The organism is Angustibacter sp. McL0619, assembly GCF_049994355.1.
Classification (GTDB): Bacteria; Actinomycetota; Actinomycetes; order Actinomycetales; family Angustibacteraceae; genus Angustibacter.
In genome coordinates, this window is the sequence record NZ_CP188257.1 from 4,419,211 (window position 1) to 4,533,166 (window position 113,956).

A 113,956-nucleotide genomic window follows, 5' to 3' on the forward strand; every position below is an offset into this window, starting at 1 on the left:
GACGGTGCCCGCGTCACCTCGCGAGACCGGCCCGGTGATAGCGGCGTCGCCGGCTCGCAGGGCACCGTCCAGGGCGGCTGACAGCAGCGGTGCCAGCACCCGGTCCGGCGCGGCCACGCCGGTACTGCGCAGCACCTGCAGGGCCTGCGCCACCAGCGTGACGAGGTGGTTCGAGCCGTGCGCCAGGGCCGCGTGGTAGCGCGGTCGGTCCTCCTCGGCCACCCACACCGGCTCGGCGCCCATCTCGACGACCAGCGCCTCGGCCATCGGACGGACGGAGTCGCCCGAGGTGACACCGAAGCAACAGCCGGCCAGCCGCTCCAGGTCGACGGAGGTGCCGCTGAAGGTCATGGCCGGATGCAGCGCGAGCGGGATGACGTGCTGCTCGGCTGCTGGCTCGAGCACCCGCACGCCGTACCGGCCGCTCGTGTGCACCACGATCTGGCCGGCCTGCCAGGCGCCGGTCTCGCTCAACCCGCGCACCAGCAGCGGCAGCTCGTCGTCCGGAACGGTGAGCAGCACCAGGTCGGCGACCTGGACGACGTCCGGGACGTCCCGCAGCGGCACCCCCGGCAGCAGCGACCCGGCGCGCTCCACCGACTGCCGGCTCACCCCGCTGGCCGCGACCACCCGGTGCCCGGCCCGACCGAGCGCGGCACCCAGCACCGCACCCACCCGACCGGTGCCGACCACGCCGACATCCAGCCGGGCCGGTCGCTGACCAGCCGGCTGCACGGCGTCGCCGTCGAGCCCGTTCACAGGCAGGACGCTAGCGCGGGTCGACCGGCCGCCCCGCGCCGCCCGCGCTCGCTAGGCTCGCGACATGGGACGTCACGAGCGGCTGGCCGACCTCGCGGACGTCGACGCCGACGGTCTGGTGGTCGCCGACCTGGGTTGCGGCACAGGGCGAACGGTGCGGACGCTGCTGGCCGGCCGGCACGCGCCGGTGACGGTGCACGCAGTGGACCAGGCGGTGGAGCTGGACGACGACCTGCTGGCCGACCAGCGGGTGGTGTCCCGGGTGGCCGACCTGGACGACCCGCTGCCGTTCGCCGACGCCAGCCTGGACCGGATCGTCTCGATGAACGTGGCCGAGAACCTGGCCGACCCGGCGCGCTTCCTGCGCGAGTGCCTGCGGGTGCTGCGACCGGGCGGCCTCGCGGTCATCGGGCACACCGACTTCGACACCGCCCTGTTCACCAGCGACGACGACGAGCTGACCCGCGTGCTGGTCGACCGGTTCGTGGCCGTCGTGCCGGACTGGCAGCTGCGGGCCGACGGCTTCATGGGGCGCAAGCTGCTTTGGCTGGCGGCCGACTCACCGCTCGAGCTCGTCGACGTGCACGCCTGGGCCGACGCGCACCAGCGCTTCGACGAGGGCTCGCTGGCGTGGAAGATCGCGATGGGCATGGTCGCCTCGGCGGCGGACGACCCGGTGCTGTCCGAGCTGGCCACCACCTGGATGGCGTCGGTGCGCCGGCTGGCCGACGAGGGACGCTTCCTGTTCGCGGTCACCGACGTCGTGGTGGTGCTGCGCCGCCCGTGACCACCTTCGAGCAGGCCTGGCAGGAGGCGCTGTACGGCCCGTACGGCTTCTACCGGCGCAACGACCCGGCCGACCACTTCCACACCTCGGTCGCCGCGGGCGAGCTGCTGGCGCAGGCGCTGCTGACCCTGGTCCGCGCCGCCGACCTGACCCGGGTGGTGGACGTCGGCACCGGCCGCGGGCGCCTGCTGGCCGACCTGCACGCGCAGGCCCCGGACCTGGAGCTGGTCGGGGTCGACGTCCGACCGCGGCCGAGCGACCTGCCCGACGCGGTGCGTTGGGTGGCTGCACCCGGTGGAGCCCAGCTGCCGCCGGGCGCGGCCGGCTGGGCCGGCGGCGCACTGGTGGTCGCCCACGAGTGGCTGGACGACGTCCCGTGCCCGGTGGTGCAGCGGGACGACGACCTGCGCTGGCAGGTCGTCGGCGTCGATCCCGACAGGCGAGGCGGACCGCTGCTCGGACCGCTGCTCGGACCACCGCTCGGACCACCGCTCGGACCACCGCCGCCCGCCGACCTGGACTGGCTCGACCACTGGTGGCCGGCCGAGCAGCCCGCGGCCGGTGACGTCGCCGAGGTCGGTCACCCCCGGGACGCCGCGTGGGCCGCACTCGTGGCCGCCGCGCCGGACAGCCTGCTGCTGGCCGTGGACTACGCACACCAGCGCCTCGACCGTCCCCCGCACGGCACCCTGATCGGCTACCGCGACGGGTCGGCGTGCGCGCCGGTGCCCGACGGCAGCTGCGACCTCACGGCGCACGTCGCGCTGGACGCCGTGGCGGCCGCAGGCGAGCGGGCCGGCGCGACCCGGACCGTGCTGGTCGACCAGCGCACGGCGCTGCGCTCGCTCGGGGTGCACGGGCGACTGCCGGACCGCACGCTGGCCGGCAACGACCCGCTCGGCTACCTGGCCTCGGTCAGCCGGGCCAGCAAGGCCGCCCTGCTGCTCGACCCGGCCGGCCTGGGCGGCTTCGGCTGGTTGCTGCAGAGCACCCGAAGTGGACAGGGCGGCGACGTCTTGGACATGGTGGGCCGGTGAACGATCACCGCGACCCGTGCCGTTGGCCGTTGCGGCTGCTGGTCACGGCGGCGTCCGGCTGCCTGCTGCTGGCCGGCTGCTCGGACGGCCAGGGGTCCGGCGCCGCACCGACGGTGACCGTCACGGCGACCACCGGGACGCCGTCCGGCTCAGCGACGGCGAGCCCGACGGTGACCACCGACGTCAAGGGCCGCGCGTTCGACCTCGGGACGATCACCGCGGTGAGCACCGTGGACGGCACCCGCGTCGTCGAGCTGGACCGCTGGACGGCCACCGGCACCAGTGACTCCACGCTCGCCAAGCAGGGCCTGAAGGTGCTGCCGCACAAGGGTTCTCGGTTCACCAACCAGAACACCAGCAAGACGTACACGGCGCCGGTGGCGCCGGGCGCGCGGCTGGTGGTGAACACCTGCGTCGCCGACACCAGCGGGGACCTCGGGATGACCTCGCAGCCGATCAGCGCGATCTCGTGGCTCGCCAAGCCGGACCGCAGCGCCGTGCTGTTGGTCACCTACGACGACACCGGGGTGATCACCCGGCTGGACACCGACCCGATCTGCAAGGGCTGACTTCCGTCGGCCACGCGTCAGCCGCGCACCGGGACGTCGGCGTAGCCGCGCAGCACGAACGTCGGACGCCGGGTCGGCTCGGCCGCCGCCTGCAACCGCGGGAAGCGCCGCAGCAGAGCCGGTAACGACGCCTGCAGCTCGACCCTGGCCAACGGCGCACCCAGGCAGAAGTGGATGCCCGCACCGAAGGCCAGGTGCGGGTTGGGTGAGCGGTCCACGACGAACCGGTCCGGGTCCTGGAAGACCGCCGGGTCGCGGTTGGCCGCGCCCAGCAGCGCCGCAACCTTCTGGCCGGCCCTGATGCGAACGGCAGCGCCGTCCGCGCCCAGCGGCAGGTCGACGTCCTGGGTCGCGGTGCGCTCGAACAGGTGCAGCGGCGAGTCGTGCCGGAGCATCTCCTCCACCGCCAGTGCCACCAGTTTGTCGTCGGAGACGTTGCGGCGCAACAGGTCCAGCTGGTCCGGAGTTTCGAGCATCGAGACCAGCCCATTGCCGAAGCCGTTCACGCTGGCCTCGTGCCCGGCGTTCAGCAACAGCACCACGGTGGCCACCAGCTCGTGGTCGTCCAACCGGTCGCCGCCGTCGCGGGCCTGCACCAGATGGGTCACCAGGTCGTCGGTCGGCGCGGCCCGTCGCGCGCCCGCCAGGTCGGCCACATAGCCGGCGAACTCGGCGCTCGCCGTCCGCGCCTCGAGCTCCTGGTCCGGCGTGCGGTCGACCTCGTACATCTTCACGATGGCCTGCGACCAGGGCCGCAGCAGGTGGCGGTCCTGCTCGGGCCAGCCGAGCAGCTCGGCGATCACCAGCACCGGCAGGGGTTCGGCGTAGTCGGCCAATACGTCGAACGACCCGGTGTCGGCCTGGGTCTGCTCGCACTCGTCGAGCAGCTGCTCGGCCAGCTCGCCGACCCGGGGTCGCAGCCGCTCGACGTGCCCGCGCCCGAACGCGCCGGCGACCAGGCGGCGCAGCCGGGTGTGCTTGGGCGGCTCGCTGTCCAGGATCGAGTCGGCGTGCAGCCAGTTGAAGGTCGCCCAGTCCCGGTCCGGCATCCGAGGCGCGAAGATCCGGCCGAGGCGACGGTCCCGCAGCACGACGTCGCAGGCCCGGTGCGAGGTGGCGACTGCGAGCCCGAGCGGGCCGTGCCAAGCCAGCGGCGCCTGCTGCCGGGCCCGGGCGAATCCGGGGTAGGGGTCGCGGACGAACTCCGGGTCGGCCAGGTCGAAAGGGTCGTCCAGCAACGGAAGCTGCCGCTCGTCGGTCATCGGCTCGTCGGTCATCGGCTCGTCGGTCATCGGCCCTCCATCCATCGGCCCTGGTCACCGTCGCCGGACGCGGCCCGGGCCACCCTGGCCCGCTCCGCCTGCGCCACCAGCAGCGCGGCCGCGTCGTCCGAACACAGGTGCATCACGGTCGGGTGCACCGGCCCGGCGGTGGAGTGCATGTGGAACGAGGCCAGCGCGAGGCGCCGCTGCAGCGGACCCTGGCGCACCCCGAGGCTCTGGGTGCGGGCGTGCGGGACGACGTCCAGCTCGCGCCCGAACCGACCTCGACGCAGCAGCACGACGTCGTCCAGCACGTTGACACCATGGCGTCGCCAGCCGATCGGGTCCAGCCAGCGCGAGGCCCTCGGCGCGACCACGAACCCGGTGTCCTCGTCGGTGCCGTCCAGCCCGGCCACCACCGCCGCCCTGGTGTCGTCGGCCTGGCCGTCCTCGTCCTCCAGCCCGGGCAGCGCCAGCCGGAGCACCAGCAGAGCCTGCTCGCGGGTGCCTACCGCGAGCAGGACGTTCTCCTCCTCGGCGTTGGTGCCGCCCGACTCGCCCATGCCGTGGCCGCCGCCGTACCCAGCGACATTGACCTGCATGGTCCACCAGTCCCGCCGGCGCCACATCAGCGGCTGGTGCAGCCGGATCGCCTGCACCCGTCCCGGCGGGACCGTCTGCGCCCGGGTGGTCAGCAGGCCGTGGTGCAGCCGGATGCCGTCCGGGGACGTCGCGACCCGGAAGCCGAACCGCGAGGTGAACCGGCCCCACAGCGTTCCGACGATGCCGATCGCGACCGACGCGACGATCGCCAGCGCCGCGAACTCGCGGGTGACCGTGACGGCCGTGACCGCGGTGACCACGACGAACAGCAGGAGCATGCTCGGCAGGGTCAGCAGCATCGAGCCGATCACCCGGGACACCGGCACCTGGAGCACCTCGGTCTCCGGGGCCTGCGGCGCGACGTCCCCGTCGTAGTGCACACCGGCGGCACGGGCCAGCAGCACGTTGCGCAGCTCCACGGCGTCGCTCTCGCGCAGCAGGCTGAGCACGATCGCGGAGTCCTTGCCGCCGGCCACCTCGAGCCGCACTTCGGCCAGGCCGAGGAACCGCCCGAGCAGCGGGCGGACGACGTCCACGGCCTGCAGCCGGTCCAGGCGGGCGTGCCGCTGCTGGCGGAACACCACGCCGTAGTGCAGGCGCAGGGTGTCGCGGTCCACCTGGTACGCCGCGCACCGCCAGGCGACGAGCCCGTACAGGCCGGCGAGCAGCGCCGCCCCGGCCAGCACGGCGAGCGTGATGAAGGCCTCCTCGCGCGACGGGAGCCCGTCGGAGAACAGCGCCGTGCCGCGCTGCTGGGCGATCAGCGCGAGGATGACGGCGACGACCTTCCAGCCGCGGGCCAGCGGAGTCAGCGGGTGCAGCCGGCGCCAGCCGTCGTCCGGGACCAGCGGTGTGCGCGGGTCGCTCACAGCCCGGCCAGCCGGGCCTCGCCGCGCTGGGCGAGCCGGTCACGCAGCCGGGACGCCTCGTCCGGCACCAGCCCGTCGATGTACGCGTCGGAGCCCGGTGAGGCGGTGTGCAGCTGCACCGAGGAGTAGCCGAGCAGGCGGGCCAGCGGCCCGGCGTGCACGTCAACGAACTGCATGCGGCCGTAGGGCACGACCACGATGCTGCGGAACATCACCCCGCGGCGCACGAGCAGGTCGTCCTCGCGCTCGGCGTAGCCGGTGGCCCGCACCTGGCGCCCGAACAGCCAGGCGGCCCAGACGAACCCGATCGCGGGCACCGCCAGCAGCCCGTAGATCCAGGCTTGGTCCAGCCAGATCGCGAGCAGCACCACGACGGCGGCCACGAGCAGGCAGACGGCACCGGCGATCAGCCGGCGTCCCGTCGCCAGCCCGTCCGACACCGACCGCCACTCGACGTCGTCCGGGACGAAGGGCTCATCATGCAAGGGCACGTCGCAATGCTGGCACACCCGTTGCTGGGCGGGGGTGGCAGACTCGTGCCCGTGACCACGCCGGGCAGCACGCAGGGAGCCTCTCGCGAGCTGACCGTGGGGGTGGGTGCGGGAGACCTCGCCACCGCCGACATGGTGCTGAACATCGGTCCCCAGCATCCCGCGACGCACGGTGTGCTGCGGCTGCGGCTGGTCGTGGACGGCGAGCGCATCGTCAGCGCGGACCCGATCGTCGGCTACATGCACCGCGGCGCCGAGAAGCTCTTCGAGGTGCGCGACTACCGGCAGATCGTCGTCCTGGCCAACCGGCACGACTGGCTGTCCGCGTTCTCCAACGAGCTGGGCGTGGTGCTCGGCGTCGAGCGGATGCTCGGGATGGAGGTACCCGCGCGCGCCGTCTGGGCCCGCACCCTGCTGGCCGAGCTCAACCGAGTGCTCAACCACCTGATGTTCCTGGGTGCCTACCCGCTGGAGCTGGGCGCCATCACGCCGATCTTCTACGCCTTCCGCGAGCGTGAGGAGCTCCAGGCGGTGATGGAGGAGATCAGCGGCGGGCGGATGCACTACATGTTCAACCGGGTCGGCGGGCTGAAGGAGGACCTGCCGGCGGGCTGGCTCGGCCGGGTGACGCACGCGGTGGGTGCGGTGCGCCGCCGCCTGCCCGACCTCGAGGCCCTGATCGTGGGCAACGAGATCCTGCGGGCCCGGACGGTGGGGGTGGGGGTGATGCAGCGCGAGCTGGCGGCCTCGTACGGGGTCAGTGGTCCGATCGCGCGCGCTGGCGGGCTGGACGTCGACCTGCGCCGCGACGAGCCGTACCTGGCCTACGGCGAGCTGTTCGCTCCCGGCGGGCCAGGCCGGGTGGTGACGCGCACCGCTGGCGACGCGCTGGCTCGGCTGGAGTGCCTGCTCGAGCAGGTGCACGTCTCGCTGGACCTGGTCGAGGTCTGCGTGGACCGGATGCGCTCGCTCGAGCCCGGGCCGGTGAACGTGCGGCTGCCCAAGGTGCTGCGGGTGCCGGAGGGGCACGCCTACACCTGGACCGAGAACCCGCTGGGTCTGAACGGGTACTACCTGGTCTCGCGCGGCGACAAGGTGCCGTGGCGGCTGAAGCTGCGCTCGGCGTCCTTCGGCAACGTGCAGGTGCTGTCCCGGCTGCTGCCCGGGTGCCTGATCTCGGACATGGTCGCCGTGCTCGGCTCGATGTTCTTCGTGGTCGGCGACGTCGACAAGTAGTTGCTCCACCCCGCCCGGTTTGCTCACCTCAGCCCGGTGCGCGAGCGCTCTCAAGCGGGTTGAGTGGAGCAAGGGGCTGGGGGGCGGGGCGCTGGCGGGGCTGGGGGCGGAACGGGGTCAGGCGGAGTGCCGGGCGTGGTACTCGTGCTCCCGCGTCGCCTGGGCCAGGTCGATGGTGCTGGCCTGTTCGCGCTCGGCGTCCTCACCGGCGAAGACCGCGTCGTGGATCTCCTCCACCGGCAACGGGAAGAGCTTGACCACCGGGTGCGGAGCCGTGTCGACCAGCGGGTCCGGGCTTGCGGACACCGTCACGACGGCCAGCCGCGCGCCACCGAACACCATAGGTGCGGCGGGCAGTCGGGTCGGCAACGCCGTGGGCAGTCCAGCCGGCATGGCCGTGGGGATGGCCGTGGGGATGGCCGTGGGATCGGCCCCGGTCACCGGGAGAACCGGCGCGGACTCCACCTGCTGGACGCCGAGGGCGACCTCCGCGAGACGGTGACGCCCCAGGTAGCCGCGCCCGAAGGCAGCCGCCAGCACAGCGACGACGAGTCGCCAGCGACTGCCACGATGCCTACCGGTCACGGACCTGATGGTAGATCGTCACAGCAGTCACACCCGTCACTCTAATCGGCGTGTCGCACAGATTCACTCCGCTGGTCCCGCGCCCTACTGACCCACGATCACTGTGCGTTCATGGGTGCGGCCATCGGTGCGGCCATCGGTGCGGGAGCTGGTCGTGATCGCGACCACCTGACCGCACCCACCGCCGCACAATCGCCCCGCACGCACCGCCGTGCGATCCTGCGACAGTGACCGGAACCGACCCCACGACCGCGCTGGACGTCGCCGACTGGCGCCGCCGCGTGCACGAGCTCTACCGCACGGTGCGTTCGGACGACGACCCCGCCCGTGCGCACGCAAACTGGCGACGCGGCCGCGACCGACTGTTCGCCGAGCACCCGGCCACCCCACTGCTGGCCGAGCAGCGCGACGGGTTCAGCGGCCTGCCGGTAGCGCCCTATGACGAGCGCTACCGCTGGGAGGTCGCGCTGCAGCCCGCCGAGCCGGATACGCCGGACGAGTTCTCGGCGAGCACCAGTACGGACGGGACGGTCCCCTACCGGCGGATCGGCGTCGTCGCGCTGGCCACCCCCGGAGGCGAGGTACGGCTGGACGTGTGGTGGCTGGCGTCGTACGGCGGTGGGCTCTTCGTCCCGGTCCGCGACGCGGCGCCGAACACCTACGGCGGTGGGCGCTACCTGCTGGACACCATCAAGGGGGCCGATCTCGGCGCCAGTCGGGACGCATCTGGCAGGACGACCCTCGTGCTCGACCTCAACTTCGCGTACAACCCGTCGTGCGCCTACGACCCCGCCTGGGCATGCCCGCTGGCCCCGGCCGGCAACACCACGCAGGTGGCGCTGCCGGTCGGGGAGCGCTACCCCTAGGCCGATGCCGTCAGGGCCAAGCCGAGGCCGGGGCCCGGGATCAGAGCAGGCTCTTGGAGGTTAGGTACTCCTTGGCCACGTCCTCGGGCTTCTGCCGCTGGGCGTCCACCTTCTGGTTCAGCGCCGTCAGATCCTCCGTGGTCAGCACGGGTGCCAGCGCGTTCAGCGCGGTCGCGATCTTCGGGTCGCTCGCGTCCTTGAGGTTGATGACCGGCACCAGGTAGTCGGCGTGCTGCAGCATCTTGTCGTCCTGCAGCAGCAGGAGGCCCTTGGCGTCCAGCGTGCCGTCGGTCGTCCCGGTCTCGCCCATGTCGACCGTGCCCTTGAGCACCGCGTCGGCCATCGCGACGGACCCGAAGTCGTACTTCTTCGGCGCTCCGTCGAGCTTCAGCCCGTAGATGCCGACGAGGCCCGGGTCACCCAGGCAGTACGGGTTCTGCGGGCAGTCAGCCGGGGCACCGAGCTTGATCGGCTTGTTCAGTGCGGCGAGCTGACTGAGCGTGGTGAGGTTGCCGTTGTCGGCCGCGAACTTCTTGGTCACGTAGAAGGCGTTGCTGTCGAGCGCCTTGGACGGCTCCAGGCCACCGATGCCCAGCGGCTTGCCGATCTCGTTCAACTTGGCCAACGTCTCGGTCGCGTCGGCGGAGCTGACGATCTTGCCGCCGTTCAGCGAGTCGACCGTGGTCGCGAGGTAGTCCGGCACGATGTCGATGTCGCCGGCCTCCAGCGACTTGGTGTAGATCGGCCGCTCACCGACGGCCTTCAGCTCGACGGTGTACCCGGCCTTCTCGAGCAGCAGCTTGTACATGTTCTGCATGATCGCGGCCTCGGTGAACGTCGGGCCGCCGACCACGAGCTTGCCGCCGGCCGCGTTCGAGGATGAGCTGCCCGAGGATCCCGAGAAGGCGTCGTCCCCGCCGCCGCAGGCGGTCAGGGCGAGGGCGAGGGCGGCGACGCCACCGAGCACGGCGCGGCGGCGCAAGGAAGGAGTGAGCGATGTGCGCATGGGGATCTTCGCCTTCTGTGTCCCGCGGCCCGAAGGTCCGCGCGTGTCCGGACTGGCACCCGGGCAGGCGCCGATGGATCGAGGTTAGTCGCTGGCACCGACAGCCGCAGGAGAGCGGCTCCCGCCCCGATGTCTGCGAACCCGCTCTGCTTCCACCGGCACCGGCCGGGCCAGCCGCTGGACCACCTCGAAGATCCCCTCGACGACCAGGGCGAGCACTGCTACCAGCACCGCCCCGCTGAGCAGCTGCGGCTGGTCCTGCAGCGAGAAGCCGGCGGTGATCAGCTGCCCGAGCCCGCCACCGCCCACGATGCCGGCGATGGTGGCGGTGGCGATGATCTGCACGGCTGCCAGCCGCGCGCCCTGGACGATCAGCGGCGCTGCCAGGGGCAGCTCGACCCCGCGCAGCACCTGCCATCCGCTCATCCCCATGCCCCGCGCTGCGTCGACCGCGGCCGGGTCGACCTCGCGCACCCCGACGTAACTGTTCGTCAGGATCGGCGGGATCGCGAACAGCACAAGCGCCACGATCACCGACAGGCTGCTCGGTCCCAGCGGTCGCGGCGCCATCGTCAGCAGCACCAGTAGGGCGAACGTCGGCACCGCGCGACCGATGTTGCCGACGTTCAGCGCGACGCCCGCGCCGCGCCGCTCGTGACCGAGCCACACCCCGAGCGGAGCGACCAGCACGAAGGCCACGATCAGCGCCACCGCGGACAGCCAGATGTGCTGCCACAGCAGCCCGCCCGCGCCGTCCGGGCCGGACCAGTTCGACGGGTCGGTCAGCCAGTTCCAGGTGTCGCTCAGCCAGGTCATGCCGACCTCCCGCGCCGCCAGGGGGTGGCCAGCCGCTGGGCGAGCAGCAGCACGCCGTCCAGCACGAGCGCGAGGACCACGCACAGCACTGAAGCGGTCAGCACCTGCGCCTTGAACAACGTGCTGAGGCCGTTGTAGATCAGGTCGCCCAGGCCGCCGTAGCCGACGACTGCGCCCACCGTGACCAGCGCGACGGTCGAGACGGCCGCCACCCGGACGCCGCCCATGATCGTGGGCAGAGCCAGCGGGAACTGCACCCGCCACAGCATCCGGGTGTCGCCATAACCCATCCCGCGTGCGGCGTCCAGCACGTCCCCGGGGACTGCCGCCAGGCCCGCCACGATGGCTCTGACCAGGATGGTGAGCGAGTACAGCACCAGGCCCACGACGACCGTCCACGCGGTCAGCCCGGTGAAGGGCAGCAGCAGGGAGAACAGTGCCAGCGAGGGAATCGTGTAGATGACGGTCGCGCCGCCCAGCACCATCTGCTCCAGCCATCCCCACCGTCGGGCGATCAGTGCCACCGGCAGGGCCACCACGATCGCGAGGACGAGGCTGACCACGGTGATCTCCGCGTGCTGGATCAGCGCATCCGACAGTTCGGTGCTGCGCGTCCGCCAGTACTCGGGGCAGATCCAGTCGTTGCGGACGAGGCAGTCGTCGGAGAGGGTGAGCGAGTGAGCAGCCAGGTGCACGGCGATGACGCTACCCGGGACCCGATGATCCGGCTCGACGGTGTGGGCAAGACCTACGGCGACGGGACGACCGCCGTCGAGGCGCTGACCCTCGACGTCCGTCGCGGCGAGCTGCTCGCGCTGGTCGGTCCGTCGGGCTGCGGCAAGTCCACGATCCTGCGGATGGTGAACCGGCTGATCGAGCCGACGTCCGGGCGGATCGTCATCGACGGCGAGGACGTCACGGACGTCGACCCGGTGCAGCTGCGCCGCGGCATCGGCTACGTGATCCAGGCCAGCGGGCTGTTCCCGCACCAGAAGGTGCGGCAGAACGTGATGACCGTGCCGACCCTGCTCGGCTGGGACGCCGCCCGCCGCCGTGCGCGCGCCGACGAGCTGCTCGACCTGGTCGGCCTCGACCCGGCGACGTTCGGCGAGCGCTACCCGCACGAGCTCTCGGGTGGCCAGCAGCAGCGGGTCGGGGTGGCCCGCGCACTGGCCGCCGACCCGCCGGTGCTGCTGATGGACGAGCCGTTCGGCGCCGTCGACCCGATCGCCCGGGACCGGCTGCAGGCGCAGTTCCGGCAGATCCAGGCGCAGCTCGACAAGACCGTGCTGTTCGTGACGCACGACATCGACGAGGCGGTGCGGCTGGCCGACCGGATCGCGGTGCTCAGCGTCGGCGGACACCTGGAGCAGGTCGCCGACCCGGCCACCGTGCTCGGCGTGCCGGCCACCGACTTCGTTGCCGACTTCGTCGGTTCGGACCGAGGCCTGCGACGCCTCGCGGTCACTCCGATCGAGCCGCAGGACCTCGAGCATCCGCAGACCGTGACGCCGCAGCAGCCGCTGAGCGAGGCCCGCGCGGTGATCGACCGGGCGCCCGAGCCGTACGCCGTGGTGGTCGACGGCCTGGGCGAGCTGCACGGCTGGGTCGGCATCCGCGAGTGCGTCGGCGAGGGGACGGTCGCCGACCGGATGCGCCGGTTCGAGGAGACCGTCGACGTCGGCGACTCGTTGCGCCGGGCGCTGGCCGAGATCGTGCAGCACGACGCCGGCTGGCTGCCGGTGCTGGACGCCGACCAGCGCTACCAGGGCGTGCTGACGCCGAACTCGGTGCACGCCGCGCTGCGCCGGCACCTGCCCGACGGCGTGGCCGACCTGGTATGACTCCCGAGCAGGACATCGAGCTAGTCGCGGCACTGCCGGGCGCGGTCCCGATCACCACGCAGCAGGGGGATGGCAGCCCCGAGGTGGCCTGGGGCGACACGTTCGTCCTCGCAGCTGGACCGGCCCGGGGTGTTCCGGGTGAACGTCGCGGTCGGGCGACGCCGCTACGAGGAGCTGCTCGGCCACACCCCGGCCGACCATGCGGAGCACGCCGACGAGTTCGACGACGCTGCCTTGGACGTCCTGCTCCCGCACCCTGAGTACGCCGAGCAGGCGTGGGTCAGCGTGCTGAACCCCGGGGCCGCCACCGACGCGCTGGTGACCGCGTTGCTGACCCGGGCGCACGGCGACGCGGCTTCTCGCCTCGACCGCCGGCGCAACCTCTGAGCCGCCGGCGCGCTACCCCGCCGGCGCGCTATCCCGCCGGCGCGACCGTCGCGCCGGCGCGACCGTCGCGCTCATCACGCAGTGATTCTTGCCCTTGGGGCGCAGGTAGGTGAAGCCGGCCTTCTCGAACTGCCTGCGGGTCCCGCCATAGAGGAACGAGGCGGTGATCTTCGTGCCGCCGGTGTCCTGCGGGTACGCCTCGACGACGCCACCGCCGGCCTGCGCGATGAGGTCCAGGGCGCCGCGCAGGGCAACTGTGCACACGCCGTTGCGCCGGTACCTGCGGTCGACGAAGAAGCAGGTCAGCCGGTAGTCGGGCAGCTGCTCCAGTCCCTCCTCGTACTCCTTGCGGTGCTTGATGTTCGGCAGCTCCTCGGGTGGGCCGAACTCGCACCAGCCCACCGCGACCTCGCCGTCGAAGACCAGCGCCGCGTGCGCCCGGCCGTCGCGGACCCGCTGCTCCTTGAGCGCTCGGTTGTCTTCGGCGGTGAAGGTCTTCTCGGCGTGGAAGGTGTGGAACCACGTGCACCAGCAGCCGCCCCACACCCCGTTGTGCCGCTCGGCGAGGTCCGCGAAGGCGTCCCAGGTCTCGGGGCTGAGCGCCCGGACCGTGAGCTCGTCGGCTACCTGCGCCGTGGTCATGGGCACACCGTAGAACGAGTTGCGGACGAATTCCGTCCGACTACTCGACGCAGAACTCGTTGCCCTCGGGGTCGGCCATCACGACCAGCTCGTCGCCATCCCGAAGCACCGTCGCACCGAGGGCCGTCAGCCGCTGCACCTCGTCCGGCACCGACTCCGGTGCCCGCAGGTCGAAGTGCATCCGGTTCTTCGCGGCCTTCGGCTCCGGCACGGCCACGAACCACAGGCTCGGGCCGCCCCAGCCGGCCGGCTCGACGAAGGCGCGCTCGGCGGTCGACTCCTCGTCCAGGTCGCTGCCCAGGGCCGCGGCCCAGAAGGCTCCCACCCGCAATGCGTCGGCGCAGTCGAAGGTCACGGACTTGATGAAGGTGCCCATGAGACCAGGCTAGGCAACCGCGCTACCGGGTTTGCGGCGTGCCGTTCTTGTCGTCGTCCACGTGGTCCACCCGGCACCAGCGCTCGATCAGCCAGCCGACAGCCCACAGCAGCACCGAGCAGACCAGGCTGACCGCCGCGCGCACCGCGAGCGAGCGGCGCGGCCCGACGTCCAGCGTGGGAGCCAGGGCGAGCAGCTGCGCCGCGTACCAGCCGGTCAGCAGCGCGCCGCAGTACTGCGAGGCCTTGGCCAGCACGACGGTGCGGGCGGCTCGCAGCGGGTCCAGCGCCCGCGCACGGTCGCCGCGCTTCCACCGCCGGACCGGCCACGCGAAGGCCAGCACCGATGCCGTGAGCAGCACCATCACTGCCGGCGCGGACCACGGCAGGGCGGGCAGCTCGCGGCCCCCGGACATCCACAGCCGCAACAGGATCCAGCTCAACACCGCGACACCCAGGGCGAGCAGGGCGACGTTGCGAGTGCGGGTCGGGGTCACGTCGCCGACGTCCCGGGCAGCCGGACGCCGTCGCGGTCGGCGGCGACGGCGAGCAGCTCGCGCACCGGACGGACCTCGCCGGTCGGCAGCCGCAGCCTGGCGTCCGGCTGAACTTGTGACCACGGCGCCAGCACGAAGGCGCGCTCGTGCGCCCGCGGGTGCGGCAGGGTGAGCTCGGGGCCGGTGCTGACCACCTCGGACGACGAACCCGTCCGGCCGTAGGCGATCACGTCGAGGTCCAGCGTGCGCGCCCCCCACCGGACGTCGCGTTCGCGGCCGTGCAGCTGCTCGATGCGGTGGCAGGCCGCCAGCAGGTCCGCCGGGGCGAGCGAGGTCGTCAGCACGGCGACCAGGTTCAGGTAGTCCGGCTGGTCCGGACCGCCCACCGGGTCGGTCTCGACCAGCGGCGAGACCGCCTGCAGCGCAACGCCATCGGTCGCGTCCAGCTCGTCCAGCGCGAGGCGCAGGGTGGCCTCGCGGTCACCCAGGTTGGCGCCGAGGGCGAGCACGACCTCAGCCTCGGCCTCGACCTTGTGGCCGGCGTCGACCTCGTCGCTCACCGGCGCCACCGCCGGATCGACACGGACACGTCGCCGAACGGCACCGTCACCGGCGCCTGCGGCTTGTGCACCGTGACGTCGGCGGCCACCACCAGCGGCGACGCGAGCGCCACGTCGGCCAGCCGCTGCGCCAACGTCTCGATCAGCTCGACCGGTTCGCCGGACACCACCGCGACGACCTGCTCGGCCAGCTCGCCGTAGTGCACCGTGTGCGTCAGGTCGTCACCGGCCGCCGCGGCCCGGGAGTCCAGGTGCAGCACCACATCGACCACGAACTCCTGGCCGAGCGCCTTCTCGAAGTCCAGCACGCCGTGCCGTCCGCGAGCGCGCAACCCTTGCAGCGCAACGCGATCCAGCGGTCGGCCGTCAGCGTCCAGGACCGGGCCGACGTCCGCGCTCATCGACGCTGCCCTGCTGCCGCCGGCGATCGGTCCGCTGCCAGCGTGGCCGCCACCACCCGGACGGCGTCCGCGTTCGCCGGCACGTCGTGCACCCGCACGCACCAGGCCCCGGCCATCGCCGCGAGCACCGTGGTCGCCACTGTCGCCGCCTCGCGCTCGGGCACGGGGCGGGGTCCGCCGTCCGGCCCGGCCAGTAGCGAGCCGAGGAAACGCTTGCGGGACGCGCCGACCAGCAGCGGACGCCCGAGCGCGTGCAGCTCGCCCAGCCGCGCCAGCAGCGCCCAGTTGTGCTCCGCGTTCTTGGCGAAGCCCAGGCCCGGGTCGAGCACCAGCCGCTCGGGGTCGACGCCGGCGTCGAGCAGCGCGTGCACTCGCGCGGACAGCTCGGTCGTGACGTCGGCCACGACGTCGCCGTAGTGCGCCAGCCCGCTCATGCCGGACGACGGACCGCGCCAGTGCATGGCCACGAACGGCACCTTGGCCCGGGCCACCACGGTCGCCATCGCGTCGTCCGCCTGGCCGCCGCTGACGTCGTTGACCAGCACTGCACCAGCGCCCAGCGTGCGCTCGGCCACCGACGCGCGCATGGTGTCGACGCTGACCGGGACGCCTGCCTCGGCCAAGCCGATGACCACCGGCAGCACCCGGCGGAGCTCCTCGTCGGCGTCCACCCGCTGCGCACCGGGTCGGGTCGACTCGCCGCCGACGTCGACCAGGTCCGCGCCCTGCGCCATCAGCTCGAGGCCGTGCCGGACGGCCGCGGCCGGGTCCAGCCAGAGTCCGCCGTCGCTGAACGAGTCGGGCGTGACGTTCACGACGCCCATCACCAGCGTGCGGGTCCGCGCGGTCGCCTGCACAGAGTCGGGCAACCCCCGCAGCACCGGCCTGGCCGCGCTCATCTCAGCGGCCCCGCAGCAGGCTCATCGCCTCGGCGCGGGTGGCGGCGTCACGCAGCTGGCCGCGCACCGCGGAGGTGATCGTGCGGGTGCCAGGGCGACGCACGCCGCGCATGGCCATGCACAGGTGCTCGCACTCGATCACGACGAGCACGCCGCGTGGTTCGAGATGCTCGACCAGCGCGTCCGCGATCTGGCTGGTCATCCGCTCCTGCACCTGCAGGCGTCGGGCGAACACGTCGACCAGCCGGGCCAGCTTGGACAACCCGGTGACCCGCCCGTCCGTGTTCGGGATGTAGCCGACGTGAGCGACGCCGTGGAACGGCACCAGGTGGTGCTCGCACATCGAGTAGACGTCGATGTCGCGCACCAGCACGAGCTCGTCGTGGCCGATGTCGAACGTCGTGGTCAGCACGTCGGAGGCCTGCTGGTCCATCCCGGCGTAGACCTCGACGAACGAGCGCGCCACCCGGCCCGGGGTGGCCCGCAGGCCGTCGCGGTCCGGGTCCTCGCCGATCGCGAGCAGCAACTCGCGCACAGCGGCCTCGGCGCGCGCCTGGTCGATCACCTCAGTCCTCGGCGGTCAGAGACCGGGCTCGACGGTGCCGCCCTCGGGCACCTCCACCACGGCTACCGGCGGGTGCTCGCGCTCGTCCGAGACGCGGTGGCCGTTGCTGGCCGCCTTGACCTCGTTCGGTGACTGCACGGGCGGCAGGTCGCTGATCGGCCGGCGCTCGCTGGACAGCCAGACCGGTCGCTCGGGCGACTTGCGGACGTCAGCGAAGATCTCCAGCAGCTCCTTGCCGCCGAGCGTCTCCTTCTCGAAGAGCGCGAGCACGAGGCGGTCCAGCACGTCGCGGTTCTCCACCAGGACGTTCCAGGCCTCGTCGTGCGCGGCGTCGATCAGCCGGCGCACCTCTTCGTCGACGACCCCCGCGACCTCTTCGGAGTAGTCGCGCCCATGGCCCATGTCACGGCCCATGAAGACCTCGCCGCTCTCGGCGCCGAGCTTGATGGCGCCGATGCGCTCGCTCATGCCGAACTGGGTGACCATTCGCCGGGCCAGTCCGGTGGCCTTCTCGATGTCGTTCGAGGCACCGGTGGTCGGGTCGTGGAAGATCAGCTCCTCGGCGACCCGGCCGCCGAGCGCGTAGGCCAGCTGGTCCAGCAGCTCGTTGCGGGTCGTGGAGTACTTGTCGTCGATCGGCAGCACCATCGTGTAGCCGAGGGCACGCCCGCGCGGCAGGATCGTGATCTTGGCGACCGGGTCGGTGTGCCGCATCGCCGCGGCGACCAAGGCGTGACCACCTTCGTGGTACGCCGTGATCTTCTTCTCCTTCTCGCTCATCATCCGGGTCCGCTTCTGCGGACCGGCGACCACGCGGTCGACAGCCTCGTCGATCGCGGCATCGTCGATGAACTTCGCGTTCGTGCGGGCGGTGAGCAGCGCGGCCTCGTTGAGGACGTTGGCCAGGTCCGCACCGGTGAAGCCCGGGGTGCGCCGCGCCACGGCCTCGATGTCGACGTCCGGCGCCATCGGCTTGCCCTTGGCGTGCACGGTGAGGATCTGGAAGCGTCCGTTCTTGTCCGGGGCGTCGACGGCGATCTGCCGGTCGAAGCGGCCCGGGCGCAGCAGCGCAGGGTCGAGGATGTCGGGCCGGTTGGTGGCCGCGATCAGGATCACGTTGGTCTTGACGTCGAAGCCGTCCATCTCGACGAGCAGCTGGTTGAGCGTCTGCTCGCGCTCGTCGTGGCCGCCGCCCATGCCTGCGCCGCGGTGCCGGCCGACCGCGTCGATCTCGTCGACGAAGATGATCGCGGGGGCGTTCTGCTTGGCCTGCTCGAACAGGTCGCGGACCCGGCTGGCGCCGACGCCGACGAACATCTCGACGAAGTCCGAACCCGAGATGGTGAAGAACGGCACGCCGGCCTCGCCGGCGACGGCCCGGGCGAGCAGCGTCTTGCCGGTACCGGGCTGGCCGTAGAGCAGCACGCCCTTGGGGATCTTGGCGCCGACAGCCTGGAACTTGGCCGGCTCGGCCAGGAACTCCTTGATCTCCTGGAGCTCCTCGACCGCCTCTTCCGCGCCCGCGACATCCGCGAAAGTGGTCTTGGGTGCCTCCTTGCTGACCATCTTGGCCCGCGACTTGCCGAAGCTCATCACCCGGTTGCCGCCGCCCTGAGCCTGGCTCATCAGGAACCAGAACAGGCCCAGGATGATCAGGATCGGAAAGATCGACAGCAGCAGCGACGACAGCCAGCCCGGCTGGGGGTTGGAGTCGTCGAAGCCACCGGGGAGCTGGCCGGCCTTCGCCGCCGCGTTGACCGTGTCGACGACCTGCTCGCCACGCGGGGTGACGTAGAACGCCTGCACCCGGCTGGCGTCCTTGACGCCGTCCCCGGTGAACTTCTGGTCCTTCTTCAGGGTGATGTCGATCCGCTGGTCACCGTCGACGAGCTTGACCTTGTCGGCCTTGCCCTCGGAGATCAGGGTCAGCGCAGAGCTGGTCTCGATCCGCTGGAAGGACTGGCCGATAGAGCCGAGCCGCAGCACGGAAAGACCGATGAGCACGATGAGAACGACCCACACCAGCGGGCCGCGCAGGATGCGCTTGACGTCCATGGTTTCGGGATCGAAGACCCCATCCTCCTGCTCGATCGACACTTGCTGGCCAGGCGGTCGGCCCGCCCGATCACGTGGTCCACGACCTGGTCATGACGGTACACCGCCGTTCGTCCGTTCTCGGACGGCGGTGCGTGCTTGCTGAACGCCTGACCGGCCCCTGGTGTTCCGGGCTTCAGCGCCGGATGCGACCGGGTCGGCGTCGGGTCAGGAGTAGACGTGCGGGGCCAACGTGCCCACGAACGGCAGGTTGCGGTACTTCTCGGCGTAGTCGAGGCCGTAGCCGACCACGAACTCCGGGTCGATGTCGAAACCGACGTACCGGACCTCGACCTCGACCTTGGCCGCGGTCGGCTTGCGCAGCAGCGTGCAGATGTTGACCGACGCCGGGCCGCGCGAGCGCAGGTTGGCCTGCAGCCAGGACAGCGTCAGTCCGGAGTCGACGATGTCCTCGACGATCAGCACGTTGCGGCCGGTGATGTCCCGGTCGAGGTCCTTCATGATGCGCACGACGCCGGAGGACTTGGTGCCCGAGCCGTACGACGAGACGGCCATCCAGTCCATCTCGGCGGGGTGGTGCAGCGCCCGCGCCAGGTCGGCCATCACCATCACAGCGCCCTTGAGCACGCCGACCAGGAGCAGGTCCTGACCGGCGTAGTCGGCGTCGATCTGCTCGGCGAGCTCACGCAGCCGCGTCTGGATCTGCTCCTCGGTGAGCATCACGGAAGCCAGGTCGTCACCCATGTCGCTGTGGTCCACGAGGAGCAGCCTGCCACACCGCCGGACGGCGCCGACCTTGCCCGGCAGCGCCACCGGCCCCTGGCCTCGCCAGGCAGTGACCAGCGAGTCCATCGCCGCGACGTGCCGGCTGGACAGCTGCCCGTCGGACGCGCCGGCGGCCAGCGCGGCCTGCCGCAGAACACGCCGGCGCACGGCCGGTGGGAGCTCGGCCAGCGCTTCGACGTCCAAGCCCTTTTCGCCCGTCTGGGCGTCCCGGCCGCCGGGGGCGGGAGTGGCGGTGAGCTCGGCCAGCGCCCGGCCGGCCAGCTCGTCGAGCAGGTCCGAGTCGTCGCGGGCCAGTGCCGCCGAACGGGCCAGCGCAGCCACCGTCCCAGGCCCGAGCGCCGACTCCAGCTCGGGCAGCAGGCGGCGGGCGCGCACCCGGGCGAACCGGTCGTCGTCGTTGTGCGGGTCGCTCCAGGGGCGTAGCTCGAGCACCTCGCAGACCCGCTTCGTGGTGGTCCGGGGCAGCTCGATCAGGGGACGTCGGAGCAGGCCGCGGCGGGCCGCCATGCCCGACAACGAGCGGGTGCCGGACCCGCGGGCCAGTCCCAGCAGCACGGTCTCGGCCTGGTCGTCGCGGGTGTGCCCGAGCAGGACGGTGGCTGCGCCCAGCTCGGCGGCGGCCTTCTCCAGGGCCTCGTAGCGAGCCCGGCGTGCGGCCGCCTCGGGTCCGGTCCCGTCGTCCGGGACGTCGACCCGGACCGTGCGCACCGGGTCCAGCCCGAGCTCGCGGCAGCTGGCGGCCGCGCGCTCGACGACGTCGGCCGAACCGTCCTGAAGGCCGTGGTCGACGAGCACGGCGCCGGCCCGCAGGCGCTGCCGGGGCGCGACGAAGGCGGTCGCCGCCGCGAGCGCGAGGGAGTCGGCGCCGCCACTGACCGCGACCAGCACGAGGCCGTCGTCGTCCAGGTCGGCCAGCGCATGGCGGACGGCGGCCCGCACCTCGGCCACCGCACGATCAGGCCCGCTCACCCGCTCAGCCTAGGCCGGGAGCCGCCGCTGGTTGCTCCACTCAGACCGGTCTGCAGGCGGTTGCGGGCGGGTTGGGGTGAGCAAAGCGGGCTGGGGGGAGCAATCAGGGGTCAGCGCAGGACGCGCTCGACCCACCGGCCGGGCTCGGCGATCTCGGCCGGGTCGGGCAGCGTCTCCGGCGAGGTCCAGACCTCGTTGAATCCAGCCATGCCGACCCGCTCGACGACACCGCGGACGAACCTCGCGCCGTCCTTGTACTGGCGCATCTTGTCCTCGAGCCCGAGCAACCGCCGCACCAGCCGGTCGAACGGGTCGACACCGGCCCGGCGTGCGGTGAACCTGGCCCGGATGGTCGCCACGCTCGGCACCACCTCGGGGCCGACTTCGTCCATCACGACGTCCGCGTGCCCCTCCAGCAGCGACATGGTGGCGGCGATGCCGCGCAGCCGCTCGCGCTGCTCCGGCGAGGCGAACAGGTCGATCAGCGAACCACCCTCGCCCCGCAGCACTTCGGGCAGCCGCCGGGCGGCGTCCTCGAGCGTGCTGACCAGGCTGGCCGGGTCGGGCGCGAGGTCGGCGGCCAGCGAGGTGGCCTGCTCCAGCAGGTACTGCCGCAGCCACGGGACCGCGGTGAACTGCACCCGGTGGGTCTCCTCGTGCAGGCACACCCACAACCGGAAGTCGGACGGGTCGACGCCCATCTGTCGCTCGACATTGACGATGTTCGGGGCCACCAGCAGCAGCCGCGGGGTCGCGCCGGGGGCGATGTCGTACTGGCCCAGCACCTTGCCGGACAGGAAGGCCAGCAGCCCGCCCGCCTCGGCACCCGTGACCTTGCCGCCCACCGCGGCGAGCACGCCGGTCGCGCTGGTCCGGCGGTGCGCGGCCAACTTGTCGACGACCGGCAGCAGCATCGCGCGCAGCGTCCGCAGGTTCGCCTCGACCCAGCGCGGCCGGTCGACCACCAGCACGATCGGGGCGTCGTCCGGCGCGTGCAGGCCGGTGATCGCGGCGACGTGCGCCCGGGAGGCGACCGCGGCCTCACGTAACTCACTGACCGCCTGCGCCGCCTCGTCCGCACCGACCACCGGGCCAGGCCCGGCCAGCCGGCGGGCCGTGGCCGCGGCCAGGTCCCAGTCAACCAGACGGTCCAGCAGCTCCTCGCTCATCCCGGCATCCTCTCGTCGCGGCGCGCTAGCGGCATCCGCAAGCGGTGAGCGCGGCAGCCACCCTGTCTGACGCACGGCGAGCCAAGGTGGTGCCCCCGACCGGCACCTGGTCGCTCATCAGCACGAAGACGAGCAGCCGCCCGTCGGCGTCGACAGTCGTGCCGGCCAGGCTGTTGACGCCGGTCAGCGTCCCGGTCTTGGCCCGCACGACCCCTGCAGCGGCGTGCGTCGGCGGGGTGGTGAACCGGTCCGAGAGCGTCCCGTTGAACCCCGAGACGGGCAAGCCGGCGAGCATCGGGCGAAGCGCCGGGGTGCTGTCCTGCGACGCCAGCCCGAGCACGTCCGCCAGCACCCGGCTGGGCACCTCGCTGCCGGCCCCGAGCCCGCTGCCGTCGGACAGGTGCGCGTCGCCGATGTTCACGCCCAGTGTCTGCACCTGGTCCATCACGGCGAGCGCCGACCCCTCGAACGTTGTCGGCCGCTTCATGGCCTGTGCGGTGAGCCGGGCGAGCACCTCAGCCAGCGTGTTGTTGCTGGTGGTGAGCGCGACCCCGAGGACGTCGCCCACCGGCGCCGACCGGACCTCGCCCAGCACAGGCGAACCGGCGTTGGCCCGCGAGCGCGCCACCAGGCCGACCACCGTGATGCCCTGGGCGCGCAGTGCTGCAGCGAACGCGTCAGCGGCCGACTGGGACGGATCGGCCGGGCTGCGGTGGCCCAACCGGGCCAGGTTCCGGTCCAGGCCCAGCGCGGTGATCGGTCCGACGAAGCCGATCGGGACGTCGGTGGCCGCCCAGGCCCGGCTGACCGACGGACCGGTGAACACGCTGTCGTCGAAGCGGACGGCGACCTTGGTGCGCTGCTCAGCCCGCAGCTTCACGGCGACCTGCTCGGCGAGCGTGAGCAGCCCGGCGTGCCCGTGCACCTGGTCCAGGACGGACCGGCCGGTGCCGAGCATCACGTCGCCGGAGCCGACCAGCACGACCTCGTCCGCGGTGGCGCCCTGCACCACGCGGGTGGGCAGCGTGGTGCCACCGCCGACCGTGCTCAGCACGGCCGCTGCGGTCAGCAGCTTGGCGGTGGAGGCGGGCGTGCGCGGGATCGAGCCGGTGCGGTCCAGCAGCACCTGCCCCGACACGGGGTCGAGCACGGTGGCGGAGGTCTGTGGGCCGAGCGCGGGCACCGAAAGCAGCGGGTCCAGTACCCGGGAGACGCTCTCCGACGTCGGCGCGGGGGCCTGGGCGGACAGCGCCGGCAGTGCGGACGTCGGCGGGGTGCGCGGCGGGTCGGACGGCGTGGGCCGGGTCGGTGCAGGGCCTGCGCTCGCGGGATCCGTGGTGAGCGCGCCGGGCACCGCGTCTTCGACGTCGGCGGCCACGTACCCGAGCGCCAGCACCGCGACGGCTGCTGCCAGCCACCTCGCCCGCGGCATTGGCCCCCCTCGACACACAACGGCCCCGATGCGGGACACTTGGACACCTGCGACCCTAGTCGTCGCACCGAGGAACGAGCGGAAGAGGGCAAGCCGTGGAGTTCGACGTCACGATCGAGATCCCCAAGGGGCAGCGCAACAAGTACGAGGTCGACCACGAGACCGGCCGGATCCGGCTGGACCGCATGCTCTTCACCTCGACTCGCTACCCGGCCGACTACGGCTACGTCGAGGGAACGCTCGGTGAGGACGGCGACCCGCTGGATGCCCTGGTGCTGCTCGAGGAGCCCACGTTCCCGGGCTGCCTGATCAAGGCCCGGACCATCGGCCTGTTCCACATGCGCGACGAGGCCGGCGGCGACGACAAGCTGCTGTGCGTGCCCGCGGGGGATCCGCGGCTGAAGCACATCCAGGACCTGGAGGACGTCTCGCAGTTCGACCGCCTCGAGATCCAGCACTTCTTCGAGACCTACAAGGACCTCGAGCCCGGCAAGTCCGTCGAGGGCGCGCACTGGGCCGGCCGGGCCGAGGCCGAGGCCGAGGTCGAGCGATCCTACGAGCGGGCCAAGGGGACGAGCTACGCGGCTCACTGACGACGCACCGACCGGGGACCCCCACTCGTGACGGGTTATGGGGGTCTCAGGCGTCGTTGAGACCCCCACAACGCGTCACAAGACGAGGCGTGGGGCGTGCGGGTTGGGGTCAGGGGCGGCCGGCGTACGGCATGCGGTCGGAGCGGTAGATCGACGAGATCCGCACATCCGCGCCGGTGTAGGGAGCCTCGACCATCCGGCCGCCGCCGATGTAGATGGCGACGTGGTGGATCGAGTCGGGGTTCGAGGTGTCCGTGGCGAAGAAGATCAGGTCGCCCTCTCGCAGCTCGCCGTACGACACGTGCTCGGTCATCGCGTACTGCATGACCGACGAGTGCGGCAGGTAGACGCCGGCGCGGGCCCAGGCCTGCATGGTGAGCCCGGAGCAGTCGTAGGTCGAGGGACCATCCGCTGCCCACTCGTAGGGCTTGCCGAGCTGGGTCAGCGCCCAGTTGGCCGCGGCCGCGCCACCGGAGGACGAGCCCTGCGACGAGCCGCCGCCGCTCCCACCGGTGCTGCCACCGCTGTCGCTGCCACCACCGCCGCTGGAGCCACCGCTCGAGCCGCCGTTCGAGCCACCGTTCGAGCCACCGTTCGAGCCGCTGTTCGAGCCGTTGTGGCTGGACTGATGGCTGGCCTGCTCGCGGCGACGACGCTCGGCGGCGTCCTTGCGGCGCTGCTCAGCGGCGGCCCGACGTGCGGCGGCCTCGCGGGCGGCCTCGGCGCGGGCCCGGCGCTCGGCCTCGAGACCCTGCTGACGCTGGGTCGCCAGCTTCACCGAGGTCTTCTGCAGCGCGGCGAGCTGCACGATCATCTGCGAGCGCTGCGCACCGATCGCCGCGGTCTGCGCTGCCGCGTCGTCGGCCTTGGCCTGCACGGCCTGCCTCGCCAGCTCGAGCCTGGCCGCGGCGGCCGCCTGCTGCGCCCGCGCGGAGTCGGCCTGCTGCTTCATCATCTTCGCGACGACCCGGCTGGCCCGGGCCCGCTCGAAGGTCTGCTCGACCACGTTGTTGGCGATCCGGTAGCTGGCCGCCGACTGCAGCAGCTCCTGCGGCGTGGTGGCGCCGATCAGCACCTCGAGGCCGCCGAACGTTCGCCCGTCGTAGTAGGAGTCGACGGCGAGCTGCCCGACGTCGCGATCGGCCTTGTCGGCAGCGGCGGCCGCGGCGGCTGACTGCTTGCTGGCCGCGTTTGCGGCGGCGGTGCGCTGGTCGAGCTCGACCTTGGCCCGGTCGTAGGCCTCGGCGGCGATCTGCACCTGGGTCTGCAGCGCCTCCAGGCGGCTGGTCGCGACCGCCAGCGAGGCCTCGAGGCCGTGCACGGTCGTGGCCGCCGAGGTGACGGCCTGCTTGGCCCTGGCCACCTGGTCGGCCGACGGGTAGACCGGCTTGGCGCTGGCGTCGGACGTCGCGACGACACTGAGACCGGCCGCGAGCAGCACCGTGGTCACGCTGAGCGTCGTGGCACGGCAGACCTGGGTGCCGCGGATGCGGTGCAGGGGGCTCATCCGGACCCTTCGGTCGAGGCTCTCGTCAGCTCCCGGGCTGGAGCGGACGGCGGACGCCAGGCAGGCGCGCTCGACCGAGACTAGGCGAAAGTCGTCCCAGAGGGAACACCAGTCACACAGGTCCCGTGTCAGTTTCTCCGTCTCGAGCGTCACACGCGAGGCGACACGCCGAATAACACGCATGTGTTTTCGCAGGTGATGCCCCGTTCTGCCCTTCGTGCTGAAGGTAGGGATTGGCAACCCAAAGTAGTCACTTGAACACTCGCCGTGACCTAATCGTGATCAGCAGTTCCTGCGGCGTGGGCTCGGAAGGCACTTCGTAACTTGACAGTTACGTAATGAACGGCTTACCTAGTCGCTGTGGAAGCGTTCGCGGCGCTGGCCGACGACACCCGGCGGCAGATCGTCGAGCTGCTGGCCCACGGCGACCAGCCGGCGGGCGCGATCGCCGAGCGGTTCACGGTCAGCCGTCCGGCCGTCTCCCGGCACCTGCGGGTGCTGCGCGAGGCAGGCCTGGTGCAGGTCGAGCCACGCGGCACCCAGCGGGTCTACGCGCTGACCCGCGAACGGTTCGACGAGCTGGCGGACTGGCTGGACGACGTCCGCCGGTTCTGGGACCAGCGGCTGGACGCCCTGGGCACCGAGGTCTCCCGCGGACGACGCACCGACGGCACCGCGCCGGAAGGGAATCGACCATGACCGACACCACCTTGGACGGCGCGCTCCGCGCCACGCCCGACGGCCGCGCCGTCCGCTTCGAGCGGGAGTACCCGACCGGCCTGCACGACCTGTGGTCCGCGCTCACCGAGCCCGCGCGGGTGGCGCGCTGGCTGGACCGGATCACCGGCGACCTGCGGGTCGGCGGCCGGGTCACCGTGCACTTCGACGACGGTCCGGGCGAGCTCGAGGTGGTCGCCTGCGACTCGCCGCGGATGCTCGCGACCCGCTGGTTGGACGCCTCCAGGGACTCCCTGGTCACCGTCCGGCTGACCGAGCTGGCGGCCGACCGGACCCTGCTCGTGCTGGACCACACCGCGCTGACCGAGACCTCCGCAGCCGGCTACGCGGCCGGTTGGCACTGGCACCTGGACGCGCTGCGCGCACACCTGGACGGCGAGCAGCCACCCGAGTGGGCCGAGACGTTCGAGGTCCTGCTGGCCGGCTACCGGCAGGTCACGCCGGCGTCCTGAGCTTCTGCAGCGCCTGCTGGATGCCCCGATGGATCGTCGGGTAGGCGTACGGCATGTCGATCATCGACTGCACCGGCACGCCGACGCTCACGGCGAGGGCCAGGAAGCCGAGCACCTCGCCGCCGGTCGGTCCGGCCGAGGTGGCTCCGACGAGCACCCCGCGGTCGGCGTCCTCGACCACGGTGATGAACCCCTGCCCGCCGGGCCCGTGGATCCAGCCACGGGTGGTGTCCGCCAGGTCGACGGTCGCCACCCGCACGTTCGAAAGCTGCTTGCGCGCGGCGTCCGCGGTCAGCCCGACCGCCCCGACCTCCGGTTCGGTGAAGGTCACCCGCGGGATCGCGTCGTAGCGGGCCGGGGCGCCGCCCTGGCCGAGGACGTCGCGCACCACCACGTCCGCCTCGTACATCGACATGTGCGTGAAGGCGCCGTGCCCGACGATGTCGCCGAGCGCCCACACCCGGTCCCCGACCCGGCACCACTCATCGACCGGGACGCTACGCGCGCCGGGGTCGACGCCGACGGCGTCCAGTCCGACCGCGTGCACGTTGACCGAGCGGCCGCTGGCCACCAGCAGCCGGTCGGCGGTCAGCTCGCCGCCGTCCTCGAGCCTGACCCGCACCGCGCCGCCGGTCCCATTCGGTTCGACGTGGGTGGCGCCGACGCCCAACCGGACGTCGATGCCCTCGGCCGCGAAGATCTTCGCCAGCAGGTCGCCGGCGGCCGGTTCCTCCAGGGCCAGCAACCGCGGCGCGCGCTCCACCACGGTCACCGTGCAGCCGAACCGGGCGGCCACCTGGGACAGCTCGCAGCCGATCGCGCCGCCGCCGAGCACGATCAGTGAGTCCGGCAGCTCGCGCGCCTCGATGAAGCCGTGGTTGGTCCAGTAGTCGACGTCGCCGATGCCGTCCACCGGCGGGACGGCCGGGGCGGTGCCGGAGTTGACTACCACGCCCCTGGTAGCCAGCCACTGCGTGCCGTCGATCGTGACGGTGACGCCCTCGTCGGAGCGGGACTCGATCGCCCCGTGACCGCGCACGAACCTGGCGCCCTTGCCCTGCAACCGGTCTACCGCGACCTGGTCGTCCCAGTCGTCGGTCGCCTGTTCGCGGATTCGGTCCGCGACCTTCTCCCAGCGCGGTTCGACCCGGTGCGCCTCGCCGGCCAGCTCCGGCACCCGCCCGGCCTCGGCCAGCACTTGGGCCGCCCGGATCATCATCTTGGACGGGATGCACCCCCAGTAGGGGCACTCACCGCCGACCAACCGCTCGTCGACCCCCACGACGTCCAGCCCGGCCAGTGCCAGCCGACCTGCGACGTCCTCACCGCCCGGACCGAGACCGATCACGATGACCTCAGCAGTGTGCTCGCTCGTCATGTCGCGATCCTCGCCCATCCGGGGCGGTCCCGGCTAGCGCTGCGAGCTCGCCCGCAGCGCCGGCGGCAGGTAGCGGGCGCCCGGCCCGGTCTCGCCGAGCACGTCGTCCGGGTTGGACAGCCGACACCGCTGCAGCGACAGGCAGCCGCAGCCGATGCAGGTGGTCAGGCCGTCCCGCAGCCGTTCCAGTGCCGCGATCTGCTCGTCCAGCCGGGCCTGCCAGGACCTGGAGAGCCGGGCCCAGTCCGCCTTGGTCGGGGTGCGTCCGCTGGGCAGGGTGTCCAGCGCGGCGCGGATCTCGTCCAGCGACAGCCCGACGTTCTGGGCGGCGCGGATGAACGCCAGCCTGCGCAGCACGGCCCGTGGGAACCGCCGTTGCCCGCCGGTCGTCCGGGTCGACGCGAGCAGCCCCTGGCTCTCGTAGTACCGGATCGCCGAGCTGGCCATCCCGCTGCGGCGCGCGACGTCCCCGATCACCAGATGGTCGGACGTGCTGGGCATCCGGGGCCTCCTCAGGGGTTGACCTCAAGTTCACTTGAACTTACAGGATAGGGCCATGACCACCACCACGTCACCCGTCGCGATCGTCACCGGCGCCTCCCAGGGCCTGGGCCTCACTCTCACCGCCTGGCTGGTCCGCCACGGGTGGCACGTCGTCGCCGACGCGCGCGACGCGACCCGCCTACGGGCCGCGCTGGCTCCCTTCGGCCGGGCCGTCAGCGCCGTCCCGGGCGACGTCACCGACGCCGGCCACCGTCACGACCTGGTGGCTGCTGCGGGGGCAGCCGGCCGGCTGGACCTCTTGGTGCACAACGCCAGCAGCCTCGGCGCCCAGCCGCTGCCGCCGCTGGCCGACTACCCCACCGAGGCCCTCACGACGGTGCTGGACACGAATGTGGTCGCGCCGCTGGCACTGACCCGACTGGCCCTGCCTCTGCTGAGCGAGCGCACGGGATCGACCCGGCTGGGCACCGTGCTGGCCATCAGCTCGGACGCCGCAGTCGAGGCGTACGAGGGCTGGGGCGGCTACGGCGCGTCCAAGGCCGCCTTGGATCACGCCATGCGGGTGCTGGCAGCCGAGCGACCCGACCTGGCGGTGTACTCGGTGGACCCCGGTGACATGCGCACCCAGATGCACCAGGACGCCTTCCCGGGTGAGGACATCAGCGACCGGCCGCTGCCCGAGGAGGTGGTCGACCACCTCGCTCCGCTGGTGTCGGCGCAGCTGCCGAGCGGGCGCTACCGCGCCGCCGAGCTGGCCGTGCCGCCGTCCCACGCCCTGACGGTGGCCGGGGCACGCGCGGAGCAGCCATGAGGACGGTGCACGCGGACGACCCGGCCCAGCTGCCGCCGGCCACCACCAGGTTCAGCCTCGGCCCGGACAGCGACGCGGCAGCACCACCCGAGCGTCGAGGACTGGCCCGGGACGGCGTGCGGCTGCTCATCGCGGAGCCGCACGCGTTGCAGCACAGGCTGTTTCGCGACCTGCCGGAGGTACTGAGCCCGGGCGACCTGCTCGTCGTCAACACGTCCGCCACCGTGCCCGCGGCGCTGCGGGCGACGCACCGGCGTGGCGGCCGGGCGCGGCTGCACGTATCCACCGAGCTGGACGACGGCAGCTGGGTGGTCGAGCCGCGGCTACCCGCCAACGACGGACCCGACCTGCGGCTGCGGGCCGGCGACAGCGTGCGGCTGGCGGCCGGCGTCGGCCTGCGGTTACTGGACAGCTATCCCCGCCCCGGGGCGACGGCCGGGTCGAGGCTTTGGCGGGCGTCCGTCTCGCCGGCCACCGATCTGCTGGCCTTCCTGGGCCGGCACGGACGGCCGATCGAGTACGACTACCTGCACGGGTCCTTCGACCTGGCCGACCATCAGAACGTCTACGCGAGCCAGCCCGGCAGCGCCGAGATGCCCAGCGCCGGAAGGCCTTTCACGGCGCCCCTGCTGGTTCGGCTGATGGCGCGGGGGATCACCATCGCGCCGGTGCTGCTGCACTGCGGCGTTTCCAGCCAGGAGGCGCACGAGGCACCGCTGCCGGAACGCTTCGAGGTCGGCCCGGACACGGCCCGGCTGGTGCGCAGCGCCTGGTCAGCCGGCCGTCGGGTGGTCGCGGTCGGCACCACCGTCGTGCGAGCGCTGGAGTCCGCCGCGGGTGCCGACGGCCGGGTGCGTGCTGCGTCCGGGTGGACCGAGCTCGTGGTCGGGCCGGGGTACTCACCGCGGGCTGTGACCGGACTGCTCACCGGGCTGCACGCCCCCCAAGCCAGCCACCTGCTGATGCTGGAGGCACTGGCGGGGCCGCAGCTGGTCGAGCGGGCGTACGACAGTGCCGTGCGCGGGCACTACCTCTGGCATGAGTTCGGCGACTCGATGCTGTTCCTGCTCTAGCCGGTCGCCCTCAGGTCGGCGGCCGGCGATGCCGACATCTGGAGGGTGCGGATCATCGCCGGCGCGGTCACCGTCTACCTCAGCCTCGCGTGGCTGCTGGTGGACCGCTACGTGCGCCACCGGGGCTGGCGGGTGCTGCCGGTGCTGCTGGCGGTGCCGGCGCTGGTCTTCACCCTCAACGAGCTGCGGTGGTGGCACTTCGAGCACGGTCTGGCGCAGGCGGTGCGACCCGTGCTGGCCGGGCGGGACTCCGGCTTCGGCTGCGAGCGGGTGCTGCACGGCTTCTTCAGCAGTCAGGGACACCCGGGCCACGTCTGGTTCGACGAGAACGGGACGCCAGCGTCCCAGGCGTTCCTGTCGTCGTCCACCTGCTCGCGGGTCAAGGCATACCAGCGCGACCCGGCCAGCGCCGGGATCGACGAGGTCGTCGCGGTGCACACCGTCACGCACGAGGCCGAGCACCTGTCCGGCGTGCAGTCCGAGGGCGTCGCGGAGTGCCGGGCGATGCAGGCCGACGCCGCCGTGATGGTGGCGCTGGGCGCGCGCCCGGAGACGGCCCAGGCACAGGTGAGGAGCTACCTGGGCCTGATCTACCCGCGGCTGCCCGACGAGTACCGCGGCGCCCAGTGCGTCGACGGTGGCGCACTGGACCTGAGCCCCGGCGACGGGAGCTGGCCCTAGCCCGTCTCGGGCTGTGGCACCGCCGGTTGCGGCGGTTCGGCTGGTGGCTGTGGCGGCGGCTCGGGTGGTGGTTCCTTCGGTGCCTTCGGGTTGGCGCTGACGGAGGTGAAGAAGACCCTCGACCACGCCATCTCGGGGTCCGCGTCGACCAGGAACGCCCGCAGCAGAAGGCTCATCGGCACCGCGAGCAACGCACCCAGGGCCCCGAGCAGGTACGCCCACAGAATGAGGGAGATGTAGGTCATCAGCGTGCTGAGTCCGACCGCGTCGCCGACGAACCGCGGCTGGATGAAGGTCTGCAGCACGACGTTGATCACGCAGTACACCGCGAGCACGGCGAAGAAGGTGCCCCAGCCGCCGGAGAGCAGCCCCAGCAGTGCGGGCGGGATCACCCCGATCACGAAGCCGATGTTCGGGATGAAGTTCGTCAGGAAGGCCAGCAGACCCCAGGTCACAGGCAGCGGCACACCGAGCGCCCACAGCGCGAGCGTGTCGAGGACCGCGACGATCGCGCCGAACACGGTGGTCACGATCAGGTAGCTCATGGTCCCGCTGACGAAACGACTCAACGCGGCCGACAAGTTGGGACGCACCGCGCGCAGCTGCTCGGCCCGCACGTTGGCCAAGGTCACTTCCGCACCGAGGAAGAACAGCAGGGTGACCAGGAAGAACATGTTGCCCAAGGCATCCAGCAGCGAGCTCAGCAGGTCCCCAACGAAACCGAGCAGCCTGCCGAGGTCGAGGTGGCTGAGGGCGGAGTGGACCTGGGTGGTGTCCATTCCGGCCTTCGACGCCGCCGTGGTCGCCGAGTTCACCAGGTCCTCGGCCTGGCCGGCGTACTGGGGCAGCACGGTCGCCAGCTTCACGATCGAGATGGCCACCCCGCCCGCGAGGAGAAGGACGAGGATGTACACGGCCACCAGGGCGACGAGCGTCGCCAGCCAGGCCGGGGCACCCTTGGAGCGCACCCAACGGGGGATCGGCGCGACCGCGATCGTCAGCACCAGGGCCAGCATCGTCGGTGCCACCAGCCCCGACGCGAACTTGATCCCGCCGGCGATGACGATCGCGGCGGCGGTCCCGATCAGGACCACGACCGATCGGGGCAGCGGCGAGCGCACCACCGCCTGCTCGCTCGTCCCGGCAGCGGACATGGCGCTCCCTCCGTTCCTCTTCGCGAACGCTAGGGATCACCGGTACTCACACGCCTCCCCCGGCAAGGGTGAGGCGCACCGACCCGTCAAGACGCATGCTGGGGCCATTCCGGAGCGCGCCGTCGGGGGCGAGCAGCAATCGTTCATGGAGGGCCCTATGGGGGAGTACGCGATCCGCGTCACCGGCCGGCTCTCCAGCGCCCTGGTCAGCGCGTTCCCGACCCTGCACCAGCAACCCCTTCCGGTGCAGACCCTGCTGTGGGGCCCGCTGCCCGACCAGGCTGCCCTGCAAGGAGTGCTGGACCACCTCGACGAGCTCGGGGTCGAGATCCTCGAGGTCACCCAGCTGCCGGACCGCGAGCAGGACGCCGCCCAGGACACCGCGCAGGACCGGCCCGCCTGACCAGTCGCCGGACGCCTCGCGCTCCGGCCGGTCAGGGTCAGCACCGCCGAGTCGTCAGACCTGGAGCAGTCCCGCTTCGCGGGCGGCACGCAGGGCCTCGCCACGCCTGGTCGCGCCGAGCTTGCGGTACAGAGAGGCCAGATGCGTCTTGACCGTGTTCTCGGTGATGAACAAGGTCGAGGCGATGTCGGTGTAGGAGCCGCCGAGTGCGAGCTCGCGCAGCACGTCCACCTCGCGGCTGGTCAGGTCGATCACCGGCACCGGGATCGTCGCTGGTTCGGTGAGGTCGATGGTCGCCGTCGCGAGCGTCTGGGTGCGGTCCCGCCCGCTGCGGCCTTCCCGCCCGCCGCTCAACCGGTCGCGCTCGATCGGCTGGGTCGGGATCGGCTGCACCGCGGCCCTCAGGCCGTGCAGGACGGCCAACAGCTCCTCGGCGCCCTTCGGCGGCGGCTCGGTCGCTGCGGCCTGCGCGACCAGGGCGACGAACGCTGGCTCGCGTCCGGCGTCCGCCAGCACCAGCCGGTGGTGCGGAGTGATCCGGGTGAGTACCCCGTCCAGGTGTACCCGAGCCAGCTCGACGTCGTTGTCCCGCAACGCCATCCAGGTGCGGTACACGGCTGCAGCCGTTCCCGCGGACTGGGCGCGCAGACCCGGTCGCGAGGAGATCAACACCTCGTCCAGGGCTGCCGCGCAGCCTTCGGCGTCACCGCGCAGGTCCATCAGCATGGCGTCGATCACGGCCGCATCCACCGACCGTCCCAGGTCGCGCATCACCGCCGTGCACTCGACGGCGTCCTCGACGTCCTGGTCCAGCACCGCCAGCCAGCCGCGCAGCTCGGTGTACCAACGCCGCAGGAAGCGCGGCACGGCGCCGTGCGCCGGCGGCGGGTTCTCGAGGTAGCCGCGGGCCTGACGGACGTTCCCGGTGTGCGCCAGCAGGTGGCACTCGATCAGGTGGGTCAGCAGCTCGACCGGCACGTCCAGCTCGCCCGACTGGGCAGCCCGGACCAGCGCGACCTGCCGCCGGCAGGTGGTCAGGTCGAGGTCGTTCAGCGCCACCCACGCGTGCGCCACGTGCGCCGAGGCGACGAAAGGCGCCAGGCCGGACGACGTGTGCTCGGCTCGGGCGATCACCTCGCGAGCCCGACGGTCGGCCGCCGAGTAGGAGCCACGGGCCAGGTCCACCAGGCTGGCGTGCGCCAGGGCCTCGACCACCAGCAGGTCGGCCCCCAGTCCTCGGGCCATCACCAGCGCCCGGTCCAGGTGGGTTCGGGCCGACTGCAGGTCGCCCTCCCAGCACTGCACGACTGCGACCTCGATCAGCAGCCAGGCGCGCGCGTGGTCCGCGGCGCCCAGCGTGCCGGCGCGTCCTGACCGACTTGCCGGGGCACGCGCGGCCGGGGCGAGCGCGAGCTGCTCCAGCGCCCGCGAGATCGCGTCGTCGGCCGGCTGCAGCCCGGTCCGGGCGAGCCAGCACAACAGGATCGGCTCGCCCTCCGCCCAGGCGATGCAGGTCGGGTCGGCGTGCTCGGCGCCCATCACCAGCGCCTCGGCGGCCAGCCGGCCGGCCGCCTTGAGGTCGCCGGCACCGCGCCGTTCCAGCGCCCGGAGGACGGCCAGGCCGGCGTTCCCGCGCGCCAGGTCCTCCGGCACCGCATCGAGCGCCTCGGCCACGAACTCGCGTTCGCCGGTCGCGAGCAGGCTCAGGCCATGCACCGAGAGCAGGTCGACCAGCCGGTCGCGCTGATGCAGGTGAGTCGCGTGCAGCAGCGCCGACCCCACGTTGCCGCGCAGCGCGCTGTCGTCGATCACCCGCAGCTCGGCCGCCTCGTGCAGCGCGTGCTCCGGCCCGCCGAGAACCACCCGGCGCCGTAGCAGCTCCTGCAGCAGCGGGTGGTAGCTCCAGGCGGGTGCGCCGGCCTCGTCGACGGCTGCGGTGACCAGGAACCCCTCCGCCGCCATCCGCCCGATCCTCGCGCCGGCATCCGCATCGCCGGACATCACCACCGCGTCGTGCTCGGTCACCAGATCGCTGCTGCAGGTGCACAGCAGGACGTGTCGGGTGTGTTCGTCGAGGGTGTCGAACACCTCGCTGAGCAAGTAGTCCAGAACGGGCTGCTCGGTGCGGGACAACGCCTCTCGAGCCGTCACCGGGTCGCTCGCGGAGGCCACTGCCCGAGCGCCCAGGACGAGCGCCGCGGCCCAGCCCTGCCCGCGCTCGCGGACGATCTCGACGTCGGCGGCGTCCGCGCCGCTGGCGTGCGCGGCGATCAACCGGATCGCTTCGGTATCGGTGAACCGCAGCTGCGCGGCCCGGATGGTGGTCATCTCGTCGGCCAGCTCGAGCCGGACCAGCGGCAGCGGGAGGTCGCGCCGGCTGACCAGCACGACGTGGCAGTGTCCGGCACCGGACGCGACCAGCTCGACGACGAGCCGCAGGTCCGAGGCGCGCAGCAGGTGCGCGTCGTCCAGCACGACCACGCTGCGCGCCTTGGCGCGTTTCGCCTCGGACAGCAGCTCAGCGAGGTCCGGCGTCCCGAGTCGCCCTGATCGCGGGCTGCGGCAGTCGATCCAGAGCACCCGGTGCCGGCGCGAGCTCTGCTGCGCGGCCCAGCCGCGCAGCATCGCGCTCTTGCCGGCGCCTGCGGGGGCGACGACCACCGTGAGGGGTCGCTGCGTGGCGCGGTCCAGCAACTGGTCGAGCCGCGGCCGCGGCACCCAGTTGCCCGGCAGCGCGCGCGCGAAAACGGGTCGCGCCGCGTACCCATCGCCCTCTGCCTGAGCGGCCAAGCCGACCACCCCTCCCCGGTTGGACGACGGGTCAAGAGTGCCTGACGCCCACCGCTAGATCAACAACCACCCCGGCACTGTTCGCATTGCACACATCTCGGAGCGCGAGGAAGCCGCCGGCCGAAATCGGTCGGCGGCTTCCTCGTGACGGCTACTCCTGGTCGAGTCGGACGGTGGCCAGGCTCCAGATGACGAACACGTCCAGGGCGATGATGACGATGCCCCAGAACGGGTAGTAGGGCAGCCACAGGAAGTTGGCCAGCGCCTGCAGTCCTGCGATGAGCATGCCGAGGCTGCGGGCGACGACGTTGCCGGTGAAGATGAACACACCCGCGAGCGCCATGATCAGGCCGACGATCAGATGGATCCAGCCCCACTGGCTCGCGTCGAAGTGCAAGAAGTAGTTGGGCGTGTTGACGAAGAAGTCCTTGCCGTCGATGATCGCGACGAGTCCCTGGAAGAACCCGAAGATCCCGACGGTCATCATCAGGGCGCCGGCGAAGACGCTCCCCCCGCTGGCCCAGCTGGACGATCTGCTGCTGCTCATGCTTCCTCCGTTTTCGGTTCCCGCGAACCCAGCGTCCCCACGAGGTTGAAGCACCCGACCCGCTGCGCGCCTCACCCGTGCCGGGTGAGTGGGGGCACTTCGGGACGGGTCGGGCGACGTCCAGGGTTCGCCTGCTGGACGCCGGCCGCTCACCTGGACGGCGACCGTCGGCTGCGCGGGACTGGTCGGCTGTGGGGCGTTCACGCTCCCTGCGACGAAACGGATGGACATGAGCGCTGCACGATCCCCCCGAAGCCCGCGCCGCACGACAGCGGTCGCCGTCCTGGCCGCGGCCGCCCTGGTCGCCGTCCCGGCTGTCGCGGTGGCCGCCGGACAGCACGCCGACAACACCTCGGCCGCCCGGCACGCCATCACCGGCGGCAAGGCCCGCAACGTCATCCTGCTGATCGGTGACGGCATGGGCGACAGCGAGATCACCATCGCCCGCAACTACCAGGTCGGAGCAGCCGGCCGGCTTGCCATGGACAAGCTCCCGCTGACCGGCGCCTACACGACCTACGCGGTGCAGAAGGCCGACCCGACGCTGCCGGACTACGTCACCGACTCGGCGGCGTCCGGCTCGGGATGGTCGACCGGCCACAAGACCTACAACGGTGCCATCTCGGTGCTTCCGGACGGCACGCCGGTGCCGACGATCCTCGAGCTGGCCAAGAGGGCCGGGTACCGCACCGGCGACATCACCACGGCCGAGCTGCAGGACGCGACCCCGGCGGTGCTCGCCTCGCACGTGGTGAACCGCGACTGCAAGGGCCCCGACGCGATGGCGACCTGCGCGGTCAACGCGGTGGAGAACGGCGGCGCCGGGTCGATCGCCGAGCAGCTGGTCAACACCGGCCCGGACGTGCTGCTCGGTGGCGGCAAGCAGTACTTCGACCAGACCGTGCACGCGGGATCGTTCGCCGGCCAGAGCGTGCTGTCCCAGGCGCAGGCCAAGGGCTACCAGGTGGTCACGGACGCCACCGCCCTGGCCGCGGTGCACCCGGGCGGCAAGGTGCTGGGCACGTTCGCACCGAACAACATGGACCTGGAGTGGGTCGGCCCGGCCGCCTCACCCACCGGGACGCCGTCGTCCACCTGCACGGTGAACCCGGCTCGGACGGCCTCCCAGCCGCACCTGTCGCAGATGGCCGACAAGGCGATCTCGTTGCTGGACAAGGAGTCCAGGGGCAAGCGCAAGGGCTTCTTCCTGCAGATCGAGGGTGCGTCCATCGACAAGCAGGACCACGCGGCGAACGCCTGCGGCCAGATCGGTGAGCACGTCGAGTTCGACAAGGCCGTCCAGCGGGCGCTCGACTACCAGCGCTCGCACCCGGATACGCTGGTGGTGGTGACCGCTGACCACGGGCACACCAGCCAGATCGTCGGGGCCGGTTCGTTGACCACCGGCGCGACGGTGACCCTGCGGACCCACGACGGCGCGGACATGACGATCAGCTACGCGACCGCGCCGCTCAGCGGCTCGCAGCAGCACACCGGCACCGAGGTGCGGATCGCCGCAGGCGGCCCGCAGGCGGCCAACGTCCTCGGCGTCACCGACCAGACCGACCTGTTCTTCACCATGCGGCGGGCACTCGGCCTGGGCTGAGGCTCAGCGCGAGATCCGGTCGCGGCCGGCGACCTTGGCGCGGTAGAGCGCCTGGTCCGCGCGGGCCAGACACGCGGTGAGCGACTCGACGCCGTCCCAGGTGGCCAGACCGAACGAGCAGGTCTGGCCGCCTGGGACACCGGCGCGCAGCCGTTCGAGCGCGAGCACCGCCTCGTCGGCTTTGCTGCCCGGGAGCGCGATGGCGAACTCCTCGCCACCCCACCGGGCGACCAGGTCGACCTCGCGCAGGGTGCCAGTCGTCAGGTCGGCGAACCCGCGCAGCAGCTCGTCGCCGGCCTCGTGCCCGTTCGCGTCGTTGTAGGCCTTGAAGTGGTCCAGGTCGGCCACCGCGAGGGTGAGTGACTCGCCACTGCGCTTGACCTGCCCGATCAGCACCTGCAGCCGCTCGTGCCAGCCCCGGCGGTTCACCAGTCCGGTCAGCGGATCGGTGGTGGCCAGGGACTCGAGCCGCTGGCGGAGCATCGCCCCGGTGAGTGCGGCGCCCGTCTCGGCCGCGAGGGTGGAGACCAACGAGCCGATCCGCTCGTCCAGCGACTGCGCCGGCTCGAGCCAGCCGATCAACAGGATGGCCACGGTCCGGCCGTCCGAGGTGACCGGCTGGCACAGCACCGCTCGGGTGCCGGACAGCTCCGCGAGCGCCTTGCTGACCGCTGAGAAGGCCTGCGCGTCCGGCAGGAAGGCCACCTCGCCGGTGGCGAAGACGCGCCCGATCAGGGTGCCCGGGCCCAAAGCAGTGCGGACGCCCATGGTGTCGATGCCGTCGCAAGCGCTGACCACGAGCTCGTCGCCGTCCGGCTCGACCAGAGCCACCGAGCCGGCGCCGACCAGCTCGCGCACCGCACGAACCACGACCGGGCGCGGGTCGGTGCCGAACTGGGCGCAGCGGGCCACCTTCGCGATCGCGCTCAGGGTCTCCTGCGAGTCGCGCAGCTCCAGCTCGGCCTGCTTGCGGTCGGTCACGTCCTGGATGTGCGCGAGGGTCCAGTCCTGGCCCTGCGGCCCTTCGACGCTGCTCACGCTCAGCCAGGCCCAGCGGACCTCGCCTGAGGGCCGGACGTAGCGCTTCTCGATCCGGACGAAGCCGTTGCCCTCCGCAAGCATGCTCTGCGCCCGGCGATGGCCGTCCAGGTCCTCGGGGTGGGTGAACGGTGCCGTCGAGGAGCCACGCAGCTCGGACTCGGCGCGGCCCAGCAGCTGGCACAGCGCGGCGTTGGCCGCGACGAAGTGGCCGTGCTCGTCGGACAGCCCGATGCCGACCGGCGAGTCCTCGAACATGCTGCGGAACCGACGCTCGGACAGCTCCAGCCGCTCCTTGGTGGCGGACAGCGCGGCCTGCTGGACGCGCTCCTCGGTCACGTCGGCCATGGCCACCACGGCACCGAGCGTCGTCCCGTCGGAGGCGGTCAGTGAGCGGCCGAAGCACAGCGCGTGGGTCGCCTTGCCGCCACGGGGCGCGATCACGATCTCGATGTTCTCGACGTGGCCGTCCTCCAGGGCACGCAGCAGCGGCACCTTGTCCGCGGCGAGCGGCGTGACGCCGTCCACCTCGTAGAGGTCGTACTGGTCCACCCAGTCGCCCGCCCCGACGCCGTCCAGGATGCCGGCGCCGTGCCAGTCGCGAGCCGCCTGGTTGAAGACGGTCAGGTTGCCATCCTGGTCGCAGGCGACGATGCCGACGGCCACGCTGGCGAGCACCGCGTCGAACAGCTCCTGGCGGGTCTCGAGCTCGCGGGCCACCCGCTGCGCCGTGACCCGGCGGTTCTCCGCCCGTTCGGCCTGGTCGGCGCTGAGCCGCGCCGCGCGGTGCTGCTCGAGCAGGCCGAGCAGCACGGTCGCCAGGTCAGTGAGGGCAGCCAGCTGCGTCGGCGCGAGGTCATCGGGCCGGTTGTCGAACAGGCACAGGGTGCCGAGCGCGACCCGGCCTGCGGTGACCAGCGGGATCGAGGCGTAGAACCGCACGTGTCCGAGCTCGCCACCCACCCAGGGGCTGTCCGCGAACCGCGGGTCCATCGACGCGTCGGCCACCACCACCGGCCGGCCGGCAAGGAAGTGCTGGGCGCACATCGAGTCGTCGCGAGGGGTGTCGCGGCCGGCGAAGCCCACTGTGGCGATCTGGCGCTGGTGGGTCCGGTCGATGATGTTGAGGGACACGTTCGGGATGCCGCTGACCTGGGCCGCGAGCCTGAGCAGGGCGTCCAGCTCGGGCCACGAGCGGCCGTCGAGCAGACCGTAGTCGCGCAACGCAGCAAGCCGCCCGGCCTCCTGGTACGGCGGACGGACCTGCGCGGTCCTGGTCTGCACCGGCGTCCTTCCTGGTCGTTGCCGACACAATCGCCGACCCCTTTCAGATCGGCATCATCGCGCCCATGCTGAAGGAAAGGTCACTCCCCCCTCGGCGCTTCGAGCAGGTTCTGCCGCAGCGCCGCGGCCATCCCGGGAGCCAGCGGGAGCCGAGGCACCAGCATGGCTTGGACCGCGTGGTACGCGTCCGGCTTGCCCGGCCAGACCGTGGCCGCCGGCCGGTTCGCGGGGTCGAGCTCGTGCCGCCAGCCGCCTTCGAGATCGAGGAGGTGGCGGTCCGTGTACTGCCACCACTGAGCCAGCTGGTCGAGGTAGGCCGGGTCGCCGGTGCCGCGGTGCAGCGCGGCCGCAGCCGCCATGCCCTCGGCCACCACCCAGTGCATGCGCTGGCGGACGACGGGGTCGCCGTCCCAGTCCACGGTGTAGACGAAGCCGTCGGTGCCGTCCCGGTGCCAGCCGTCCCGCACGGCGGTCTCGAACAGCGACCGGGCTGCCGGAACCAGCCAGTCCGGGGAGCCCCCGCCCCGGGCCAGGGCGGCGTCCAGGTGCAGCAGCAGTCGCGACCACTCCAGGCCGTGGCCGACCGTCGAGCCGAACGGCCGGAACTGGTCGTCGGGGTTGTCCCGGGCGTAGTCCAGGTCCGGCGTCCAGGTCGCGTCGTAGTGCTCGGGCAGGCGCCAGCCGTGGGCACGCGCTTCGGCGTCGATCAGCCGGCCGGCGATCCTGGACGCTCGGTCCAGCCAGCGCGGGTCGCCGGTCGCGTCGGCCACGGCGAGGAACGCTTCCACCGAGTGCATGTTGGCGTTGGCCCCGCGGTAGCCGTCCAGCTGCTGCCAGGCGCCGTCCCACTGCTCGACGCAGGCGCCTGCCTCTTCGTCCCAGAAGTGCTCGTCGCACATCGCGACGGCTTCGGCCAGCAGCTGCTCGCCGCCGGGGACCGACGCCTGCACGGCGGTCGAGCCGGCGAGCAGCACGAAGGCATGGTCGTAGGCGAGCTTCTGGTCCGCCAGGGGGTTGCCGTCGGCGTCCACCGCGCTCCACCAACCACCGTTGGTGTCGTCGTGCAGCAGCCCGGTCAGCGCTTGGACGCCGCGCTCGGCCAGCGCGAGGGCGCCGTCCGTGCCCAGCAGGTGCGCCAGGCCGAAGACGTGGGTCATCCGGGTGTTGATCAGCAGCAGCACGGGTTGGGTCGGGTCGGGGACGCCGGCATCGTCCATCCAGCCGAAGCCACCGCGGGGGTCGACCGCCCCCATCGCGAAGGCGATCAGCCGGCGGCACTCGGCGTCCAGCGTGGCCGGGGTCGGGGGTGCGGGGTTCACCCGGGACATCCTGCTCCTTCCCCGGCCCGTCCGGCGGACGAACCTGCGCGCGCTCCGGTCTTGACGGGTCGGCCTGCGCGGACCTAGGTTCCGGTACTGCCAAGAAAGTTTCCTACTAGTAGGAGCCAGGGTGAGCACGTCCTTCGCCGCCGGACCCCCCGGACTGCTGCGTGCCCTCAACGCACGTGCGGTGCTCGAGACCGTGGCCGCGGACGGACCGCTGACCCGCTCGGCCGTCGCCGCCGCAACCCAGCTGTCGAAGCCCACCGTCGCGGCCTGCCTGGCCACCCTGCTCGAGCGCGGAGCGGTGTGCGAGGACGGCGCGGTCAGCGGCCGCAAGGGCCCGGCGGCGACGCTCTACCGGATCGCACCCGAGGCGGTGTGGGCGATCGGCGTGGACATCGGCCACGACCGGGTGCGCGCCGCCATCGTGGACGCGGCCGGCGAGCAGCGCGGCCAGCTGGACGTCGCGGTGCAACGCACCCGCCGCACGCTCACCACCCAGGTGCTCGACCTGTGCGAGAGACTCGCCGCCGCCGCCGGCACCACGGTGCCCGAGGTGCGGCACGTCGTGGTCGGCGTGCCGGGTGCGGTGGGCGACGACGGCTCGCTGGCCTTCGCCGACGCACTACCGGACGACGGCACCGGGCTGGTCGCGGCACTGCGCGAGCGGGTGCCGGCCCCGATCACCTTCGACAACGACGTGAACCTGGCCGCGGTGGCCGAGCTCGACGAGCACCCCGAGGTCGAGGACTTCGCGCTGGTCAGCGTCGGTGCCGGGATCGGTGCCGGCCTGGTGATCGGCGGCCGCTTGCACCGGGGCGTGGGCGGAGCGGCCGGCGAAGTGGGCTTCCTGCCCGGCTGCCTGCCCCACCCCGAGCACGCACCGCAGATGCTGGAGCACGAGGTCGGCGGCGAGGTGGTCACCCGGCTGGCCCGCGGCGCAGGGCTGGCGGCCACCGATGCCCGCGCCGTGTTCGACCAGGCCCGGTCGGGTGATCCGGCCGCCGTCGCGGTGGTCGACACCACCGCCCGGGGCATCGCCTTCGCGGTGGCCTGCCTGGTCGCGGTGGTGAACCCCTCGCGGGTGGTCCTCGGCGGCTCGGTGGGGAGCAACGCCGACCTGCTGCTCGACCCGGTTCGCACCCATCTGTCCACCTTCACCACCTTGCCCGTGCCAGTGGTCGCCTCGTCAGTCGGCGCCCAGGCGGTGCTCCGCGGCTCCCTGGCCACGGCCGCTCGCCTGGCCCGGGAGTCAGCCTTCGCCACGTTCGCCAGCCCGGCCTCCGACCCTCATCTGCCCGCCCCGCAGCACCTCGTCGCCCAGGAGTTCTGATGCCCGCACCTGCCCGTCCGTCGTCCGCCCTGCTCGTCGCCTCCGTCGCGGTGCTCGGCCTCGGCCTCGCCGCCTGCACGTCCTCGGCCAGCAACGACGCCTCGCCGAAGACCGCCATCGCGACCACCGAGAACCACGCCCCCACCACGATCAACGTGTGGACCTTCAACCACCTGCCGCAGGAGGTCACGGCCTTCAAGGCCGCCCTGGAGCGGCTGCACGCCAAGTACCCGTGGCTGACGGTGAACTTCGTGCCGAACAAGGACGACGCCGCGTTCGGCAAGGCGGTGGCAGCCGGCCAGGCGCCGGACGTGTTCGTCTCGACGTCCCCCGACAACGTCGGGAAGTTCTGCTACAACGGCACGGTCGCCCCACTGGACGACTACCTGAAGGCCGCCAAGGTGGACGTCGACGCGACGTTCCCGAAGGCGGCGCTGGTCTACACCCGGTTCCAGGACAAGCAGTGCGCGCTGCCGCTGCTGGTCGACGCGTACGGGCTCTTCTACAACAAGAAGATGCTCGCCGACGCCGGGGTGACGCCGCCCAAGACGCTGTCCGAGCTGACCGCCGCGGCCAAGAAGCTCACGGTCAAGAACAAGGACGGCTCCATCAAGCGCTTCGGTTTCGTCTCGCGTTCGGACTACAACAGCAACAACTCGCTGTACGACGGCGTGCAGGCCGGCACGCAGTACTACGGCACGGACGGCAAGTCGACCCTCGGCCAGGACGCCCGCTGGAACAAGATCATGCAGTGGGACCGCGATCTCAACGACTGGTACGGCAACGGCCAGGTCTCCCGGTTCGTCGCCAAGTTCCAGCCGCACACCGACGACGCGAAGAACCCGCTGATCACCGGCGACGTCGCGATGGAGGTGGACGGCGAGTGGCACGTCGGTGAGATCGCCGACGCCAAGACGTCCCTGGACTACGGGGTCGTCCCGGTGCCGATGCTGGACGACGTCAAGGACACCTACGGCGCGGGCACCGCGGTCGGCACGGTCGCCTACCTGCCGGCCGGGTCGAAGCACAAGCAGGAGGCGTTCTTCGCGCTCCAGCAGCTGACCACCGACACGGAGTTCCTGACCAGCCTCGCCGACACCGTCTACAACATCCCGAGCACCTTCGACTCGTTGAGCGCGTGGGACAAGAAGGACGACGAGCACTGGGGACCGCTGGTCGCGATCTTCGCCAACAAGGGCTCGTACTACAAGCAGCTCACCCCGGCCGGCGACGAGGATGCCATCACCTGGGGCACCGCGCGCCAGCAGTACGAGACCGGCAAGTCCAACGACCTGCAGGGCCTGCTGAAGTCCACCGGCGCCAAGATCGACAAGATCAACGAGGACGCGGTCGGATGACCTCCACCTCCGTCGCGCGGCGCCGGGGGGCCACCCGGCGCCGCCGCCGGGGCAGTCCGAGCCGGTCGCCCTGGGGTGCGGTGCTGGTGATGATCTCGCCCTTCCTGGTCGGCCTGGCCGTCTTCACGCTCTACCCGGTGGTGACGACGCTCTACTACTCGTTCACGAACTTCCAGCTCGGCTCGCTTCGGCCCACCCAGTTCGTGGGACTGCGCAACTACGAGCGGCTGTTCAGCGACTCGGACACCTTCTGGGTCGGCGTGCGGAACACCTTGTGGATGGTGCTGATCATGGTGCCGCTGCGCACCGTGTGGGCGATGTTCGCCGCCTGGGTGATCGGCTCGGTCAAGCGCGGTCAGCGGGCGTACCGGACGCTGTTCTTCATCCCGGCCATCGTGCCGATCGTGGGCACCTCGCTGGCCTTCATCGTGATGCTCAACCCGTCCGGGCCGGTCAACTACCTGCTCGCCAAGGTCGGCATCCAGGGGCCGTCCTGGTTCGGCGACCCGGCGTGGGCCAAGCCGAGCCTGGTGCTGATAGCGCTGTGGGCCTGCGGCGACGTCATCGTGATCTTCTCGGCGGCCATGCTCGACGTACCCCGTGAGCTGTACGAGGCGGCGGACCTGGACGGCGCGGGCCGCTGGCAGCGGTACCGGCACATCACGCTGCCGTTCCTGTCGCCGGTGATCCTGTTCAGCGTGGTGACCGGGATGATCTACACGTTCCAGTACTTCACCGAGGCCTTCGTCGTCTCCGGCTCGGCGAGCGCGGTGCAGGACTCCTCGCATCTACTCGGCTACCCCGACCAGTCGCTGCTCTTCTACACCACGGACCTGTACCAGCAGGGCTTCGTGTACTTCAAGACCGGCTACGCCTCGGCGATGGCGTGGCTGCTGTTCCTGGTCATCTTCAGCGCGACGGTCCTGATGCTGCGGATGTCGCGGTCGCTGGTGCACGACAGCGGGCGGCCCTGATGGTCACCGCGGTGAGTTCCGGCATGGCTGCCTCGGCGGCGCGCGAGCACGCCCGTCGTCCGCTGCGGCACCGGGTGCTGGAGGGGGTGGGCGAGCACGCGCTCCCGGTGGCGCTGTCGCTGGCGTTCATCCTCCCGTTGGCGGTGTGCGTGCTGACCGCGGTGATGACCCAGGAGCAGGCCGGCACGGGCGAGCTGTGGCCCCGGCCGCTGCACTGGGGCAACTTCCGCGAGGTCTTCGAGGTCATGCCGTTCGCCCGGGACCTGTGGAACACGTTGGTGTACGCCGGGTTGAGCGCCTTCGGCATCGTCGTGTCGTCCGTGCCGGTGGCCTACGCGGTGTCTCGGATGCGTTGGCGCGGAAGGAACGCGTTCTTCGTCGTGGTGCTGGCCACCATGATGATCCCGGCCCAGGTGACCAGCCTGCCGCTGTACGTGATGTACGCCCACCTGGGGTGGATCGGCACCCTCAAGCCGTTGATCGTGCCGGCCTTCTTCGGGGACGCGTTCAGCATCTTCCTGCTTCGCCAGTTCTTCCTGACCCTGCCGGAGGAGACGATCGAGGCGGCCCGGGTGGACGGCGCGAGCGAGTTCCGCATCCTGCGGCAGGTGGTGGTCCCGATGGCCCGGCCGGCCCTGGCCGCGGTCGGGCTGTTCGCGTTCATGTTCGCCTGGAACGACTTCTACAACCCGTTGCTGTACAGCGGGAACAGCACCAACGGGCAGACCCTGGCCGTCGGGCTCGCCGGGCTCGCCAAGAGCGCGCACCAGTCCGCGTACCAGCTGCAGATGGCCGCCTCACTGATGTTCCTGCTGCCGGTGCTGCTGCTCTTCCTCAGTGCGCAGAAGGTGTTCATCCAGGGCATCGCCATGTCGGGCAACAAGGGCTAGCAGAGGATGATGAAGCGATGAGGATCGCCGTGATCGGTGGCGGCAGCACCTACACACCCGAGCTGGTCGAGGGTTTCGCGCGCCGCTCGGACGTGCTGGCGGTCGACGAGCTGGTGCTGCACGACGTCGACGCCGACCGGCTCCAGGTGGTGGGCGGGCTGGCCGAGCGCATCCTGCGCCGGACCGGCTTCACCGGCCGGCTGGTCACCACCTCCGATCGCAGCGCGGCGATCGACGGCGCGAGCGCCGTCCTGGTGCAGCTGCGGGTCGGCGGTCAGGGCACCCGGCTGGTCGACGAGACACTGCCGAACAAGCGCGGCGTGATCGGCCAGGAGACCACGGGCCCAGGCGGTTTCGCGAAGGCGCTGCGCACCGTGCCGGTGGTGCTGGACATCGCCGACGAGGTCCGACGACGAGCGCTGCCGGACGCCTGGATCGTGGACTTCACCAACCCGGTGGGCATCGTCACCCGCGCACTGCTGGACGAGGGCCATCGAGCGATGGGCCTGTGTAACGTGGCAATCGGCTTCCAGCGCCGGTTCGCGGCTCGCTTCGGGGTGCCGGCGGACCAGGTGCGGCTCGGCCATGCCGGGCTGAACCACCTGTCCTGGATCCGGTCCGTCGAGGTGGACGGGGTGGACCGGCTGCCCGAGCTGTTGGCCGGACCGTACGCCCAGGAGCTGGCCGGCGAGCTCGGCCTGCCGGTGCGGGCGCTGTCGGTGCTGGGCGCGATCCCGTCGTACTACCTGCACTACTTCTACTGCACCGACCACGAGCTGGCCGAGCAGCAGTCCGGCGAGCACCGTGCCTCGAAGGTGGCCGACATCGAGCGCGAGCTGCTCGCGATGTACGCCGACCCCACGCTGGACCACAAGCCGGCACTGCTCGAGCAACGCGGCGGCGCCTACTACAGCGAGGCCGCAGCGGCGCTGGTGACCAGCCTGCTCACCGGCGACGGCGCGCACCACTACGTGGACGTGCGCAACGCGGGGACCATCGCCGGGCTGCCGGACGAGGCGGTCGTCGAGGTGCCGTGCCACGTGGACACCGCCGGCGCCCACCCGGTCGCGGTCCCGGCGCTGCCACCGGAGATGCTGGGGCTCGTGCAGGCCGTGACCGCCTACGAGACGCTGACCGTCGAGGCAGCCCGGACCGGCGATCCGGACGTCGCGCTGCGGGCCCTGGTGGCCCACCCGCTGGTGCGTCAGTGGGACCTCGCCGTCGACCTGCTGGGCGACCTGCTCGCGGCCCACCGGGGCTTCCTGCCCGCCTTCGCCGGAGCAGCCCGTGGCTGACCTGGTGCTGGGCCTGGACGGGGGCAACAGCAAGACGGACGTCGTGCTCGCGGACAGCACCGGCCGGGTGCTCGCTCACGAGCGCGGGCCAGGCACCCGGTCGCACGTGGACGGGGTCGACACCATGGTCGACGGTCTCGCCGTCCTGGTGGACCAGGTGCGGGCCAGCGCGGGAGTGCCGGCGTCCGAGCCGGTCACCGTCGGTGCGTTCTACCTCGCCAACCTCGACCTGCCCGAGGCCGAGCGCGAGGCGCAGCGGGCGATCGCGGCCCGCGGGCTGGCCCAGCAGGTGGTGGTCGGCAACGACACCCTCGCGGTGCTGCACGCGGGGGCGCTGGACGGCTGGGGAGTCGCGGTGGTGTCCGGGGCCGGGATCAACGCCATCGGCGTCGACCCCGAGGGCGGGGTCGCCCGGTTCCTGGCGCTGGGCGAGATGACCGGCGACTGGGGCGGCGGGTGGGCCGTGTCGGTGACCGGGATCGGCGCCGCGGTGCGGGCCGGCGACGGACGCGGGCCGGCGACGCTGCTCGGCGAGCGCCTGGCCAAGCACTTCGGTCGGGCCAGCGTGGAGCAGGTGGCGATCGAGGTAGCCGACGGCACCATCGGCCAGCACGACGTGATCACCGCTGCGCCGGTGGTCTTCTCGGCCGCGGTGGACGGCGACGACGTGGCGGTGGGGATCGTGTACCGGCTCGCCGACGAGGTGGTGGAGTTCGCGCTGGCCGCAGTGAACCGGTTGCGGCTGAACGACATCGAGGTTCCGGTGGTGCTCGGCGGCGGAACCCTGCAGCACGGTCCGGCCCTGCTGCTGGACCGGATCACCGATCAGCTGGCGCGCCAGGTTCCGCGTGCTCGACCTCGGGTGCTGGACGTCCCACCGGTGGCCGGCGCCCTGCTGTCGGCGCTGGCCAGCTGCGGTGCCGCGCCCGACGTCCTGGTCCGGGCGCGGGCCGCGCTCGCGACCCCCTGACGTCTCAGCGCCAGGCCGCGAGCAGGTCCTGCGGGCCGAGGACGGTGACACCCTCGACGTGGGATCCCGCGCGGGAGACGGCGAGCAGGGGCGTTGCGTCCTCGGCTCCGGGGAGCTGCGCCCGATGCCGCACCAGGCGAGCGAGGTCGTCGGTGTCGAAGGGCCGCCGCTCCAACCACTTGATGGACCCGACCGCGTGGACCCGCCGCGCAACTGGGCCGCGATCAGTGACGACCAGGTCGATCTCCGGGTCGTTGGTCCTCGTCCAGAAGGCACCGACACTGGCCGATCCCACGGGAAGGCGGTCGGGCAGACGGCGCAATGACTCTCGCACCAGCGGTTCGATCGCCCTGCCGCGCCATGACGTCCAGGACCTGGTGATCCGGGCCAACAGCAGATCGCCACGTCCGCGTTCGATCTCGTCGAGGTGGGGGCCGACGAAGGTCAGCCAGAACTGCAGGTAGGGGTCGGCCACCCGGTACCGCTTCTCGCTCGGGGCACGGGTCGACAGTGGCTGGTCCACCGACACCACCCGCTTGTCGCGCAGGGTCGTGAGGGAGCGGTTCAACGACGCCGGCTGCAGCCCACCGGCCGCCCGGCCGATGTTCGCGAAGGTCCGCTCGCCGGCCCCGATCGCACCGAGGACGAACCGCGCCTGGACCTCGGTCGGGAACTCCGCTGCGAGCGCTCGCTCTGCGGAGACCACCAGAGCGGACGTCGGGTCGGCCGTCGCCTTGGCGAGGTAGCGCCGCAGGGTGAGGCCGGACTTCCACTCCGCGCAGATCATCGGGAGCCCACCAGTGACCAAGTGCGCGTCGAACGCCTGCGCGGCGTCGAGATCCAGCATCGCCGCGACCTCGGCCGGGGACAGCGGTGGCACCACCATCTCGGTGGCGCGCTGGTGGAAGGGCCGCCCGTACTCGTTCAAGGCCTCCATCATGGCCAGGTCGGAGCCGATTCCGACGAGGAGGACGCGACGCCGGGACAGTTCGCGGTCGAAGAGCTTCTGCAGGGTGCCCTCGAAGGCCGGATCGCCCACCGTCAGGTAGGGCAGCTCATCCAGGACGACGACGCTGCCCGTCTCGGGCACCGCGGACGCGAGCAGGCGCAGCGCCGCGTCCCACGAGGTCGGCACGACCTCGCGGAACAGCGCGGCGTTGGGCAGGTCGGAGGCGGCGACCTCCTCAGCGAACAGCGCCAGCTCCTCGCGCACCGAACGGCCCGACGCGGTGAAGTACACGTGCGGCACCTCGGCTCGGGCGACGAACTCCTCAACGAGGCGCGACTTGCCGACCCTGCGCCGGCCGCGCAGCAACAGGGCCTTGCCCGGCTTGCGATCCTGCGCCTCGACGACGTCGGCGAGCAGCCCCGCAAGCCGGCCGAGCTCCACGTCGCGACCGACGAACGCCATGACCCATCCTCTCCTGATCTGGTATCGCCGATGATAGTACCATTGATGTTACTTATGAGTCGACGGGCCATGCCGGATTCTGCCCTCTACGCTGGTCGGGACCCCGAAGCCACGAAGGACGTCGATGCTGCACGCCAGGCGCAACCCCAGCGCCCACCCGTCGATGTTCGCCCTGGTCCTGGTCACCGGAATCGGCCCTCTTGCGGTCGACACCTACGTCGCCGGCCTGCCCGAGCTGCAGCACTCGCTCAACACGTCCGCGACCATTGCCCAGCTCAGCCTGACCGCGTTCATCATCGGCGTAGGGCTGGGTCAGATCACCTTGGGGCCGTTCAGCGACGGGCACGGACGGCGACCGCTGCTGGTCTTCGGCACGGTCGTGTTCACCGCGGCGTCGATCGCCTGCGCGCTGGCGCCGACCGGCCCGACCCTGGTGGCCTTCCGACTGGTGCAGGGCCTGGTCGCCGGCTGCGGCATCGCGGTCGGGCGGGCCGTGGTCAGCGACCACTACGAAGGGGACGCCGCGGCCGCTCGCTACGGGACCCTGTCGGCCATCGTGTTCCTGGGGCCGGTGGTAGCACCCGCGATCGGCGGGCTCATCCTCACCGTGGGCAGCTGGCGCACCATCTTCGCCTTCCTCAGCCTGCTCGGCGTGGTGATGGTCACTGCGGTCGTGCTGCTCATCCCGGAGTCGCTGCCACCGCAGCGCCGGCAGGGCCACGGCGTCGAGCACATGCTCGCGCGGATGGCCGACCTGTCCCGGGACTGGCATTTCATGCGCCACGTCGTCGTGCAGTGCCTGGCCACGGCCGGGTTCTTCACCTACATCGGCGGCTCGTCGTTCGTGCTCGAGACGACGTACGGCATCACGCAGACCGCCTACGCCCTGCTGTTCGCGACCAACGCCGCGGCGATGGCCCTGTCCAGCCTGGTCTTCCGGATGCTGGTGGTCCGGGTCGGTGCCGCTCGGCTGCGCACCGCCGGGGTACTGACCGCCTGCCTGGCCAGCGCCGGGCTGGTCGTCGTCGCGCTGGGTGACCCCGGTGCGAGCTCACCGCTCGCGCTGCCCTGGGTGCTGCTGTGCGTCGTCGTGGCGAGCATGGGGTGGTCCATCCCGGGCACCACGGCGTTGGCGCAGCAGGCCGGGCGACGCTCGGGCGGCACGGCGGCGGCGCTGCAGGGCGGCCTCACGTTCCTGGTCGGCGCACTGGTCACCCCGCTTACCGGCATCGTCGGATACGACTCGCTGCTGCCGATGGCCACGCTGATGCTGGGCTTCTTCGCGCTCGCCACCTGCTGGTTGTTCGGCAGCGGCAGCACGCACGCCTGAGGCGACTCAGACCAGGGCTGCGCCCGCCGCCTCCAGCGCCTGCGGGTCGCCGGCTTCCACGACCTCACGCAGGCCGAGCGCACGCACGCCCGCGTCGTCCAGGTCGCGTCGCCCCACCACGGCGACCACCGGCACGCCGCGCCGCGCTGCTCGCTGCGCCACTACGGCGACGAGCTTGCCCTGAGCGGTCTGCGCGTCCAGCCGCCCCTCGCCGGTGACCACCAGGTCGACACCGGACAGCCGCTCGTCGAAGCCCACCGCGTCCAGCACCGCGTCCGCACCGGACACCAGGTCCGCGCCGTACACCGCCCACAGCGCGCCGGACAGCCCACCGGCCGCACCCGTCCGGCGGATGCCGCGAGGGTCGCGAGGCAACCGTCCGGCGAGGGTGTGCAACCGCGAGGTCAAGGCGGCCACCTGGGCCGGGGTCGCACCCTTCTGTGGCCCGAACACCTCGGCCGCTAGCTCGAACGGGGTCCGGACGTCGCAGAGCACCGTCAGCGCAGCGCCGCCGACCCCGCCCGCCTCGTCCAGTGCCGCGAGCGCCCCGGCACCGCCGTCCGTGGACGCGCTGCCACCGACGCCCACCAGCACCTCCCGGGCCCCGGCCGCGACCGCCGCGGCGATCAGCTGGCCGGTGCCGAAGGTGCTGGCGCGCAACGGGTCCCGTCGGTCGGCGGGCACCAAATGCAGTCCACTGGCCGACGCAGTGTCAAGTGCGGCCCGGCCGCCGACGAGCAGAAGCTCCGCCTCAACCAGGTCACCGAGCGGGCCGGCCACCGAGTAGCGCACCAGCTCGCCACCCCAGGCCGCGTGCAGGGCCGCCGTCGTGCCCTCGCCGCCGTCGGCGAGGGGGCAGCTGACGACGTCCGCGCCCGCTCCGGTCAGCCCGGCGGTGAGGGCCTCGGCGACGGTCAACGCACTCATCGTCCCCTTGAAGGAGTCCGGCGCCACCAGCACCCGAGGTTGGCTCACCCGGCCACGCTAGACGCATCGGACCTAGGCTCGGCCCATGACCAGCGACGCGACGACCACCGTGCGGTTGACCCAGTACGGCCACGGCGGCGGGTGCGCGTGCAAGATCCCGCCGGGAGAGCTCGAGCAGATGGTCGCCGGGCTGGGCGGTGCCGCCGACTCGGACCTGCCCTTGTTGGTTGGCCTGGAGCACTCGGACGACGCCGCCGCCGTGCAGGTCCGCGACGACCTCGCGGTCCTGTCCACCACCGACTTCTTCACCCCGGTGGTGGACGACGCCTACGACTGGGGACGGATCGCCGCGACCAACGCGCTCTCCGACGTCTACGCGATGGGCGGACGACCTGTGCTCGCGGTGAATCTGCTCGGCTGGCCGCGCGAGAGCCTGCCGACCGAGCTGGCCCGCGAGGTGCTGCGCGGCGGCGCGGACGTGGCGCGCGTCGCCGGCTGCCACCTGGCCGGGGGCCACTCGATCGACGCACCGGAGCCGATCTACGGCCTCGCGGTGACCGGCCTGGCCCACCCGGACCGGCTGCTGCGCAACGACTCCGGCGAGGCCGGGATGCCCCTGAGCCTGACCAAGCCGCTCGGTGTCGGTGTGCTGAACAACCGGCACAAGAATACCGGCGAGGTGTTCGAGCACGCCATCGCGTCGATGACCACGCTGAACGACGCCGCCAGCAGAGCCGCTGTCGCGCAGGGACTTCGCGCCGCCACCGACGTCACGGGCTTCGGCCTGCTGGGGCACACCTTCGAGCTGGCCCGGGCCAGCGGGGTCACCGCCCGGATTCACGCGGCTGCGGTGCCCTACCTGGACGGCGCCCGCGAGTCGGCCGCCGCGGGGTACGTCCCGGGCGGGACGCGACGGAACCTGGACTGGGTGCGCCCGCACCTCGACCCCGGCAGCGCGGACGAGCTCGAGCTGCTGCTGCTCGCCGACGCGCAGACGTCCGGCGGGCTGCTGGTGGTCGGCGAGGTGCCCGGCGCCGTCGTCATCGGTGAGCTGGTGCCTGCGGTCGCGGGCGTGAGCCTCCAGGTGCGCTGACCTCGAGCACCCGATCGGCGAGTGTGCCGACGGCCTCGTAGTGCGTCGCGACCACCACGGCGACCCCGACCGTACGAGCGTGCTCGCGCAGGGCGAGCAGCAGGTCCTGCGCGGACGTCGGGTCCAGGTGCTCGGTCGGCTCGTCGAGCAGCAGCACGTCACTACCGACCAGCAGGGCGCGCGCGACCAGCAGACGTCGGCGCTCTCCCCCGGACATCTCCCGCGGTGACACCGCGGCGTCCAGACCCGAGGCCAGCCCGGCGAGCCACCCGCCCAGGCCCACGACGTCCAGCGCGTGCCGCAGCTCGCGGTCTTCGGCGTCACCGCGAGCCACCAGCAGGTTGTCCCGCAACGTGGTGCTGAACACGTGGGCGTCCTCGGCGGTGTACGTGACCGCACGACGGAGCTGCTGGGCGCTCCAGTCGGTGGTGTCGACGCCCTGCGCGCGAACGCTGCCGGCGACCGGAGCGAGCAGCCCGGCGAGGGTGAGCAGCAACGAGGTCTTGCCGCTGCCGCTCGGTCCGGTGACCGCCAGCAGCTCGCCGGGGTGCACCGTCAGGTCGAGCCCGCCCATCGCCTCGGGACGGCCCGGCCACCCGCAGGCCAACGCCCGCGCCTCCAACAGCGGTGCCCGGGAATCGGGCTGCGCCGACAGGCTCGCCGGCACGCGGCGCGCGGGTGCTGCCTCCAGCAGCGGCTGCAGCCGGCCGGCCGCCAGAACTCCTCGACCCACCGCGCCGGCCGCGGTAGGCAGCGGGGAGATGGCGTCGGCCAGGGCCAGTGGCACCAGCGTCACGACTGCGAGCAGCACCGGACTCATCCGGCCAGCCTGCACCGCAACGGAACCGGCGACCAGGGCGGCGACCATGGCGACAGCGGTGGCGGACGTGCTGACCGCCACCGCCCAGGCGCCCGGGCGGGTGGCCGCGTCGAGGGCCGCGGACCTGGCGGCATCGACCGCGTCGGCTCGCGACAGCCGGTGGTCGGCCTGCCCGCTGACCGTCAGCTCGGCGCAGTGGTCGAGCAGGTCGTGCGCCTGGGCGGCGAGCTCGTCCGCGGACTCCTCGACCACCCGCTGGGAGCGTGCCGCCGCGACCCCGCCGAGCAGCGCGGCACCGACCACCCCGACGGCCAGGCAGCCGGCGAGCAGCAGACCGGCCACCGGATCCAGAGCGGCGACGAGGACGCAGGACGCCGCGCCGACACCGATCCCGACGGCGAACGGCTGCAGTCCGCGGACCAGCACATCACTCAGGACGTCGACGTCCGGGCCGATCCTGGACATCAGCTCCCCGCGCCGCAGCCCGACCACGAGGCTGCGGTCAGCCTCGGAAACCCGCCGGTACAGCTGCGCTCGCAGTCGCACCGCGCCGCGCAGCGCCACGTCGTGCGAGGCCAGCCGCTCCAGGTAGCGGAAGACACCACGGGCGATGCCGAGCGCGCGAACCGCGACTATCGCCACGGACAGCGCGATCAGGGGCGGGTGCTCCGCGGCCCGCGAGATCAGCCACGCCGCCGTCACAGTCAGCGCCACCCCGCTACCCAGGGCGAGCACACCGGCCATGACGGCAAGAGCGACCCGGGAGGCCGGCGGCGCCATGGCCGCCAACGCGGTCCGCAGGGCGCTCACCGTGCCACCTGCTCGTGGTCGTCGTGCGGCGGCGCAGACACCGCTGCGAGCTCGACCACGGTGTCCGCCAGGGCGGCCAGGGCGGTCCGGTGTGACATCACCAGGACCGTGCGGCCGGTGTCCCGCAACGTCTTCAGCACCTCGGACACGACCTGCTCGCTGGCCGCGTCGAGGTGAGCCGTCGGCTCGTCCAGCACCACCAGTGGTGCCTGGCTGAGCAGCACCCGCAGCAGCGCCAGCCGCTGCCGCTGCCCGGCCGACAGTCCCACGCCGTCACGGCCGATCCGGGTGGTCCAGCCCTGCGGCAGCTGAGCCAGGACGGACGTGAAACCGGCCGCCGCCGCTGCCCGGTCGAGGGTCGCGCCGTCCGGCTCGGCTCGCCCGGACCCCCGCCCTGCAGCCCCGCCGTCGAACAGGAGCGCGTTCTCCCGCACCGTTCCCGGCACTAGCACCGGATGCTGTCCGAGCCAGGCGATCTGGCTCCACCAGGTCCGGGCCTGCAGGTCGGCCAGCGACGTCCGACGTCCCACCGGCTCCACGACGTGCACAGTTCCGTCGTCCGGGTCGCGCAGCCGCAGGACGAGCTCGGCGAGGGTGGACTTGCCGGAGCCGCTTGGTCCGACCACAGCGGTGACCGTGCCGGGACGCAGGGTCAGGCTCGCGCCGTCCGGCGCCGCCGCGGCCCGACCCTCGTGCAGCACCACGACGTCCCGGACCTCGATGCTGCAGCCGTGCAGGTCCGGTGCGGGAAGGTCGCCGTCGGCGGGCAAGGGCAGCTCGAGTACCGCGAAGGCCTGGTCCACCGCCGTGATCCCGTCGGTGCTGGCGTGGAAGTGGGTGCCGACCTGGCGCAGCGGAAGGTACACCTCCGGCGCCAGCACCAGCACCAGCAGCGCGGTCTGCAGGTCCAACGAGCCCGCGAGCAACCGCAGGCCGATACCGACCGCGACCAGAGCGACCGACAGGGTGGTCAGCAGCTCGAGCACGAGCGCCGACAGGAAGGCGCTGCGCAAGGTGGCGTTCGTCGCCTGCCGGTGCGCCTCGCCGAGCTCGCGAACCCGTTGCGCGGGACCGATCTCACGTCCGAGCGTCACCAGCGTGGGCAGTCCGACGAGCAGGTCGAGCACCTGGGTGCTGAACCGCTGAGCCGCCGCCAGCCGACGCTGCGAAGCCTGCTGGGTCATCCAGCCGACCAGCGCCATGAAGAGCGGGACCAGTGGCAGCGTCACGGCGATCAGCACGCCGGACAGCAGGTCCTGGGTCAGCACCACCACCAGGAGCATCGGGGTGACCACAGCGGTCAGCAGCAGCTGCGGCAGGTAGCGGGACAGATACGGCCGCAACCGTTCCAGCTCGTCGGTGACCAGCCCGGCGGTGGCGGTCGCGCCCTGCGCGGTCTCGCCCGCGGCCGGCCCGAGCGCGACGACGTGCCCCAGCACCCGTTGGCGCAGAGCGGAGATGACGGACGTCGCCGCCCGTTCGCCGTACCGCTCCTGCGTCCAGGAGACCACCACCCGACCCAGTACGACGACGGACAGCGCGGTCAGCCGGCGCCGCTGCGAGGCGACGTCGGCACCATCGACGACCGCGGAGACCACCAGTGCGAGCAGCACCGCCTGGGCCAGCACCAGGACGCCGGTCAGGACACCGAGCGCCCCGGTGGCGAGCACGTACCTGCGCGCGGGGGTGATTTCGCGCAGCAGTCGCGGGTCCAGCGAGCGCACGCCGGCTCAGCCGCGTTGCGGCTGTCGGGGCAACCCGCCGGCCGGCGGCAGATGGGCGGTGCTGAGCCGCTGCCGGAAGACCCAGTACGTCCACCCCTGGTAGACCAGCACGATCGGGGTGAGCACCACGGCGACCCAGGTCGTCACCTTGAGCGTGTACGGCGTGGACGACGCGTTCGTGGTCGTGAGGTTGAAGGCGGCGTCGGTGCTGGACGGCATCACGTTCGGGAACAGGCTGCCGAACAACAGCACGACTGCCCCGACGATGACGACGGTGGTGGCCACGAAAGCCAAGCCCTCCCTGCGGGTCATCGCCGCGCCCATCGCGCCGGCCAGCGCGAGCGCGGCGACCACGACGACCACCCACGTCCAGGCCTTCCCGTGTGCCAGCTGGGTCCAGACCGCGAAGGCCGCGGTCACCACCAGCGTCACCGGCGCGATCCGGCTGGCCACCCGCTGGGCGCGCGCGCGGATCGGCCCGTCGGTGCGCAGGCCGAGGAACACGGCACCGTGCAGCAGGAAGATGCTCAGCGTGGTCAGCCCGCCGAGCAGCGCGTACGGGTTCAGCAGCGTCCACAGGCTTCCGGTGTAGTGGTGGCTCGCGTCGATCGGCACGCCGGCGACGATGTTGGCGAACGCGACGCCCCACAGCAGCGCGGGCACGAACGACCCGAACGCGATCACCAGGTCCCAGCGGGCCCGCCAGCGGGCGTCGTCCACCTTGCCGCGGTACTCGAACGCGAGGCCGCGCACGATCAGCGCGACCAGGATCAGCAGCAGCGCGAGGTAGAAGCCGGAGAACAGTGTCGCGTACCACTCCGGGAACGCCGCGAAGGTCGCGCCTCCAGCGACCAGCAGCCAGACCTCGTTGCCGTCCCAGACCGGCCCGATGGTGTTGATCATCAACCGCCGGTTGACTTCGGTCGTCCCGGGGTCCTGGGCCCGGCTCAGCGGGATCAGCAGCATGCCCACGCCGAAGTCGAAGCCCTCCAGCACCAGGTACCCCGTCCACAGCACTGCGATCAGCAGGAACCAGACGGTGGTCAGCTCCACGCTTCTCTCCGATCAGCTCAGTAGGCGAAGGACAGGGGACGGTCGTCGTCGGGCGACCGCAGCTGCGGCGGGTCGGCCGCCGGCAGACCGGCGAGGGTGTACCGCCGCATCAGGCCGAACCACACCACGGCGAGCGCGCCGTACAGCACGGTGAGAGTCACCAACGAGGTGGCCACCGTGGCGGCCGAGATCGGCGAGTCCCCGTCGCGCGTCAGCATCCGCACGCCGTCGATGCCGGTCGGGTTGGGCGCCACCACCCAGGGCTGACGGCCCATCTCGGTGAAGATCCAGCCGAAGGCGTTGGCCAGGAAGGGGGCCGGGATGAACCACAGGGCTAGCAGGGCCCACCGCTTGCTCGTTGGCACCCGAGCCTTCCTGGTCACCCACAGTGCCCACAGTCCCAGCACGGCGGCGAGCGCCCCGAAGCCGATCATCAGACGGAAGGACCAGTAGGTCACCGGCAGGAGTGGCTTGTAGTTGCCCGGCCCGTACTTCTGCTCGTACTCGGCCTGCAGGTCGTTGACGCCCTTGAGCGTCGCGTTGAAGTCGCCGGTGGCGAGCCAGGACGTCAGGCCAGGGATGGTGAGCTGCCGTACGTCGCAGTTGTTCTCCACGTCACCGACGGCGATGATGCTGAACCCGGCGCCGGTCTCGGTGTTGCACAGCGCCTCCGCCGAGGCCATCTTCATCGGTTGCTGCTCGAACATCAGCTTGGCCTGGGCGTCACCGGAGATCGCGACCGCGATGCCGCCGACGAACAGCGCGACGAGCCCGACCCGGATCGCCGGCCTGAACGTGTCGACCACGCTCTGATCGCCCTGGTGGTGGGCGCGGACGACCCACCAGAGCGAGATGGCCGCGACGAAGGTGCCGGCTGTGACGAGCGCGCCCGCGATCGTGTGCGGGAACGTGGCCAGCGCCGTGACGTTGGTCAGCAGGGCCCAGATGCTGGTCAGCTCGGCGCGTCCGCGTTCGGCGTTGAACCGGACGCCGACCGGGTGCTGCATGAACGAGTTCGCCGCCAGGATGAAGTACGCGGACAACCAGGTGCCGATCGCTGCGACCCAGATCGTCGCGAGGTGCACACCGCGGGGCAGCCGGTCCCACCCGAAGATCCACAGGCCGAGGAACGTGGACTCGAGGAAGAACGCGGCCAGGCCCTCGATGGCCAGCGGCGCGCCGAAGACGTCGCCGACGAACCGCGAGTACTCGCTCCAGTTCATGCCGAACTGGAACTCCTGGACGATGCCGGTGACCACTCCGATGGCGAAGTTGATCAGGAAGAGCTTGCCGAAGAAGCGGGTCAGCCGCAGCCATCGCTCGTCACCGGTCCGCCACCAGATGGTCTGCATGATGGCGACCAGGGGCGCCAGGCCGATGGTGAGCGGAACGAACATGAAGTGGTAGACGGTGATGATCCCGAACTGCCACCGAGCCAGATCCAGAGGGTCCACGAGTCACCCCAGTCGGACGACGACGGGCCGCCCCTCGGGGCCCATGGCGAGGCTACTCCAGCGGCTGGCTGTCGACGGGACGAAGGTCCTGGCTGTTCTGCCTGCGGAAGAACGAGATCCGGCCGTCCGCCTCGAGCACCGCCAGCTCGACGTCCCCGATCCGGCGGATCCCCTGCTCGCGGGCCGCCTCGTAGAGGTCGTCGGTGGACAGCCGCTCGGATGCCATCGCGGGCTGGAGCAACGTGCCGTCCCGGACCACCACGAGCGGGGCCCCATGCACCACCGGCCGCGTCACGGGCCAGCGGAAGCTCACCCAGGACAGCGCCACCGTCAGCAGTGCGAAGACCGACACCGCGAGCACCGCGCCGGTCAGCGAGTAGTCCTGCTGCGTCACGCCCTGCTGGATCAGGTCACCCATCACGACGTACAGCAGCAGCTGGAAGGTGCTCAGCTCGCCGAGCGTGGACTTGCCGGTGGCTCGGGTGATCATCCACAGGAACGCGAACACGACGGCGGCTCGGAACACGATCTCCACGATGGCTCTCCCCTTGTCGGTGCCGGATCAGGGCAACAGGACGGTCGAAGCGTGCAGGCTGACCTGCGAGACACGGTCGACGATCACGGTGATCGTGGTGCGCCGGCCGACCTGCGCGCTGGGCTGGACGTAGGCGTCGTAGTCGATCAGCAGCGTGTCGCCGGGCGGTGGGTCGAACGTGAGGTAGACGAACTCACCGCCGCGGGTCTCGGCCGAGGGCTCGGGCCAGAACCGCTGCGTCTCGAAGATGTCGAAGGACCGTCCGGTCACCGCCACCGTGACCGGGCCATCGAAGCCACCCGGGTGTCGGATGCGCAGCCGCCAGGGCACGTCCCAGCCGGCCCGGGCCACCGCGGCGTGCGTGAAGGACGCCGTGTAACCGTGCGCGGAGGCCGTGGTCGTTGTGCTGCGCACCCCCAGCAGGCCGGTGGCGCCGGCCAGCACGATGACGGCGAGCAGTGCCAGTGCGGCCCTGCGCCACCGCAGGCTGCCGCGAGAGGCGGTCAGATCTCGCGCGTTCGGTAGCGTCTCAGGGCCATCGCTGAGCTCGGTGATGCTGGTCGGCACGGGGTCACCTCTAGGCGTTCGCGCGGAGCGGGCGCCTCACATCGTCACCCCTACACCTCGCGGCGGCGACCCCAAGTCATGGCCGCCGCGCCGAGCAGCAGCAACCCGACGGCGAGCGCGAGCGTCCCGCCGGCGAAACCGCCGGTGCGCGGCAGCCGGTCGAGCTGGGTGGTCGCGGACGGCGGGTCCGCCAGCACCTCGACCGACAGGTCGACCCGGCGCACATTGCCTTGAGGGTCGGTGATCTCGACAGTCACCACGTCGGTGCCGGTGAAGCCGGGCACCGGGGTGTAGACGAGTTGACCGTCCTGGACCACCACCGAGCCGTGAGCCGGCGGAACGACCACGTCCACCTGCCCAGCGCCGGACGGCAGCGGGACGGCGATGCTCACCCCTGACCGGGTGGACGCGGCCTGGGTGGCGACGACCACAGAGGTACGCCGGTAGGTCGTCCTGGCCCGGGACGGCAGGTAGTGGTCGTCACCGGAGTAGGACACGCGGACGGCGTGCGTGCCGGCCGCCACTGCCGTGCGCGAGGCGCAGGACAGCGTCGGCAGGGTCGCGACGCAGAGCGTCCGGCCGTTGGAGCTGAACCGGACCGTGCCGGTCGCGTCCGCCGGCAGGCCGGCTGCGGTCAACGTCACCGCGGTTCCGTCCACGGCCACGGCAGGCGACGCGCTGGCCGTGAGGCTCGTCGGGAGCGGGACCACGGTGAAGGTGGTCCGGTCGCTGCTGCCGTCGTAGTGGGCGTCACCGGAGTAGGTGGCGGTCACCGGGTGCGCACCGACCTCGAGGCCGGCTGGTGCGACGCAGGACTGGGCCGGAAGCGTTGCAACACAAAGGGTCCGGCCGTTGGCCGTGAAAGTCACGGTGCCGGTCGCGTCGGTCGGCAGCCCGGTGTGCAGCAGCGTGTCGGCGATCCGGTACGGCGTCTTCGCCGACGCGACGTTCGCGACGACCTGGCTGGCCAGCGGAACGACGGTGAACGTGGTGCTCGCCGAGGCTCCCTGGTGGTTGTCGTCCCCGGAGTACACCGCCTGGACCGGGTGCTGGCCGACGTCGACACCGGCCGGTGCCGCGCACGAGGTGTCCGGCAGCGTCACCGTGCACAAGGTCACCCCGCCGGAGGTGAAGGTCACGGTGCCCTGGGCTCCGGCGGGCAGGCCTGCGGCCGTGAGCGTCTGCGGCGTGCCGAAGGACAGGCTCGGGTCGGTCACCGACGCGGTGAGCGACACCGGCGCCTTCGTCACCTCGAAGGAGGTCGTTGCCGTCGCGGCGTCGTGCTCGTCGTCGCCCGGGTAGGTCGCGACGACCTGGTAGACACCGACCGGCAAGGTGTCCGCGGTCTGACAGGCCGTCTGCGGCAGCACTGCCGCGCAGAGCGGCTGACCGCCCGCGCTGAAGGTGACCGTGCCCGTGGCACCAGCGGCGAGTCCGCTGTGCGACAGCGTGTCCGGGTCGCCGTACGTCGTGCTCGCCGGGTTGGCCTGGGCCGCGAACGCCGGCGAGGCGAGCTGGTCGACGTCGAACGTGGTGCTGTCGCTCGAGCCGAGGTAGTGGTCGTCACCGGCGTAGGTGGCGGTGACCGGGTAGGTCGCGACGTCCAGTCCGGCGGGGGCCGAGCACGACGGCGTGCCGGGCAGGGTGATGGTGCACAGCGGCGTGCCGTTCGACACCAGCGTGACCTGACCCGTCGCATCGCTCGGCAGGCCGCTCACCGACAGCGTCTGCGCGGTGCCGTAGGGAACCGACGCCGAGGTCTGCACCACGACGTCCGTCGGTGCCTTGGTCACCACGAACTGGGTGTCGTCGACGGATCCCGCGTGGGTCGAGTCGCCGGAGTACGTGGCCGTCACCGGGTACGAGCCAACGGCCAGGCCGGGCGGCACGGTGCAGGAGGTCTCGGGCAGCGTCGCGGTGCACAGCGGCGAGCCGTTCGACTCGAAGGTGACCGTGCCACCGGCCGTGGGGTCCAGCCCCGTCCAGGTCAAGGTCTGCCCTGAGCCGTAGTCGATGCTCAGGTCGGCGACGCCGGCGACCAGGGCGGTGTCGATCGTCGTCACCTCGAACGTCGTGGTGCCGGTGGACGCCACGTGGTTGGCGTCTCCGGAGTAAGCGGCCGTCACGAGGTAGCTGCCGACCGGCAGCGGACCGGACGGCGTGCAGGTCGTGGCGGGCAGCGTCACCGCGCACAGCAGCGTGCCGCCGGAGGTGAACTGGACGGTGCCGGTGGCGCCCACCGGGAGCCCGGCCGCGGAGAGCGGGTCACCCACGCCGTACGGGACTGCCGTGGCGGCGACCTGCGCGGTCACCGCGGTCGCCGCGGGGACGACCGAGAACGACGTCGTGGTCGACTGCGACAGGTAGCTCAGGTCGCCGGAGTACACCGCGGTCACCGGGTAGGCCCCGACAGTGAGCCCGGCCCCTGCCGAGCAGCTGGTGTCCGGCAGCGTGACCGCGCACAGCTGTGTGCCCCCGGAGCTGAACGTCACGTCGCCGGTCGCGTTCGCGGGCAGCCCGGCGGTCGACAGCAGCACGGCGGAGCCGTAGGTGGCCGAGCCCGGGTTCGCATGTGCCGCAAAGGAACTGACGAACACTGAGTGGCTCGTGGCGGCCGGCAGCGCGTCGTTGGACGACGCCTTGCTGGTGATCGTCGCAGCGCCGGTCGCCGTCGGGTCCACGTCCACCGGGATGTCGAGCGGCGGCAGCGAGGAGCCGGCGGGGATAGCGGTACTGGGGCTGTACCGGCAGGTGACCAGCTGGCCGGAAACGCTGCAGGAGTAGTCGGGCGTGGTCGGCAGCGAAGGGGTCAGACCCGGCGGGAACGTGGTGTTCACGGTGACTGGCTGGTCCTCGGCGCCCTCACCGGCGACCAGGCCAGGCGCGACCGTGACGACCGCGTGGTTGCCGGCGACCAGGTGTCCGTCCTGGTTGTCGGACACGGTCAGTGTGAGCGCGGGGACCTTGCCGTTCAAGGTGTTCGACCGCAGCATGTTGATCTCATGGATCTCGTTGTTGCCGCCGGTCGACGCCGCCCAGCCGAACGTCAGCTGGTAGGGCAGCCCGGTGGCCGGGTCCACGTAGCCGGGGGGAAAGCCCAGGTCGGTGAGTCGCTGACCGGTCGGCAGCGAGCCGGTGAGCTGCATCGGGCTGCCGCCCAACGGCGTCACCTGCAGCAGCCAGCTGTTCGCCGCGACGTCGAGGCCGGACGCGGTCGTGGTCGCCGCCCCGGGGTTCACGGCGATCTCCACCGGCACGGGGGCGGGCCGAGTGGTCCCCAGCCGGTCGTCCAGGTGGCCGGGCGAGACCACCGCGGCGGAGGCGAGCTTGCAGTACCCCAGGTTGTCGTTGCCGGGTCCGCGAACCGTGATGCTCTGCTGGACCCGACCGCTGTTCGGGCAGTCCGTACCGCCGAAGCCCGAGCCCTCGAAGTTGCCGTACACGTCCAGGCCGAAACCCAGGTAGCCGTAGCTGACCCCGGCCGCGCTGTTGCTGCGCGTGGAGCTGTAGCCGAGCGACCCACCCAACGGGCCCGGATGCGCGGGCGGCGTGGGGTTGGTCGGGTCGGTGGCGGCGAGGATGAAGCTGATGCCGTCCGCGCCCGGGTTGGTCAGTGCGTTCCACTGGTAGGTGTTGAAGGTGACGTCCAGGCCGCGCGAGCCGGGCATGCTCATCGTGTTGTAGACCGTGCCGACAGCGTTACCGACGTTCTGGGACAGCAGCAGCGCGCCGCTGCCCACGGCGTCCGTCGCGCTGCTGGAGCAGGCCGGGACCGGCTGCTGCGCGGTGTTGGTCGCAGCGGTCAAGCAGGTGCCGTTGCTCCCGGCGGGCAGATACCAGCCGGGGCCCGTGCTCGACCCGGTGAAGCTCTCGGACACCAGGGCCGTGGTGCCGGCACCCGCACTGGCCTGACCCGCCGTCCCACTCAGCACAGCGAGCAGCACGACAGCGACTGCCACGACCCGACGTGCGAGCCGTGCGTGGTGCACCTTCAACATGACCTGCCCCGATGTTCACAAGACCGCTTCCCCCGTTCTTCGGAGTTTCGGTGCAGGCAGTGCCGCTTCGAAGCAGAACGTGATGACTAGCGGCCGAACGGGTGACGCCGGGGCCCTCCATCGGGTGACGCACGGTCGTCCCGGACGGCGGCCGGGACCACGCGCCGCAGTGCGCCGAGGATGTCTACCGCGGCCAGCCGGACCGCGAGCACCGCGATCGCGCCGGCCACCATGCAGTCCAGCAGGTAGTGGTTCGCGGTCACCACGACGACGATCAGGGTGGCGCCCGGGTGTACCAGGATCAGCCAGCGCAGTCGGCTGCGCAGGCTGCTCACCACGGCCACAGCGACCAGGACCGACCACCCGAAGTGCAGCGAGGGCATGGCGGCGAACTGGTTGGCAATGCCCGTTCCGACCGGCCCGTAGACCGACATGCCGTACCGGACGGCGGTGTCGGTCATCCCGTCCCAGACCGCCAGCCGGGGCGGCGCGAGCGGGAACGCCAGGTGGACGGCGAGCGCCGCGCCGGTGAGCCAGAGCAGCGAACGTCGGGTCTGCGAGTACTGGCGGGGGTGCCGGACGAACAACCACACCAGGGTGGCGATGGTCAGCGGGAAGTGCACCGTGGCGTAGTAGGTGTTCGCGACCTCGACCAGGTGCGGCACCTTCATCGCCGCCGACTGCAGCGTCGCCTCGTCGGGCAGGCCGAACGTGCGCTCCCAGAACCAGACCCGGCGGGCGTTCTGGTACGCGAGCTCGTCGCGGCCGCCGGCGACGAAGCGTCCACCCATATAGATGACCCAGCAGACCAACAGGATGGAGGCTTCGCGGCTGAGCCGGAAGGTCCAGTCGCGCACGGCGGCGCGAGGTGGAAACTCGGCGACCGAACCGGTCTCCTGCGGGGTGGCCGACGTCATCGGCCGCGCGGGTCAGGCAGTCCGTTGCCGATGGCCGCGAAGGCCTCGTCGATCGCGTCGGCCAGCGACGCCGCCGTCCCGCCCGGTTCCTGCTCCCAACGGACCAGGCACGTTCGCACCGCGGCCATGGCGCAGGCCGCGACCAGCCGTGGGTACGCGTCCCGCAGCGGGTCGGTCCCGCTGTGCTGCGCCACGGCCTGCGCGATCAGCTGCTCGGTCGCGGCGTACCCGCACATCAGCGACGGCAGCAGGGTCGGCGTCTCCCGCAGCAGCCGCAGCAGCGCGAGCTGCTCGCGGATGGCCTCTCGCGAGGACTGCCGCACGCTGTCGACGATCGCAGCGCGCAGCGCCGCCAGGGGCGCCTCGTCGGCCGGCCGGGCGTCCAGGGCCGCCGCGAACAGCGCGTGCCGGCCGTCGCCGTACGCGACGACCGCCTCCTCCTTGCCGGCGAAGTAGTTGAAGAACGTCCGCGGCGAGACGTCGGCGGCGACCGCGACATCGTCGATGGTGAAGCCGGACAGGCCGCGGTCGACCGCCAGGGCGAACGCGGCGGCGGCGAGGTCGTCCCGGGTGCGCTGCTTCTTGCGCTCGCGCAGGCCTGCTGATGCTTCCACCGGACCATGCTAGGCACGAAATTGCAGAACCTGCAATTTTGCAGATTCTGCTACTCCGACGGCGGCGCTCAGGAGACAGCGAGGTGGGGCGCCACGGCTGGGCCGGGCACCCCACCTCGTTGCTCTGGGTCAGGCCGTGACGGCGGTTGGACCTTCCTTCGGGTTCGGCCCGTAGACGTTCGGGCCGGGCTGGCTGTCGAGCACCGTGAACACCAGCAGGATGATGCCGCCGACGACCGGCACGAAGGCGATGAAGTACCAGGCGCCGGAACGACCAGTGTCGTGCAGCCGGCGCCAGGTCACCGCCAGACTCGGAATGATGAAGCCCAGCACGACGAAGGCCACCAGGATGTAGAAGATCCGGCCCAGGGCTAGGCCCAGGAGCACCAGCACCAGGTAGGCCAGCAAGAAGGCGAGCGAGAAGAACCAGTACTCGGAGCGGCGCGCTCGGCCCGAGAAGTCGGAGTACTTCGAAAGGCAGGTCTTGACGGCTTCGGTGAACGACATCGTCGTGATTCCTCCGGGTGAGTGGCTGCAGCCGGACACTAACGGACACCGAGCCCCCGATCTACCCCCCACTTGTGGCGAGGTTTGGGGGTCTCAAACGAAGTTGAGACCCCCACAACCCGCCACAAGTGGAAGGCGCTAGGGAGTCTGCTCGTAGCCCCGCACGTGCAGCGTGACCGCCCGGATCGAACCGGTGTCGAGGGCGGCCTCGTCCGCGACGTGGAACGTCCAGGCACCGGCTGCGACCGTTCCGGTCAGCGCGCCGAGCGGCTGCGCCGGCCGGAACGAGCCCGTGAACGGCGCATTGGTGCTCGACTGGATGCTGGTCGTCGCCGAGTCGGTGAAGAGCGTCTGGCAGAAGTTGTTGAAGCTGCTGCCGGCGTTCTCGAACAGCGTCACCTGCTGTCCGGTCGGCGAGACGAGAGTGCCGACCAGATCGCTGTCGAAGGTGTGGTCCAGACCGACTGTGGTGGAACCGATGTCGGTGCTGCAGGCCGTCCCGTCGATCGAGAAGGTGAGCTCGCTGATCCGGCCAGCAGTCCCGACGGTGAGGGGCACGCTCACGCCTGCCAGGTCGTCGTCCGGGATCGCCACCGGCGGCCCGGTGAACGACACGTCGTCGACATCCGCCGACGGCTGACCGACCGGCTCGCTGGAGTCGGCGGTCTGCGGCGACAGAGCACCGGTGAAGCTCACCCGCACGTGCAGGTCGAGCGGCACGCCGGGCTCATGGGTCGCCGGGACGGTCATGATGAACGGCGGCGATGACACCGTCGCGCCGACCGCGACCGAACCCACCGGCTGCGACGAAGGAGCGATCGTGACGCCGGGCGTGGTGGTGCTGAGCTGGACCGCCACGTTGCTGGCCTTGGCGTCCCCGACGTTCGTCACGGGCACGGTGACTGCCGCACTCTCGCCCGGCTCGAGGAACTCGTCCCCGTCACCGGCTGGGGTGACCGTCGGGTCGTCCGCGGTGACGAGCGGCTGGGCCGTGCCACCGGTGCGGTTCAGCAGCCGGGTGGCCATCAGGATCCCGTACCCGGTGTCCCGGTCCCAGCCGTTGCGCTCGATGTCGATCGCGGTCTGCTGGATGGCGCTGCGGATCGCCGACGGTTTGATCCCGGGCCGGCCGCTGAGGGCCAGGGCCGCGATCGCCGCCGCGTGCGGAGCCGCCGCGGAGGTGCCGTAGAACCGCTCGAAGTCGGGGACCGAGGTGACCACTCCGTCTGCGGCGGTGATGTCCGGCTTGCCGCGCAGGGTCCCGCCGGTGTGCGTGAAGTTCCCCGGGGTGATCGCAGAACCGTTGGGACGGAAGAAGACCCGCCGCGGGCCGTCAGAGGTGAACGTCTCGGACTGCTGTGCGGCGGTGAACTGACCCGGGAAGGGACCGCTCGGGTTCGGCACGCCGGGCGCGATCTCGCGCGGGAACGCCACACTGGCCGGCGCGGCCGCGACGCTGAAGGCGGCCGGCACGGTGGAGTGCCCGCGGGTCACGCCTGGGGTGTTGAACGCGGTCAGCGCGCCGTCGGTCTCGAACCGGCCCCGCAGCGGGGACAGCTGGAAGTACCGGTTGGCGCCCTTGAACTTCACCACTGCGAGCCCCACCGTGCCGCCCGGCACGAAGAAGCCCTCGAACGGGTCGTCGTCCCCGTTCTGGGTGTCGTTGGAGAAGGCTAGGACGTTGCCGTCCGCGTCGACCGCGTACAGGTCGTAGTCGTTGGCGGAGTGTCCGAGCGGGTCCGCCCACTGCAGCAGCGCGGGGACGCCGTCGGAATCGGCGCTGAGCGGGTCGAGGACCTGCACGCCGGAACCGGGCTTGAAGTCGTGCGCGAACCCGGCGAACTTGCCGATGGTCTGGCCCGAGGACTTGAAGTCGCCCTCGTAGTTGCCCGCCGTCCGGTCATCGACGTTCTGCTCGTTGCCGGCCGAGCTGAAGTACAGCGCGCCGTTGTGGGTGACGTCGATGACGGCCTGCGCGATCGGGCCGTCCTGGAACGGCGACTCGTTCAGGTAGATGACGTCGTCGACGATGACGTCGGCGCCGGCCGCGCGCAGTGCGCGGATGTTGGCCGCGAAGGCGTCCGGCGTCGGGTCGACCGTGGCGAAGGCGAGGTGCGCGGTCGGTGCCAGGTCGTGCACGATCTCCAGCATCGCCGTGCCCTCGTCGCCGGCACCGGCCTGACCGGGCAGCACCTGGGTGTCGGCGGGCAGGTCGCCGGACGCGATCGAGGCGTCCAACGAGTCGACGCCGTCGGACAGCACGCCGACGGTGACCCCCGCGCCGGCGATGTGCCGGTTGGCGCGTACCACGTTCGCGCCGTGCGTCACGTCACCCTCGCTGGTCACCGTTCCGACCATCGCCGAGCTCTTGGCCGTGCTGGCCTTGGCGAGCGCGTCCTGCACGTGCTGCCTGAGCTGGTCGGCCCGTGCCTGCTTGGAGGCGGCCCGCGGCTGGGGGTTGGCGTTGGCCGTCATCCGACCCATCGGGGCCGCCACGTGGGTGACTCCCGGCATTGCGGCGACCTTGGTCGTCGCAGCGAGCGGGAGGTCCACCAACAGGTGGCCGGCCGCCGGCCGGTAGTCGCGGACCACGCCGCCCAGCGCGGTCACCGACCGCACCAACGCAGGGGTCACCTTGCCGCTGACCTGGACGTCGGTCCGCCCGGACTTGTCGACGCCGATGCCGGTGTCGACCTTGCCCACCCCGGACGCGAGCGCGAGACCGCGGCTCATCCGGTCGGCGGCCAGCAGCCGACTGTCGACCTTGAGCTCAGTGGGCGTGCGGAACGCCTTGGCCTGGGCCAGCGCGTCGATCTGCGCCACCGTGCGGGCCGGCAGCTGACCGCCGCCCAGCGCCGTCGGGCCCGGGGGAGCCGCGCTGCCGGACGACGGCGCAAGGGCCGCCGCGGGAACGGCAAGTGCTACTCCCACAACCGAAGCGAGAACTGCGCTCCGTAGCCGGGATGGACGCATGGTGGGGCCCGCCTTCCGCGATTGGCCCCGCCGACGATCTCGCCCTCCACGCAATCGCGGTCCTGAGCCGAGAAATCGGACAGTACCGCTATGCCACGAAAAGTCACAAGAGTGTACGGACGACCGTTCGGTGACAGTTCTGCCGCCCTCGGCACCTGCCGACGGTGCTGTGAGGCGCCGACTTGACGTCATGGGCGACAATCGCTGATAGCGCCCGACAAAGGACAACGACACCCTTGATAACCGACCAGCAGACCCTCGAGCATGCACCCGCCGTGGGTCGCGGCCGCCAGCTCCGGGACGCCGTCATCGTCTACGCCCTGACCACGGTCGTGGTGTTCGTGCTCGCGTTCGGCTTCGCCGCGCTGCGCTGGGTGGTGGACTGGGGCCAGCCGCGCAGCGACTGGTCACTGAGCGGGTGCCTGGCCTTCGCCGTCCCGGTCGCCGTCGTCCTTCCCGCCGTACTGCTGGTGCTCGCCCTCGCCTGGGTGGGGCTGCGGCTGCTGCGCCGCAAGGGTCGCCGAGTCCGCTGACCCGGCGTCGGGGCGGGCCAGCAGGGTCGCGCTCAACGGGAGCAGCAGCACCGTGACGGCACCGCCCGCCACCAGCACGGACGCGTTCGTGGCACTCATCGTTCCGGAGTCCACCGCCACAGCCGTCACGGCCACGATGATCGGCAGCCCGGTCGCGCCGTACAGGCCCAAACGGATGCTGTCGCGCGTGCTGAACGCGCGCAACGGGCGGCCTTCGTCGTGCTCGAACCGGCTGGCCACCATGACCGGGACACCGCGCACGAGCAGGATGAGCAGCACGAAGAGCACGAGCGCAGCCGGGCGGTCGGCCACCGCGGCTGGGTCGATGGCCATCCCGGCGGTGACGAAGAAGATCGGAATGAGCAGGCCGAACGCCAACCCGGTCAGCTTGAGCTCGAGGCGCTCGTCGCCGCCGGGCAGCGCACGACGCAGGATGAAACCGGCGGCGAACGCACCGAGCACCGAGTCGAGGTTGAAGGCGGCAGCGAGCGCAAGCAGCGTGACCAGCAGCAGGACGGTCAGCCGCACGGTGGTCTGGCCGGTGGTCTCGGCCCCGGAGCGGATCAGTCCGAGCACCTTGGACGTCGCGGAGATCCGAGCCGAGGGCAGGCTGACCAGCAGCGCGGCAAGGAAGAACAGCCCCAGCACGACGATCGAGGCGAACGTGCCACGCGCGCCGAGCAGCACGGCCATGGCGAGGACCGGACACAGCTCACCCATTGCGCCGTGGTTGAGGATCGTGTTGCCGAACGTCGTGCCCATCAGCCCGGCGTCCTTGAGGATCGGCAGCAACGTGCCCAGCGCGGTCGAGGTCAGGGCGATCGCCACGGCCATCTCGGCGGTGACGCCGACGACGGAGGCCAGGATCCACACCGTGACGAGCGCCAGCGCGAAGCTCACCAGCCACGTGCGCAGGGCTCGGCGGCCGCCGGCGCCGGTCAGCTCCTTCAGCTCTAGCTCGTAGCCGGCCAGCAGGAACAGCATGCCCAGCCCGAGGTCGTGCAGCAGGTCGATCGCCTCGTCGGAGGATGCCAGCCCGAGCACGTTCGGCCCGATCACGACCCCGGTGACCAGCAGCAGGACGACCTCGGGGAGCAGCCTGCGCGGCACGACGCCGGCGACCAGCGGACCGAGCACGGCGCAGACGCTGATCCAGAACAGCGAGTCCACGGACGACGGCATGCAGCACCTCCGTCGCCACATGCTGCCACTTGGTCCGACAGGGTCTGAGCCCCCCGGTCGGGCTCTAGTCGCAGGCGTCCCAGGCATAGCCGCGGTGCACCTTGCCGCGCGGCTCGACAGTGGGTTCGCACTCGTTGCCCCAGACCTGCCAGCCATCACGCGGATACCGCGCGAACAGCTCGAGGTACGGCCCCGGGGAGCAGGCCTCGATCAGCCCGTACTGCTCGTCCGGCTTGCGCGAGTGCTCGCGCTTGCGGGTCTCGATCATGTTCACCTGGCTGCGGCCGGGCGGCAGGGTGCGCATCGAGCCGCGCACGCCGAACAGGACCAGCTCGGTCACGTTGCGAAAGTAGAAGCCGACGCCGCGCCCGTCCGGGCCACCGTCCTTGCGACGCTTGGCCCACACCACGTTGGAGACGTAGCGGTAACCCCAAGACTCCATCACCCGAAGGCCCTCGGGCAGTAGGGCATTGGGCACCCACAGGTAGAGGTGGGAGTTGTCCGACGCCACGCTCTGCACCGGCAGGTCGCAGATGTCGTCCAGCGACATCGTGTCGTACCGGTCGAGACGGCGGTGCTCCGGAGCGACCTTGCCCGTCCGGTTCGCGAAGCGCCACGGCGGGTCCGCGAGCAGCGTCTGGAAGCCGCCGGGGACCTCCGGAAGCGGAGGAAGGGCGCCTTCGACAAACTCGGCAGTCACTCGATGAGCTCCTTCATGCAGTGGGCCGTGTCAACCAGCCAGGTCCTGGGCGATCAGCTCGGCCGCGCGTTCGCCGATCATGATCGTCGCCGCATTGGTGTTGCCGCTGACCACGTTGGGCATGACGCTGGCATCCGCGACCCGCAGTCCGGCCACCTCCAGAACGCGCAGCTCCGCGTCGACCACGCTGCCGATCCGGCACGTTGACGTCTCGTGGTAGACCGTCAGCGCGTAGTGCCGGGCCAGGTCCTCCAGCAGCCCGTCACTCGGCTCGTCCCCCGTCGCGTGACCGTGGGCTGCGGCCAAGGCCGGTGGCACCATCAGCGGGCCGAGCCCGGCGCCAGGCCAGTTCTCGACGATCTGCAGGGCGCGCCGCATCACCGCGATCATCACGGCTACGTCGTGCTGGTCCGCGAAGTAGTTCAGCTCGATCACCGGCGCGTCCGCGACGTCGGAGCTGGCCAGCCGCACCTCGCCCTCCGAATGTGGCTGCACCGGATTGGGCAGGACGACGACGGTCTGGGCCGTCGGCGACAGCGCCACATCCGGGTCGGGGAAGAAGGCGGCCGGGTCGACCCGGAACACATAGCGCCAGATGTCCGGGGTGTACCCGCAGGCGAGCAGCCCGATCTGGGCGTCGTGGGTGTGCAGGTCACCCAGTCCGGTGGAGAAGAAGGCGACCGCGTCGTAGAACGAGGACGACGGCAGCCCCTTGCCGGTGGTGGCCCACTCGGTCACTTGTCGCTCGGCCTCGGCCCGGAGCCCGGCCAGCTCGGGAGGCAGCGCCGCGTCGTCCGCCGGGTCCGCAGGCAGTGGTCCGGCCGGGGCGCGCAACGCGTCCGGGCCGAGCGCGATCGCGATCTCGGTCATCGTCAGCGCCACCCCCGGCGCCGGGAACGCCAACGGCACGTGCAGGTGATCCTTGAGGTGCTTGCCGACGTGCGAGTTGTCCAGCACGCACTCGACGCCGACCGACGCGAGCTCGTCGGCCGGTCCGATGCCGGACAGCAGGAGCAGCTGGGGTGAGCCGATCGCCCCGGCACTGACCACGACCTCCCGGTCGGCGTGCACGGTCCGCGTCCCGCCGTCCGCGTTGCGGTAGCGAACTCCGGTGGCGCGCAGGCCGTCCGCGCCGTCCTCGAGCAGGATTCGCTCGACCTGGGCGTTCGTGATGACGGTCAGGTTCGTGCGCTCCATGGCTGGTTGCAGGAACGCGTCGTAGGTCGAGCAGCGCTTGCCGTCGCGGGTGGTGGTCTGGAACAGCGACGCGCAGCCGGCCGGACCACCACGGTCGCGGCTGTTGTAGTCGCCGGTCGGGATGCCGGCCGCCGCTGCCGCCTGGACGAACTGCTCGGCGGCCACGGTGTGCGGCGAGCGCACCGAGACACCGAGCGGGCCACGGGTGCCGTGCACCTCGTCCTCGATGACCACACCGTCCGGTTCCTCGGGCGGGACCAGGCCCTCGCTCTTGGTGAAGTACGGCAGCACCTCGTCGTAGCTCCAGCCCTTGGCACCCTCGGCCGCCCAGCCGTCGAAGTCGCCGGGGTGCCCACGCACGTACGCCATGTAGTTCAGTCCGGACGTGCCCCCGAGCATCTTGCCGCGGGGCACCATCATCCGACCGTCGGCCAGGCCCTTGCCCACGCCGCCGGGGTCGCCGGTGTACATCCAGTCGACCTCGGGGTCGAGCTGCAGCGTGGCCACCGCAGCCGGCATCGCGGCCCGCGCCGGCGGAGTGCCACCGGCCTCCACCAGCGCGACCCGCACCAAGGGGTCCTCGGTCAGACGAGCCGCGATGACGGCGCCCGCCGACCCGGCACCGACCACGATGACGTCGAAGCGATCGGCCGCCTCGGCCGCTGCAGGACTGGCTGGCTCACTCATCGAGGCCACCTCTCGGGTTGGCTCGGGCTGCCCACTTGGGGTCCCGCTGCGATGTCTACCACTGGAGGCGCCACCCGAACAGAGCGCGATGGACAGCTGTCCTACGGTGGTGCGGACGATCCGTTCGAGGGAGGACCGACGTGACGACGAGGACTGACTTCACCGACGATGAGTGGAACCGGATCCGGCGCGCGCCATTCGTGGCTGGGATGGCGATCTCGCTGGCCGACCCCGGCGGCCCGATCGAGATGAGCAAGGAGACGATCGCGACCATCAAGTCCGCGACCAACCCGCCGAGCCGCGAGCAGCTGATCGCCGAGGTCGCGCTGGACGTGCAGGCGATGAGCCAGCAGCACCAGAACCCGCTGAGCGACTTCAAGCTCAACAAGGGCTCCAGCCCCGGCGAGCAGGTGCTCACCGAGCTGAAGGCGGCGTCGGAGCTGGTGTCGGCCAAGGCGACCGCACCGGAGAGCGCGGCCTTCAACCAGTGGCTGCTGGCCACCGCTCAGGCCGCCGCCGAGGCCGCCAAGGACGGCGGTTTCATGGGCTTCGGCGCCAAGCAGGTCAGTGACGGCGAGCAAGCGATGCTGGACCAGGTGCGCTCGACGCTCGGGATCTGACCTTCGAGACTCAACCGCTGGCTGGAGCGATGAGCTACGTCGGGTGATCGGCGCCGCCGTTCTGGACCGGACGTGTTAGGGCCCGGTCCAGAACGGTGGACTCGCGATCAGTGCGCTGTGAGCGTGATCGAGTTGATCGGGGTGAAGTTGTCGTCGGAGTAGGTGTAGGCCGCCTGGCCCAGGCAGGTGCCGCCACCGTTGTAGCCGGTGCAGATGTGGCCGACCGCGCCGCCGGTCTGGTTGTTGAAGAACCGGTGCGTGCCGTACTGGTTGCTCAGGTTGTAGGCGCCGTACCAGTAGTACATCGCCGACGGGTGGCCGCCGTTCCAGCCCGCGTTCTGCGGGTAGAGACAGACGTAGCCGGACGGGCAGCCTTCGTACGAGCTGGCGGCGTGGGCGGACACAGTGGTAGTCACCAGGCTGCCGGTGACGATGGCGGACGTGGCGAAGACCGTGGCCACGGCGCGATGGATCGACGTGCGCATGTGATGTTCCCCCTCGTGGTGCGGATGCGATCGCGACGACCGCACCGCCACCCTGGCGAATGTTACGTAAGGGGCGCAAGGTTACTTTTGCGATCAAATTGTGACACCGCAAAGGAAGGCTTCTGCTGAACCTGCCGAGGCGTCGAAACGAGAACTGTCACCCCGGTGATCGTTCTTGCTGACCAGGTGGCAAGGACCCGCGATGCAATCCCGAGGGGCTTCCTCGGTGGCGCGACGCTCCTCAAAACAACTGGTCTCCGGGGTCGCGGAGGTAGAAGTCCTCCGGCTTGTTGCGCCATGTGACCCCAGCGTCTTCCCAGCCGTAACAACCTCGGTCCCACAGCTCGACCCAGGTTGCGACGTACTCGGTCCAGCTGGGGATGAGGGCCACGAAGTAGTCCGGGGATCCGAGGTCGGGGAGGTAGATGCTGCAGACCGGGCTGGGGTCGCTCGGCTGCCCGCTCAGGTCGACGTTCGCGCCGATCAGGTTGGGGTTGCTCCCTGGGCTGAGCCAGGTGTCCGGGTAGACGTCCTCGAGGGCGAGGCCATTGTCCCGAGCGAAGTCCACAGCCATCGTGCGCTTGTACGCCGTGTTTTCGAGGCCGTCGGCGAGCGAAACGGGAGCCCAGAGCATGGGTACGGCGCCGCTTGCCCCGAAGCCGTCATGCCACGCGTAGAAGGTGACGAGCTCGTCCGAGAGCCTGAGTCCGAGATCGGCGGCCATGGCGCGCGCTCGTCCCGGAGGCAGTCCGGCGGGGAGCTGAAGATCTGGCTTGTGGTGCAGCAGGTGCGCTTCGAGCCGAGAAAGCAGCTCTTCGAGGAGGCGAAGCTCAGCCGCCATAGTCATTTACCCTTCCGCAACCCCTCTGATTGTCGCCCTTTAGCACCTGTGGGCGGCCCGCTGCTGCGGGTTGGCAGATCCGATTTTGGACGGGGTCAACTTGACGAAGGGATACGAAAGAAACGAAACCTGTTACGGTTACGTCGCAACCAAAGGAGTAGCCATGTCCGCGCAGCCGCTCGACCAGCACACGTACCTCCCCGACTCTCCCGCTGAGGCCGCAGAGGTCCTCAGCTTCCTCGAGGCTCATGAGGACGCCTACGGCTCCAAGCCGGCGCCGCGGTATCTCCTCGTCGGTGCCGAGGAGCACGACAGCGTCGAGATCCCCGCCTCGGTGCATCGCGTGCTCCGGCAGGTTGTCGAGGCGATGAAGGCAGGCAAGGCAGTGACGGTTGCCCCGCAGAACAAGCTGCTCACCACGCAGCAGGCGGCGGTTCTGCTGGGTGTCAGTCGTCCCACGGTCGTGAAGCTCATTGACGCCGGCGAACTGGCTGCGCAGACGCCTGGGACGCGACGGCGAATGGTCAAGCTTGATGATCTCCTTGCCTATCGGGCCGCGCGGCGTGAGCAGCAGTACCGCGCCTTGGTCGAGACGTCGACTTACGACGACGACTACGCCGATGAGAGCCCGGAAGAGGCAGCCGAGAAGTTCCGGCGAATCCGAGCCGAGGTGGCTGCGGAACGTGCCAAGCGGCGGGCGTAACTCTGCCAATCGGCGGGGCCGACTCTGAAAGATGTGGCGGTGTTCTCTGCGCTGCTTGACACCTGCGTGCTGTGGCCCAGCCTGCAACGCGACTTCGTTCTTTCGATGGCGGTGGAGGGCCCGTATCGACCGCTGTGGAGCGAAGCCATCCTGGAGGAGTTGAAACGGCACGAGGAACTCAAGTGGTTCAAACGGGGAAAGGAACCGGCTGACTCACGGAATCGGGCTGACCGTCTGATTCACCTGATGCGGACCCACTTCGACGACGCGCTCGTCACGGGCTGGGAGCCACTGGAAGGGACCTTCGCGCTCCCCGATCCAGATGATGAGCACGTGGTCGCGGCAGCCGTCATCGGCGGCGCGGGCGCGATTGTGACAGAGAACTTCAAAGACATTCGGCGCGGGCTCGTGCCCTCCCACATCGACCTACTCTCCGTTCAGGAGTTCGCGGCCAACACCGCCGATGTGGATCCCACTCGCGCGGCCAAGGTGCTGCACGAACTTTCGCAGCGTCACACCGAACCCGCACGTACTCCCGAACAGCTGCTCGAGGTCCTGGTGGATCGGTACAAGATGACTGACGTGGCCGAGATCATCCGACCCGCGCTCTGCGGTGGCCCCTGACTGGTGGTTTGACTGTCCGCTCAAGCCTGCCTTCGGCGCTGGGGCGAGCCGCACCGACGCTCCTACCCTCGGTGCGCGGAGCGCCCGGGATGGGTGGGTTCGCCCGTCAGGTGGGCCCTGGGAAAACTCGGAGCCGTCTATCGGAATCGAGCTGATGACCTACGCACTCCGAGCCCGTTCAGCAGTAGGTCGACGCGGGCTGCACAATGCGCGATGGCCTTGTCGACGACGCTAGAAGACGAGGCCATAGCGGGCCGCCGGGGGAGGCGAGCGCCCTAGCCCGATGACCCGTAGGCCCCGCGCCGCACGTTTCCACGTAGCAGTCCCCCGAAATTGCCCGCAGTAGTCCTCGTAGTCCCCGGGCAGCGCGTCAGAGGGATGAAGGGAACGAGAGGGAGGACGTGGCATGAGCGTCCGTCGTAAGAAGGCAGTGTGGCCGCCTGCTGAGGTCGCGATGTCGCGGTGGGTGAACAAGGCCGCCTGCGCTGACCTGCCGCAGCTGCCGTGGACCAGCGACAGCGACCTGGTCAGCCAGGCGGAGCAGGACGAGATGACGTCGGTGTGCAGCGAGTGCCCAGTCCGGGCCCGCTGCGCTGCAGCGGCGGACCGCTACGAGGCCACCGCCGGATTCTGGGGCGGCCTACAACGCGACACCACTGACGGGGTGAGGTGGGCCGCGAAGATGCCAGCCGTGTCGTGGGCGCCGCATCACAACCACCACCCCGTCGCAGCCGCCAACGCGCGCTGGTGGGAGCAGGCCGCGATGATCTGGGCCGACGTGCCCGGTGTCAGGCCTGAGCCAGTGGAAGGGCCTGGGGACGTGCCTGGGGATGCTGTGGATGGTGCCGCGTGATCTCCGGCGGTGGGAGTCCAAGTGCCCGGCCTGAGGGGTACAGCGCGCCCGGCTTGTAGCCGTCGACCCGCACCGCCTGTTTGCTGATCCGAACTCTCTCGCCGGGGTGCCGTAGGTCCGGATATGGGCACTGTGGCGTGGCGTCTGCAGTTCAGGTTCTGGGCGTCACCTCGATGACGTGCAGCGGCGTGCCCTGTTGGCAGGTCGTGATCAGGCCCGGATCGGGCCTGCCGCGCACAGTCACCTTGGCGCCGGCAACGATCGCCGGGTCCTGGCCGACCAGCTGGTAGAGCGTCGTGTCCGTGCGCAGGATGACGCAGCCGCCCTCCACGCCGGCCTCGACGGTTCCGGTCACCGTGACCTCGCCGGACGCTGGCGGCGGGTACTTAGCGGAGTAGGACGGGCTGGGCATCGGCGACTCCGATGGTGGGCTGGACGGGGTGACCGCCACGGTGCCAGACGGCTCGGGACCGGCGTCAGCGTCGCGGGACCCGCATCCGGCCAGCAGCGCACCGAGGGCCGCGATCGCAACGACGGGGGTCAGCACTCGCTTCATGGACATCTGACGCGGCACGGTCCCTCCCTGGTTCCCGAGCATAGGAGAGTTCCTCCCCCGAGACGGGCCGGCGGGCCCCGCGAACGGGGCCCGCCGGGGTGATCCCCGAGCGGGACTAGCTGGTCACGCTCACGATCGTGGAGCCGATCGTGTTGGTGCCATCACCGAAGTCGATGACACCGAGGTAGCTCGTCCCCGGGGTGAGGCCGCTCCAGGCGGCCGTCACCGTGGCGGGGCTGGCCAACGTGACCGACTGCGTCGCCGGGCTGGCCGTCAAGCTGGACGCCGCGCCCGGGACCACGTAAGTGTGGGTGGTCACGTCGAAGTCGCCCGTGCCGCCGCCGGGCTGAGCGAACAGCACCGAGTAGACGTCGTACGAGCCCGCGGCGGTGACGTTCACCGTCTCCTGGGCGGTACCACCGGCGCTCTGGCCGACCAGCGCGTTCGTGCCCGCCTGGTAGACGAACACGTCCACGTCGGTGCCGTCCGGGTAGTCGGAGCCGTGCGTGCCGAAGCGCGCATAGCGGCTACCCGCCGGAACGGTGACCGTCACCTTTGACACGGCCGGACCCGCGGACGGAGCGGCCGGGTTGAACGTGGTGTTGATGCCGGACAGGTGCGCCACGGTCGGCACGTCGGCCGCGAGGCCGTGTGGCGTCGCGGTGAGCGTCCCGCTGTAGCCCGGGGTCAGCGAGACCGCGGTGCTGCCGGTTGCGCCGGAGCCGACGACCTCCACCGGGGCAGCCAGCGGCACGGGCTGGACCGCGATGTTGCTGCGGACCTTGTGGCTGCCGCCGACCTGCTTCCAGGTGAGCGAGCCGAACCCGTACTGGCCGAACGGCGCGGTCGTCCGGGTGATGGTCACGCAGTACGTGAACGACTTGCCCGGCCTGATCACGAAGCGGTTCGGAGTGACCTTGACCCTGAAGCCGGCCGGAGCCACGACCCTGGCCGCGTAGACACCGGTGCGGTTGTCGACGTTCGTGACCGTGCGGGTGAGCTTCTGCGAGCCCGCGAGGTCACCGACCGCCAGCGTCGGGTAGTTCAGGTTGCTGGCGTCGATCGAGCCGAACGAGTCGCACACGGCGTCGCCGAACACCGGCTGGAACTCGCCCAGGCCGCAGCCGAACTGGACCCATTCGTTGAGGCCGGAGTTGTAGACCAGACCTGGGCTGAACGTGCCGGCCGGGGTCACGTGGCCGGAACCGAAGTTCAGCGGGGTGGCCGGGTTGACGCCGTCGGGACCCAGAATTGGCTTGCCCAGGTTGTCGACCTGGCTGGCCGAGGTCATGAGCGCCGACTTGACCTCCATCGGCGACCAGTCCGGGTGCTTCTGGATCACCAGGGCCGAGATACCCGCGATATGCGGGCTCGACATCGAGGTGCCCGACTCGGCGTCGTAGAAGTTGCCGTTGTCAGCCGCGGGCGAGACCGCCGCGATGACGTCGACGCCCGGCGCGGTGATGTCCGGCTTGAGCAGGTCGCCGCCGCCGGCGATAGCCGGACCGTTGGAGGAGAACGCGGCCATGGCCGGAGCCTCCGTCTTGACCTGGGTCGCCGCCGAGAGGCTCGCCGTTGCCCCGGCACCGGCCGAGCTGATGTAGGCCAGGATCGTGGCACGGTCGGTGTCGCTGACGTGGATCGTCGGCACGAAGTGGAAGTCCGCGTTGAGCGAGTTCGGCGTGACGTTGCCGAGGATCATGCCCACGCCGCCGGCGTTCTTGACGGCGAGGCTCTTGTCGGTCCGGGCGTTGTTACCGCGGTCGCACAGGACGATCTTTCCGGCGACCTGGGCCGGGTCGAGCGCCGGCTGGACGCCCGGAGTGACGCCGTCGACGTCGCTCAGGCACTGCGTGACCAGCGTCGGGTTCACGCCGGACAACCCGACGTTGCCGGCATAGACCAAAGGCGAGGAAGGCACGCCTTGACCGACGCCGGGGCCGGAGTACACGTGGCCGTCGCCGGTGGTGGCGGTACGTGAGAAGGACCGGTCGTGCGTGCTCGCGGCGACCGTGGTGAGCCACGGCGAGTTGTGCGCGACGGTGCTCGCCCCCGGGCCGCTGTTGCCGGCCGAAGCGGCGACGAAGACGCCCGCGTCCGCGGCGAACATGAAGTTGACCTCGACCGCGTCGTTCACCTCATCTGTCGCTCCGGAGAACGACAGGTTGATGACGTCCACGCCGTCGGACACGGCCGCGTTGATGGCCGCGACGATGTCGGCGGTCGTGGCGCTGGCGGTGCCGTCGGGCTTGTTCCAGCCGATCTTGTAGACCGACAGGCGGGCGTTCGGGGCCATGCCGGACGCGGTGCCCAGGCTCAGACCGTTGATCGCGACCGGCGCGCCGTGGTCGCCCGCCGCCGTGCTGGCGGTGTGCGAGCCGTGGCTGTTGCGGTCACGGGGCGAGTGGAACTCGCTGGCGCCGGGGGCGTTGCTCAGGCCGCCCGCGTCGAAGAACCGCGCGCCGATCACCTTGTTGTTGCAGGTGACGCGGTTTGCAACGACCGGGTCGTTGCCCTGGTCGCAGACGCCGTGGAACTTCGCCGCGATGGCGGCGGCGTCGGGGCGAGGTTCGCTCAGTGGCGCGAAGCTGGGGCTCTCTGGCCAGAAGCCGGTGTCGAGGACGCCGACAATGGTGCCCTCACCCGCGTGTTTGACGTTCCCGAACTGCTTGTTCCACACGCCCTTCTTGCCGTCGAGGCCGAGGAACTTGGGCGTCGACACGGTGTCGGTGGTGAAGATGGCGTCCTTCCAGACGTTGAGCACACCCGGGGTGGACTTCAGGCGAGCGGCCTCGCTCGCTGTCATCTTCATGGCGAAACCGTTCATCGTCACGTCGTACACGTCAGTGACCGTGTGCCCGTCGAGGTGGCCGTTCTTCAGGACCGTGGTGCGCTGGTCGCGCAATCGTCCCCGATAGGCCTGGGCTGCCGGGGTGCGGGTGTCGAGCGTCTTGCCAGCACCGGGCTTCGTCGCCGCGAAGCCCTTGACGTCCCCCTGGTAACCCCCGAGCGGAGTGCCCGCCAGCTGGACGATGTACATGCCCGTGCTGTTGTCCGTCTTGACGGACTGCGCCCAGCTCAGATTCGGCCCGACCAGGGCAATGGCACCCGCCATCGCCACACCGATCAGGGTTGGACGCTTTCCAGCTAACCGGGCCAACGACATGTTGACCACCTCCTTGACCGAGGGCGTCGCGTCATTGCGAGGCACATTGGCGTAAACCTATGGGCTAGCCGTGAGCCACGGCTATGGGCTAGTCGTGAGCCACGACGGGTTTGGGCAGATCAGTCGCATTCGCCAACCGGTTTCAGCTGCCAAGACACAGCGATGACGTCGTGCTACTTGGTGTTTACCCGAGCACGATGGCGGTCGGCGCCCTGCGGAGCGCCGTTCTGGTTGTGGAGTGAGGCTGTCATGTCTACACACCGTCCGGTGCACCTGATCGGTCGCCAGTCCGGTCTGATCTCTGGCCACTGGGGGGCCATCCGACGGAAGAGTCCGCTCGGGCATTGTCATTCCGTCGAATCCATACTACAACTAGCAGTGTTAGTTCTGACCGGGGAGGAGACTCGTGGGCACGCTTGCGTGGATGCCATTGGCCGTGTGCCTGGTAGCCGCAGCACTGGCGATCACCACTCTGATGGCGGCCGTCCTAGCCCTTTCCGTGCGAAGCAGGAACTGGTCGATCATCGACATCGCGTGGGGTTTGGGTTTCGTTGCGGTGGCGGTGACATCCCATCTCGTCTCGACCGGGCACGGCGACCCGGGGCGACGACTGATCGCCCTCCTCGTGCCGGTGGTCTGGGGCGTGCGGCTGGCTGCCTACATCTTCTGGCGCAACCACGGCAAGCCCGAGGACCCGCGGTACACCGCGCTGATGCGCCGCCGCACCGGCCCGCTCATCCCGTACGTCGTCAGGACGATCTTCTGGCCGCAGGGGTGGGTGCTGTGGGTGGTGGCGATCCCGATCAGCGTCGCCATGTGCGAGCGGTCCGGCGTCAACGCCCTCACCTGGCTCGGGGTCGCCCTGGCGGCCGTCGGGCTCGTCTTCGAGGCTCTGGGTGACCTTCAGCTGGCTAGGTTCAAGTCGGACCCAAACAACGCCGGCAAGCTCCTGGACCGCGGCCTGTGGTCCTGGACGAGGCACCCGAACTACTTCGGTGACCTGTGCGTGATGTTCTCGTTCTGGTTGATCGCGTGCGGATCCTGGTTCGGCGTCCTGACCGTCTTCGCGCCGATCCTGATGACCAGGATGCTGATCACCAAGACCGGCAAGCAGATGCTCGACCGGCGGCTCGCTCGGACCCGTGGTGACGCCTACATCGCCTATGCAGCAAGGACGAGCGGGCTGTTCCCGAGGCCACCGCGGAAGGACGTTGCGACGAAGGTGCGGTGACAGCGTGAGACAGACTTCTCAGAGCGGAACCAGGGCAGCGCTCAGGCGCTGCACGAGAGGATCGGAACAGACCATGAGCGATGACGTTGTGCTGCGTGCGGATCAGCAGGGAGTGGCCGTGCTCACCTTCAACCGTCCGGAGCGGCGAAATGCCTGGACCGTGGGGCTGCAGCGGCGCTACTACGAGCTGCTGGCCGAGTGCGTCGAGGACCCCGACGTGCGCTGCATCGTCGTCACCGGGTCGGGGAGCTCCTTCTGCCCGGGTGCGGACACGGACTCCCTGCAGACGTATTCGGACACCGGGGAGTTCAACCCGGAGGCTGCCCTGATCGTCCAGCCCGACTGGTACCCGATCACCGTGCTCAAGCCGATGGTGGCCGCCATCAACGGCGCCTGCGCGGGCTTCGGACTCGTGCAGACGATGTTCTGCGACGTACGCATCGCCGCGAGCGGGGTGCGGATGTCGACTGCCTTCGCCCGCCGGGGGCTGCCCGCCCTGCATGCGAGCGCATGGTTGCTGCCGCGTCTGATCGGTGGCAGCCGTGCCAGCGAGCTGCTGGTGTCCGGTCGGACCTTCACCAGTGACGAGGCCGCCATCATCGGCCTCGTCCACCAGCTCGCCGAGCAGGACGAGGTCTTGGACAAGTCCATCGCCTACGCCCGGGACATCGCGGAGAACTGCTCCCTGGCTTCGATCGCGAACATCAAGGCGCAGTTGCGCGACAGCTACGAGAGCTCCTTCTCCGATTCGGTTGCGGTGGCCGAGAAGCTGGAGCACCGGGCTCTCGGCTCGGTCGACTTCCACGAGGGCGTGATGAGCTTCGTCGAGCGACGCCAGCCGAGCTTCGCGGCGTTTGGTGCCGGGTCAGCAGCCCGCCCGAAGGATGGTGCGCAATGACGGTGGCGCGCCGGCTCACCCATGAGAAGGAACTGAGCTGATGGGCGGACTGCCCGCGGTCAGGCAGCTGGTGTTCCTCACCGACGACCTGCCCTCGACCTTGGCGGCCGCGCGCCGCGAGCTCGGGCTGAACAGCGGCGTCAAGGACGAAGAGGGGATGGCAGAGCTCGGCTTCGTGCACGAGGTCCTGACCATCGAGAACACGTTCCTTGAGTTCACCGCCCCGCTCGGGCCGGACACGATGCCCGCCCGACTCCTTGCCCGACGTGGGGATCTCGGATACATGGTGGTGCTGCAGGTCGCGGACATCGAGCAGACCAAGCAGCGGGCGGCGGACCTCGGTCTGGAGCCGGTGATGGAGACCCTCTACGAGGGCCACACGATCACCCAGTGGCATCCGAAGGACTTCGGCACCCTGGCCGAGCTCGACCAGATCCGGCCAGCCGACACCTGGCACATGGCACCGGCGATCTTCGAGGGCGGCAGCACCGAGGTCGTGCAGGACGTGTCAGCCATCGAGGTCGCCGTCGCCGACCCCGCCGAGATGGCTGCCAGATGGGCACAGGTCCTTGATGTGACCGTTGCGGACGACGGGACGAGCCTGGAGCTCTCAGGCGTCAGCGTGCGCTTCGTGCCGGCCGACGGCGCGGTCGGACTGGTGGCGGTGGAGCTGCCCGCCAGCGATCCCGGGAAGGCCGGACGCACCTCGCGGCTCTCGGGGGTCGACTTTCGCCTGGTCTGAGGCTCAAGGCGACGCCAGCTCCGCCTCCTCGCGAAGCTGTGCCCGTAGGGAGCGCTTCAGGATCTTGCCGACAGGGTTGCGGGGCAGGGCATCGACGACCTCCAGCCGCTCCGGCCACTTGAACCGAGCGACCTGCTGTCCGCGCAGCAGCTCGACGAGCTCGTCGAGCGTGGGCGGGTTCCCCTTCTCGGCGGGTGCGACGAAGAGGCACAACCGCTCGCCGAGCCGTGGATCCGGCATCCCCACGAGCGCGGCCTCGGCGACCTTTGGATGAGCCTGCAGCAACGACTCGACCTCGACCGCGGAGACCTTGTAGCCCCCGCGGCTGATCAGGTCCTTGGCCCGGTCGACGTAGACCAGCAGGTGGCCGCCATCGCCGGTGATCTCGAAGATGTCACCGGTGCAGTAGTAGCCCTGGTCGTCGAACGGTGAGGCTGCGGTACCCCAGTACCCAGCGAAGATGGCGGGCGAGGACACCCGTAGCTCGCCCGGCCGATCGGGCTCGGTGATGTCCTCACCGGTCTGCAGATCCACGAGCCTCGACCTGCTCTCCCGGCCGATCCGCGAGCGCCACGCGAACGTCGGGTCGCCCGGACGGGGGAAGAGCCGCCCGCGGTCCGCGGGATCGGGAATCGTGTCCGGGCAGCCGAACAGGCACAGCCCCTCGTTCGAGCCGAACAGGTTGAGCACCTCGACGCCGCGCTCGCCCTCCCAGGCCTCGATCATCCAGGCCGAGAGCGGGGCCGAGCCCGAACCGATGGCTCGCAGCGAGCTCAGGTCGTGCTCGGCCAGCAGGTCGGGCCGAGCCACCAGGGTGTTCAGCACGGCCGGCGGAGCGCAGGTGTAGGTCACCCGCTCGGCGGAGATCTGGTCGAGGAGCACGTCCAGGTCGAACGGATGGTGCTGCACCAGCCGAGCGCCGAGAACCAGCCACGGCATGAACATCCCCGCCATCCCGCCGGCGTTCACCATCGGGAACGGGTTCAGCAGCACGTCCTGACTGGTCAGCTTCGGCGTCGAGATCGTCCCCATCGAGACGACCTGCCAGTCGCCATGCGCCCGGGGGACGCCTTTCGGGATGCCCTCCGTCCCCGAGGTCCACGACAGCGTCACGCAGTCGTTGGGGTGGATGTCGAGCCCCGCGACGTAGCGTCGGTAGTCCTCGTCGCCGTCGCCGTTCCCCAGGTCGGCATCGAGATCGACCACCCCGGCCGGCAGGTCCGGCCCCCAGGCCAGAACCGTCTGCAGTGTCGGGATACGACCGAGCAGCTCCAGCGCCTGCTGGGCCAGCATCGCCTTGTTCGTGCGCCCCACGGTGACGAAGGCACGCACGCCGGCCAGTGTCCCCATCTGGCTCAGCTCGTGCTGGGCGTACTGCACCGGAAAGGAGCACGCGATCGCGCCGAGGCTGGCCACGGCCAGGTACGCGACCGCCAGCTCGACCCCGTTGTGCAGCTGCAGGCCGACGACGTCGTCCCGGGCCACACCGGCTCGGTGCAGGGAGCGCGCCAGCTGGCGCACCTCCCGGTCTACCTCGATCCAGGTCAGCCGACGTGGGACCCGGCCGGTGATCGCCTCGCAGTTGGTGGGATCCACCACGCTGGTGCGGTCGCCGCGCTCGCGGACGTGCAGGTCCAGCAGATCCAGCCAGGTCTGCCCGGTCCACCACCCGTCTCGGACGAAGCCTGAGACCTCTTCAGCGCTGTAGAGCCGCATGCCACCCCTCTCGACGGCGGAAGACCCGGCTTCGTCAGTTGTAGTGCTGCCGATCCGAGCGGGTTGACGAGCAACACTGTTTGTTGTAGTAAGGTTACACCGAAATCAGTGATCGTGGTTATGGAGACAGCGATGGGCGCAAGCGCCAGCTGGGTCGTCGGCGGGTACCAGACCGACTTCGCGCGGAGCACCGCTCGCGAGGGGACGGACTTCGCCGACCTGTTCGCCGAGACCATCGAGAACACCCTCGCCGCCGCCGGGGTCCCGGCGACCGACGTGGAGACCATCCACGTGGGAAACGCCTTCGGGCAGCTGTTCACCGGACAGGGGCAGCTCGGTGGCATGCCCGCCACGGTCGAGCCTGAGCTGTGGGGCGTCCCTGCGATGCGGCACGAGGCAGCGTGCGCCTCCGGCTCGATGGCGCTGATCGCCGCGATGGCCGAGATCGAGGCCGGCCGCTACGACGTGGCGCTGGTGCTCGGCGCCGAGATCGAGAAGACGGTCTCCGGCGACGTCGGTGCCCAGCACCTGGGTGCAGCCGCCTGGGTCGGCCACGAGGGCACCGCCGCGACCTACATGTGGCCGCACATGTTCGACCGGCTCGCCGAGGAGTACGACCGCAGGTACTCCCTCGACGACCGCTACCTGCACGCCATCGCCGAGCTGAACGTCCGCAACGCCAGGAAGAACCCCAACGCGCAGACCCGGGGGTGGTCCTTCACCCCGGAGAGCTTCACCGACGACGACGTCGCGAACCCGCGGGTCGAGGGGCGCGTGCGACGCACCGACTGCAGCGCGATGACCGACGGCGGCGCCGGCATCGTGGTGGTCAGCGACAGGTACCTTGCCGCGCACGCGTCCTCGCCGGCGCGCCCGGCCGCCAAGATCCTCGGCTGGGGACACCGAACGGTCGGGCTCTCGCTGCAGCTGAAGCTCGAGCGGTCCGCGGACCACGAGTACGTGCTGCCGCACGTGCGGCAGTCGATCCTGGATGCATTCGGCCGCGCGGAGGTCGCCGACGTCGACCAGCTCGATGCCATCGAGACCCACGACTGCTTCTCGATGAGCGAGTACGCCGCCATCGACCACTTCGGCATCACGCCCCCCGGGGACAGCTGGAAGGCCATCGACAGTGGTGACATCGAGCTCGGTGGTCGCCTCCCGGTGAACCCCAGCGGTGGCCTGATCGGGGGCGGCCACCCGGTCGGGGCGACCGGTGTGCGCATGGTCCTCGATGCCTACAAGCAGGTCACCGGGCAGGCCGGGGACTACCAGGTGCCGGGCGCCGAGCGCGTGGCCACCCTCAACATCGGCGGCAGCACGACGACGAGCGCGTGCTTCGTCGTCGGTGCGCAGCCTCGACACTGACCTCAGCGAAGGGTTGGACATGGACATCGAGATCCTCGGCCGCGCACTCACGACGTTGTCGCCCGACGATGACCATCCCTACCGGACGGGTCCGTGGCGCCCGCAGACGGTCGAGCGGAAGGCCGACGACCTGGACGTGATCGGTGAGATCCCGCTCGACCTGGACGGCGCCTACCTGCGCAACACCGAGAACCCCGTGCACCCGGCGATGGAGATCTACCACCCGTTCGACGGTGACGCCATGGTGCACGTCGTGGGCTTCCGTGACGGGAAGGCGTTCTACCGCAACAGGTTCGTCCGCACCGACGGTTTCGTGGCTGAGCAAGTCGAGGGGCGCCCCCTGTGGGCAGGGCTCGCCGAGGACCCGGCGAAGTCACCCACCCAGACCGGCTGGGGCGCGCGTGGACGGCTCAAGGACTCCTCCAGCACGGACGTCGTCATGCACAACGGTGTGGCCCTGACCAGCTTCTACCAGTGCGGCGACCTCTATCGACTCAACCCGACGACGTTGGAGACCCTCGGTAAGGCCAGCTGGAACGGCAAGTTCCCCTCTGACGTGGGCGTCTCCGCCCACCCGAAGCTGGACGAGCGGAGCGGCGAGCTGCTGTTCTTCAACTACGGCACGGATGCGCCGTACATGCACTACGGCGTCGTCGACGCCACCGACAACCTGGTGCACTACATCGACGTCCCGCTGCCCGGTCCCCGGCTGCCGCACGACATGGCGTTCACGGACAACTACGTGATCCTCAACGACCTGCCGCTGTTCTGGTCGCCGGAGGCGCTCGCGAAGGGCAAGTACGCCGCGCGCTTCCACCGCGACATCCCGTCGCGGTTCGCGGTCATCCCGCGCCGTGGCCAGGCCAGCGACATCCGGTGGTTCGAGGCGGATCCCACGTACGTCCTGCACTGGACGAACGCCTACGAGGACGGCAACGAGATCGTCCTGGACGGCTACTACCAGAACGACCCCGAGCCGCCGGCCGGCAACGGCACTCTCTACCAGCGGATGTTCCGGTTCCTCGACAACGACCTGATGGGGCCGCGACTGCACCGCTGGCGGTTCAACCTCAGCACGGGGATGACCAAGGAGGAGCCGCTGACCGAGACCACCAGCGAGTTCGGCATGATCAACCAGCGGCACGCCGGCCAGCGCCACCGGTTCAGCTACTCGGCCACGGCGGTCCCCGGCTGGTTCCTCTTCGACGGCCTGGTCAAGCACGATGCCGAGACGGGGAACGAGGAGCACTACCGGTTCCCCAGTGGCGTCTTCGCCAGCGAGACCACCATGGCGCCGCGGATCGGATCGACGTCCGAGGACGACGGTTACCTGGTCACCATCACCTCGGACGTCAACCGCGACCTCTCCGAGTGCCTGGTGTTCGACGCCCAGCAGCTGTCCGCTGGCCCGATCGCGCGGGTGCGCCTGCCGGAGCGGGTGTCGAGCGGGACTCACGCCACCTGGGCGCCGGGCAGCACGATCCCGGACTGGCGCACGCACGACGACGCTGCCGCCGCGCTTCAGCTGTAGCGCGGCGGCAGCTCGCTCAGGCTTGGTGGGTGACGGTCCCGTCAACCATGGTCAGACGGATCGGGGCCTCGGCCACCTCATCCGCCGGCGCGGTGACGGGATCGATCGCGAAGGCCGTGAGGTCAGCGCGCATGCCTGGCACGATCCGCCCAGCGACGCTCTCCTCACCGGCCGCCAGCGCTGCGTGAGTCGTCATACCCTCAAGGGCCATCAGACCCGTCAGTCCCTGCTCAGGCAGGAACGGCTGCTTGTCAGTGCCGGCCGGGCGTCGCAGCCGCGCGTAGGTGAGCACGTCGCGGGCGTCGTAGTCGGCGACCGGCCAGTCCGACCCGAGGACGAGGATCCCTCCGGCATCTCGGACGTCCCGGCAGCACCAGCCGCGGTTGGCGCGCTCCTCGCCGAGCCGCCGCGACCACTCGTCCACGTGGTCTGCCGTGGTGTACGCAGAGTGCGAGGGCTGCATCGACGCGACGAGCCCGGCCCTGACCAGGCGCCGGATGTCCTCGAGCGGAAGGGTTTCGAGGTGCTCGATGCGATGCCGGACGCCATGGGTGTCGACGTCCTCGAGGGCATCGATGACGTGCCGCACGCCGGCGTCCCCGAGGGCGTGCGTCGCCGTCTGCACTCCAGCGGCAGCCAGGTACTGGACGGACTTGGTGTACTCGGCCGGATCCAGCCAGAGCGAGTCCGTGCTCTGGCCGTGGCAGTCCGGACGCCGTAGCCAGGCGGTGCCACCCTCCACGGTCCCGTCGATGAACAGCTTCACAGCGCGCGCAGCCCATCGCCTGCCGTGCCGGCGCTGCTGCTGAACCAGTGCCTCGAGGTCCTCCCCCGGCCAGCACCCGGGCGCCAGCCGCAGCCGCATCGGGAGGTCGCCGTCCGCCTCGATGTCCGCGAGCAGGTCGAGCGTCGCCGGGTAGCCATCCATCACGTGGCCGCCGGTCAACCCCGATCTCGCCATCTCAGCGAGGATCGAGATGGCACTGTCACGGCGCTCGGCGAGTGATGCGGTCGGCATGACGTCGGCCACCAGGTCGATCGCCGCATGCTCCAGCAGGTAACCGGTCGGGTGGCCTGCCGCGTCGCAGACGACCTCAGAGCGTACGGCGAACTCGCGCCTGCCATGGACGCCGGCGGCGCGCAGCGCCGCGCTGCTGGCGAGAGCAGAGTGCCCGTCGTACAGCCGCAGCAACGCCGGGATCCCCTCGAGCACGTCGTCGATCGGCGCGTTCGTGATCGGCGCACCGCCGAAGACGTTGTGGTTCAACCCAACTCCGCGCAGCCACTCCCCAGGTTCGAGATCGACGACGGCCGCCGCCAGCACCCGACGGACGTCGTCGAGGTCCTTGCAGCTCGACAGGTCGGTACCCACGAACAGCTCGGCACCCAGGATCGGGTGCGTGTGCCCGTCGACGAGCCCCGGCGTGAGCGTGGCTCCCGCGAGGTCGATGACGCTCGTGCGAGACCCTCGCAGGTCGAGCGCCTCCTCGTCGAGTGCTGCGATCACGCCGTCGCGGATGGCGACCGCGGTCGCGGTCGGTCGGCTCGGGTCGAGCGTGCGGACGGCGGCACCGACGACCAGGGTGTCAGCGAGACCGGACCGGTTGCCCAGCAGGGAGTCAGTCACGTGAGGTCCTTCCGGAGCCGAGAGCATGCGGGGACGACAGCCGAGCTGCCGCTTGTTCGGGACGAGCGGGGCCGATGCCCCCTGCCCGCGGGCAGGGGGCATCGGCGCTACGGCAGGGTCAGGACCCGGTACCACCCAGGTAGACGGCCCAGGGGAAGTACACGTAGCTGAACGAGGCCGGCGCGCCCGTGACGCGCTTGTTCATGAAGAGTCGGCTGGCCCGGGACAAACCCGGCGCCATCGTCAGGAGCTCGTCGGTCAGCTTGGTCATGATCTGCGCCTGGATCTTGCCCTGCTCGGCCGGGTCGGCCGTGGCACGCGCCTGGTCGTAGAGCGAGTCGATCCCGTTGTAGCCGTACTGGTTGAACGACCCGCCGGTGGCCGAGGTGATCCCGACCCAGTCCAGCGCGTTCGGGATGTTGGGCCAGAAGTCGGTGAACAGGATGTCCACGCCGGCGCGGGTCTTCGGGTCGTACAGGTAGCCGCCGTACTCCGCCGCGGGCACGACCTTCAGGGAGGCGTTCATGCCGGCCTTCTTGGCCGCGTCGACCACCGAGTTGCCGAACTGGATCCCGGTGAACGTACCGCCCACCGCGAAGACGACGGGCTTCTTGCCGTCCTCGCCGGCGGCCGCCACCAGCGCCTTGGCCTTGTCGATCGAGCCCGACTGGACCGGAGGCAACGCATCGTAGGCCGGCTGGAGCTGAGCCTTGGCGTCGTCGAAGACGTTCGGCGGGAACATGGCCTTGATCGGGGTCGCAGTGCCCTTCATGATCACCTTGGCCATGCCGTCCCAGTCGGTGGCCAGCTGGAGTGCCTGGCGCATCTTCAGGTTGCCCATGGACCCCTTGGGGTTGGAGTAGACGATCGTCAGGTTGGAGTCCATCGGGCCGTAGAAGAGCTTGCCCTCGCTGCTCGCCTTCAGCTGCGTCAGCCCGGACAGCGGCGGGTCGTACATGCCGTCGATGTCACCGGTCTGCAGCGCGGAGGTCTGCGCCGCCTCGTCTGTCAGGAACTTGAAGACGATCGTGCTGACCTTCGGCTTTCGGTTCGCGTTGTCCCAGTAGCCGGGGTAAGCGGTCATCGTGATGTTGTCGCCCTTGGTCCAGGACTTGAACTGGTACGGACCAGTGCACATCAGGCCGACGTTCGGGCTGCCCATGTCCTTGGGGTGGGCCAGCGCGAACTTCTTCTGGACGACGACGCCGGCGTAGTCGGCCATCTCCTTGTTGAACAGGTAGTCCGGCTTGGTCAGGTGCACGGTCACCTCGAGGGGGCCGGTCACGTCGACCGACTTCACGCTCGAGTACAGGTAGTGGTAGAAGCTGCCGGCGTCCTTGAGGTTCCTGTTGAGGCTGTAGGCGACGTCGTCGGACGTCATCGGGCTGCCGTCCCAGAAGGTGACCCCACTGCGCAGCGTGTAGACCCAGGTCAGCGGGTCCGGGTTGGCCGCGGACGACGCGAGGTTCGGCTTGAAGCTGTAGTCGGGGTAGTACGCCATCAGGTTCTCGCACATGTTCGAGTTGATGGTGTTAGGCGTGTAGTCGACCGACAGATACGGGTCGATCGTCGCGGGCTCACCCTCTGGCTCGTTCCAGGTCACCTTGTCGAGGTTGCTGGTGGCGGCCGGCGTCATGACGACGAGGTCACCCGCCCCAGGCGTCTTCGCCGAGGACCCGGTGCCCGCGGCGGACGAACAGGCTGCCAGGACGAGACTGGCACACACCAGCGGCGCTAGCCGCAGCAGATGAGAAGGCTTCACAGCGAGACTCCCTTAGAGGTGGGTGGTGCATGCGGTAGGACGGAAGGTGGAAGGTCTAGACAGGGCTGTCGGTGGTCGACAGCGAGGCCGCTCGGTGCGGATCCCAGCCGGGCCCGGGCACGCTGTCGCGCAGCAGGCGGGTGTAGGGCTCGGTCGGATGGTCGAGCACCTCGGCGGTGCGGCCGCGTTCGACGACCTCGCCCCGGCGCATCACGATCACGTCGTCGGTCACCTGACGGACCACGGCCAGGTCGTGGCTGATCAGCAGATAGCTGATCGCCGAGCGCTCGCGGATGTCCGCCAGCAGGTTGAGGATCTGCGCCTGGATCGACACGTCCAGCGCGGCCACGGACTCGTCGAGGATCAGTACGGTCGGCTCCGCCGCGAGCGCGCGGGCGATGGCCACCCGCTGGCGCTGGCCGCCGGACAGCGCGCTGGGCAGCGCGGAGACCTGGCGGGCATCCAGGCCGACCAGCTCGGCCAGCTCCACGACCCGATCCGCCACCTGGCTGCGGGTCCGCTCGGAGTGCAGTCGCAGCACCTCGGCGAGGGCGTCACCGACGGTCTGCCGTCGGTCCAGCGAGGTGTACGGGTCCTGGAAGACGATCTGGATGTCGCGTCCGCGTCGACGACGGGCCTTGGCACCCCGCTCCGGGGCCGACCGGTCGACACCGAGGATCTCGATCTTTCCCGCCGTCGGCCGCTCGAGACCGACCAGCATCTTGGCCAGCGTGGTCTTGCCTGAGCCCGACTCCCCCACGATGGCCAGCGAACCCCCAGCCTCCAGGGTGAAGGACACGTCGTCGACGGCAACGAAGTCGGAGCGGCGTCCACCCTCGCGCACGGGGTAGACCTTGCGCAGGTTCGTCACCTCGACCGCCGGACCCTGCGCCGGCTCGAGCTTGCCGGCGGTCATGCCACGCTCCCGTCCTGCGACCTGGCGAGCTCACCGCGGAGCTCATCGATGCGCAGGCAGCGAGTCAGGCCCGAGTCCACCCTGGCCAGCTCGAGCGTCGTCGTCCGGCAGGCGTCCTGGACGTGCGGGCAACGAGGCGCGAACGCGCACCCCGCAGGCGCCTCGAACGCCGACACCGGTCGCCCGGGCACCGCGGCGAGGCGGTGCGCGGTCACCGTCACGCTCGGCCGGGCCTCGACCAGCGCCGCGGTGTACGGGTGCAGCGGGTCGTCGTGCAGCCGAGCCGACGCCTGCTCCTCGACGATGGAGCCGGCGTACATCACGGCGGTGCGGTCGCAGACGGCGCCGGCCAGCTCGAGATCGTGCGTGATGAACAGCATGGCCAAGCCGTGCTCGCGGCGCAGGTTGTCGAGGATCGCCATGACCTCGGCCTGGGTGGTGACGTCGAGGGCGGTCGTGGGCTCGTCCGCCAGGATCAGCCGAGGCCGGACCGCGATGGCGGAGGCGATCATGACCCGCTGCAGCATCCCGCCGGACAGCTGGTGCGGGTACTGCTTGAGGCGCCGCTGCGGGTTGTCGATCCCCACCGACTCCAGCAAGGTCAACGCACGGGCCTGGGCCGCCCGAGGCCTCATGCCGAGGTTGGTGCACATGGCCTCGGTCAGGAAGTCGCCGATCGTGCGGACCGGGTTGGTGTGCGCGCGCGGATCCTGGAAGATCATCGCCACGCCCTCGGTCCGGTACTCGCGGAGCTTGGCGCCACGCAGGTCGAGTACCTGCTCGCCGGCGAAGGCGATCCGCCCACCGAGCTGCGCGCCCTTGGGCAGCAGCCGGGCCACGGCACGGGCGGTCATCGACTTGCCCGAGCCGGACTCGCCGACGAGCCCCACCGCCTCACCCTCGCCGATCCGCAGGCTGACGTCGTGCAGCACCGGGCGCTGCTGGCCGGCCACGGGGAGTGAGACCGTCAGCGACTCGATCTCCAGGAGATCGCTCATCGGCGCGCCTCCGCCCGGGCGGTGATCCGGTCACCGAGGAAGTTGACGGCACCGACCACGACCACGATGCACAGGCCCGCGTACAACGACTCCTGCGGGAAGCCGGCCAGGATGCCCGGGACGCCCTCGGCCACCATCACGCCCCAGTCGGACTGCGGCGGCTGGACGCCCAAGCCGATGAACGACAGCGCCGCGAGGTCGATGAGCGCGTACCCGTAGGACAGCGTCGCGGCCGCCACGATGATCCCGCTGACGTTGGGCAGCAGGTGCCGGATGCAGATGCGGGTCCCGCTCAGCCCTTGCACGGTCAGCGCGGCGACGTACGGCAGCTGGCGCTCCCGCAGGGTCGCGCTCCGCACGATCCTCGCCACGTAGGGCGTGTAGCCGATCGCCAGCGCGATGGACGCCGCGAGCAGTCCGGGACCGAACAGGGACACCGCGACGATGGCCAGCAGCAAGCCCGGGAAGGCGAACATCGCGTCGATCACCCGAGCGACCGTCGCATCGAAGGCTCCGCCCACCCAGGCCGCAGCGAACGCGATGAGGCTGCCGAGGGTGATGCCGATGACGACGACGAGCAGCGGACCGAGCAGCGAGCTGCGGGCGCCGTGCACCAGCCGTGCCAGCAGGTCGCGACCCTGCCCGTCGAAGCCGAGAGCGTGCCCAGCCGCCGGACCTCCGTACGAGTCCAGCAGGCTGATCGAGTTCGGGTCGGCCTTCACGAGCAGTGGACCGACCAGTGCGACAAGGACCATCAGCACCAGGACGGCGACGGCGATCCAGCCACCGATGCCGAGGCCCGGGGGCCGCCCACCGGAGCGCTCGTGGAGCGCGGTTGCCGTCGGGTCCGCGCTCTCGACCTCGAGGAGGCTCATGAGTGCTGCTTTCCGACGGCGATGCGCGGGTCCAGGAACGAGTACGCGAGATCGACGATCGTGTTGAGCACGATGAATGCGGCAACCAGGATGAGGCAGATCGCCTGCACCACCGGGAAGTCCTTCTGGCCGACCGCTTGGACGAGGTAGCTGCCCAGGCCGTTGAGCTGGAAGACCTGCTCGATCACCACTGCGCCGGCGATCAGGCCGCCGATGGTCAGGCCGGCGACGGTGACGATCGGGATCATCGCGTTGCGCAGTACGTGCCGACGGATCACCCGGCCCTGCGGGATCCCCCGGCTGACGGCGGTCTGGACGTGGTCCGAGCCCAGCTCCTCCCTGACGGCCGCCCGCGTGAGCCGGGCGACGTACGCGACGGACGAGAACGCAAGCGCCACGCACGGCAGCACCAGGTGCTTGATCCGATCCGGAACGCTGTCGCCGGCACCGAACACCGGGAACCACCCGAGCCGCACGGCGAAGACCGCGATCAGCGCGATCGCGGCGACGAAGGCGGGCACCGCCATGGCGGCCGTGGCGGTCAGCATCAGCGACGAGTCGACCCAGCCGGGCCGCAGCCCGGCGACGATCCCGGTGATCAGGCCGACGACGAGGATCAGAAGCGCGGCACAGGCCACCAGCGCGCAGGTGTTCACCGCGCGCCCACCGAGCAGTGACGACACCGGCGCCTTGGCCATGATCGAGATGCCGAAGTCACCGTGCAGCACACCCACGAGCCAGTGCCCGTACTGCGCCAGGAAGGGCTCGTCCAGGTGGTACTGCGCCTTGATCGACTGCAGCTGAGCGGGCGTCATGCTGCGCCCCCTGGTCAGGAAGGCCAAGGGGGTCCCAGGGGCCAGGAACAGTGCCCCGTAGACCGCGAAGCTGGCCAGCAGCAGCGTCACGACGAGGGCGATGAGGCGACCGACGAGGAAACGCGCGACCGTCATCGGACCCTCCTGCCTTGCCTCGTCGGGCTGGGCGACGTGCGCACCGAGCCAACTGAACGAAATGTTCGCTCCGACGAAGGTAAGCCAATGAACCCATGTCGTCAATGGGTCTGACAGAGGCATTGTCTGAGGGCTTGACGGCTGCTAGCGTCCGAGCACCCGGACGGCAGCCTCGTCCGATCCGTTTCGAGGAGAATCCATGCCTGCTCAGCTCGCCGTCGTCGGCGCCACGATCCGCACCATGGATCCCGATCTGCCCTTCGCCTCCGCGGTCGCCGTCCGCGACGGCGTCATCGTGGCCGTCGGCGATGACGCCTGCGTCCGGGACGCGTGCGACGGGACCACCGAGGTGATCGACGGCACCGGGTGGACCCTCACCCCGGGACTGACGGACGGGCACCAGCACTTGCTGCACGGAGCCGAGCTCGCGCGCGGGGTGTCGTTCGACCGGGTCGGCTCGCTGGACGAGGTCCGGGCGATGCTGGCCGCCGAGCGCGCCCGGGTGGGCGCCGGCGAGTTCGTCGTCGGGTACGCCCTGGAGTACGCAGCCTTCGGCGGAGCCCCCTACCACCACGACCTGATCGACGCGGCCGCGGGCGAGGGTCCCTGCCTGATCCTGTCCCTCGACCTGCACACCGTGTTCGCCAACGCCCACGCCATCCGTCTGGCCGGCCTGACCGGTCGCGAGAAGTTCGAGGACGGCTCGTTCATGGTCTGCGACGACTCGGGGGAGCCCACGGGCGAGGCGCGGGAGATGAGCGCCATGTTCACCCTGCTCTCGTTGCGTCCCACGCCTTCCCAGCAGGAGCGCCTGTCCTGGTACGCCGACGCGATCCGGGCGCAGAACGCAGTCGGCATCACCGGCATCCACCAGATGGACGGCAGCCTGGACACGGCCGCAGTGCTGGCCGACCTCGAGGCGGCCGGGGACCTGGGAATGCGGGTGCACCTGCACTACCTGGTGGAGCCTACGTACGACGACGACCACCTGGCCGGCCTCGCGGCTGCCCGGGACGAAGCCGGACGCCGGTGGCGCGCGCACGGCGTCAAGTTCCTGATGGACGGCGTGATCGACACCGGCACGGCCTGGCTCGAGGAGCCGGACACCCACGGAGCCGGCCTCGACCCGATGTGGCCGGAGCACGGCCGGTACCAGTCGGCGGTGCGGCGGTTCCACGACGCCGGCTTCGCCGTCACCACCCACGCGATCGGCGACCGCGCCGTCCGTGAGGTGCTGGACACCTACGACTCGTTGCCCTCCGGAGGGCGTCGCCACCGCATCGAGCACGTGGAGACGGCACCGGACAGCACGCTGCGCCGGTTCCGACCCATGGGCGTCACGGCGTCCATGCAGCCCATCCACCTGCGCTGGCTGCTTCCGGACCTGTCCGACCCGTGGTCACAGCGACTCGGTCACGCGCGGTGCCAGCACGCCATGCCGTCCGGGGACCTGTCCGCCGCTGGCGCGCTGGTCGTGCTGGGCTCGGACTGGCCGGTGGCCCCTTACGACCCGAGACTCGGGTTCTTCGCTGCGCAGCTTCGGCGAGCCCCGGACCTCGCCGACAACGGTCCGATCGGTGCCAGTCGCCCGCTGAGCGGGCTGGAGACCCTGGCGGGCTACACCGTGAACGCCGCTCGGGCAGTTGGTGACCAAGGCAGGGCCGGCGTACTCAAGGTCGGCGCCCAGGCCGACCTCGTCGCCTGGGGCGCCGACCCGGTCACGACTCCCCCCGAAGACGTCCTCGAGCTGCCCTGCCTGCTGACCATCGTCGACGGAACCGTGGTGCACCGCGCCGAAGCCTGAGCTCTTCAGTCCTGACTGAGCGCGCTGGCGAGCCGGAGCGTCCGCTCGCCGGCGGGATCGTCGTCCGTCGCCGACGGAACGAGCACGATGTCGTCCACCCCGGCGGCGTGGTATTCGTCCATCCGCGCCCGGACTGCACGGGGGTCCCCAACCAGACCCACCACAGCCGGCAGCTCGTCCGGTATCTGCGCGAGGAGCTCCTTCGGGTGCGGACGGGACTGAGCGAGCTCGACGAGTTCGCCGAAACCCGCTGCCCGGAACATGTCCGAGTAGCCCGGGGCCGCGAGATAGCCGACGAGCCCGCGCCGCAGCTGCTCTATCGCCAGTGGACCCGGGTCGACGGCGCAACCGGCCCACAGCGCCACCCGCGGGCTGGGACGCCCGGCCCGCTCGGCGGCCGCGCGCAGCTTCGAGACGAGCACACCCGCCTGCAGAGGGTCGACGAGGTTGAGGACCAGCCGGTCCGCGTGCTCGGCCGCCACCCGGATGGCGAGGTCGCCAAAGGCCGCGACCACGAGCGGCGAGCGCGGCGGCGTCAGCCTCAGCCGGTACCCGGTGGTCCGGAGCACCTGACCTGCCAGCTCCGCCTTGTCTCCGTCCAGCAGCGAGCGGACGGCCTGCGCGGACTCGGCCAGGGCGAGGGCCGAGCGGGAGCGATCACGTCCGTGCCAGTGCTCGACCACCATCGTGGACGACGTCCCCAGAGCCACCGAGACCTGGCGCCCGGTGAGCGCGGCGACGGAGGCCGTCCCCATGGCGATCATCACCGGGTCGCGGACTGCGACGGCAAAGGGACCGAGCACGAGATCGGAGAGCGTGAGCTGGGGGCCGAGATGCGCCCCCAGTGCGAAGGCGTCCCAGGTCGCCATCTCACCCACCCAGACGGCGCGGTACCCGAGCGAGTCGGCGATCAGCGCGGTCCGGATCACCTCCTCGGGCGGGCGATCCTGCCAGAGCCCGAGGGAGACCTCCAGCGTGGCGCTCACGCGGGGTCGACGAATCGGAACGTGACCCCCGGCAGCAGGTCCGGGGACGGCGCGGCGCCGCCGGCCTGCCGCCGAAGCACGATCGTCCAGCGGCTCGTGTCGTCGCCCTCGACGAAACGCAGCTGCGCGGAACCCAGCGAGACGGTCGCGTCATCCGCGCCGGCCGGCAGGTCGAGCAGTTCGCGCCACAACGTTGCCATCTTCGCTGGGTTCTCGACACTGATCTCGACGGCCAGGATCGAGTCGATGGCCGCCTCCGGCTGCGGCTGCGCGTCTTCGCCGACCCCGTCCCAGAACCAGACGTCGGGGTCGGCGATCCCATCGGCCTCGAGCAGCACGGCGGTGTCCCGAGGGTGCAGCTGCAGGATCGGGAAGCCGAACGCGTCCTGAGCGCGCACCACCTGGACACCCGCCGCCAGCGCCCGCGCCTGGACGGCCGCGACGTCGGGGTGCTGGATCGACAGCGCATACCCGCCGCGCCCGCCGATCTTGCGCGTCCAACGGCTCAGCGAGTCCTGGGGGTCGACGGCTGCCACCAGCTCGAGGTAGGTCCCGTCCGACAGCGCGAACGTTCGATCCACCATGCCGTGCTCTAGCAGCTCGGGATCGTGGAAACCCACCCCGAAACCCATGGCGGACCGCAGGGTCGTGATGTCGGCCTCGATCTCGTTGGTCGCGATGACCACCTGGCGCAGCCTGGCCCACGACGTCGTCGCGTTGCCCTCGGTTCCTGGCATGTACTGTCTCCTTCTGGATGGGATGGGGGTCAGGCGCCTTCGGTGGCCCAGGTCCGGCGCAAGGCGGGCTTGTCCACCTTCAGGCTCGCGGTGCGTGGCAGGGCGTCGACGAAGTGCACCTGCGTGGGCTTCTTGTAGGAGGCGAGCCGCGCCCTGGCCGCGTCGATGAAGGCGGACTCGTCCAGCTGCGGGTCGCGGGACACGGCCACCGCGACCACCGTCTCGCCCCAGCGCTCGTGCGGGACCCCGAACACCGCGACCTCGGCCAATCCTGGAACGTCGGCCAGCGCCGCTTCCACCTCCGCCGGGTACACGTTCATCCCGCCGGTGATGATCATGTCCTTGGCCCGATCGGTGACGTAGAGGTAGCCCGCCTCGTCGACCCTGCCGATGTCGCCGGTCCGGATCCGCCCGTCGACGATCGTCTCCGAGGTGAGCTCGGGTCGCTTGTAGTAGCCCGCGAACTGCGTCTCGGTCCTGACCGTGATCTCGCCCGTCTCGCCGGTGGGCACCGCCCTGCCGTCCGCGTCGAGGATCAGGACGTCCGCGATGTGCACCGGGCGACCGGTGCTCGCGTACACGTCGGCGGCCTCGCAGCCGTCCGACCAGTCACCCGGCTCGGTGGTCGTCACGGGCGCTCCGGTCTCGGTCATCCCGTAGTTCTCGACGAACCGCGAACCGATGGCGTCCACGACCCCGCGGACGTGGTCGCGTGGCATGGCCGACCCGGAGTGGACGGCGGTTCGCAGCTGGTCGAGCACGGCGGGGTTGCGCCGGACCTGATCGACGAACTGCGTGGCCAGCGGCGTCGGCACGTACGTGAACGTCGAGCCCTCGGCGAGCATGCGGGCGAACCACTCGTCAGGGTCGAGTCCCGCCATGAAGGAGACCTCGCCGCCCAGGTACAGGTGCGGTAGCAGCACGCCCCACAGGCCGGCGACGAACGACAGCGTCCCGGTGAACGCGCAGCGGCTGCGCGGCCGCAGGTCGAAGTGGGTCGGCATGTGGCGCAGGATGCGCAGCACGCTCTGCTGGGTGTGGACGACGCCCTTGGGCTGACCGGTCGTCCCGCTGGTGAAGCCGACGATCGCGAGGTCGTCCGCGCGGCGCGCGACCTGTGGGGTGGCGGTCGCTGCGCGTGCCAGGAGCCCGCTCCAGTCGGCGTGACCGGCGCGGGCGCCCTCGCCCAGCGCCACGGCCATCCCGAGCGACTCCTCCTCCAGCTCGGCCACCTTGGCCGCAACCTGCCCGCTGTAGACGAACGCACGGGCGTCGGCGTCCGCCAGGATCCGCTGCACCTCAGGGGGAGCGAGCCGGTCGTTCACGTGCACCGCGGCGAACCCGCCGATGAGGCAACCCAGGTACGCCTCAACGGAGTCGATGCCGTCAGCCACCATCAGCGCGACGTGGTCACCTGGCTGCAGGCCGTTCCCGGACAGCGCGTTGGCGAACCTCGACGCGTTCTGCAGCAACGCGGAGTGGGTGCGGACCTCGCCGCGGGCCCGCAGCGCGACCCGGTCGCCACCGCGGTGCAGCGAGCGGGCGAGCACGCCGCCGACAGTCTCATCCGCTGACATGTCATTGCCCCTTGATCTCGGTACGAAGCTGGCGCTTGAGGATCTTGCCGACAGGATTGCGCGGGAGTGAGGTGCGCAGCTCCAGCCGTTCGGGCAGCTTGTAGGAGGCGATCTGCTGCGCCTCGAGGTGCCGGACGACGGATGCGAGCGTCACGGTCGAACCGTCCTTGGGGACCACCACGGCGCAGACGCGTTCGCCCAGCAGGTCGTCCGGGTAGCCCACGACGGCGACCTCGACGACGTCGGGATGGGTGGCGATCATCGTCTCCAGCTCAGCCGGCGCGATGTTCATCCCACCGCGGATGACCAGGTCCTTCGCACGGTCCACGTACCTCAGGAACTCGTTGTCGGGGCCGTCGATCACGAATAGGTCGCCGGTCCGCAGGAACCCGTCCTGGTCGAACGGACTGGGGACGTTCGCGGCATCGAGATAGCCGGCGAACAGGCTCGGCCCGTACAGGTAGAGCTCGCCGGGACGACCGGGTTCGTCGACCTCGGCGCCCGTCTCCGGGTCGATGAGCTTGATGGTCGTGTGGGCGGCGGCCGGGAACGTCCAGTGCCGCGTCGGCCCGTAGCGCGGGAAGTAGCTTGCTCGCTGGCTCGCATCGGTCATCAGCTTCACGTCGGTCATCAGGGCGAGGCCCTCGTTCGAGCCGAAGAAGTTGATGATCGAGATCCCGTACCGGTCGTACCAGCCCTGCACCATCCACGTCTGCAGCGGTGCCGAGCCCGAGCCGATCTGTCGCAGCGTCGAGATGTCGGAGTCGGCGAGGAGGCGGTCGTTCTGCAGCAGCATGGCCAGCAGGGCCGGTGGGGCGACCGTGTAGGTGATGCGTTCCTCCGACACCTGTCGAAGGAACACGGTCAGGTCGAACGGGTGGTGCTGGACCAGCACGCACCCGACCCGCAGCCAGGGCAGCAGCATGCCGTTGATCCCTGCCATGTTCACCATGGGGAAGGGGTTGAGCACGCGCGACTCGTGGGTCAGGCCGGGCGAGTACACCGTGTCCCAGCTCATCACGAGCCACTCGTAGTGCGCGCGCGGCACGCCCTTGGGACGAGACTCGGTTCCGGACGTCCAGCAGATCGTGATGCAGTCGTTGGGGTCGACCGGATGAGCGTCGGCATAGGCGGCAACCGCCTGCGACGCACCGACCCCGAGCGCACCGATCGCCGAGCCGACGTTGGTCGCGCCGTCGACGTCCGTCGTCCCGAAGTAGAGGACCTCGCGCAGGGTCGGGATCTCGGCTCGCATGCCGACCACCTCGCTCGCGACCGCGCGCGCGCCGATGCGGTCGCAGGTCAGGAAGGCGTCGATCTCGCCGATCACCCCGAGCTCGACGATCTCGTGCCGGCGGTACTGAACCGGCAGTGGCGAGATGATCGCCCGAACCCGCCACGCCGCGAGGTACGCGATGACGAGCTCGACGATGTTCGGGAGCTGGACGGCGAGGACGTCGCCCTCCCCGATGCCGTGATCGAGCAGCACCGCGGCCAGCTCGTCGACCTGTCGGTCGAGCTGGTTCCAGCTGACTCGCAGGCTGGCGAGCCCGACCAGCTCCTGCTTGTTGGGCGGGTCGACCACCGCCAGCTCGTCGCCGAACTCGGCGACCCGGTCCGCGAAGAGCTGCTGGACCGTCTCCTCGGTCCAGGCCCCGGAGCCGGTGAACTCCGCGATCCGCTCCGGGCTGTGCATCCTTCGGCTGGACAACGCTTCCCCCTGACCTCGGGACACCGACGGGATGGACGAGACTACTTCAATTAGCAGTGTTAGTTCTATATCACCAGATTGCCCACGTCAACGCGTTCGGGCGCAATCACCCCTACCGCAGGCACCTTCGCCGTAGGCCAAGTGACCCTGTTAGTTGTAGTGTCTCACCATGAGCCACCGCACCGAGGACCTGACGTCGCTGATCGACAAGGCGAACATCACCGAGCTGCTGACCCGGTACCTGCGAGCCATCGACCGCGGTGACATCGCCACCCTGCGAGCCTGCTATCTCGAGGGCGCCTACGAGGAGCACGGCGGGCTGTACGCCGGCCCCGCCCAGGGGTACGTGGACTCCATCGAGCGTTCGCTGACCCATCCGCGGTCCGTCGTCACCCACTCGCTGTCGAACATCCTGATCGACGTCCGGGGGGACCAGGCTCGCTCGGAGCACTACGTGCTGGCGATGACACGCATCAAGGCCGACGGGGTGCTGCAGGACAGTCTGATCGCGTCCCGGATCGTCGATGACCTGCAGCGCAGCGCGGGAGGCTGGGCGATCGCGCGCCGGCGACTGAGGTTCGACTGGGCCCGCGAGCTCGGACCGGTCTCCACGACCTGGTTGCAAGGCGTGATCGACCCGACGACCCTGCTGTACAGCGGCAAGTACCCCGAGGACCCCGTGTACGACGACTTTCCCGCCCCGCTGCTGACCACGGCTGAGGGCACGTCATGAGCGCCGACGTCGCAGGAGGGATCGCGCTCGTCACCGGTGGCAACCGCGGGATCGGGAAGGCCTTCGTCGAGGAGCTCCAAGAGCGCGGCGCGAGCAGGGTCTACTGCGGCGCCCGCAGCATCGCCGATGTCCCCGCCGACCTGGTCAGCGCGGGCGCGATCGCGGTGCAGCTGGACATCACCGACCCGGAGTCCGTGGCCGCGGCCGCGGCCAGGTGCGCGGACACCACGATCCTGGTCAACAACGCGGGGTACCACGGTCGAGACCGTCTCGTGCTGGCCGCCGACCCCGAGGTGGCCAGGCTGGAGATGGAGGTCAACTACTTCGGCACGCTGAACATGATCCGTGCCTTCGCGCCGGTTCTGTCGGCCAACGGGGGCGGCGCCATCGTCAACGTGCTGTCGGTGGCCGGGGCCTTCCCGACAGCCTTCATGGGTGGGTACTCGCCGGCCAAGTCGGCCGCCCTGTTCCTGTCGACGATCGCGCGTGCCGAGCTCGAGCCGCAGAACACCTCAGTCACCGCACTGGTCGTCGGTTCCGTCGACACCCGGATGGCGGCACACGTCGAAGGCGAGAAGGAGACCCCACGCACTGTTGCCGCCGTCGGTCTGGACGCGATGTCCCGTGGAGAGCGGATGATGGACACCGACGCGATGGCCGTCGCCGCGCGGGCGCGCTACTCCGTCGACCCGGTTCGCTGGGAACGGTCAGCAGCCAAGGCCATGCGAGCCGGGTTGCTCACGACGGGCCGGCGCCCCGCGAGATGACCGTACGAGTGGTGCAGTGGGCGACTGGATCGATCGGGAGGACCTGCCTGCGCGCGGTGCTGGACTCGCCGGACCACGAGCTGGTCGGGCTCGTGGTCTACAGCGAGCGCAAGGCTGGGCAGGACGCGGGCACTATCGCTCGCCGCGATCCCACGGGGGTGATCGCCACCCGCGACATCGAGCAGGTCATCGCGATGGAGGCCGACGTCGTCCTGCACACCCCGCGGATCCAGCTGGCCTACGACGCCCATGACGCGGACCTGTGCCGGCTGCTGCGCAGCGGGAAGAACGTCATCACCACGGCTGGCAACCACTATCCGGGGGCCCACGGCCCCCAGCGGCTGGCCGTGTTCGACCAGGCCTGCGCGGACGGCGGATCCACCTTGTTCGGTGTCGGGGTCAGCCCGGGGGTGATCGGCGAGCGGTTGGCGATGGCACTCACCGGCATCAGCCTCGACCTGGACGCCATCGACATCGCCGAGGTGGTCGACGCCAGTGCGATGGTCAGTCCGGACTTCGTGTTCACCGTCATGGGGATGGGCACGGACCCGAAGACCACCGACCTGCTCGCCGGTCCGCTGCCCCCGCTCTATCGGTCGCTGTACTCCGAGACGCTGGCCTACATGGCCGACCAGCTCGGTCTGGTCGGCTACGACATCGAGGACGACCACCACCTGGAGCTCGCTCCGTCGGACGTGCAGGTCGGTGCCGGCCTGATCCGCGAGGGAACCGTGGTCGCGACCGAGTGGCGCTGGCATCTCAGCGTGGGCGGCCGGCGCCGGATCAGCCTGGCCATCATCTGGACGATGGCACCGCAGCTGCCCCGGTACGCCGGCAGGCCGCACTGGGTGGTCCAGGTGAGCGGCCAACCGGACATGACGATGACCATCGAGCTGCACGAGCCGACGTCCGCCGCCGTCCGCACGAGCGCTGTGCAGTCTGTGACGGCCGGGGTGGTGATGCGCGCGATCCCCGTGGTGTTGGCCGCGCCACCCGGTGTCCTCGCGCCGGTGGGCTTCGCGCCGTACCGGTTCGGCTAGCCGGCCTCGGCGGCGCCCGCGCTCACGACCTCCACGGTGTTGCCGCGCAGCCGTTGCTGGCACTCGCCGCACATCAGCCGGGGGTGGAAGGCGTGGCCGCGCTCGTGGTGACGCAGCCGGATGGCCGGCCCCTCCGGCGCCTGGAACCACCGCTGTCCCCACTCGAACAGCGCGGCGATGACGGGGAAGAACGCGCGGCCCTTGTCGGTCAGGTGGTACACCGCCCAGTCCGGGCGGTCCGGGTTCGGCTGGCGGTCGAGCACACCGATCTCGCAGAAGGTGCGCAGGCGATCCGCCACTATGGTCGGCGGTGCGCCCGTCCACTGCTCGAACTCGCGGAACCGATCCGCTCCCATGAACGCGGCGCCCAGCACGGCCGAGGACCAACGGTTCCCGATCAGCGCCATCGTCTGGACGACGAGCTCTCCTGGCCGGTCACCCTGGCTCGAGCGTCGCCGCGTCGTCCCGGCCGGGATGCTCCGCGGCCAGCCGCCGCTCGGTCCGAACCGACCCTGCACGTCCCGCGCTCCGACCGCCTCGTCGCACTCGCTGCACACCATCACCGGCGCGAAGATGTTGCCGCACCTGCTGTGCCGCATGAGCGGAAGGTGCTCGCCCGGATCGTTCACCCAGGCCTGCTCCCATGCCCACATGCACAGCAGGATCGGCCACATCTGGCGTCCGCGGGCGGTGAGTGCGTAGTCGTAGCGCGGCGGGCGTGCGCTGTACTGCACGCGCTCGAGGACCCCGGTGTCCACCAGACCGGCCAACCTCGAGGTGAGCACCGAGCTCGAGATCGGGCCCGCGTTGAGCCACTCGTTGTACTGGGTCATGCCACGCAGCGCCATCTGGACGATCCATAGTGTCCACTCGTCCGCGACGAGGCCGGCCGCCACCGCGATCGCATTGGGACCGCTGCGATCGAGCGCCGTCGGGTGGTTGCCCGGTGGTTGCGGAGCGGCAAGTGTCACGAAGTCCCCGATTGGTCGGATCATGGTCAGTGGGCCTCGCGGCCGTCCGGCGCCAACTCTACAAACGCCGCCAGTTCGGCGACGTCCGCGGCGAAGTCGGCATACGCCTTCCCCGCGTACTCGTACTCCTGCGGCGGGCAAAGCCGGCTGCTGGCGACGGCCTGCTGCAGGTCGGCCGCATTCAGGCGGGACGGCGGCAGCGGCACGGTCCCCCACTCCACCGTCCCAACCGCCCTCAGCGCGTTCGCGCCGCAGACCAGGACCTGGCCGTTCAACGTGCACGAGGGGTCGACGAGAGCGGCGACCACCGGGGCGACCGACTCGGGCGTCAGCAGCAGCTCCTGCTGGGTCGACATGTTCGAGGCGGTCATCCGGGTCAGCGCGTACGGCAGGACCACGTTCGTCAGTACGCCTCGCGTCGCGCCCTCGGCCGCCATCGTGCGACCCATGGCGATGAGGGCGCCCTTGCTGGCCGCGTATGCGGCGACGCCCGGCTCTCCGTGCAGTCCTGCGGTCGAGGACACCAGGACGATGCGCCCGAAGCCTTGCTCGCGCATGGCCGCGGCGCAGGTGATCGCAATGTGCGCGGTCCCCCCGAGATTGGTGGACGTGGTCAGGTCGAACTCCTCAGCCGAAGAGCGGTGGAACATCCTCGGTGCGCTTACGGCAGCGTTCGCGACAAGGAAGTCGATGCGGCCACGGCGTCGGACCAGATCGAGGACGGAGTCGGGGAATCCGCGATCGCGGACGTCGCTGTACTCAGCGACGGCGTCGCCGCCGGCTGCCAAGATCTCGGCCACGACGGCGTCAGCGGAGCCAGCGCCTGCCGAATCCCCCGCTCCGACCCGGTTGTTGACGACGACGGTCGCCCCGGCAGCGGCGAGCCGCATCGCAAAGGCCCGCCCCAGTCCCTTGCCCGCTCCCGTGACCAACCCGAAGCGACCGGCGAGCGGCCGTGCGGGATCCACGGCTACCCGATCACCCACGCGGCACCCGCTCGAGCAGGACCGCGACCCCCAAGCCTGCCGCACCGCTGACCGCGGCAACTGCGTAGCGGCCGTCGCGGGCTTCGAGCTCGTCGATGCACTGCCCCACCAGGATGGCGCCGGTCGCTCCGAAGGCGTGGCCCATCGCGATGGTGCCACCGTTGGGGTTGAGGCGGTCCGGGCCGGCGTCGAGTGCACTGCGGAAACGCAGGCAGAGCGCGGCGAACGCTTCGGCGAACTCGAACACGTCGATGTCGGCCGGCCTCAAGCCAGCCTTGGCGATCACCTGCTCGACAGCGGTCTGGCCGGCGGTGAGCATGATGACTGGGTCGGTGCTCGCTGTGACACTGGCAACGACTCGCGCCCGCGGACGAAGGCCGGTTCGCTCGGCAGAGCGCGCCGACCCGAGCAGCAGCAGCGCCGCACCGTCGGCCACCGCCGGCGACGTGCCAACCGTGTGCAGGTGTCTGATCTCGCCCAGGTGCGGGTGGTGTGAGAGGGCCAGCGCATCCTGCCCAGCATCGCCCAGCCCGGCGAACGCCGGCTCCAGGGCAGCCAGCGACTCGCGGGTCGTGCCGGGTCGAACCAGCTCGTCGCGATCGAAAACGGCCCCGTCGGCCAGGGTGATCGGCACGACACTGTTCGCGTAGAAGCCCGCGGCCCACGCGGCTGTGGCCTTCTGCTGCGTCTCCAGGCCGTAGGCGTCGAGCTCGTCACGATCGAAGCCCTCGATGGTGGCGTTCAGGTCGGCGGCGACACCCATGTGGATGGAGCCGATCCGGTTAATCACCAGCTCGTCCGTCCACAGCGGGCCGCCGTCACTGAACATCGGCACCCGCGAGACGCTCTCGACGCCACCGGCGATGGCCAGGTCGATGTCGCCGCCGCGGATCCGGCCAGCGGTCTGCGCCACCGCATCGACTCCGGAGGCGCAGAAGCGGTTCAGGGTCGCCCCGGGCACCGTGTCCGGCCAGCCCGCCATCAGGACCGACGTCCTGGCGATGTTCGCACCCTGCTCGGCCACCTGGGCGGCGTTGCCGATGACCACGTCCTCGACGGCGCCAGGGTCGAGCCCGGTTCGCCCAGCGAGCGCCTGATGTAGGTGGACGAGCGCGTCGACCGGGGTGATCGAGTGCAGGGAGCCGGTGGGTCCTCCCTTGCCACGGGGGGTGCGCACGAAGTCGAAGACGTAGACGTCCGGCCGCGTCCCCGATGTTGTAGTCACTTCGTCAGTTGTAGTATGTGTCCGCACGAAAGACAAGTGCGCCGCGCGAACGTGACCCACCGAAGCGCCGGTATCGCGTCCCAGTGCCGTACCGCGACCCGGACGCGGAACGCACTGGACTTGGCAATCGGTTGGTCAGGAGCATTGACAGAGCCTCTGATTCACCAGAGGATCGAAGCGTGCGCCACGTGCAGCAGCACGAGTGGACGCCGGGACCGAGTGCTCACGGGGATGCGATACGAAACGCGGGGTCGAGATGGTAGCCAAGCAGCGAGCATCCCTGTCGCGGAACATGATCCTGAACGCTGCCATGAGGATGGCCGACGAGCAGGGCACCCTCACGTTCTCGTTGACCCGCTTGGGCCGGGAGATGGGTGTCGACCCGACCGCCATGTACCGGTACTTCCGGAACAAGGACGAGCTGATGCTCGCCATGGGCGATGCGGTCCTCACCGAGACGCTGGAACGCATCCCTGTCGCGGACGGGCACATCGAGCTGTTGCGCGCGACGGCCTGGGCACTGCGCGGTAGCTACCTGAGCCGACCAGCCCTCGCCGTGACCGTCGCAGCCCGGTTCACCGGTGGCGAGTCGGAACGGCGGATGACTCAGCTGGGTCTGGACAAGCTCATGGCAGCCGGGCTGGACCGACAGACAGCCGAGAAGTTCGTCCGGACCTTCGCCGACATGGTGCTCGGCGGCATCATCATGACCGCGAACCTGTTGATGCTGCCGATTCCGCAGCAGCGCGGCGACGTCGCCATCGGCCTACGCGTCTACCACGAGGAGATGCAGCCACCTGACGCCGAGGCGGTCGAGGAGGGCCTGCGAGCGGTCCGCGAGGACTCGGACCAGACTTTCCACCTGATGCTCGAGACCTTTCTGCGTGGGCTCGAGCTCACCATCGCCGACACCGTCGCGAAGGCTTCCTAGCTGCGGGCGGACCTGGCGCCCGGCGCGGGCCCCGCCGCAACGGATCGAGAGGGCTATGGCAGCGGTGACAAGGGTCATCCTGGACAAGATCCCGGTCAGCGAACCCGTCCCCTCCGACTTCCGACTCGTGGGCGAAGCCACCGGGTCGGAGTTGGAACAGGGGCAGGTCACGGTGATGACCCGGATGCTTGGGCTGAACGCGGGCCTCAGGGCGAGGCTCGGCACCGGATCCTCGACGACCCTCGGGCCCGCGATCGACATCGGTGACACCCCGCAGAGCGACGGGATCGGCCTCGTGGTGCAATCACGCCACCCAGGACTCGACGAGGGCGACTCGGTCGTCGGCTTGTTGCCTTGGGCCACCAGCTCGAACGTCGACGGCGCGCGGCTTCGTCGCCTCGAGCCAGGTGCCGACGCCCTGCGCCAGCTCACCATTCTCGGCCACGTCGGGCTTACCGCCTATGCCGGCTTGGTGACCGTCGGCAGGCTTCAACGAGGCGAGACGGTCTGGATCTCGGCGGCCGCTGGTGGCGTCGGCTGCTGTGCGGTGCAGATCGCCGATCGACTCGGAGCCGAGGTCATCGCCAGCGCGGCCGGCGCGGAGCGCCTGAACTTCCTGCAGCGTGAGCTGAAGGTCAGGCACGTGCTGGAGCGGACGCGCGAACTGGGCCCCCAGCTGCGGGAGGCGGCCCCAGAGGGACTCGACCTGTACTTCGACTCCGTGGGGGGCGAGCATCTGGCGTCGGCCCTCGACGCCATGCGGGATCGCGGACGCATCGTGCTGGTGGGGCGCGCGGGTCGTGACCTGCGCAGGCCCGTCCTGGACGACACCTCACTGCTGATCAGGAAGCGGATCCAGATGATCGGCTTCTCGGTGACAGACCACGAAGACGTCCGTCCGGAGCTGGAGGCCCTGGTTCTGCGGACCGACGTCGATCAGCCGATGGTCGGCGTGGCGAGCCTGCGCAACGGGATCGAGAGCATCCCCGAAGCGTTCTGCGACTTGCTGGCGGGCAAGGTCCTGGGGCGCGTCGTCGTGGAGCTTCCTGTCGCTCGCGCGCGCGAAACGCAGAGCTCCCAGGTCACTTCGAGCCTGTGACCTGGGAGTTCCGGTGGAGCCGCCTATCGGAATCGAACCGATGACCTACGCATTACGAGAACCCACAGCCGCGATGAACCGCCGCCGTAGGGAAGGTCGCGCCTGCTGTGTCGGCTGATGGTGGCGCTCACTGCCTGACAGCGGTTGGCAAGACTCTGTGCCCCGGATGTGCCCCGTGGTCTCCCGGGAGTTTGAACACTCATGCGGCCCCGGCCGGTGCTGGAACACCGACCGGAGCCTCGATCGCACCCCTAGCAAGAGGAGTCCGACCGTGAGCAAGAGCATGAAGCACCGGCGAGCACGAGAGTCAACCACCCCCGCCGTCCAGCACCAGCCGTGGTGTCACCCTGCCGCGCACCACAGAGATGCTGCGGGAGATCGCTGCGTGAGCCCGGGGCTTTCCCCCAGCGCTGAGGTTTCATGCTGGTTGATCGCTGACATCGATGGAGCCCGCGTGGTGGTCGACGCAGCGCCTGCGGGGATTGAGTTGGATCCGGCGGTGGCGCGATCGCTTGCCGACGACCTCGTCGCGCTGGCAACACTCGCTCGGGATGGCCGACCGTGAACCCCGTCGGGGTCGGCCTGGGTAAGGGGGTCGGCTACGTGGCGAGCTGGCACGTTGCGCGCGTTGGTAGTGCGTCGTACCGGTTCACCTAACTTACAACCGTGTGATTGTAGGTTGGAGAGCGCTTCGCCTACACTCTGCCCGTCAGCTGTAGGCGCGCCTACAGTTCAAGCCGTCACTGTAGGCAAACAGGCCTGGAGGCTAAACAGTGGAACTAGAGCGCTTCGCTCACAGTCCCGTCGGCCGGCTCGTCCCGATCAAGTTCACTGATCCTAGGACGGATAGAGCGGTTAGCCACTCCGCGTTCATTCCGGACCCTCTGCCTCCTGAGGTGTCCATGAGAACGGCTACCTTCAAGTTGATCAGCGAGGCCGAGAGGGAGTTGGGCCGCCTGGACGCACAGGTTCGCGCACTGCCGAACCCGAGACTTCTCCTGCGGCCGGCTCTTTCTCGCGAAGCGGTTAGCACGTCCGCACTGGAAGGTACTTTTGCGCCTCTGTCAGAGGTATTCGCGGCCGAGCATCTCGCTGAGCGAAAGCAGACACCGGAAGTTCGTGAGATTCAAAACTACACGAATGCGGCAGTCCTGGGCCTAAAACTGATCACGTCGAAGCCGATCTGCTTTTCCGTAGCCGCTGAGCTCCAAGCGGAGCTAGTACGCGGTACGAGAGGGGAATCGTTCGACTCTGGACAGATGCGTAAGCGGCTTGTTTGCATCGGTGACAGCGGTCGAGGGATTGAGAATTCACGATTTGTTCCCGCGCCCTCGGGACCGGAATTGGTTGAAGGAATTAGCGCATGGGAGAAGTGGGTCAACAGCGACAACGACATGCCTTTCATCGCACGATTGGCGCTAAGTCACTATCAGTTTGAGACCCTGCACCCATTTAGTGATGGCAATGGTCGTATCGGACGACTCCTGATCTCACTCCAACTGGTTGAGGACAAGGTGCTGCAGTATCCCGTCCTCAATCTGTCGTCATGGCTGGAGCCGCGGCGCCAGGAGTACACCGATCAGCTGTTGAATGTCAGCGCGACCGGTGACTACGACGCCTGGATCGCCTTCTTTGCTCGCGGGGTTCGTGAGCAGGCAGTCACGAGCTCGGAAACAGTCAGTCGTCTCGTCGACACCCAGACTTCACTCATCGAGAGGGTGCTGGCCGCAGGCAAGAAGGGCGTCATTGTTGAGTTGGCGAGGGACCTCATTGGCAGCCCGGTTGTCAGCGTTAGCGACGTCAGGAAGAAGTTTGGCATCGCGAACACGAGCGCTCGCTCAGTCGTACTTGCCCTGGTGGAACTGGAGATCCTTCGACCGATCGAGGGCATCACGTACGGGAAGCTCTACATGTGCCAGGACGTGTACCGCGCGCTCACCGACTGATGGTGGCAAGAACAGACACCGACCTAATAGCGGAGCATGAGAGCGCGACGGAGGCCCGGGGCAACGCGCGGCTGGGAAGGGCGGTGAGCAGCTGCTGTTCACCGCGCCTCGCGGCGGGCCGCTGCGGATCAACAACTGGCGTCCTCGTGTGTTCGATCCGGCGTGCCGAACCTCTGGGCTGAGTGGCATCACTCCGCACGACCTCCGGCACACCGCGGCCTCCCTGGCCGTGTCGGCCGGTGCCAACGTCAAGGCAGTGCAGCGGATGCTCGGGCACGCCTCGGCGGCGATGACGCTCGACGTGTACGCCGGACTGTTCGGCGACGACCTGGACGACGTAGCCGACCGGCTGGACGCCGTTGTGCCCCCGATGTGCCCCCAAGTCGACGCGGACCTCGGAACGACGGACCCCCAGGCCGCGGGATGAGCCTGCGACCTGGGGGTCCGGGTGGAGCCGCCTATCGGAATCGAACCGATGACCTACGCATTACGAGTGCGTCGCTCTGGCCGACTGAGCTAAGGCGGCAGCACCCCACGAAGGGGCACGAGCATCGAGTATAGAGGGCCCCGGGCACTGCTCGTGCACGCGTCATGGCGCTAGCAGCACTCGCGTCCAGATGTCGGTCAGCAGCCGCTCGATGTCCGCCACCCCGAGCCCACGCGTGGTCAACAGCTCGTAGTACTCCGTCGCGTTGGTCGACCAGATGAAATCGGCCACCTGGTCGTCCGTCAGGTCCGTCCGCAGCTCGCCGGTCTCGCGCAGGTCGGCCGCGAACAGCCGCATGTTGTCGGCACGCCGCTGCCCGAACGCGGCCAGCGCCTGCGCAGCCGTCGGGTCCGTACCCGCGGCCTGACGCAGCGCCGCCACCAGGGGCACCACCTGCTGGTGTCGGCTTGCGATGGCCCGGGCATACGTGGCCAGCTTCGCGCGGGCGCCCTGCGCCTCACGGACCGCGCGCACGTAGTCCCGCTCCTGCGCGCTCGTCGGCACCGCCTGCGGCTGCTCCGGCTGGTGGCCGGCGAGCGCCTCGTCGACCAGCGCGAGGATCAGCTGGGGCTTGCGGCCGACCGCGGCGTACACGGTGTCCACGGCGACGCCGGCCGTGCGCGCGACCTGGGTGACCGTCGTCCCGGCGTAGCCCTGAGCGGTGAACAGCTGGTGCGCAGCACGCAGGACGGCCACCCGCGTCGCCGCCGCCTGCGCCGCGCGCTGCGGCGAGCGGTATGGGCGGGTCTTGACCGGACGGCTCACGAGACCTACCTTAGCAATATTCGGCAGAACGCCATTCGGACGAACTGCTGACAACGGCACGGAGGTGCCTCGTGAACGAGTCAACCCTCACCGCTCCCGTGTTCCGCCCCGCAGCCACCGGCCGGACGACGTGGGCGATGGGCTCGCTGTTCGAGACACTGCTCTCGGCCTCGGACAGCGGCGGCGAGCTCGGCGTCTCGGTGGTCACCCAGCCCCCTGGGATCGCGACGCCGCTACACCTGCACGCCAACGAGTCCGAAGCGATCTACCTGCTTGCCGGCACCATGACCTACCGCGCCGGGGACGAGGTGCACCGGCTGGCGGAGGGCGACTTCGTCTTCCTGCCCAAAGGGGTACCGCACGCATTCCGGATCACCGGTCGGACCCCGGCGAAGGTGGTCGCGCTCACCGTGCCCGGCGGGTTGCTCAGCCTGTACGACGAGGTCGGGGTCCCCGCCACCGAGCGGCGGCTGCCGGGCGAGGACGGGCTCAGCATGGCCGAGGAGATCCAGCGCTGGAACGAGATCGG

Annotated in this window: 102 protein-coding genes, 1 tRNA gene and 1 pseudogene (2 of these 104 running past the window's edge); 41 read left to right on the forward strand and 63 right to left on the reverse strand. The window is 70.7% G+C overall.

Features of this window, described 5'->3' with window-relative positions; genetic code table 11:
* Positions 1-759, reverse strand: the 5' portion of a protein-coding gene (locus ACPPVT_RS20785; protein WP_426563667.1) for a Rossmann-like and DUF2520 domain-containing protein. It extends 165 nt beyond the left edge of the window; the window shows 759 of its 924 coding nt (coding positions 1-759); its start codon is at positions 757-759; the stop codon falls past the left edge of the window.
* A 64-nt stretch (positions 760-823) separates the two neighbouring features.
* Here ACPPVT_RS20785 and ACPPVT_RS20790 point away from each other — a divergent pair, with 64 nt between their 5' ends.
* The 3 genes from ACPPVT_RS20790 to ACPPVT_RS20800 are packed head-to-tail and all read left to right on the forward strand — an operon-like array spanning position 824 to position 3,152.
* On the forward strand, positions 824-1,546 hold the full coding sequence (locus ACPPVT_RS20790; RefSeq protein WP_426563669.1) for a methyltransferase domain-containing protein: 723 nt from the start codon (positions 824-826) through the stop codon (positions 1,544-1,546).
* Positions 1,543-2,583, forward strand: coding sequence for an SAM-dependent methyltransferase (locus tag ACPPVT_RS20795; protein ID WP_426563671.1), 1,041 nt, complete (start codon positions 1,543-1,545; stop codon positions 2,581-2,583). The genes ACPPVT_RS20790 and ACPPVT_RS20795 overlap by 4 nt, the downstream gene beginning before the upstream one ends.
* Positions 2,580-3,152, forward strand: a complete 573-nt coding sequence (locus ACPPVT_RS20800; protein WP_426563673.1) for a hypothetical protein — start codon at positions 2,580-2,582, stop codon at positions 3,150-3,152. The genes ACPPVT_RS20795 and ACPPVT_RS20800 overlap by 4 nt, the downstream gene beginning before the upstream one ends.
* 17 nt (positions 3,153-3,169) lie before the next feature.
* Here the strand turns inward: ACPPVT_RS20800 and ACPPVT_RS20805 are convergent, their stop codons facing one another.
* Genes ACPPVT_RS20805 through ACPPVT_RS20815 form a run of 3 tightly spaced genes read right to left on the reverse strand, consistent with a single transcriptional unit; the run spans position 3,170 to position 6,377 of the window.
* Positions 3,170-4,414, reverse strand: coding sequence for a cytochrome P450 (locus ACPPVT_RS20805; RefSeq protein WP_426567222.1), 1,245 nt, complete (start codon positions 4,412-4,414; stop codon positions 3,170-3,172).
* Positions 4,415-4,440: 26 nt separating this feature from the next.
* Positions 4,441-5,886 (reverse strand): PH domain-containing protein, encoded by a 1,446-nt coding sequence (locus tag ACPPVT_RS20810; RefSeq protein WP_426563675.1) that lies wholly within the window; start codon positions 5,884-5,886, stop codon positions 4,441-4,443.
* On the reverse strand, positions 5,883-6,377 hold the full coding sequence (locus ACPPVT_RS20815) for a PH domain-containing protein (protein WP_426563677.1): 495 nt from the start codon (positions 6,375-6,377) through the stop codon (positions 5,883-5,885). Before ACPPVT_RS20815 ends, ACPPVT_RS20810 begins: the two co-directional genes overlap by 4 nt.
* A gap of 132 nt (positions 6,378-6,509) precedes the next feature.
* Here ACPPVT_RS20815 and ACPPVT_RS20820 point away from each other — a divergent pair, with 132 nt between their 5' ends.
* Positions 6,510-7,613 (forward strand): NADH-quinone oxidoreductase subunit D, encoded by a 1,104-nt coding sequence (locus ACPPVT_RS20820; protein ID WP_426567223.1) that lies wholly within the window; start codon positions 6,510-6,512, stop codon positions 7,611-7,613.
* Positions 7,614-7,730: 117 nt separating this feature from the next.
* On the opposite strand, the gene ACPPVT_RS20825 is transcribed toward ACPPVT_RS20820, so the two are convergent.
* On the reverse strand, positions 7,731-8,198 hold the full coding sequence (locus ACPPVT_RS20825; RefSeq protein ID WP_426563679.1) for a hypothetical protein: 468 nt from the start codon (positions 8,196-8,198) through the stop codon (positions 7,731-7,733).
* A gap of 227 nt (positions 8,199-8,425) precedes the next feature.
* Here ACPPVT_RS20825 and ACPPVT_RS20830 point away from each other — a divergent pair, with 227 nt between their 5' ends.
* A complete protein-coding gene (locus tag ACPPVT_RS20830; RefSeq protein WP_426563681.1) occupies positions 8,426-9,064 on the forward strand; it encodes a DUF1684 domain-containing protein in 639 nt (212 codons plus the stop codon).
* 40 nt (positions 9,065-9,104) lie between these two features.
* Here the strand turns inward: ACPPVT_RS20830 and ACPPVT_RS20835 are convergent, their stop codons facing one another.
* The 3 genes from ACPPVT_RS20835 to ACPPVT_RS20845 all read right to left on the reverse strand — a co-directional run bounded on the left by ACPPVT_RS20835 (position 9,105) and on the right by ACPPVT_RS20845 (position 11,581).
* The gene (locus tag ACPPVT_RS20835) at positions 9,105-10,070 is read right to left on the reverse strand and encodes a glycine betaine ABC transporter substrate-binding protein (RefSeq protein ID WP_426563683.1); all 966 of its coding nucleotides are present in this window, start codon (positions 10,068-10,070) and stop codon (positions 9,105-9,107) included.
* An 84-nt stretch (positions 10,071-10,154) separates the two neighbouring features.
* Positions 10,155-10,886 carry an ABC transporter permease gene (locus tag ACPPVT_RS20840; RefSeq protein ID WP_426563685.1) on the reverse strand — a complete coding sequence of 244 codons (732 nt, stop codon included), beginning with the start codon at positions 10,884-10,886 and terminating at the stop codon, positions 10,155-10,157.
* On the reverse strand, positions 10,883-11,581 hold the full coding sequence (locus ACPPVT_RS20845) for an ABC transporter permease (RefSeq protein ID WP_426563687.1): 699 nt from the start codon (positions 11,579-11,581) through the stop codon (positions 10,883-10,885). The genes ACPPVT_RS20840 and ACPPVT_RS20845 overlap by 4 nt, the downstream gene beginning before the upstream one ends.
* A 24-nt stretch (positions 11,582-11,605) precedes the next feature.
* Between ACPPVT_RS20845 and ACPPVT_RS20850 the strand changes: the two genes are divergently transcribed.
* Both ACPPVT_RS20850 and ACPPVT_RS20855 read left to right on the forward strand, forming a co-directional pair.
* On the forward strand, positions 11,606-12,730 hold the full coding sequence (locus tag ACPPVT_RS20850) for an ABC transporter ATP-binding protein (RefSeq protein WP_426567224.1): 1,125 nt from the start codon (positions 11,606-11,608) through the stop codon (positions 12,728-12,730).
* Between the two features lie 138 nt (positions 12,731-12,868).
* Positions 12,869-13,117 (forward strand): DUF6194 family protein, encoded by a 249-nt coding sequence (locus ACPPVT_RS20855; RefSeq protein ID WP_426563689.1) that lies wholly within the window; start codon positions 12,869-12,871, stop codon positions 13,115-13,117.
* A gap of 12 nt (positions 13,118-13,129) precedes the next feature.
* Here the strand turns inward: ACPPVT_RS20855 and ACPPVT_RS20860 are convergent, their stop codons facing one another.
* The 11 genes from ACPPVT_RS20860 to dacB all read right to left on the reverse strand — a co-directional run bounded on the left by ACPPVT_RS20860 (position 13,130) and on the right by dacB (position 23,467).
* Complete coding sequence (locus tag ACPPVT_RS20860; RefSeq protein ID WP_426563691.1) at positions 13,130-13,759, reverse strand: GNAT family N-acetyltransferase; 630 nt, start codon at positions 13,757-13,759, stop codon at positions 13,130-13,132.
* Between the two features lie 40 nt (positions 13,760-13,799).
* Positions 13,800-14,135, reverse strand: a complete 336-nt coding sequence (locus ACPPVT_RS20865) for a VOC family protein (RefSeq protein ID WP_426563693.1) — start codon at positions 14,133-14,135, stop codon at positions 13,800-13,802.
* A 22-nt stretch (positions 14,136-14,157) separates the two neighbouring features.
* Positions 14,158-14,631, reverse strand: coding sequence for a DUF3180 domain-containing protein (locus tag ACPPVT_RS20870; RefSeq protein WP_426563695.1), 474 nt, complete (start codon positions 14,629-14,631; stop codon positions 14,158-14,160).
* Positions 14,628-15,191 (reverse strand): 2-amino-4-hydroxy-6-hydroxymethyldihydropteridine diphosphokinase, encoded by a 564-nt coding sequence (gene folK / locus ACPPVT_RS20875; RefSeq protein ID WP_426563697.1) that lies wholly within the window; start codon positions 15,189-15,191, stop codon positions 14,628-14,630. Before folK ends, ACPPVT_RS20870 begins: the two co-directional genes overlap by 4 nt.
* Complete coding sequence (gene folB, locus ACPPVT_RS20880; RefSeq protein ID WP_426563699.1) at positions 15,188-15,592, reverse strand: dihydroneopterin aldolase; 405 nt, start codon at positions 15,590-15,592, stop codon at positions 15,188-15,190. The genes folK and folB overlap by 4 nt, the downstream gene beginning before the upstream one ends.
* Complete coding sequence (gene folP / locus ACPPVT_RS20885) at positions 15,589-16,491, reverse strand: dihydropteroate synthase (RefSeq protein ID WP_426563701.1); 903 nt, start codon at positions 16,489-16,491, stop codon at positions 15,589-15,591. Before folP ends, folB begins: the two co-directional genes overlap by 4 nt.
* 1 nt (position 16,492) lies before the next feature.
* Positions 16,493-17,056 (reverse strand): GTP cyclohydrolase I FolE, encoded by a 564-nt coding sequence (gene folE / locus ACPPVT_RS20890; protein ID WP_426563703.1) that lies wholly within the window; start codon positions 17,054-17,056, stop codon positions 16,493-16,495.
* Positions 17,057-17,071: 15 nt separating this feature from the next.
* Positions 17,072-19,111: an ATP-dependent zinc metalloprotease FtsH gene (gene ftsH / locus ACPPVT_RS20895; protein ID WP_426563704.1), complete on the reverse strand. Its 2,040-nt coding sequence runs from the start codon at positions 19,109-19,111 to the stop codon at positions 17,072-17,074.
* A gap of 207 nt (positions 19,112-19,318) precedes the next feature.
* The gene (hpt, locus tag ACPPVT_RS20900; RefSeq protein WP_426563708.1) at positions 19,319-20,866 is read right to left on the reverse strand and encodes a hypoxanthine phosphoribosyltransferase; all 1,548 of its coding nucleotides are present in this window, start codon (positions 20,864-20,866) and stop codon (positions 19,319-19,321) included.
* A 110-nt stretch (positions 20,867-20,976) separates the two neighbouring features.
* Positions 20,977-22,035, reverse strand: a complete 1,059-nt coding sequence (locus ACPPVT_RS20905; protein WP_426563710.1) for a zinc-dependent metalloprotease — start codon at positions 22,033-22,035, stop codon at positions 20,977-20,979.
* Positions 22,036-22,060: 25 nt separating this feature from the next.
* Positions 22,061-23,467, reverse strand: a complete 1,407-nt coding sequence (gene dacB / locus ACPPVT_RS20910; protein ID WP_426563712.1) for a D-alanyl-D-alanine carboxypeptidase/D-alanyl-D-alanine endopeptidase — start codon at positions 23,465-23,467, stop codon at positions 22,061-22,063.
* A gap of 95 nt (positions 23,468-23,562) precedes the next feature.
* Here dacB and ACPPVT_RS20915 point away from each other — a divergent pair, with 95 nt between their 5' ends.
* Positions 23,563-24,060 carry an inorganic diphosphatase gene (locus ACPPVT_RS20915; protein ID WP_426563714.1) on the forward strand — a complete coding sequence of 166 codons (498 nt, stop codon included), beginning with the start codon at positions 23,563-23,565 and terminating at the stop codon, positions 24,058-24,060.
* Between the two features lie 109 nt (positions 24,061-24,169).
* Here ACPPVT_RS20915 and ACPPVT_RS20920 read toward each other — a convergent pair whose 3' ends face one another.
* On the reverse strand, positions 24,170-25,567 hold the full coding sequence (locus ACPPVT_RS20920; protein ID WP_426563716.1) for an NlpC/P60 family protein: 1,398 nt from the start codon (positions 25,565-25,567) through the stop codon (positions 24,170-24,172).
* A 360-nt stretch (positions 25,568-25,927) separates the two neighbouring features.
* Between ACPPVT_RS20920 and ACPPVT_RS20925 the strand changes: the two genes are divergently transcribed.
* A complete protein-coding gene (locus tag ACPPVT_RS20925; RefSeq protein ID WP_426563718.1) occupies positions 25,928-26,266 on the forward strand; it encodes an ArsR/SmtB family transcription factor in 339 nt (112 codons plus the stop codon).
* The gene (locus ACPPVT_RS20930) at positions 26,263-26,757 is read left to right on the forward strand and encodes an SRPBCC family protein (protein WP_426563720.1); all 495 of its coding nucleotides are present in this window, start codon (positions 26,263-26,265) and stop codon (positions 26,755-26,757) included. The genes ACPPVT_RS20925 and ACPPVT_RS20930 overlap by 4 nt, the downstream gene beginning before the upstream one ends.
* Here the strand turns inward: ACPPVT_RS20930 and ACPPVT_RS20935 are convergent.
* Together ACPPVT_RS20935 and soxR are read right to left on the reverse strand one after the other, a co-directional pair.
* Positions 26,741-28,135, reverse strand: coding sequence for a dihydrolipoyl dehydrogenase family protein (locus ACPPVT_RS20935; protein ID WP_426563722.1), 1,395 nt, complete (start codon positions 28,133-28,135; stop codon positions 26,741-26,743). The two genes, ACPPVT_RS20930 and ACPPVT_RS20935, sit on opposite strands and share 17 nt — an antisense overlap.
* A 33-nt stretch (positions 28,136-28,168) precedes the next feature.
* The gene (gene soxR / locus ACPPVT_RS20940; RefSeq protein ID WP_426563724.1) at positions 28,169-28,636 is read right to left on the reverse strand and encodes a redox-sensitive transcriptional activator SoxR; all 468 of its coding nucleotides are present in this window, start codon (positions 28,634-28,636) and stop codon (positions 28,169-28,171) included.
* A gap of 55 nt (positions 28,637-28,691) precedes the next feature.
* Between soxR and ACPPVT_RS20945 the strand changes: the two genes are divergently transcribed.
* From ACPPVT_RS20945 to ACPPVT_RS20955, 3 genes are read left to right on the forward strand one after another with little or no spacing between them, the layout of a single operon-like run.
* Complete coding sequence (locus ACPPVT_RS20945) at positions 28,692-29,450, forward strand: SDR family NAD(P)-dependent oxidoreductase (RefSeq protein ID WP_426563726.1); 759 nt, start codon at positions 28,692-28,694, stop codon at positions 29,448-29,450.
* Positions 29,447-30,523: an S-adenosylmethionine:tRNA ribosyltransferase-isomerase gene (locus tag ACPPVT_RS20950; protein ID WP_426563728.1), complete on the forward strand. Its 1,077-nt coding sequence runs from the start codon at positions 29,447-29,449 to the stop codon at positions 30,521-30,523. Before ACPPVT_RS20945 ends, ACPPVT_RS20950 begins: the two co-directional genes overlap by 4 nt.
* A gap of 45 nt (positions 30,524-30,568) precedes the next feature.
* Positions 30,569-31,204, forward strand: a complete 636-nt coding sequence (locus ACPPVT_RS20955) for a hypothetical protein (RefSeq protein ID WP_426563730.1) — start codon at positions 30,569-30,571, stop codon at positions 31,202-31,204.
* Here ACPPVT_RS20955 and ACPPVT_RS20960 read toward each other — a convergent pair.
* Positions 31,201-32,358: an AI-2E family transporter gene (locus tag ACPPVT_RS20960; RefSeq protein ID WP_426563732.1), complete on the reverse strand. Its 1,158-nt coding sequence runs from the start codon at positions 32,356-32,358 to the stop codon at positions 31,201-31,203. The two genes, ACPPVT_RS20955 and ACPPVT_RS20960, sit on opposite strands and share 4 nt — an antisense overlap.
* 157 nt (positions 32,359-32,515) lie before the next feature.
* Here ACPPVT_RS20960 and ACPPVT_RS20965 point away from each other — a divergent pair, with 157 nt between their 5' ends.
* A complete protein-coding gene (locus ACPPVT_RS20965; RefSeq protein WP_426563734.1) occupies positions 32,516-32,761 on the forward strand; it encodes a hypothetical protein in 246 nt (81 codons plus the stop codon).
* A gap of 54 nt (positions 32,762-32,815) precedes the next feature.
* On the opposite strand, the gene ACPPVT_RS20970 is transcribed toward ACPPVT_RS20965, so the two are convergent.
* The gene (locus ACPPVT_RS20970) at positions 32,816-35,551 is read right to left on the reverse strand and encodes a LuxR C-terminal-related transcriptional regulator (protein WP_426563736.1); all 2,736 of its coding nucleotides are present in this window, start codon (positions 35,549-35,551) and stop codon (positions 32,816-32,818) included.
* A gap of 151 nt (positions 35,552-35,702) precedes the next feature.
* Positions 35,703-36,098 (reverse strand): DUF7144 family membrane protein, encoded by a 396-nt coding sequence (locus ACPPVT_RS20975; protein ID WP_426563738.1) that lies wholly within the window; start codon positions 36,096-36,098, stop codon positions 35,703-35,705.
* Between the two features lie 229 nt (positions 36,099-36,327).
* Between ACPPVT_RS20975 and phoA the strand changes: the two genes are divergently transcribed.
* Entirely contained in the window at positions 36,328-37,704 is a 1,377-nt protein-coding gene (gene phoA, locus ACPPVT_RS20980) for an alkaline phosphatase (RefSeq protein WP_426563740.1), read from the forward strand.
* A gap of 3 nt (positions 37,705-37,707) precedes the next feature.
* Here phoA and ACPPVT_RS20985 read toward each other — a convergent pair whose 3' ends face one another.
* Together ACPPVT_RS20985 and ACPPVT_RS20990 are read right to left on the reverse strand one after the other, a co-directional pair.
* The gene (locus ACPPVT_RS20985; RefSeq protein WP_426563742.1) at positions 37,708-40,026 is read right to left on the reverse strand and encodes a diguanylate cyclase; all 2,319 of its coding nucleotides are present in this window, start codon (positions 40,024-40,026) and stop codon (positions 37,708-37,710) included.
* Positions 40,027-40,106: 80 nt separating this feature from the next.
* Positions 40,107-41,354: an AGE family epimerase/isomerase gene (locus ACPPVT_RS20990; protein ID WP_426563744.1), complete on the reverse strand. Its 1,248-nt coding sequence runs from the start codon at positions 41,352-41,354 to the stop codon at positions 40,107-40,109.
* 121 nt (positions 41,355-41,475) lie between these two features.
* On the opposite strand from ACPPVT_RS20990, the gene ACPPVT_RS20995 reads away from it, so the two are divergent.
* From ACPPVT_RS20995 to ACPPVT_RS21020, 6 genes are read left to right on the forward strand one after another with little or no spacing between them, the layout of a single operon-like run.
* Complete coding sequence (locus ACPPVT_RS20995; RefSeq protein WP_426563746.1) at positions 41,476-42,681, forward strand: ROK family protein; 1,206 nt, start codon at positions 41,476-41,478, stop codon at positions 42,679-42,681.
* Positions 42,681-44,039 carry an ABC transporter substrate-binding protein gene (locus tag ACPPVT_RS21000; protein WP_426563748.1) on the forward strand — a complete coding sequence of 453 codons (1,359 nt, stop codon included), beginning with the start codon at positions 42,681-42,683 and terminating at the stop codon, positions 44,037-44,039. The genes ACPPVT_RS20995 and ACPPVT_RS21000 overlap by 1 nt, the downstream gene beginning before the upstream one ends.
* Positions 44,036-45,013, forward strand: a complete 978-nt coding sequence (locus ACPPVT_RS21005) for a carbohydrate ABC transporter permease (protein WP_426563750.1) — start codon at positions 44,036-44,038, stop codon at positions 45,011-45,013. The genes ACPPVT_RS21000 and ACPPVT_RS21005 overlap by 4 nt, the downstream gene beginning before the upstream one ends.
* A gap of 11 nt (positions 45,014-45,024) precedes the next feature.
* A complete protein-coding gene (locus ACPPVT_RS21010) occupies positions 45,025-45,903 on the forward strand; it encodes a carbohydrate ABC transporter permease (protein WP_426563752.1) in 879 nt (292 codons plus the stop codon).
* 17 nt (positions 45,904-45,920) lie between these two features.
* The gene (locus ACPPVT_RS21015) at positions 45,921-47,198 is read left to right on the forward strand and encodes a 6-phospho-beta-glucosidase (RefSeq protein ID WP_426563753.1); all 1,278 of its coding nucleotides are present in this window, start codon (positions 45,921-45,923) and stop codon (positions 47,196-47,198) included.
* The gene (locus tag ACPPVT_RS21020; protein ID WP_426563755.1) at positions 47,191-48,168 is read left to right on the forward strand and encodes an N-acetylglucosamine kinase; all 978 of its coding nucleotides are present in this window, start codon (positions 47,191-47,193) and stop codon (positions 48,166-48,168) included. Before ACPPVT_RS21015 ends, ACPPVT_RS21020 begins: the two co-directional genes overlap by 8 nt.
* 4 nt (positions 48,169-48,172) lie before the next feature.
* Here the strand turns inward: ACPPVT_RS21020 and ACPPVT_RS21025 are convergent, their stop codons facing one another.
* Positions 48,173-49,579: an ATP-binding protein gene (locus ACPPVT_RS21025; protein ID WP_426563757.1), complete on the reverse strand. Its 1,407-nt coding sequence runs from the start codon at positions 49,577-49,579 to the stop codon at positions 48,173-48,175.
* Between the two features lie 124 nt (positions 49,580-49,703).
* Here ACPPVT_RS21025 and ACPPVT_RS21030 point away from each other — a divergent pair, with 124 nt between their 5' ends.
* Positions 49,704-50,909: a multidrug effflux MFS transporter gene (locus ACPPVT_RS21030; RefSeq protein WP_426563759.1), complete on the forward strand. Its 1,206-nt coding sequence runs from the start codon at positions 49,704-49,706 to the stop codon at positions 50,907-50,909.
* A gap of 6 nt (positions 50,910-50,915) precedes the next feature.
* Here the strand turns inward: ACPPVT_RS21030 and ACPPVT_RS21035 are convergent, their stop codons facing one another.
* On the reverse strand, positions 50,916-51,884 hold the full coding sequence (locus tag ACPPVT_RS21035; protein WP_426563761.1) for a glycerate kinase: 969 nt from the start codon (positions 51,882-51,884) through the stop codon (positions 50,916-50,918).
* Positions 51,885-51,921: 37 nt separating this feature from the next.
* Here ACPPVT_RS21035 and selD point away from each other — a divergent pair, with 37 nt between their 5' ends.
* Positions 51,922-52,929: a selenide, water dikinase SelD gene (gene selD / locus ACPPVT_RS21040; RefSeq protein WP_426563763.1), complete on the forward strand. Its 1,008-nt coding sequence runs from the start codon at positions 51,922-51,924 to the stop codon at positions 52,927-52,929.
* Here selD and cydC read toward each other — a convergent pair.
* The 14 genes and pseudogenes from cydC to ACPPVT_RS21110 form a co-directional block, all read right to left on the reverse strand.
* Positions 52,877-54,559, reverse strand: coding sequence for a thiol reductant ABC exporter subunit CydC (gene cydC, locus ACPPVT_RS21045; RefSeq protein WP_426563765.1), 1,683 nt, complete (start codon positions 54,557-54,559; stop codon positions 52,877-52,879). The two genes, selD and cydC, sit on opposite strands and share 53 nt — an antisense overlap.
* Positions 54,556-56,283, reverse strand: a complete 1,728-nt coding sequence (gene cydD / locus ACPPVT_RS21050) for a thiol reductant ABC exporter subunit CydD (protein WP_426563767.1) — start codon at positions 56,281-56,283, stop codon at positions 54,556-54,558. Before cydD ends, cydC begins: the two co-directional genes overlap by 4 nt.
* A gap of 6 nt (positions 56,284-56,289) precedes the next feature.
* Positions 56,290-57,336, reverse strand: a complete 1,047-nt coding sequence (gene cydB, locus ACPPVT_RS21055; RefSeq protein ID WP_426563769.1) for a cytochrome d ubiquinol oxidase subunit II — start codon at positions 57,334-57,336, stop codon at positions 56,290-56,292.
* Between the two features lie 17 nt (positions 57,337-57,353).
* Positions 57,354-58,790, reverse strand: a complete 1,437-nt coding sequence (locus ACPPVT_RS21060) for a cytochrome ubiquinol oxidase subunit I (protein ID WP_426563771.1) — start codon at positions 58,788-58,790, stop codon at positions 57,354-57,356.
* 52 nt (positions 58,791-58,842) lie between these two features.
* Positions 58,843-59,325: a DUF421 domain-containing protein gene (locus ACPPVT_RS21065; RefSeq protein WP_426563773.1), complete on the reverse strand. Its 483-nt coding sequence runs from the start codon at positions 59,323-59,325 to the stop codon at positions 58,843-58,845.
* A 27-nt stretch (positions 59,326-59,352) separates the two neighbouring features.
* Positions 59,353-59,892 (reverse strand): hypothetical protein, encoded by a 540-nt coding sequence (locus ACPPVT_RS21070; RefSeq protein ID WP_426563775.1) that lies wholly within the window; start codon positions 59,890-59,892, stop codon positions 59,353-59,355.
* A gap of 50 nt (positions 59,893-59,942) precedes the next feature.
* Positions 59,943-63,851 (reverse strand): Ig-like domain repeat protein, encoded by a 3,909-nt coding sequence (locus ACPPVT_RS21075; RefSeq protein ID WP_426563776.1) that lies wholly within the window; start codon positions 63,849-63,851, stop codon positions 59,943-59,945.
* 125 nt (positions 63,852-63,976) lie between these two features.
* Positions 63,977-64,807 carry a phosphatase PAP2 family protein gene (locus ACPPVT_RS21080; protein WP_426563778.1) on the reverse strand — a complete coding sequence of 277 codons (831 nt, stop codon included), beginning with the start codon at positions 64,805-64,807 and terminating at the stop codon, positions 63,977-63,979.
* Entirely contained in the window at positions 64,804-65,421 is a 618-nt protein-coding gene (locus tag ACPPVT_RS21085) for a TetR family transcriptional regulator (RefSeq protein ID WP_426563780.1), read from the reverse strand. The genes ACPPVT_RS21080 and ACPPVT_RS21085 overlap by 4 nt, the downstream gene beginning before the upstream one ends.
* Positions 65,422-65,550: 129 nt before the next feature.
* Complete coding sequence (locus ACPPVT_RS21090; protein ID WP_426563782.1) at positions 65,551-65,928, reverse strand: DUF805 domain-containing protein; 378 nt, start codon at positions 65,926-65,928, stop codon at positions 65,551-65,553.
* A 138-nt stretch (positions 65,929-66,066) separates the two neighbouring features.
* Positions 66,067-68,859: a S8 family serine peptidase gene (locus tag ACPPVT_RS21095; RefSeq protein ID WP_426563784.1), complete on the reverse strand. Its 2,793-nt coding sequence runs from the start codon at positions 68,857-68,859 to the stop codon at positions 66,067-66,069.
* Between the two features lie 449 nt (positions 68,860-69,308).
* Complete coding sequence (locus ACPPVT_RS21100; RefSeq protein WP_426563786.1) at positions 69,309-70,616, reverse strand: cation:proton antiporter; 1,308 nt, start codon at positions 70,614-70,616, stop codon at positions 69,309-69,311.
* An 82-nt stretch (positions 70,617-70,698) separates the two neighbouring features.
* Positions 70,699-71,316 (reverse strand): annotated as a pseudogene (locus tag ACPPVT_RS21105) (MT-A70 family methyltransferase); the annotation flags it as partial.
* Positions 71,317-71,346: 30 nt separating this feature from the next.
* Positions 71,347-73,200: a GMC family oxidoreductase gene (locus ACPPVT_RS21110; RefSeq protein WP_426563788.1), complete on the reverse strand. Its 1,854-nt coding sequence runs from the start codon at positions 73,198-73,200 to the stop codon at positions 71,347-71,349.
* Between the two features lie 140 nt (positions 73,201-73,340).
* Here ACPPVT_RS21110 and ACPPVT_RS21115 point away from each other — a divergent pair, with 140 nt between their 5' ends.
* Positions 73,341-73,820: a hypothetical protein gene (locus tag ACPPVT_RS21115; protein ID WP_426563789.1), complete on the forward strand. Its 480-nt coding sequence runs from the start codon at positions 73,341-73,343 to the stop codon at positions 73,818-73,820.
* Positions 73,821-73,927: 107 nt separating this feature from the next.
* Here the strand turns inward: ACPPVT_RS21115 and ACPPVT_RS21120 are convergent, their stop codons facing one another.
* Both ACPPVT_RS21120 and ACPPVT_RS21125 read right to left on the reverse strand, forming a co-directional pair.
* Positions 73,928-74,305: a hypothetical protein gene (locus ACPPVT_RS21120; RefSeq protein ID WP_426563791.1), complete on the reverse strand. Its 378-nt coding sequence runs from the start codon at positions 74,303-74,305 to the stop codon at positions 73,928-73,930.
* Between the two features lie 241 nt (positions 74,306-74,546).
* A complete protein-coding gene (locus ACPPVT_RS21125; RefSeq protein ID WP_426563793.1) occupies positions 74,547-75,029 on the reverse strand; it encodes an SMI1/KNR4 family protein in 483 nt (160 codons plus the stop codon).
* Positions 75,030-75,309: 280 nt separating this feature from the next.
* On the opposite strand from ACPPVT_RS21125, the gene ACPPVT_RS21130 reads away from it, so the two are divergent.
* From ACPPVT_RS21130 to ACPPVT_RS21140, 3 genes are all read left to right on the forward strand, one after another.
* Entirely contained in the window at positions 75,310-75,849 is a 540-nt protein-coding gene (locus ACPPVT_RS21130) for a helix-turn-helix domain-containing protein (RefSeq protein ID WP_426563795.1), read from the forward strand.
* Positions 75,850-75,888: 39 nt separating this feature from the next.
* The gene (locus ACPPVT_RS21135) at positions 75,889-76,473 is read left to right on the forward strand and encodes a PIN domain-containing protein (protein ID WP_426563797.1); all 585 of its coding nucleotides are present in this window, start codon (positions 75,889-75,891) and stop codon (positions 76,471-76,473) included.
* 406 nt (positions 76,474-76,879) lie between these two features.
* Positions 76,880-77,326 carry a WhiB family transcriptional regulator gene (locus tag ACPPVT_RS21140; RefSeq protein WP_426563799.1) on the forward strand — a complete coding sequence of 149 codons (447 nt, stop codon included), beginning with the start codon at positions 76,880-76,882 and terminating at the stop codon, positions 77,324-77,326.
* A 151-nt stretch (positions 77,327-77,477) separates the two neighbouring features.
* On the opposite strand, the gene ACPPVT_RS21145 is transcribed toward ACPPVT_RS21140, so the two are convergent.
* A complete protein-coding gene (locus ACPPVT_RS21145; RefSeq protein ID WP_426563801.1) occupies positions 77,478-77,900 on the reverse strand; it encodes a hypothetical protein in 423 nt (140 codons plus the stop codon).
* A gap of 97 nt (positions 77,901-77,997) precedes the next feature.
* Positions 77,998-81,048 carry a S8 family peptidase gene (locus tag ACPPVT_RS21150; RefSeq protein WP_426563803.1) on the reverse strand — a complete coding sequence of 1,017 codons (3,051 nt, stop codon included), beginning with the start codon at positions 81,046-81,048 and terminating at the stop codon, positions 77,998-78,000.
* A gap of 424 nt (positions 81,049-81,472) precedes the next feature.
* Here ACPPVT_RS21150 and ACPPVT_RS21155 point away from each other — a divergent pair, with 424 nt between their 5' ends.
* The 3 genes from ACPPVT_RS21155 to ACPPVT_RS21165 all read left to right on the forward strand — a co-directional run bounded on the left by ACPPVT_RS21155 (position 81,473) and on the right by ACPPVT_RS21165 (position 83,919).
* Positions 81,473-82,279 carry a DUF1295 domain-containing protein gene (locus ACPPVT_RS21155; protein ID WP_426563805.1) on the forward strand — a complete coding sequence of 269 codons (807 nt, stop codon included), beginning with the start codon at positions 81,473-81,475 and terminating at the stop codon, positions 82,277-82,279.
* Positions 82,280-82,352: 73 nt separating this feature from the next.
* Positions 82,353-83,177, forward strand: a complete 825-nt coding sequence (locus ACPPVT_RS21160; protein WP_426563807.1) for an enoyl-CoA hydratase-related protein — start codon at positions 82,353-82,355, stop codon at positions 83,175-83,177.
* Between the two features lie 40 nt (positions 83,178-83,217).
* Positions 83,218-83,919, forward strand: coding sequence for a hypothetical protein (locus ACPPVT_RS21165; RefSeq protein ID WP_426563809.1), 702 nt, complete (start codon positions 83,218-83,220; stop codon positions 83,917-83,919).
* 3 nt (positions 83,920-83,922) lie between these two features.
* On the opposite strand, the gene ACPPVT_RS21170 is transcribed toward ACPPVT_RS21165, so the two are convergent.
* Positions 83,923-85,635 carry a class I adenylate-forming enzyme family protein gene (locus ACPPVT_RS21170; RefSeq protein ID WP_426563811.1) on the reverse strand — a complete coding sequence of 571 codons (1,713 nt, stop codon included), beginning with the start codon at positions 85,633-85,635 and terminating at the stop codon, positions 83,923-83,925.
* A 132-nt stretch (positions 85,636-85,767) separates the two neighbouring features.
* Here ACPPVT_RS21170 and ACPPVT_RS21175 point away from each other — a divergent pair, with 132 nt between their 5' ends.
* Entirely contained in the window at positions 85,768-87,003 is a 1,236-nt protein-coding gene (locus tag ACPPVT_RS21175; protein WP_426563813.1) for an acetyl-CoA acetyltransferase, read from the forward strand.
* 19 nt (positions 87,004-87,022) lie between these two features.
* Positions 87,023-88,534 (forward strand): carotenoid oxygenase family protein, encoded by a 1,512-nt coding sequence (locus ACPPVT_RS21180; RefSeq protein ID WP_426563815.1) that lies wholly within the window; start codon positions 87,023-87,025, stop codon positions 88,532-88,534.
* Between the two features lie 16 nt (positions 88,535-88,550).
* Here the strand turns inward: ACPPVT_RS21180 and ACPPVT_RS21185 are convergent, their stop codons facing one another.
* The 6 genes from ACPPVT_RS21185 to ACPPVT_RS21210 form a co-directional block, all read right to left on the reverse strand.
* Complete coding sequence (locus ACPPVT_RS21185; protein WP_426563817.1) at positions 88,551-90,161, reverse strand: amidohydrolase; 1,611 nt, start codon at positions 90,159-90,161, stop codon at positions 88,551-88,553.
* A gap of 118 nt (positions 90,162-90,279) precedes the next feature.
* On the reverse strand, positions 90,280-91,923 hold the full coding sequence (locus ACPPVT_RS21190) for an ABC transporter substrate-binding protein (protein WP_426563819.1): 1,644 nt from the start codon (positions 91,921-91,923) through the stop codon (positions 90,280-90,282).
* Positions 91,924-91,978: 55 nt separating this feature from the next.
* On the reverse strand, positions 91,979-92,839 hold the full coding sequence (locus ACPPVT_RS21195) for an ABC transporter ATP-binding protein (protein ID WP_426563821.1): 861 nt from the start codon (positions 92,837-92,839) through the stop codon (positions 91,979-91,981).
* A complete protein-coding gene (locus ACPPVT_RS21200; protein WP_426563823.1) occupies positions 92,836-93,837 on the reverse strand; it encodes an ABC transporter ATP-binding protein in 1,002 nt (333 codons plus the stop codon). The genes ACPPVT_RS21195 and ACPPVT_RS21200 overlap by 4 nt, the downstream gene beginning before the upstream one ends.
* Positions 93,834-94,712, reverse strand: coding sequence for an ABC transporter permease (locus tag ACPPVT_RS21205; RefSeq protein WP_426563825.1), 879 nt, complete (start codon positions 94,710-94,712; stop codon positions 93,834-93,836). The genes ACPPVT_RS21200 and ACPPVT_RS21205 overlap by 4 nt, the downstream gene beginning before the upstream one ends.
* Entirely contained in the window at positions 94,709-95,662 is a 954-nt protein-coding gene (locus ACPPVT_RS21210; RefSeq protein WP_426563827.1) for an ABC transporter permease, read from the reverse strand. The genes ACPPVT_RS21205 and ACPPVT_RS21210 overlap by 4 nt, the downstream gene beginning before the upstream one ends.
* A 199-nt stretch (positions 95,663-95,861) precedes the next feature.
* Here ACPPVT_RS21210 and ACPPVT_RS21215 point away from each other — a divergent pair, with 199 nt between their 5' ends.
* A complete protein-coding gene (locus ACPPVT_RS21215; protein WP_426563829.1) occupies positions 95,862-97,466 on the forward strand; it encodes an amidohydrolase in 1,605 nt (534 codons plus the stop codon).
* 5 nt (positions 97,467-97,471) lie between these two features.
* Here the strand turns inward: ACPPVT_RS21215 and ACPPVT_RS21220 are convergent, their stop codons facing one another.
* Genes ACPPVT_RS21220 through ACPPVT_RS21235 form a run of 4 tightly spaced genes read right to left on the reverse strand, consistent with a single transcriptional unit; the run spans position 97,472 to position 102,462 of the window.
* On the reverse strand, positions 97,472-98,452 hold the full coding sequence (locus ACPPVT_RS21220) for an LLM class F420-dependent oxidoreductase (protein ID WP_426563831.1): 981 nt from the start codon (positions 98,450-98,452) through the stop codon (positions 97,472-97,474).
* On the reverse strand, positions 98,449-99,189 hold the full coding sequence (locus ACPPVT_RS21225) for a VOC family protein (protein ID WP_426563832.1): 741 nt from the start codon (positions 99,187-99,189) through the stop codon (positions 98,449-98,451). Before ACPPVT_RS21225 ends, ACPPVT_RS21220 begins: the two co-directional genes overlap by 4 nt.
* 29 nt (positions 99,190-99,218) lie before the next feature.
* Positions 99,219-100,766 (reverse strand): class I adenylate-forming enzyme family protein, encoded by a 1,548-nt coding sequence (locus ACPPVT_RS21230; protein ID WP_426563834.1) that lies wholly within the window; start codon positions 100,764-100,766, stop codon positions 99,219-99,221.
* A 1-nt stretch (position 100,767) separates the two neighbouring features.
* On the reverse strand, positions 100,768-102,462 hold the full coding sequence (locus ACPPVT_RS21235) for a class I adenylate-forming enzyme family protein (RefSeq protein ID WP_426563836.1): 1,695 nt from the start codon (positions 102,460-102,462) through the stop codon (positions 100,768-100,770).
* Positions 102,463-102,646: 184 nt separating this feature from the next.
* Here ACPPVT_RS21235 and ACPPVT_RS21240 point away from each other — a divergent pair, with 184 nt between their 5' ends.
* The 3 genes from ACPPVT_RS21240 to ACPPVT_RS21250 are packed head-to-tail and all read left to right on the forward strand — an operon-like array spanning position 102,647 to position 105,017.
* A complete protein-coding gene (locus ACPPVT_RS21240) occupies positions 102,647-103,210 on the forward strand; it encodes a nuclear transport factor 2 family protein (RefSeq protein WP_426563838.1) in 564 nt (187 codons plus the stop codon).
* Entirely contained in the window at positions 103,207-103,977 is a 771-nt protein-coding gene (locus tag ACPPVT_RS21245; protein ID WP_426563840.1) for an SDR family oxidoreductase, read from the forward strand. The genes ACPPVT_RS21240 and ACPPVT_RS21245 overlap by 4 nt, the downstream gene beginning before the upstream one ends.
* 11 nt (positions 103,978-103,988) lie before the next feature.
* Positions 103,989-105,017, forward strand: coding sequence for a dihydrodipicolinate reductase (locus ACPPVT_RS21250; protein ID WP_426563842.1), 1,029 nt, complete (start codon positions 103,989-103,991; stop codon positions 105,015-105,017).
* On the opposite strand, the gene ACPPVT_RS21255 is transcribed toward ACPPVT_RS21250, so the two are convergent.
* From ACPPVT_RS21255 to ACPPVT_RS21265, 3 genes are read right to left on the reverse strand one after another with little or no spacing between them, the layout of a single operon-like run.
* Positions 105,014-106,012, reverse strand: coding sequence for a winged helix-turn-helix transcriptional regulator (locus ACPPVT_RS21255; RefSeq protein ID WP_426563844.1), 999 nt, complete (start codon positions 106,010-106,012; stop codon positions 105,014-105,016). The two genes, ACPPVT_RS21250 and ACPPVT_RS21255, sit on opposite strands and share 4 nt — an antisense overlap.
* Positions 106,013-106,014: 2 nt before the next feature.
* Positions 106,015-106,956 (reverse strand): SDR family NAD(P)-dependent oxidoreductase, encoded by a 942-nt coding sequence (locus ACPPVT_RS21260; protein ID WP_426563846.1) that lies wholly within the window; start codon positions 106,954-106,956, stop codon positions 106,015-106,017.
* Positions 106,957-106,966: 10 nt separating this feature from the next.
* Positions 106,967-108,199: an acetyl-CoA C-acyltransferase gene (locus ACPPVT_RS21265; RefSeq protein ID WP_426563848.1), complete on the reverse strand. Its 1,233-nt coding sequence runs from the start codon at positions 108,197-108,199 to the stop codon at positions 106,967-106,969.
* Between the two features lie 310 nt (positions 108,200-108,509).
* Between ACPPVT_RS21265 and ACPPVT_RS21270 the strand changes: the two genes are divergently transcribed.
* The 4 genes from ACPPVT_RS21270 (at position 108,510) to ACPPVT_RS21285 (ending at position 112,602) form a co-directional block, all read left to right on the forward strand.
* Positions 108,510-109,130, forward strand: a complete 621-nt coding sequence (locus ACPPVT_RS21270; protein ID WP_426563850.1) for a TetR/AcrR family transcriptional regulator — start codon at positions 108,510-108,512, stop codon at positions 109,128-109,130.
* Entirely contained in the window at positions 109,084-110,229 is a 1,146-nt protein-coding gene (locus ACPPVT_RS21275) for a zinc-binding dehydrogenase (protein ID WP_426563852.1), read from the forward strand. Before ACPPVT_RS21270 ends, ACPPVT_RS21275 begins: the two co-directional genes overlap by 47 nt.
* A 902-nt stretch (positions 110,230-111,131) precedes the next feature.
* Entirely contained in the window at positions 111,132-112,175 is a 1,044-nt protein-coding gene (locus ACPPVT_RS21280; protein ID WP_426563854.1) for a Fic family protein, read from the forward strand.
* Positions 112,176-112,302: 127 nt separating this feature from the next.
* Positions 112,303-112,602, forward strand: a complete 300-nt coding sequence (locus ACPPVT_RS21285) for a tyrosine-type recombinase/integrase (protein WP_426567225.1) — start codon at positions 112,303-112,305, stop codon at positions 112,600-112,602.
* Positions 112,603-112,624: 22 nt separating this feature from the next.
* Here ACPPVT_RS21285 and ACPPVT_RS21290 read toward each other — a convergent pair.
* Positions 112,625-112,701, reverse strand: a tRNA-Thr gene (locus ACPPVT_RS21290).
* Positions 112,702-112,764: 63 nt separating this feature from the next.
* Positions 112,765-113,427, reverse strand: coding sequence for a TetR/AcrR family transcriptional regulator (locus ACPPVT_RS21295; protein ID WP_426563856.1), 663 nt, complete (start codon positions 113,425-113,427; stop codon positions 112,765-112,767).
* A 71-nt stretch (positions 113,428-113,498) separates the two neighbouring features.
* Here ACPPVT_RS21295 and ACPPVT_RS21300 point away from each other — a divergent pair, with 71 nt between their 5' ends.
* Positions 113,499-113,956, forward strand: the 5' portion of a protein-coding gene (locus tag ACPPVT_RS21300) for a cupin domain-containing protein (RefSeq protein WP_426563858.1). Its footprint extends 61 nt past the window's final position; only the first 458 of its 519 coding nucleotides appear in the window; it begins with the start codon at positions 113,499-113,501; its stop codon lies off the right edge, out of view.

Excerpts from the sequence above, each read along its gene's own strand:
- ACPPVT_RS20790 (WP_426563669.1), top strand. The coding sequence starts at position 824 with ATGGGACGTCACGAGCGGCTGGCCGACCTCGCGGACGTCGACGCCGAC.
- ACPPVT_RS20805 (WP_426567222.1), bottom strand. The coding sequence starts at position 4,414 with ATGACCGACGAGCGGCAGCTTCCGTTGCTGGACGACCCTTTCGACCTG.
- ACPPVT_RS20820 (WP_426567223.1), top strand. The coding sequence starts at position 6,510 with ATGGTGCTGAACATCGGTCCCCAGCATCCCGCGACGCACGGTGTGCTG.
- ACPPVT_RS20835 (WP_426563683.1), bottom strand. The coding sequence starts at position 10,070 with ATGCGCACATCGCTCACTCCTTCCTTGCGCCGCCGCGCCGTGCTCGGT.
- ACPPVT_RS20840 (WP_426563685.1), bottom strand. The coding sequence starts at position 10,886 with ATGACCTGGCTGAGCGACACCTGGAACTGGCTGACCGACCCGTCGAAC.
- ACPPVT_RS20850 (WP_426567224.1), top strand. The coding sequence starts at position 11,606 with ATGATCCGGCTCGACGGTGTGGGCAAGACCTACGGCGACGGGACGACC.
- ACPPVT_RS20860 (WP_426563691.1), bottom strand. The coding sequence starts at position 13,759 with ATGACCACGGCGCAGGTAGCCGACGAGCTCACGGTCCGGGCGCTCAGC.
- ACPPVT_RS20865 (WP_426563693.1), bottom strand. The coding sequence starts at position 14,135 with ATGGGCACCTTCATCAAGTCCGTGACCTTCGACTGCGCCGACGCATTG.
- folB (WP_426563699.1), bottom strand. The coding sequence starts at position 15,592 with ATGAGCGCGGACGTCGGCCCGGTCCTGGACGCTGACGGCCGACCGCTG.
- folP (WP_426563701.1), bottom strand. The coding sequence starts at position 16,491 with ATGAGCGCGGCCAGGCCGGTGCTGCGGGGGTTGCCCGACTCTGTGCAG.
- ftsH (WP_426563704.1), bottom strand. The coding sequence starts at position 19,111 with ATGGACGTCAAGCGCATCCTGCGCGGCCCGCTGGTGTGGGTCGTTCTC.
- ACPPVT_RS20905 (WP_426563710.1), bottom strand. The coding sequence starts at position 22,035 with ATGAGCGAGGAGCTGCTGGACCGTCTGGTTGACTGGGACCTGGCCGCG.
- dacB (WP_426563712.1), bottom strand. The coding sequence starts at position 23,467 with ATGCCGCGGGCGAGGTGGCTGGCAGCAGCCGTCGCGGTGCTGGCGCTC.
- ACPPVT_RS20920 (WP_426563716.1), bottom strand. The coding sequence starts at position 25,567 with ATGAGCCCCCTGCACCGCATCCGCGGCACCCAGGTCTGCCGTGCCACG.
- ACPPVT_RS20930 (WP_426563720.1), top strand. The coding sequence starts at position 26,263 with ATGACCGACACCACCTTGGACGGCGCGCTCCGCGCCACGCCCGACGGC.
- ACPPVT_RS20935 (WP_426563722.1), bottom strand. The coding sequence starts at position 28,135 with ATGACGAGCGAGCACACTGCTGAGGTCATCGTGATCGGTCTCGGTCCG.
- soxR (WP_426563724.1), bottom strand. The coding sequence starts at position 28,636 with ATGCCCAGCACGTCCGACCATCTGGTGATCGGGGACGTCGCGCGCCGC.
- ACPPVT_RS20945 (WP_426563726.1), top strand. The coding sequence starts at position 28,692 with ATGACCACCACCACGTCACCCGTCGCGATCGTCACCGGCGCCTCCCAG.
- ACPPVT_RS20950 (WP_426563728.1), top strand. The coding sequence starts at position 29,447 with ATGAGGACGGTGCACGCGGACGACCCGGCCCAGCTGCCGCCGGCCACC.
- ACPPVT_RS20960 (WP_426563732.1), bottom strand. The coding sequence starts at position 32,358 with ATGTCCGCTGCCGGGACGAGCGAGCAGGCGGTGGTGCGCTCGCCGCTG.
- ACPPVT_RS20965 (WP_426563734.1), top strand. The coding sequence starts at position 32,516 with ATGGGGGAGTACGCGATCCGCGTCACCGGCCGGCTCTCCAGCGCCCTG.
- ACPPVT_RS20975 (WP_426563738.1), bottom strand. The coding sequence starts at position 36,098 with ATGAGCAGCAGCAGATCGTCCAGCTGGGCCAGCGGGGGGAGCGTCTTC.
- phoA (WP_426563740.1), top strand. The coding sequence starts at position 36,328 with ATGAGCGCTGCACGATCCCCCCGAAGCCCGCGCCGCACGACAGCGGTC.
- ACPPVT_RS20990 (WP_426563744.1), bottom strand. The coding sequence starts at position 41,354 with ATGTCCCGGGTGAACCCCGCACCCCCGACCCCGGCCACGCTGGACGCC.
- ACPPVT_RS21000 (WP_426563748.1), top strand. The coding sequence starts at position 42,681 with ATGCCCGCACCTGCCCGTCCGTCGTCCGCCCTGCTCGTCGCCTCCGTC.
- ACPPVT_RS21005 (WP_426563750.1), top strand. The coding sequence starts at position 44,036 with ATGACCTCCACCTCCGTCGCGCGGCGCCGGGGGGCCACCCGGCGCCGC.
- ACPPVT_RS21015 (WP_426563753.1), top strand. The coding sequence starts at position 45,921 with ATGAGGATCGCCGTGATCGGTGGCGGCAGCACCTACACACCCGAGCTG.
- ACPPVT_RS21025 (WP_426563757.1), bottom strand. The coding sequence starts at position 49,579 with ATGGCGTTCGTCGGTCGCGACGTGGAGCTCGGCCGGCTTGCGGGGCTG.
- ACPPVT_RS21030 (WP_426563759.1), top strand. The coding sequence starts at position 49,704 with ATGCTGCACGCCAGGCGCAACCCCAGCGCCCACCCGTCGATGTTCGCC.
- selD (WP_426563763.1), top strand. The coding sequence starts at position 51,922 with ATGACCAGCGACGCGACGACCACCGTGCGGTTGACCCAGTACGGCCAC.
- ACPPVT_RS21080 (WP_426563778.1), bottom strand. The coding sequence starts at position 64,807 with ATGACGTCGGCCACCCCGCAGGAGACCGGTTCGGTCGCCGAGTTTCCA.
- ACPPVT_RS21090 (WP_426563782.1), bottom strand. The coding sequence starts at position 65,928 with ATGTCGTTCACCGAAGCCGTCAAGACCTGCCTTTCGAAGTACTCCGAC.
- ACPPVT_RS21100 (WP_426563786.1), bottom strand. The coding sequence starts at position 70,616 with ATGCCGTCGTCCGTGGACTCGCTGTTCTGGATCAGCGTCTGCGCCGTG.
- ACPPVT_RS21110 (WP_426563788.1), bottom strand. The coding sequence starts at position 73,200 with ATGAGTGAGCCAGCCAGTCCTGCAGCGGCCGAGGCGGCCGATCGCTTC.
- ACPPVT_RS21120 (WP_426563791.1), bottom strand. The coding sequence starts at position 74,305 with ATGCGCACGTCGATCCATCGCGCCGTGGCCACGGTCTTCGCCACGTCC.
- ACPPVT_RS21125 (WP_426563793.1), bottom strand. The coding sequence starts at position 75,029 with ATGGCCGCCGATCTCGGACTCAGGCTCTCGGACGAGCTCGTCACCTTC.
- ACPPVT_RS21130 (WP_426563795.1), top strand. The coding sequence starts at position 75,310 with ATGTCCGCGCAGCCGCTCGACCAGCACACGTACCTCCCCGACTCTCCC.
- ACPPVT_RS21140 (WP_426563799.1), top strand. The coding sequence starts at position 76,880 with ATGAGCGTCCGTCGTAAGAAGGCAGTGTGGCCGCCTGCTGAGGTCGCG.
- ACPPVT_RS21150 (WP_426563803.1), bottom strand. The coding sequence starts at position 81,048 with ATGTCGTTGGCCCGGTTAGCTGGAAAGCGTCCAACCCTGATCGGTGTG.
- ACPPVT_RS21155 (WP_426563805.1), top strand. The coding sequence starts at position 81,473 with ATGCCATTGGCCGTGTGCCTGGTAGCCGCAGCACTGGCGATCACCACT.
- ACPPVT_RS21160 (WP_426563807.1), top strand. The coding sequence starts at position 82,353 with ATGAGCGATGACGTTGTGCTGCGTGCGGATCAGCAGGGAGTGGCCGTG.
- ACPPVT_RS21165 (WP_426563809.1), top strand. The coding sequence starts at position 83,218 with ATGGGCGGACTGCCCGCGGTCAGGCAGCTGGTGTTCCTCACCGACGAC.
- ACPPVT_RS21170 (WP_426563811.1), bottom strand. The coding sequence starts at position 85,635 with ATGCGGCTCTACAGCGCTGAAGAGGTCTCAGGCTTCGTCCGAGACGGG.
- ACPPVT_RS21175 (WP_426563813.1), top strand. The coding sequence starts at position 85,768 with ATGGGCGCAAGCGCCAGCTGGGTCGTCGGCGGGTACCAGACCGACTTC.
- ACPPVT_RS21180 (WP_426563815.1), top strand. The coding sequence starts at position 87,023 with ATGGACATCGAGATCCTCGGCCGCGCACTCACGACGTTGTCGCCCGAC.
- ACPPVT_RS21195 (WP_426563821.1), bottom strand. The coding sequence starts at position 92,839 with ATGACCGCCGGCAAGCTCGAGCCGGCGCAGGGTCCGGCGGTCGAGGTG.
- ACPPVT_RS21200 (WP_426563823.1), bottom strand. The coding sequence starts at position 93,837 with ATGAGCGATCTCCTGGAGATCGAGTCGCTGACGGTCTCACTCCCCGTG.
- ACPPVT_RS21205 (WP_426563825.1), bottom strand. The coding sequence starts at position 94,712 with ATGAGCCTCCTCGAGGTCGAGAGCGCGGACCCGACGGCAACCGCGCTC.
- ACPPVT_RS21210 (WP_426563827.1), bottom strand. The coding sequence starts at position 95,662 with ATGACGGTCGCGCGTTTCCTCGTCGGTCGCCTCATCGCCCTCGTCGTG.
- ACPPVT_RS21215 (WP_426563829.1), top strand. The coding sequence starts at position 95,862 with ATGCCTGCTCAGCTCGCCGTCGTCGGCGCCACGATCCGCACCATGGAT.
- ACPPVT_RS21225 (WP_426563832.1), bottom strand. The coding sequence starts at position 99,189 with ATGCCAGGAACCGAGGGCAACGCGACGACGTCGTGGGCCAGGCTGCGC.
- ACPPVT_RS21230 (WP_426563834.1), bottom strand. The coding sequence starts at position 100,766 with ATGTCAGCGGATGAGACTGTCGGCGGCGTGCTCGCCCGCTCGCTGCAC.
- ACPPVT_RS21235 (WP_426563836.1), bottom strand. The coding sequence starts at position 102,462 with ATGCACAGCCCGGAGCGGATCGCGGAGTTCACCGGCTCCGGGGCCTGG.
- ACPPVT_RS21240 (WP_426563838.1), top strand. The coding sequence starts at position 102,647 with ATGAGCCACCGCACCGAGGACCTGACGTCGCTGATCGACAAGGCGAAC.
- ACPPVT_RS21245 (WP_426563840.1), top strand. The coding sequence starts at position 103,207 with ATGAGCGCCGACGTCGCAGGAGGGATCGCGCTCGTCACCGGTGGCAAC.
- ACPPVT_RS21255 (WP_426563844.1), bottom strand. The coding sequence starts at position 106,012 with ATGATCCGACCAATCGGGGACTTCGTGACACTTGCCGCTCCGCAACCA.
- ACPPVT_RS21270 (WP_426563850.1), top strand. The coding sequence starts at position 108,510 with ATGAGGATGGCCGACGAGCAGGGCACCCTCACGTTCTCGTTGACCCGC.
- ACPPVT_RS21280 (WP_426563854.1), top strand. The coding sequence starts at position 111,132 with ATGAGAACGGCTACCTTCAAGTTGATCAGCGAGGCCGAGAGGGAGTTG.